At 41.3% G+C, this 115,343-nt stretch carries 93 protein-coding genes, 1 tRNA gene, 2 pseudogenes and 1 other annotated feature (2 of these 97 cut by a window edge); of the genes and pseudogenes, 36 read left to right on the forward strand and 60 right to left on the reverse strand.

What is annotated here, in order from left to right:
* The 5 genes in view from BDD26_RS14220 to BDD26_RS14240 are tightly spaced (at most 59 nt apart) and all read right to left on the reverse strand, a layout consistent with a single transcriptional unit that may run on beyond the window.
* A protein-coding gene (locus BDD26_RS14220; protein WP_115826887.1) for a non-ribosomal peptide synthetase crosses the window boundary here: on the reverse strand, positions 1–680 show its 5' portion. Its footprint begins 5,521 nt before the window's first position; only the first 680 of its 6,201 coding nucleotides appear in the window; the start codon lies at positions 678–680; the stop codon falls past the left edge of the window.
* A 59-nt stretch (positions 681–739) separates the two neighbouring features.
* Positions 740–2,536, reverse strand: coding sequence for an ABC transporter ATP-binding protein (locus tag BDD26_RS14225; RefSeq protein ID WP_115826888.1), 1,797 nt, complete (start codon positions 2,534–2,536; stop codon positions 740–742).
* A complete protein-coding gene (locus BDD26_RS14230; RefSeq protein ID WP_115826889.1) occupies positions 2,523–4,337 on the reverse strand; it encodes an ABC transporter ATP-binding protein in 1,815 nt (604 codons plus the stop codon). The genes BDD26_RS14225 and BDD26_RS14230 overlap by 14 nt, the downstream gene beginning before the upstream one ends.
* Complete coding sequence (locus BDD26_RS14235) at positions 4,327–5,574, reverse strand: MFS transporter (RefSeq protein WP_115826890.1); 1,248 nt, start codon at positions 5,572–5,574, stop codon at positions 4,327–4,329. The genes BDD26_RS14230 and BDD26_RS14235 overlap by 11 nt, the downstream gene beginning before the upstream one ends.
* Complete coding sequence (locus BDD26_RS14240) at positions 5,571–7,568, reverse strand: TonB-dependent receptor (protein ID WP_115826891.1); 1,998 nt, start codon at positions 7,566–7,568, stop codon at positions 5,571–5,573. The genes BDD26_RS14235 and BDD26_RS14240 overlap by 4 nt, the downstream gene beginning before the upstream one ends.
* Positions 7,569–7,933: 365 nt before the next feature.
* Between BDD26_RS14240 and BDD26_RS14245 the strand changes: the two genes are divergently transcribed.
* Entirely contained in the window at positions 7,934–8,947 is a 1,014-nt protein-coding gene (locus BDD26_RS14245) for a helix-turn-helix transcriptional regulator (RefSeq protein ID WP_244922741.1), read from the forward strand.
* A gap of 405 nt (positions 8,948–9,352) precedes the next feature.
* Here the strand turns inward: BDD26_RS14245 and fabI are convergent, their stop codons facing one another.
* The 7 genes from fabI to pspF form a co-directional block, all read right to left on the reverse strand.
* On the reverse strand, positions 9,353–10,141 hold the full coding sequence (gene fabI / locus BDD26_RS14250; RefSeq protein ID WP_115826892.1) for an enoyl-ACP reductase FabI: 789 nt from the start codon (positions 10,139–10,141) through the stop codon (positions 9,353–9,355).
* A 179-nt stretch (positions 10,142–10,320) separates the two neighbouring features.
* Positions 10,321–11,130 carry a putrescine export ABC transporter ATP-binding protein SapF gene (gene sapF, locus BDD26_RS14255; RefSeq protein WP_115826893.1) on the reverse strand — a complete coding sequence of 270 codons (810 nt, stop codon included), beginning with the start codon at positions 11,128–11,130 and terminating at the stop codon, positions 10,321–10,323.
* A complete protein-coding gene (sapD, locus tag BDD26_RS14260; RefSeq protein WP_038270297.1) occupies positions 11,131–12,123 on the reverse strand; it encodes a putrescine export ABC transporter ATP-binding protein SapD in 993 nt (330 codons plus the stop codon).
* Positions 12,123–13,010 carry a putrescine export ABC transporter permease SapC gene (gene sapC / locus BDD26_RS14265; protein ID WP_115826894.1) on the reverse strand — a complete coding sequence of 296 codons (888 nt, stop codon included), beginning with the start codon at positions 13,008–13,010 and terminating at the stop codon, positions 12,123–12,125. Before sapC ends, sapD begins: the two co-directional genes overlap by 1 nt.
* Positions 12,997–13,962, reverse strand: a complete 966-nt coding sequence (gene sapB, locus BDD26_RS14270; protein ID WP_038270293.1) for a putrescine export ABC transporter permease SapB — start codon at positions 13,960–13,962, stop codon at positions 12,997–12,999. Before sapB ends, sapC begins: the two co-directional genes overlap by 14 nt.
* Positions 13,959–15,701 (reverse strand): ABC transporter substrate-binding protein SapA, encoded by a 1,743-nt coding sequence (sapA, locus tag BDD26_RS14275; protein WP_115826895.1) that lies wholly within the window; start codon positions 15,699–15,701, stop codon positions 13,959–13,961. Before sapA ends, sapB begins: the two co-directional genes overlap by 4 nt.
* A 327-nt stretch (positions 15,702–16,028) precedes the next feature.
* Positions 16,029–17,057 (reverse strand): phage shock protein operon transcriptional activator, encoded by a 1,029-nt coding sequence (gene pspF, locus BDD26_RS14280; RefSeq protein WP_038270287.1) that lies wholly within the window; start codon positions 17,055–17,057, stop codon positions 16,029–16,031.
* A gap of 228 nt (positions 17,058–17,285) precedes the next feature.
* Between pspF and pspA the strand changes: the two genes are divergently transcribed.
* From pspA to tyrR, 6 genes are all read left to right on the forward strand, one after another.
* Positions 17,286–17,957 carry a phage shock protein PspA gene (pspA, locus tag BDD26_RS14285; protein WP_115826896.1) on the forward strand — a complete coding sequence of 224 codons (672 nt, stop codon included), beginning with the start codon at positions 17,286–17,288 and terminating at the stop codon, positions 17,955–17,957.
* A 44-nt stretch (positions 17,958–18,001) separates the two neighbouring features.
* Positions 18,002–18,223 (forward strand): envelope stress response membrane protein PspB, encoded by a 222-nt coding sequence (pspB, locus tag BDD26_RS14290; RefSeq protein WP_038270282.1) that lies wholly within the window; start codon positions 18,002–18,004, stop codon positions 18,221–18,223.
* Positions 18,223–18,582 carry an envelope stress response membrane protein PspC gene (gene pspC / locus BDD26_RS14295; RefSeq protein ID WP_038270279.1) on the forward strand — a complete coding sequence of 120 codons (360 nt, stop codon included), beginning with the start codon at positions 18,223–18,225 and terminating at the stop codon, positions 18,580–18,582. Before pspB ends, pspC begins: the two co-directional genes overlap by 1 nt.
* A gap of 242 nt (positions 18,583–18,824) precedes the next feature.
* Positions 18,825–20,222: a YcjX family GTP-binding protein gene (locus BDD26_RS14300; protein WP_038270276.1), complete on the forward strand. Its 1,398-nt coding sequence runs from the start codon at positions 18,825–18,827 to the stop codon at positions 20,220–20,222.
* The gene (locus tag BDD26_RS14305) at positions 20,219–21,322 is read left to right on the forward strand and encodes a YcjF family protein (RefSeq protein ID WP_115826897.1); all 1,104 of its coding nucleotides are present in this window, start codon (positions 20,219–20,221) and stop codon (positions 21,320–21,322) included. Before BDD26_RS14300 ends, BDD26_RS14305 begins: the two co-directional genes overlap by 4 nt.
* Before the next feature lie 155 nt (positions 21,323–21,477).
* Positions 21,478–23,061, forward strand: a complete 1,584-nt coding sequence (tyrR, locus tag BDD26_RS14310; protein WP_115826898.1) for a transcriptional regulator TyrR — start codon at positions 21,478–21,480, stop codon at positions 23,059–23,061.
* Between the two features lie 103 nt (positions 23,062–23,164).
* Here the strand turns inward: tyrR and BDD26_RS14315 are convergent, their stop codons facing one another.
* The 21 genes from BDD26_RS14315 to tpx form a co-directional block, all read right to left on the reverse strand.
* A complete protein-coding gene (locus BDD26_RS14315) occupies positions 23,165–24,133 on the reverse strand; it encodes a serine/threonine protein kinase (protein ID WP_115826899.1) in 969 nt (322 codons plus the stop codon).
* A 111-nt stretch (positions 24,134–24,244) separates the two neighbouring features.
* Complete coding sequence (gene tssH / locus BDD26_RS14320; RefSeq protein ID WP_115826900.1) at positions 24,245–26,884, reverse strand: type VI secretion system ATPase TssH; 2,640 nt, start codon at positions 26,882–26,884, stop codon at positions 24,245–24,247.
* A gap of 60 nt (positions 26,885–26,944) precedes the next feature.
* Positions 26,945–27,991 (reverse strand): type VI secretion system baseplate subunit TssG, encoded by a 1,047-nt coding sequence (tssG, locus tag BDD26_RS14325; protein ID WP_211305477.1) that lies wholly within the window; start codon positions 27,989–27,991, stop codon positions 26,945–26,947.
* A gap of 19 nt (positions 27,992–28,010) precedes the next feature.
* The gene (gene tssF / locus BDD26_RS14330) at positions 28,011–29,885 is read right to left on the reverse strand and encodes a type VI secretion system baseplate subunit TssF (RefSeq protein WP_115826901.1); all 1,875 of its coding nucleotides are present in this window, start codon (positions 29,883–29,885) and stop codon (positions 28,011–28,013) included.
* Positions 29,886–29,911: 26 nt separating this feature from the next.
* Complete coding sequence (tssE, locus tag BDD26_RS14335; protein WP_038270266.1) at positions 29,912–30,466, reverse strand: type VI secretion system baseplate subunit TssE; 555 nt, start codon at positions 30,464–30,466, stop codon at positions 29,912–29,914.
* A 75-nt stretch (positions 30,467–30,541) separates the two neighbouring features.
* The gene (locus tag BDD26_RS20290) at positions 30,542–32,380 is read right to left on the reverse strand and encodes a type VI secretion system-associated FHA domain protein (protein ID WP_244922742.1); all 1,839 of its coding nucleotides are present in this window, start codon (positions 32,378–32,380) and stop codon (positions 30,542–30,544) included.
* A gap of 89 nt (positions 32,381–32,469) precedes the next feature.
* Positions 32,470–32,949: an Hcp family type VI secretion system effector gene (locus BDD26_RS14345; RefSeq protein ID WP_038270260.1), complete on the reverse strand. Its 480-nt coding sequence runs from the start codon at positions 32,947–32,949 to the stop codon at positions 32,470–32,472.
* Positions 32,950–33,104: 155 nt separating this feature from the next.
* Positions 33,105–34,607 (reverse strand): type VI secretion system contractile sheath large subunit, encoded by a 1,503-nt coding sequence (gene tssC / locus BDD26_RS14350; RefSeq protein ID WP_038270257.1) that lies wholly within the window; start codon positions 34,605–34,607, stop codon positions 33,105–33,107.
* A 3-nt stretch (positions 34,608–34,610) separates the two neighbouring features.
* Complete coding sequence (gene tssB, locus BDD26_RS14355; RefSeq protein ID WP_038270255.1) at positions 34,611–35,147, reverse strand: type VI secretion system contractile sheath small subunit; 537 nt, start codon at positions 35,145–35,147, stop codon at positions 34,611–34,613.
* A gap of 108 nt (positions 35,148–35,255) precedes the next feature.
* Positions 35,256–36,362 (reverse strand): type VI secretion system protein TssA, encoded by a 1,107-nt coding sequence (gene tssA, locus BDD26_RS14360; RefSeq protein WP_038270252.1) that lies wholly within the window; start codon positions 36,360–36,362, stop codon positions 35,256–35,258.
* Complete coding sequence (gene tssM / locus BDD26_RS14365; protein WP_115826902.1) at positions 36,359–40,027, reverse strand: type VI secretion system membrane subunit TssM; 3,669 nt, start codon at positions 40,025–40,027, stop codon at positions 36,359–36,361. The genes tssA and tssM overlap by 4 nt, the downstream gene beginning before the upstream one ends.
* Before the next feature lie 10 nt (positions 40,028–40,037).
* Positions 40,038–41,252, reverse strand: coding sequence for a DotU family type VI secretion system protein (locus BDD26_RS14370; protein ID WP_115826903.1), 1,215 nt, complete (start codon positions 41,250–41,252; stop codon positions 40,038–40,040).
* Between the two features lie 15 nt (positions 41,253–41,267).
* Positions 41,268–42,608, reverse strand: a complete 1,341-nt coding sequence (tssK, locus tag BDD26_RS14375) for a type VI secretion system baseplate subunit TssK (RefSeq protein WP_115826904.1) — start codon at positions 42,606–42,608, stop codon at positions 41,268–41,270.
* 7 nt (positions 42,609–42,615) lie between these two features.
* A complete protein-coding gene (gene tssJ / locus BDD26_RS14380) occupies positions 42,616–43,188 on the reverse strand; it encodes a type VI secretion system lipoprotein TssJ (protein WP_244922743.1) in 573 nt (190 codons plus the stop codon).
* 58 nt (positions 43,189–43,246) lie between these two features.
* A complete protein-coding gene (locus BDD26_RS14385; protein WP_038270242.1) occupies positions 43,247–43,639 on the reverse strand; it encodes a DUF4150 domain-containing protein in 393 nt (130 codons plus the stop codon).
* 9 nt (positions 43,640–43,648) lie between these two features.
* Positions 43,649–44,266 carry a DUF3540 domain-containing protein gene (locus BDD26_RS14390; RefSeq protein ID WP_038270239.1) on the reverse strand — a complete coding sequence of 206 codons (618 nt, stop codon included), beginning with the start codon at positions 44,264–44,266 and terminating at the stop codon, positions 43,649–43,651.
* A gap of 14 nt (positions 44,267–44,280) precedes the next feature.
* A complete protein-coding gene (locus BDD26_RS14395; protein WP_038270236.1) occupies positions 44,281–45,345 on the reverse strand; it encodes a pentapeptide repeat-containing protein in 1,065 nt (354 codons plus the stop codon).
* Positions 45,342–47,918 (reverse strand): DUF2169 family type VI secretion system accessory protein, encoded by a 2,577-nt coding sequence (locus BDD26_RS14400; RefSeq protein WP_115826905.1) that lies wholly within the window; start codon positions 47,916–47,918, stop codon positions 45,342–45,344. The genes BDD26_RS14395 and BDD26_RS14400 overlap by 4 nt, the downstream gene beginning before the upstream one ends.
* Positions 47,919–47,938: 20 nt before the next feature.
* Positions 47,939–50,104, reverse strand: a complete 2,166-nt coding sequence (locus BDD26_RS14405; protein ID WP_244922744.1) for a type VI secretion system Vgr family protein — start codon at positions 50,102–50,104, stop codon at positions 47,939–47,941.
* A gap of 350 nt (positions 50,105–50,454) precedes the next feature.
* A complete protein-coding gene (locus BDD26_RS14410; RefSeq protein ID WP_115826907.1) occupies positions 50,455–52,422 on the reverse strand; it encodes a type VI secretion system Vgr family protein in 1,968 nt (655 codons plus the stop codon).
* A gap of 414 nt (positions 52,423–52,836) precedes the next feature.
* The gene (gene tpx / locus BDD26_RS14415; RefSeq protein WP_115826908.1) at positions 52,837–53,340 is read right to left on the reverse strand and encodes a thiol peroxidase; all 504 of its coding nucleotides are present in this window, start codon (positions 53,338–53,340) and stop codon (positions 52,837–52,839) included.
* 166 nt (positions 53,341–53,506) lie between these two features.
* On the opposite strand from tpx, the gene BDD26_RS14420 reads away from it, so the two are divergent.
* Positions 53,507–55,129: a peptide ABC transporter substrate-binding protein gene (locus BDD26_RS14420; protein WP_115826909.1), complete on the forward strand. Its 1,623-nt coding sequence runs from the start codon at positions 53,507–53,509 to the stop codon at positions 55,127–55,129.
* Between the two features lie 47 nt (positions 55,130–55,176).
* Positions 55,177–56,160: a zinc transporter ZntB gene (zntB, locus tag BDD26_RS14425; protein WP_115826910.1), complete on the forward strand. Its 984-nt coding sequence runs from the start codon at positions 55,177–55,179 to the stop codon at positions 56,158–56,160.
* A gap of 299 nt (positions 56,161–56,459) precedes the next feature.
* Here the strand turns inward: zntB and ttcA are convergent, their stop codons facing one another.
* From ttcA to nhaB, 3 genes are all read right to left on the reverse strand, one after another.
* Positions 56,460–57,374, reverse strand: a complete 915-nt coding sequence (gene ttcA, locus BDD26_RS14430) for a tRNA 2-thiocytidine(32) synthetase TtcA (RefSeq protein WP_115826911.1) — start codon at positions 57,372–57,374, stop codon at positions 56,460–56,462.
* Between the two features lie 181 nt (positions 57,375–57,555).
* Entirely contained in the window at positions 57,556–58,074 is a 519-nt protein-coding gene (gene dsbB / locus BDD26_RS14435; protein ID WP_115826912.1) for a disulfide bond formation protein DsbB, read from the reverse strand.
* Positions 58,075–58,167: 93 nt separating this feature from the next.
* Positions 58,168–59,721 (reverse strand): sodium/proton antiporter NhaB, encoded by a 1,554-nt coding sequence (nhaB, locus tag BDD26_RS14440; protein WP_115826913.1) that lies wholly within the window; start codon positions 59,719–59,721, stop codon positions 58,168–58,170.
* A 236-nt stretch (positions 59,722–59,957) separates the two neighbouring features.
* On the opposite strand from nhaB, the gene fadR reads away from it, so the two are divergent.
* The 3 genes from fadR to alr all read left to right on the forward strand — a co-directional run bounded on the left by fadR (position 59,958) and on the right by alr (position 63,592).
* Complete coding sequence (gene fadR / locus BDD26_RS14445) at positions 59,958–60,680, forward strand: fatty acid metabolism transcriptional regulator FadR (RefSeq protein WP_038270213.1); 723 nt, start codon at positions 59,958–59,960, stop codon at positions 60,678–60,680.
* 526 nt (positions 60,681–61,206) lie between these two features.
* A complete protein-coding gene (locus BDD26_RS14450; protein WP_115826914.1) occupies positions 61,207–62,508 on the forward strand; it encodes a D-amino acid dehydrogenase in 1,302 nt (433 codons plus the stop codon).
* 16 nt (positions 62,509–62,524) lie between these two features.
* Entirely contained in the window at positions 62,525–63,592 is a 1,068-nt protein-coding gene (gene alr / locus BDD26_RS14455) for an alanine racemase (protein ID WP_115826915.1), read from the forward strand.
* Between the two features lie 103 nt (positions 63,593–63,695).
* Here alr and BDD26_RS14460 read toward each other — a convergent pair whose 3' ends face one another.
* Positions 63,696–64,571, reverse strand: coding sequence for a D-hexose-6-phosphate mutarotase (locus BDD26_RS14460; protein ID WP_115826916.1), 876 nt, complete (start codon positions 64,569–64,571; stop codon positions 63,696–63,698).
* Positions 64,572–64,694: 123 nt separating this feature from the next.
* Positions 64,695–65,690, reverse strand: coding sequence for a glyceraldehyde-3-phosphate dehydrogenase (gapA, locus tag BDD26_RS14465; protein ID WP_115826917.1), 996 nt, complete (start codon positions 65,688–65,690; stop codon positions 64,695–64,697).
* A gap of 342 nt (positions 65,691–66,032) precedes the next feature.
* On the opposite strand from gapA, the gene msrB reads away from it, so the two are divergent.
* Positions 66,033–66,440 (forward strand): peptide-methionine (R)-S-oxide reductase MsrB, encoded by a 408-nt coding sequence (msrB, locus tag BDD26_RS14470; RefSeq protein ID WP_038270199.1) that lies wholly within the window; start codon positions 66,033–66,035, stop codon positions 66,438–66,440.
* 100 nt (positions 66,441–66,540) lie between these two features.
* Positions 66,541–66,825, forward strand: coding sequence for a YeaC family protein (locus BDD26_RS14475; RefSeq protein ID WP_115826918.1), 285 nt, complete (start codon positions 66,541–66,543; stop codon positions 66,823–66,825).
* A gap of 126 nt (positions 66,826–66,951) precedes the next feature.
* Here the strand turns inward: BDD26_RS14475 and pncA are convergent, their stop codons facing one another.
* The 3 genes from pncA to sppA all read right to left on the reverse strand — a co-directional run bounded on the left by pncA (position 66,952) and on the right by sppA (position 70,656).
* Positions 66,952–67,587, reverse strand: coding sequence for a bifunctional nicotinamidase/pyrazinamidase (gene pncA / locus BDD26_RS14480; RefSeq protein ID WP_115826919.1), 636 nt, complete (start codon positions 67,585–67,587; stop codon positions 66,952–66,954).
* 22 nt (positions 67,588–67,609) lie between these two features.
* On the reverse strand, positions 67,610–68,629 hold the full coding sequence (gene ansA, locus BDD26_RS14485) for an asparaginase (RefSeq protein ID WP_115826920.1): 1,020 nt from the start codon (positions 68,627–68,629) through the stop codon (positions 67,610–67,612).
* Positions 68,630–68,760: 131 nt separating this feature from the next.
* On the reverse strand, positions 68,761–70,656 hold the full coding sequence (gene sppA / locus BDD26_RS14490) for a signal peptide peptidase SppA (RefSeq protein ID WP_115826921.1): 1,896 nt from the start codon (positions 70,654–70,656) through the stop codon (positions 68,761–68,763).
* A 171-nt stretch (positions 70,657–70,827) separates the two neighbouring features.
* Here sppA and BDD26_RS14495 point away from each other — a divergent pair, with 171 nt between their 5' ends.
* Both BDD26_RS14495 and BDD26_RS14500 read left to right on the forward strand, forming a co-directional pair.
* Positions 70,828–71,379 (forward strand): NAD(P)H nitroreductase, encoded by a 552-nt coding sequence (locus BDD26_RS14495; RefSeq protein WP_038270181.1) that lies wholly within the window; start codon positions 70,828–70,830, stop codon positions 71,377–71,379.
* 159 nt (positions 71,380–71,538) lie between these two features.
* A complete protein-coding gene (locus BDD26_RS14500) occupies positions 71,539–73,458 on the forward strand; it encodes a DNA topoisomerase III (protein ID WP_115826922.1) in 1,920 nt (639 codons plus the stop codon).
* Between the two features lie 85 nt (positions 73,459–73,543).
* Here the strand turns inward: BDD26_RS14500 and xthA are convergent, their stop codons facing one another.
* Complete coding sequence (gene xthA / locus BDD26_RS14505) at positions 73,544–74,350, reverse strand: exodeoxyribonuclease III (RefSeq protein WP_115826923.1); 807 nt, start codon at positions 74,348–74,350, stop codon at positions 73,544–73,546.
* A gap of 649 nt (positions 74,351–74,999) precedes the next feature.
* Between xthA and BDD26_RS14510 the strand changes: the two genes are divergently transcribed.
* A complete protein-coding gene (locus BDD26_RS14510) occupies positions 75,000–75,863 on the forward strand; it encodes a helix-turn-helix domain-containing protein (RefSeq protein ID WP_038270174.1) in 864 nt (287 codons plus the stop codon).
* Positions 75,864–76,224: 361 nt separating this feature from the next.
* Here BDD26_RS14510 and BDD26_RS14515 read toward each other — a convergent pair.
* The 3 genes from BDD26_RS14515 to BDD26_RS14525 all read right to left on the reverse strand — a co-directional run bounded on the left by BDD26_RS14515 (position 76,225) and on the right by BDD26_RS14525 (position 77,880).
* A tRNA-Tyr gene (locus BDD26_RS14515) sits at positions 76,225–76,309 on the reverse strand.
* A 191-nt stretch (positions 76,310–76,500) separates the two neighbouring features.
* Positions 76,501–77,349 carry a formyltetrahydrofolate deformylase gene (purU, locus tag BDD26_RS14520; protein WP_038270172.1) on the reverse strand — a complete coding sequence of 283 codons (849 nt, stop codon included), beginning with the start codon at positions 77,347–77,349 and terminating at the stop codon, positions 76,501–76,503.
* Positions 77,350–77,418: 69 nt separating this feature from the next.
* The gene (locus BDD26_RS14525) at positions 77,419–77,880 is read right to left on the reverse strand and encodes a YchJ family protein (protein WP_038270169.1); all 462 of its coding nucleotides are present in this window, start codon (positions 77,878–77,880) and stop codon (positions 77,419–77,421) included.
* A 521-nt stretch (positions 77,881–78,401) separates the two neighbouring features.
* Between BDD26_RS14525 and galU the strand changes: the two genes are divergently transcribed.
* From galU to BDD26_RS14540, 3 genes are read left to right on the forward strand one after another with little or no spacing between them, the layout of a single operon-like run.
* Positions 78,402–79,256, forward strand: coding sequence for a UTP--glucose-1-phosphate uridylyltransferase GalU (galU, locus tag BDD26_RS14530; protein WP_244922745.1), 855 nt, complete (start codon positions 78,402–78,404; stop codon positions 79,254–79,256).
* A 24-nt stretch (positions 79,257–79,280) separates the two neighbouring features.
* Positions 79,281–80,624 (forward strand): UDP-glucose dehydrogenase family protein, encoded by a 1,344-nt coding sequence (locus tag BDD26_RS14535; protein WP_115826925.1) that lies wholly within the window; start codon positions 79,281–79,283, stop codon positions 80,622–80,624.
* Positions 80,625–80,632: 8 nt separating this feature from the next.
* A complete protein-coding gene (locus BDD26_RS14540; protein WP_038270162.1) occupies positions 80,633–81,643 on the forward strand; it encodes an NAD-dependent epimerase in 1,011 nt (336 codons plus the stop codon).
* Positions 81,644–81,894: 251 nt separating this feature from the next.
* Here the strand turns inward: BDD26_RS14540 and hns are convergent, their stop codons facing one another.
* Positions 81,895–82,296: a histone-like nucleoid-structuring protein H-NS gene (hns, locus tag BDD26_RS14545; RefSeq protein WP_038270161.1), complete on the reverse strand. Its 402-nt coding sequence runs from the start codon at positions 82,294–82,296 to the stop codon at positions 81,895–81,897.
* 645 nt (positions 82,297–82,941) lie between these two features.
* Between hns and BDD26_RS14550 the strand changes: the two genes are divergently transcribed.
* Complete coding sequence (locus BDD26_RS14550) at positions 82,942–83,547, forward strand: thymidine kinase (RefSeq protein ID WP_038270160.1); 606 nt, start codon at positions 82,942–82,944, stop codon at positions 83,545–83,547.
* A 104-nt stretch (positions 83,548–83,651) separates the two neighbouring features.
* On the opposite strand, the pseudogene adhE reads toward BDD26_RS14550, so the two are convergent.
* Positions 83,652–85,623 (reverse strand): annotated as a pseudogene (adhE, locus tag BDD26_RS14555) (bifunctional acetaldehyde-CoA/alcohol dehydrogenase); the annotation flags it as partial.
* 844 nt (positions 85,624–86,467) lie between these two features.
* Between adhE and BDD26_RS14560 the strand changes: the two are divergent.
* The 7 genes from BDD26_RS14560 (at position 86,468) to BDD26_RS14590 (ending at position 95,357) form a co-directional block, all read left to right on the forward strand.
* Positions 86,468–88,099 (forward strand): ABC transporter substrate-binding protein, encoded by a 1,632-nt coding sequence (locus tag BDD26_RS14560; protein ID WP_115826926.1) that lies wholly within the window; start codon positions 86,468–86,470, stop codon positions 88,097–88,099.
* A gap of 137 nt (positions 88,100–88,236) precedes the next feature.
* Entirely contained in the window at positions 88,237–89,877 is a 1,641-nt protein-coding gene (oppA, locus tag BDD26_RS14565; RefSeq protein WP_115826927.1) for an oligopeptide ABC transporter substrate-binding protein OppA, read from the forward strand.
* 83 nt (positions 89,878–89,960) lie between these two features.
* Complete coding sequence (gene oppB, locus BDD26_RS14570) at positions 89,961–90,881, forward strand: oligopeptide ABC transporter permease OppB (protein ID WP_038270147.1); 921 nt, start codon at positions 89,961–89,963, stop codon at positions 90,879–90,881.
* A 15-nt stretch (positions 90,882–90,896) separates the two neighbouring features.
* On the forward strand, positions 90,897–91,805 hold the full coding sequence (gene oppC / locus BDD26_RS14575) for an oligopeptide ABC transporter permease OppC (RefSeq protein WP_038270146.1): 909 nt from the start codon (positions 90,897–90,899) through the stop codon (positions 91,803–91,805).
* A 9-nt stretch (positions 91,806–91,814) separates the two neighbouring features.
* The gene (oppD, locus tag BDD26_RS14580; RefSeq protein WP_038270145.1) at positions 91,815–92,825 is read left to right on the forward strand and encodes an ABC transporter ATP-binding protein; all 1,011 of its coding nucleotides are present in this window, start codon (positions 91,815–91,817) and stop codon (positions 92,823–92,825) included.
* Positions 92,822–93,838 (forward strand): murein tripeptide/oligopeptide ABC transporter ATP binding protein OppF, encoded by a 1,017-nt coding sequence (gene oppF / locus BDD26_RS14585; RefSeq protein ID WP_038270143.1) that lies wholly within the window; start codon positions 92,822–92,824, stop codon positions 93,836–93,838. The genes oppD and oppF overlap by 4 nt, the downstream gene beginning before the upstream one ends.
* A 718-nt stretch (positions 93,839–94,556) precedes the next feature.
* Complete coding sequence (locus BDD26_RS14590; protein WP_115826928.1) at positions 94,557–95,357, forward strand: phage tail protein; 801 nt, start codon at positions 94,557–94,559, stop codon at positions 95,355–95,357.
* 288 nt (positions 95,358–95,645) lie between these two features.
* Here the strand turns inward: BDD26_RS14590 and BDD26_RS20295 are convergent, their stop codons facing one another.
* Positions 95,646–95,822, reverse strand: a complete 177-nt coding sequence (locus BDD26_RS20295) for a hypothetical protein (protein ID WP_244922830.1) — start codon at positions 95,820–95,822, stop codon at positions 95,646–95,648.
* Between BDD26_RS20295 and BDD26_RS14595 the strand changes: the two are divergent.
* Positions 95,742–96,397, forward strand: a pseudogene (locus BDD26_RS14595) (IS1 family transposase). The gene BDD26_RS20295 and the pseudogene BDD26_RS14595 overlap by 81 nt on opposite strands.
* Positions 96,398–96,447: 50 nt before the next feature.
* Here the strand turns inward: BDD26_RS14595 and BDD26_RS14600 are convergent.
* Complete coding sequence (locus tag BDD26_RS14600; protein ID WP_038270305.1) at positions 96,448–96,777, reverse strand: HI1450 family dsDNA-mimic protein; 330 nt, start codon at positions 96,775–96,777, stop codon at positions 96,448–96,450.
* 188 nt (positions 96,778–96,965) lie between these two features.
* Positions 96,966–98,426 carry a cardiolipin synthase gene (gene cls, locus BDD26_RS14605; protein ID WP_038270139.1) on the reverse strand — a complete coding sequence of 487 codons (1,461 nt, stop codon included), beginning with the start codon at positions 98,424–98,426 and terminating at the stop codon, positions 96,966–96,968.
* 325 nt (positions 98,427–98,751) lie between these two features.
* Here cls and BDD26_RS19395 point away from each other — a divergent pair, with 325 nt between their 5' ends.
* The 3 genes from BDD26_RS19395 (at position 98,752) to BDD26_RS14615 (ending at position 100,734) form a co-directional block, all read left to right on the forward strand.
* The gene (locus BDD26_RS19395; RefSeq protein ID WP_147299020.1) at positions 98,752–98,928 is read left to right on the forward strand and encodes a YciY family protein; all 177 of its coding nucleotides are present in this window, start codon (positions 98,752–98,754) and stop codon (positions 98,926–98,928) included.
* Between the two features lie 110 nt (positions 98,929–99,038).
* On the forward strand, positions 99,039–99,746 hold the full coding sequence (tonB, locus tag BDD26_RS14610) for a TonB system transport protein TonB (RefSeq protein WP_115826929.1): 708 nt from the start codon (positions 99,039–99,041) through the stop codon (positions 99,744–99,746).
* A 247-nt stretch (positions 99,747–99,993) separates the two neighbouring features.
* Complete coding sequence (locus tag BDD26_RS14615; RefSeq protein ID WP_115826930.1) at positions 99,994–100,734, forward strand: hypothetical protein; 741 nt, start codon at positions 99,994–99,996, stop codon at positions 100,732–100,734.
* Positions 100,735–100,909: 175 nt separating this feature from the next.
* Here BDD26_RS14615 and yciA read toward each other — a convergent pair whose 3' ends face one another.
* On the reverse strand, positions 100,910–101,344 hold the full coding sequence (yciA, locus tag BDD26_RS14620; RefSeq protein ID WP_038270132.1) for an acyl-CoA thioester hydrolase YciA: 435 nt from the start codon (positions 101,342–101,344) through the stop codon (positions 100,910–100,912).
* A 75-nt stretch (positions 101,345–101,419) separates the two neighbouring features.
* Positions 101,420–101,956 carry a septation protein A gene (locus BDD26_RS14625; protein WP_038270129.1) on the reverse strand — a complete coding sequence of 179 codons (537 nt, stop codon included), beginning with the start codon at positions 101,954–101,956 and terminating at the stop codon, positions 101,420–101,422.
* Positions 101,957–102,164: 208 nt separating this feature from the next.
* On the opposite strand from BDD26_RS14625, the gene BDD26_RS14630 reads away from it, so the two are divergent.
* Entirely contained in the window at positions 102,165–103,871 is a 1,707-nt protein-coding gene (locus tag BDD26_RS14630) for a SulP family inorganic anion transporter (RefSeq protein ID WP_038270304.1), read from the forward strand.
* A gap of 44 nt (positions 103,872–103,915) precedes the next feature.
* Here BDD26_RS14630 and BDD26_RS14635 read toward each other — a convergent pair whose 3' ends face one another.
* Positions 103,916–104,656 (reverse strand): YciC family protein, encoded by a 741-nt coding sequence (locus tag BDD26_RS14635; RefSeq protein WP_115826931.1) that lies wholly within the window; start codon positions 104,654–104,656, stop codon positions 103,916–103,918.
* A 378-nt stretch (positions 104,657–105,034) separates the two neighbouring features.
* Between BDD26_RS14635 and ompW the strand changes: the two genes are divergently transcribed.
* Positions 105,035–105,676 carry an outer membrane protein OmpW gene (ompW, locus tag BDD26_RS14640; RefSeq protein WP_115826932.1) on the forward strand — a complete coding sequence of 214 codons (642 nt, stop codon included), beginning with the start codon at positions 105,035–105,037 and terminating at the stop codon, positions 105,674–105,676.
* 162 nt (positions 105,677–105,838) lie between these two features.
* On the opposite strand, the gene BDD26_RS14645 is transcribed toward ompW, so the two are convergent.
* The 7 genes from BDD26_RS14645 to BDD26_RS14675 form a co-directional block, all read right to left on the reverse strand.
* Complete coding sequence (locus BDD26_RS14645) at positions 105,839–106,153, reverse strand: BON domain-containing protein (RefSeq protein ID WP_038270124.1); 315 nt, start codon at positions 106,151–106,153, stop codon at positions 105,839–105,841.
* A 225-nt stretch (positions 106,154–106,378) separates the two neighbouring features.
* Entirely contained in the window at positions 106,379–107,185 is an 807-nt protein-coding gene (trpA, locus tag BDD26_RS14650) for a tryptophan synthase subunit alpha (protein ID WP_038270122.1), read from the reverse strand.
* Positions 107,185–108,375 (reverse strand): tryptophan synthase subunit beta, encoded by a 1,191-nt coding sequence (gene trpB / locus BDD26_RS14655; RefSeq protein ID WP_115826933.1) that lies wholly within the window; start codon positions 108,373–108,375, stop codon positions 107,185–107,187. The genes trpA and trpB overlap by 1 nt, the downstream gene beginning before the upstream one ends.
* 80 nt (positions 108,376–108,455) lie before the next feature.
* Complete coding sequence (gene trpCF / locus BDD26_RS14660; protein WP_115826934.1) at positions 108,456–109,823, reverse strand: bifunctional indole-3-glycerol-phosphate synthase TrpC/phosphoribosylanthranilate isomerase TrpF; 1,368 nt, start codon at positions 109,821–109,823, stop codon at positions 108,456–108,458.
* A 2-nt stretch (positions 109,824–109,825) separates the two neighbouring features.
* Positions 109,826–110,824, reverse strand: a complete 999-nt coding sequence (trpD, locus tag BDD26_RS14665) for an anthranilate phosphoribosyltransferase (protein ID WP_115826935.1) — start codon at positions 110,822–110,824, stop codon at positions 109,826–109,828.
* Positions 110,825–110,843: 19 nt separating this feature from the next.
* Positions 110,844–111,440: a glutamine amidotransferase-related protein gene (locus tag BDD26_RS14670; RefSeq protein ID WP_038270117.1), complete on the reverse strand. Its 597-nt coding sequence runs from the start codon at positions 111,438–111,440 to the stop codon at positions 110,844–110,846.
* On the reverse strand, positions 111,440–112,999 hold the full coding sequence (locus BDD26_RS14675; RefSeq protein ID WP_038270115.1) for an anthranilate synthase component 1: 1,560 nt from the start codon (positions 112,997–112,999) through the stop codon (positions 111,440–111,442). Before BDD26_RS14675 ends, BDD26_RS14670 begins: the two co-directional genes overlap by 1 nt.
* A 39-nt stretch (positions 113,000–113,038) precedes the next feature.
* Positions 113,039–113,140 (reverse strand) — a sequence feature (Trp leader region).
* A gap of 372 nt (positions 113,141–113,512) precedes the next feature.
* Between BDD26_RS14675 and BDD26_RS14680 the strand changes: the two genes are divergently transcribed.
* Together BDD26_RS14680 and BDD26_RS14685 are read left to right on the forward strand one after the other, a co-directional pair.
* Positions 113,513–115,297: a hypothetical protein gene (locus BDD26_RS14680; protein WP_115826936.1), complete on the forward strand. Its 1,785-nt coding sequence runs from the start codon at positions 113,513–113,515 to the stop codon at positions 115,295–115,297.
* Between the two features lie 28 nt (positions 115,298–115,325).
* Positions 115,326–115,343 carry the start of a trypsin-like serine protease gene (locus tag BDD26_RS14685; protein ID WP_115826937.1) on the forward strand. 5,070 nt of this gene lie beyond the right edge of the window, so the window shows 18 of its 5,088 coding nt (coding positions 1–18); the start codon lies at positions 115,326–115,328; the stop codon falls past the right edge of the window.

Consider the following 115,343-nt stretch of genomic DNA (forward strand, 5'->3'; position numbering starts at 1 on the left):
TGCAGACGATGCTGATTATCACCGAACAGGCTAAGTTGAATATCGAAAGTTTCTCCTTTTTCAACCTGTAATACCCGATGGCTTAATTGTTCACGTATGTTAGTCAGCGCTTGTTGCTGTTCATTGGCTGTCAGGTTACGCAGATCGTGAACGGTTAATTTTTGCCAGTAAGCATTAGCCATTCCTTGTTGGCGGCCATCTGGCAAAAACTGTACACGCAACATGGGATGCCGCTGAATCAGAGCATGAATAGCTGCCTCCAATTGTTCAGGCTCCAGCCCAATACCATCAAATTCGTGATACAAATGGCAACCAACTCCTCCTAATGTTTGTTCCGGTGAACGTCCAACAAAATAAGCGTGTTGTACTGCCGTTAATGGGAATGGACCAGCATCTGCGATCTGTGGCAGTGGCGTTGTATCTTGAGAGACAGTTTGAGAGACCGGTGCATGGCGTTGCAGAAGCTGGCTCCAGGTATGTAGTGTTGGATTCTGGTAAAGCTCACGCAGAGTAACGCGATATCCTTGACGTCTGAATTGGTTTAACAATGCCATTATTTGCATTGAATCCAGTCCGTTGCGAATTAAATCGTCGTTATCACCCACCAAATTATTTTTTTGGTTAAACAGACCAGAAATAAGCTGGCGCAGTGAATCTGGGGAGGGAAGGTCCATGTGCATGAAGAGATCCTATAAAAATGGCAGTTATCTGATAAATCAATAAATGGAGTTACAATTTATTAGGACGAATGTTTCCAGGTGGACGTCTCAGGTAAATGTTTTGGTTGTAAATGCCAATGCTCTTCTGAACCAAGATGATTTTTCCAGAGAGATTGATAAAGCGGACAACGTTGCAGTAACTCGTCATGGGTTCCACTATCACAAAGAGTTCCATGATCCATTACCAATATCTGATCAGCTCGAGTTATCGTGCTTAGCCGATGAGCGATAACAAAGACGGTTTTATTCTCGGTAAGAGAATAAAATGCTGCTTGTATCAATCGCTCATTTTCGGGGTCTAATGAAGCTGTTGCTTCGTCCAGAAATAAAACGGGAGATTGTTTTAATATAGCGCGAGCAATAGCAAGACGTTGGCGTTCACCACCGGATAATGTACTTCCATCTACACCTAAAAAGGTATCGTACCCTTGTGGGAGGGCCATAATTGTGTCGTGAATATTGGCAAGACGAGCAGCTTGTTCCAATTCCAACTGAGTCGCATTTGGATCCCCCAAACGGAGATTATTTGCGACAGTATCCTGAAATAGTGCGGTTTCCTGAAATACCATTGTGACGGTGTCATATAGTGCCTGAGTCTGGTATTGATGAATGAGGTTTCCACCCAGACGAATTTCACCTTTGTCTAGCTGATAGAAAGAGAGCAATAAATAAGCCAGCGTAGATTTACCGCTACCGCTAGGTCCCACAATGGCGGTCATACTACCTTGTGGTGCATGGAATGAAACGTTTTGGATAGCGGGTTGGCTAGTTCCCGGATAACTAAATGAGATATTGTTAACTTCAACATCATATTGTGTAGGAGCGGTTAATGGCCCAGAAACTTGCGTTGCGACTGTTTCTATTTCGGCAATATGTGTTTCACCGACTTGTGTCAATGCAGTTACATTGATCAGGGGAATAATTCCGCGTAAAGGGGTAATCGTGGCAAACAGCAGTAGGATTGCGATGAGCATTTCGGAAAGTGTGAGTGTTTCCGGTACGTGGAAGCGCAGAGCGCCAGCTAGTATCCCCACAACTACACTGGTATCAATAACGATGTAGAACAGACTCAATAGTGGTATGCTTTTTAATACTCCCCGCCGGAATGCGATACGTAATTGTTCAATTTCTTGGCTAAAACGTTGTTCTACCGTTGTAGTCGCTGCTGCTGCACGGATAAAGGCCATGCCTTGTGCATATTCTACAATCGCTTCAGATACGCCAGCCATCATAGTGGCTCGTCGACGCAAGATTTCATTGAGTTTTTGGCGGATCGCGACCAGGATGAGTAATCCAACCATCAATACCAACAGCGCACTGCCAGCTACAACCCAATCGAACCAAAATAAAGCCAGGTAAATGAGCACCAGCATCACAATCTGACAGGTGATTTGTGGGGTAGTATAGGCTGACTGATTTTCCTGCCATTGCACATCTTCGGATAATGTCAGCGCTATTTTTCCGGCACTTAAACCCCGAATTGTCGCGACCGACATACTCACCAGCCGTTGTAGCAGAGAGCGACGGATCTCGATACCCAATCCATAAGCGGCAATGGTGAGTTTACGCAGTGCGCGGGTCATAAACGCGAACCGCAACAACAGTAAAATAACCAATAACACCAGAGTGATAAGCGGCAGCATATCAGTGCCACTTTCTTTCAGATGACGATCTTCCAGATGTGTGATAGCCCAAGCTGCTATGGCAAGTTGAGCAATAATCGCAATAGTATCAAGCTGCTTATATAACAAACCAATGAACCAAACCCGTTGCAGTTTCGGGGACAGATGTTGCTGGAGACGATTAAATAACCCCATGATAATTTGCTCCTGTTCTGGTATTTTCTCCCCGCCAAGCAGCCCACTGTTTGGTATAGGCACCTTGCTGTGTGATCAATTCATCATGGGTGCCTTGTTCAATAATTTGTCCTTTATCCAAAACCACTATTTGATCAAGATGGCGAATGGTCGGCAGACGATGGGCAATAACAATCACTGTCTTATTCTGGCCTGTTTGGGTATGACATAGTGCGTTGAGTGCTTGTTGCATCTCTTTTTCACACTCTGGATCGGTATAGGCGGTCGCTTCATCCAAGACAAGGATTGGCGCGTTCTTCAGGATAGCGGCGGCAACGGCAATACGCTGCTTTTCTCCCACAGACAAGCTGATACCGTTGTTCAGTACTGTGTTGTAACCCTGTGGTAATTGTTGGATAAATTGGTGTGCTTGAGCTGCGATAGCTGCGGCTTCAACCTCAGCCTGGGAAGCATCAGGACGGGCCAGGCGTATGTTATTAGCTACCGTATCGTTGAACAGAAATACCCGCTGGAAAACAAAAGAGATGTTATTGCGCAGGGTGAGTTCATCCATATTGCGAATATCAACACCACCAACAGTAATTTTGCCTTGCTGCGGATCCCAAAGACGAGCAATCAAACTGGCTACTGTGGATTTACCAGAACCACTGGCTCCTACCAGAGCCATTGAGCTTCCAGCCGGTACGGAAAAAGAGATGTTATTTAAGGCATTATCCTGCCCATTTTGATAGGAGAAACTGACATTATGCAAAGTCACACTGTTATTAACAGGTGTGTGGCTCTGAGTACATGGTGCTAGTTCAGGTTGGTTCATTAACCAGTGATAACGTGTGATTAATGCCTCTTGTTGTTGCAAGCGGGTCATTACAGCGAACATGGAGGAAGCAATATTGCCGAACGCCATGGCAGCCAGAATAAAGAAGGTAAATTCAAATATCGAGATTTCTTGTCGGTTAAATAACCAGACTGCCAAAGGGAGTACAAACAGTAAATTGGCGCTGGATAGGACAAAAAATCGGCTGGATTTGACCTGCACTTTCTCTACCCAAACATCGATAATACGTGTCAGAGCGGTAAATGCTTTTTCGGCACGCTGTAGCGCAATATTGCCGCCCGAATAAGTTTTTACCACGGGGATAGCATTGATAACCTCTCCCATCGTCGAAGCAATGCGATTTTGGGCTGCGTAAAAGCGCTGAGTTGTGGTTTGAACTTTCATCTGAATATAGATGAACAGCAGACAAGCGCCCAGGGTTGGAGCGAATGCAGCCAATGCCAGTCGCCAATCAATAACCAACATGACGCTCAACGCGATCAGCGGGCCGAACAGGGTTGCTGACATTTCTGGAATGATGTGAGCAACCCCATCTTCGAGCTGTTCGACGTCATCTAACATCATCTTTTTGATTTCAGTACTGTCAGTTAGCATAAAGAAGCCCAGAGGAACGGACTTCAACTTATTACTGATATTATGTCGAACATCAGCCTGAACGTCGGCAGCTATCAAATGAGAAACAAACGTTGAAGCGCTGAAAGTCAGCATAGCGGCAAACGTAGAGCTTAATAACATGACGCCGTAGCTCAGGAGTACGTCATATTGCCCGTCATAGATGGATTGAGTAATTAACCCGGCAACCGCCGCCGGTAAAATTTGCAGGCCAGCGGAAACAATGGCAAGTGCAATAGCTACGTAACTCAGAACACGGTATGGACGCATCATATTCCACAATGCTTTAAGAACGCCGGCATCAGCGGCACGCTGCTCTGGCGAATTCTGGACAGATGAGTCGTTACTGAGCATAGGTGTTTTCCTTTTGGAAATCATGGCATTTGCGTAATGTCCAGAACAGGCCAGCGAGGGTGAAGAGTGATGCGAGAGCGAAAAGAGAAGAATAGCCCGCTTTGGTAACAATCAGCCCACCGACCATTGAACAGATGATCGCAATGCCCATATCTGCCGATTGCATCAAAGCAAAATCCACACCAGATTGGCTGCTTGCTGCCAGAGACATCATCTGAGTGTATAAGGCAACAAATTTGGCCGCAGTGATTAACGTGATGAAGACGTATGCGGCTGAAAGTAAAGATACGGAGGATTCTGGTTGTTGGGCAAGCCAGAAAATCCCCACCAGCACCATACATTCAAGCAGCATAAAGCTCAGTAGTGTTTGCATGGCGCCTAACTTACGTACCAGAACACCGCCAAACAGGACACCAGATAATCCGGCTAATGCACCACCGCTGGCTGCAATAATGCCTAGTTGAGTTAAATCTACTCCGCGATCGACCAAAAATGGGGAGAGCATACCGAGTGACAAGCGTGTACCAATCATACATAACAGGATTAAAACCAATGCCTGTTTAACCGGAGTACGGCGAAATGCACTCTTGAGGGATGGGGGGACGGTAGCCTTTGAAATATCTGATTCTCTCTTCCCCTGCGTTTTTCGGATGAACAAAATAGGCAGTGACATCAAGAGAATCACTATGGCTAATACGCCTGCACCAATGTGCCATCCATACAGTGAGGTCAGATATAAAAACAGCCCGCTACCGATAATGGCTCCCAGATAGCCGCCGCCAACCTGCATGACATTGCACCATGGACGATGCTGTGGTGATAATCGATCAATGGCTTGACCATCTGTGGTGGTATCTACGACAGTCAGGCAAAGTGTTATCAGAAACAGCAGCGCGATAATTAACGGCATATGTTCGGCAGGTTTTGCCAATGACATTAAGCTGAAAAGGAGAAAAATTAAAATGTTACCGCAGAGCATGATGCGGCGGGGGTTGGTATCCCCGGAACCTGATTTACGATAACGCTCTACAATCGGTGCCCAAAGGAATTTGCATGCCCAGGGTAACATTAGCAGGTAAAGTAACCCTATTTTATCCGGCGTGACACCGTGACTGCGCAGAAACGCTGGCATGCTTTGTAACGTTAACATACCAATGGTACTTTGGATGGTGTAAACACCAGCCAAAGTCAGAAGCAGTAACGAGATATGACGAGAGTTTGAAATATTATGCGTCACAGTGCAATGCTCACATCCAGCCCAACATTCAGGCCCTTACTCATCATACTGAGCGTCTGGCCTTTCGGGAAACTAGAAACACGGTACTTTTTATTGCCCAGGTTTTCGCCATAAAGCTTAATATTGACACCATGAGCCATCTCTAAACTTAATGAAGCGTCATAGAGAGTATATGCACCTTGTTCAAGGGTATTTGCTTCATCAAAATAGCTTTTTGAATAGTGACGGGCACCAGCATTGACATAGAGATTTCCTGGCAGGAATGTCTGTTTAATCAGATAGTCGATACCTGCATTAAGCATGATATCTGGTGCATAAGGCAGACGTTTGCCGTTGTAACTTACGCCAGTTGTTGTATCGGTTGCATGAGTGAAATTTGATTTACCAACGCTGCCACCAAGAGAAAATCTGAGCCCCTGCATTGGTTTGATCTGGCTACTCAGTTCGATACCTTTACTTTCTGCTTTTCCGGCATTGCGAATGGATTGCATGCCAACAGGCCCAACATAGATCTGTTTGTCTTTTGAATAGATATAATAAATCGCGCTGTTTAATGTCACAGCATTATCAAAGAATGCGCTATTCCAGCCGAATTCATAATTGTCTGAAGTTTCGGTATCGTAGGGTTTCCTATCCTCGGCAAAGGAAATAATGTTATTGAATCCGCCGGGTTTATAACCTTTAGCGGCAGAAACATAGAAACGAGTATCAGGTGTGAATTGCCAGCCCAAAGCCGCTTTAGGTGTAAACTCATTGTTGGAAACTTGATTATCAAAAGCGCTGATCGTCATCCTGCCAGAACGGCCTGCATAGGCTATCTGTGATTTTTCATGTGACAAACGCCCGCCAAGGGTCAGATCCCATTGAGAAGCAATCGGTAATTTAACCTCACCAAACAGCGCCAGTGATTTTGTTTTAATTGTATTCAGGGAATCACTGTAGTAACCAGGATAAGCACCAACCAGATGTTTACTACTTTCATCTGAGAACCAACCACCAAGAACACTGGTTATTCCATTTGAATAGTTGGAATTTAAACGCAGTTCTTGGATGGTAGCATGGTGTTTCTCTTTCCATTTACCCCCGATGAAATCACGGAAAATATCGCGATCCTGATAGGAAGTGACACTGGTTAATGCACTGTTGCCGAAATTATATTCAGCCTTCAGTGCATAACTGTTGACTCGCCGTTTTAAATCAGGGATAGGGCCATCGTACTTTTTCTGACGGAATTGCTCGTCGGTTAAATAAAGCTCTTCGTGTGAATTGAGATCCTCGTGAGCAAAGCTAAGTTCAGCATTGAAAGGTGAATCATCTGGTGCAAATGTCAGTTGGCCTTTACCTAACCAAGTTTTACTGGAATCAATGTTTTTACGATTTGGTGCATCAATTTGCCCAGGTTCTTTGACCCAACGTAGGTTCATACTGCCATAAAGAATGTCTTCGATAAGAGGCGTTGATCCGCTGAAGGAACCGCCTTGCTTCAATTTAGAATAATTACCAGACAGGTTAAACCAGGGGCCTGCTTTGGGGGAACGGGTAACAATATTGATAACTCCCGCTTGGGCGTTTCCTCCGTATAAAGTGCCCTGAGGGCCACGTAATAATTCTACGCGTTCTACATTAATTAATTCTTGTGTTAGGAACTGATGATCCTGAGGCACACCATCAACATAAATTCGAACAGAAGGTGAATAATAATCAGGTGAACTGATACCCCGAATTGTGGTTGCCGAATAGGTTCGGTTACCGCGAGAGCGAATTTGTAAACCAGGGAAAGCACGCTCAAGATCCTGTACTTGGGTAATTCCCGCTTGCTCAAGTTCTTCGCCAGTTTTAACCAAAATGCTGCCGTTAATTTTATTTAATGCTTCTTTCTGCTTGTTAGCCGTTACGATCAAAACATCTTCTTTCACTTCAGACGCATGTCCTGCCCAGGTTACGGGGGTAATTAAGCAACATAAGACAGACGCTTTAGCATATTTTTTTTTCATATAAGTACTCGTTATGCCCTTTCAAATCATGTTTTACAAAAATCAGGTATGGTAAAACGAAAAAAACTTATCAGGGAGACTAATGGGAATAGAGAAGTAGGGCTAACGGGATAGGGACAAAAGTAACGCGATACGTACTATTGATAATAATTATCATTAATGATAAATTGCGTGATATTTACATTAAGTATATATACTCAATAAACCTGAAGATGCATGATGAATAACTTGTATTACATTGATTTAAAATAAGTATTAATCATCATAAACCAGCATTTTGAAGTTAAATTGGTATATATAAAATAAAAGTATAATGAATCTAGCACGCACAATATACTGTTTTTATTGTGGAAATAGCTTTTCAAATGGAATCTGATGCTAATTTTACAGAGGATCTCATGAAGACGATTTATAACGAGAAATTGTGCATTTTCACTGCTGGCCATTGTAATTACATACGTCCACAGGTGGTGGAAAATAATATAAATCCCCCGTTACTCATTGAGGAATTATCTGACGGAATTCATATAAACCGTATTCGTCTCGATCTTAACAAAGATTTAACAGAATATTGTGAAGGGCCGCCAACGGTATCAATTGCTTTTGTTCTAAGTGGGAAAGGAAAAATGGCGATTGAAAACGGCGATATTTTAGATATTAATCCGGGAACAATGATATTTTTCTATTCCCCTAAAAAAACACGAGGTATGAATTTCTTTGGTAGTGGAAAATGGCATATTCTCGATATTCGTTTTTCTCTGAACGAAATTGAAGCTCAGGAGTTGCCATCTTTTACCAAATTAGCGACTAGTTTTGAAAAAAATGTTAGTTACAGTAATGTATTAATGATGGCTGGTCCTATTCATCCGCCATTTATGCAGATAGTCAATCAAATAGAAGAATGTCAATTAAATGGTAATGTCCGCAAGGTTTATTTAAAGGCAAAAGCGTTAGAAATTCTCGCGTGTGTGACGGCTCAAGTTTATGATTGCCAATATAATGCGATTAACAGCTTACAGCGTCGTGCTGTTTACAATGCAATAAAAATAATTAATAGCGACTATCATTACCCTTGGACAATAAAATCATTATCAAGAGCAGTAGGTTTGAATGAGCGGAAATTAAAAGAGGGATTCCGGGCGGTTGTTTTTCGTACCTTCCATCAGTATCTGGAAAATGTTCGTATGACCACGGCAGAAGATTTATTGAAAAAAGGGATGAGTGTTATTGAAGTTGCTACAGCGGTAGGTTATTCCAGTCCAAGCCATTTTTCTAAACGTTTTCGGCAACATTATTTGATCAATCCGAAAGCATGGCAGGCGAAATATGCCGTGAATCATACACTAATGACAGAATATGTTGCAGCAGGAGGTCAATAGAAGGTTTGATCGTGACCCAATTTGTTGACTGATATTATAGTACCCTTATCTGGTAATTATTTGAGTTCAAGAAAAAATCCTTTTAAAAGTGTGAAACGGCTGACTCCGACAGACAAATCATTTTTAAGCTCTCACTTTTTCGACAAGATTCTAATATAAATGGAATTTAGACTGAAATTAGTGACTATAGTATAACCGGAATAATCCAATTATCAGTAAAGAAGGAGTAAATTCAGAGGTAATACTACCTCTGAATTTATTTGATTATAGCCGTCGTCTTCCAAGTTGCCTCTCACCGGAGGCCAGCCTTTGGCTGGATAAATTCGTTCCCGACGAATTTGTCATTCCCTTGCTGCCGCGACGCATCTTGAAATCCATTATCTATATATCAACAACTTACTGCAATTATTTCAATTCCAATTCATTCATGGCAGCGATGCTGAACCCGCCATCAACATGCAGGATCTCACCAGTAATACCGCCAGACAGATTAGAGCACAGGAATGCAGCAGCATTACCTACATCTTCTGTGGTAACAGTACGACGGATAGGTGTGACAGATTCACAGTGTGCCAGCATTTTACGGAAGTCTTTGATACCAGATGCGGCCAGAGTGCGGATTGGGCCTGCGGAAATACCATTAACTCGGACACCTTCAGCACCCATAGCATTTGCCATGTAACGTACGTTTGCTTCCAAAGATGCTTTTGCTAACCCCATAACGTTGTAGTTAGGGATTGCACGCTCTGCACCTAAATAGCTTAAGGTAAGCAGGGCAGAGTCAGGGTTCAGCATGCTGCGACAGGCTTTTGCCAACGCAACAAAGCTGTATGCACTGATATCATGTGCAATTTTGAAGCCTTCGCGATTGACGGCATTGACATAATCACCGTCAAGCTGTTCAGCAGGTGCATAGCCGATAGAGTGAACAAAACCGTCGAATTTAGGCCACACTTTGCCTAGTTCAGCGAACAATGCGTCGATACTTTCATCTTTTGCCACGTCGCATGGCAGAACGATGTTCGAATTCAATGATGCAGCGAATTCTTCGACACGAGGTTTCAATTTGTCATTTTGGTAGGTAAAAGCCAGTTCAGCACCTTGATCGTGCATTGCCTTAGCAATTCCATAGGCAATAGACAGTTTACTGGCGACGCCAGTGATTAGAATGCGCTTGCCGGTCATGAAACCCATAGCAGTTCCTTATTGTTCTTAATGTTCAAAATACCAAAGTTAATATTATAGAATAATAATATACTCACTATAACTAGGGTATTCATTGTTAATAAACGGGTATGATTCTACCACGCTGGAAAAAAATGTGGTGAGTTTCCACTGCTGTTCCGATCAGTGATAAAACCTGCCCAATAAAATCAAGTGATATCCTGTCTCCATGCTTCGGCGGACAGAGGTTCGCCAAAATGGCTGGCTATCAGCTTGCGTGTAATATCATGTAATGGAGACGCCAGCACTTCAGCAGTATTACCGCGCTCTACGACTTCCCCCTGATGCATGACCAACACCTGGTCACTGATGTGTTTCATCATACCGAGGTGTTGGGTGACATATATATAGGCAATACCCTGTTTTTCCTGTAATTCCAGCATCAGATTAATAATCTGGGAACGCATAGACATATCAAGAGAAGCCAATGCTTCATCAGCAACAATAATTTGTGGTTGTAATATTAGTGCTCGTGCCAGTGCCACACGCTGCTTCTGACCTGAAGCCAGCATATGTGGATAATAATTGGCATGATCGGGCAGCAGCCCGACTTGGCGTAATGTCTGATTGATGCGTTTTTCCCGTTCAGAAGGAGAGAGTTTCGTATTCAGGATCAAAGGCATATCCAGAATCTGACCAATCCGTTGACGGGGATTTAATGACGTACTGGGATCTTGAAAAATCATACGGATGAGCTGGCTGCGATAACTATAGTCCCCATAAACCAGTTTATGGTTGTTGATCAAGATTTCACCTGATGTAGGCTGGATAACCCCTGACAGCATTCTGGCCAGCGTAGATTTGCCTGAGCCGTTTTCCCCGATAATCGCCAGCGTTTTTCTCGGTTGCAAAGTAAAACTTACGGGTTTCACGGCATCAAGATAATGGCGGCGGAAAAATCCGGTACGATAGCGGAATGTTTTCGTCAGGTTTTTAACTTCCAATAATGTTTCGATCACTTATTGTTCCTCCATGTTCAAGGGGAAGTGACAGGCAAAAGTATGACTTTTGCCTCCCCGCAATCGTGGCGTTTCAATGCAGGTCTTCTGGGCATAAGGACAACGAGGCCCCAGCCGGCATCCAATCGGCAAATGTTCCAATGATGGAGTAACACCGGGTAGAGTGTTCAGGCGACTTTTATGGGGTAGTGGGCTATCGAAGTCAGGAATTGAACGGATCAATGCCTGTGTATAAGGATGACGAGGAGTTACCAGCAGTTCATCAGGTGTAGCGCTTTCCACCGTCTGACCACAATATAACACGCTGATGCGCTTTACCAATTTACTCATCATTTGCAGATCATGGCTAATTAACAAAATCGTCATATTGTTGTTTTGATTCAGACTCGATAGCAAACGGAATATTTGAGCCTGCGTTGTTGGTTCCATTGCATTGGTCGGTTCATCGGCAATTAGCAATCTTGGCTGATTGGCAAGTGCAATGGCAATCATCACTTTTTGACACTCTCCATCAGTTAACTCATAAGGATAAGAGTTCATAATGTCATAGTGATCTTTGATACCCGCCCGATGGAGCAATTCAATGGCACGGCGTTTTTTCCAGTTGAATCGTTGCCACCAACGACCTTTAAATGTCCAGCCGGGAATAGATTGAATGAGTTGTTTACCAATACTTTCTGATGGATCGAGGCATGATTGGGGTTCTTGAAATATCATTGAAATATTGTGCCCAATGACTTTACGGCGCTGTTTTGGTGTCAGGCGCAGTAAGTCAATATCATTAAAGCGGAAACGATCTGCGGTAACTGTAAGGTTATCTTTTGTGACACCACAGATAGCTTTGGCGATCAGGCTTTTACCAGAACCTGATTCACCAGCCAGTCCGAGTATTTCACCTTCTGTTAACGAAATACTCATTCTGTCAACAGCTTTGACAGGGCCTTCTGCCGTCATGAATTCAATTGTAAGATTACGGATATCGAGTAACGGCATTATTCGACTCCTGCATTAATGGCGCGGTGCAGGCCGTCACCAAGTAAGTTAACCAGCAGGACGCTGAGCATAATCGCCACACCGGGCAACATCACGGTCCAGGGGGCAGTGTAGATTAATTCCAGTGATCCACCGAGCATTGCTCCCCATTCAGGTGATGGCAATTGTGCGCCAAGATTGAGAAAACCTAAAGCTGCAATATCAAGGATGGCAATAGAGAAAGTACGCGTTAATTCACTGACTATCACAGCAGTAATGTTCGGAAAAACGGCATAACGTAGAATATGATAATTTGAAGCGCCATCCAAACGGGCAGAAATAATATATTCTTTATCCAACTCGTCGTGCACAGCGGTGTAAATGGTTCGCACAATCCTTGGTAATAAGGCCAGGCAGATAGCAATCATCGCATGTTGCAAACTGGCTCCCACAAAAGCAACCACAATGATAGCCAATAACAGTGAGGGAATGGAAAGTAAGGTGTCAAGAATGTGGTTCAGAATTGCAGACTTCAACCCATGTGTTATGCCAGCAAGGCTGCCGATAAATAATCCGACAATGGCTGCTGCCGTAGTCACAATCAACGCCGCACCAAAAGTAGAAGAAGTGCCAATCAATAACCGACTGAAAATATCCCGCCCAAGATCATCTGTGCCAAGAAAAAAAGCAACATTACCGTAATGTGACCATGAAGGGGGCATCAACTGGTCAATAAATTGCTGATCAAGCTGATATGGCGCAATATGGCTACCGAAAAGACTGAAGACAATTAAAATCAGTACGCCATAAAAACCCGTCATTGCCAGTACGTCAGCATAGAAAAAACGCCAGATAACTTTTAGGGGCGAAGGCGTTTTCTTTTCACGGTAAAAATTATCTAAGGGCATACCATTCCTTATGTTTTAAGGGATTAGCCATCGCGCCAATAATATTTGTCAGCACGTTAACTGAAATAACTAAAGTGCCTATCACCATCACACCCGCAGAGATAGTCGAATAGTCCTGCTGACGAATGGCACTGATGAGCCAACGTCCCAATCCCGGCCAATTGAAGACTTGCTCTGTGACCATCGCTAATGTGAGCATGGTTGAGAATTGTAATCCTAGCTTGGGGATAATGGGAGGCAGGGCATTATGCAGTAAATGACGACGGATAATCGTCAGTCTCGATAAACCACGAATGGAAGCAGATCTTATGTAGTTGGATGCTGAAACCTCTTCTGCACTATTACGCATCAAACGAATAACATCGGTCATCGGAGCAACTGACAGTGTGATAACAGGTAAAATCATGTGCAGGATGACATTCATGATCATTTCATTACGATGAGGGCTTTCTGATAACCAGGCATCAATCAGTGCTGAACCTGTTACGGGTTCCATTCGGTACAGTAAATCAATTCTTCCCGATACTGGTAACCAACCTAAGTGCAGTGAAAATAAGAGAGTGAGTAGTAAAGCCAGCCAGAACACTGGAATAGAAAAACCAAACAGTGCAAGCGTGCTGATAATTTTATCTGCCTTTTTATTCCGCCATACACCAGCAATAATCCCTAAAGGGATACCAATTAATAACGCCAGAGTGAATGAAAGCAGGCAAAGTTCAAGAGTTGCCGGAAATACATCGTACAGTTGTTCAACAATTCTCTCACCATTAATGCTGGAAATACCAAAATCCCATTGTAGCAGGCCGTGAAAATAGAACAGATAGGCATCAATCAGTGATGCACCGCTCAAAGGTCCGTGAGGAGTAAAATACATCAGACTAAAGCTGATTAATGAGAGAAAAAATAACGTCACAACCAGTAATAGCAAACGACGCAGAATATAAATAATCATTTGCTTCCCTTTTCGTTTCCAGCAGGCGCAGGTGTAGATATATGTTCAGTGGATATAGAGTGTTCCTGCGCTCGGTAAACGCCGGCAAAAGAGCTATTGCCAAAAGGACTCAGAACTAAGCCTTTAATGTCATAGCGAAATATCTGTGATCGCATTGGATAAGCTAATGGCAAGACAGGTAATTGTTGGGCAAGGATTTGTTGTGCAATATGATAACTTTTGATACGTGATGCGAGTTGTTGATCTAACAGGGCCTGGTGGATTGCATTATCAAAAGTCGGATCACACCAGCGGCTCAAATTTGTTTGAGATGCGATAGCTGCACAACTAAGAAGCGGGCGGAAAAAACTATCAGGATCGTTACTGTCAGTAGACCAACCCGCTAACGTCATATCATGGGTTTTGTCCATTAATTGGTTTTCCTGAAAACGACCCTCAACAGAGCGGATAGACATGTTAATACCGACATGTGCCAGATCTGCCTGAATCAATTCCGCCATTTTCAAAGGACTTGGATTATAGGATTGTGAAGTGGTTGGCACCCACAATGTCAGGTCCAGCCCATTTAAACCCAATTTGTCGAGTATCTTGCGGGCTTTTGCCGGATTATATTCGGTAATTTCGGCCCGATTATCATAAGCCCATGATGCCCTTGGTAAAATAGATGCCGCAGTTTCAGCCGTGCCATAATAAATAGCTTGCATCAACCTTTGGTTATTAATGGCATACGCAATGGCCTGACGCACTTCCAGTTTATCTAATGGCGGTTTACTGGTATTGAATGCGAGATAGGCAATATTCATCCCTGAACGTAAAGTCAGGCGCAGGTTCGGATCACTATGGAGTAAGCTCCATTGGTTAGCCGTTGGGTAGGCTAATACGTCACATTCACCAGTGAGTAATTTGGATATCCTGCCTGTACCACCAGCTCCGGTATCTACAACGAATTGTTCCATTAATGGCTTACCTTTCCAATAGTTATCATGCCGGACAAGGCGGATATATTGCCCCATCTGATAATCTTCCAGCATGAATGGCCCTGTCCCGACGGGCTGCCAGTCAATTTGTTCTTCCCTGTTTATGTTATGCAGTTTCTGCCCGTATTCGGCAGATAATATAGGAGAATAATGAGTGGCTAAGTGCCAGAGAAAAGAAGCATCAGGAGCATTCAGGCGGAACTCGACAGTATATTTATCGATTTTTCGGATATTCTGAACGGAATCGCCAAACTGTAAGCTATCAAAATAGGGGTAATGCCCACCGTTAACATAATGATAATAGTGCATTTTGTCGAATAAACGGCGGAAGCTGAAGACAACATCATCAGCATTCATTGTACGGGTCGGAGTAAACCAGGCAGTTGACTGGAAAGCAATGTTATGGCGTAAGTAAAAACGGTATGTTGCTCCGTTATCCCTTACTTCCCAGCGAGAAGCTAATTCTGGCACCAAACGATAAGTCAGAGGATCTACTCCTAGCAGACGATCATAAATCTGGGCGGCCAGAGTATCTACAGTCAGACCGCTAATAGCCATTTGAGGGTTAAAGGTACTCAGGTTACCGTTGACGCAATAAATAAAGCCATTCCGCCGCAGGGCGGCCGGAACATAAGATATACCTTCTGATATATGTCCATGAGCTACTTTGGCAGTAGCTTTAGTCGTTTCTGGAATAGCTGTCTCAGCAGCCAGAGTGGACGCTGAAAACAATAATATGATCCAGTAAATCAAATAGCGCATATAGAACATCAGTTATAGAAAAAAGTCTGGCTATTGTAACTTAACTTCCCCTTCTTGCTCAAAAACAACGAGTAGATCACGATAGTGAGAAAAATTCTCAATAAAACACTTTACAATCACTATTGATAAGCATTATCATTCGCATCGTGCTGTTGAGATGTGTTTCGTGACCCCAGTCTGTTGTCTCAATATGCATGACATTGCTCACATTGCTTCCAGTATTTTTATTATTAGCCAGCTCGGGTGCTGGCTATTTTTTTATCTGCGCAACCTTCCGCATTTTTTCTTTTTTTAGCCCATAACTAACTTATAAATAACCCATAACTTTTAATCCATAACATGGATATTGATGTGATGTTTTTTGATTAATCCTCGTAATTGATGGTATGTCAGGTTGAGTTTTTCAGCCGCTTTTTTCTGGCTGTATTGGCTTTCTGTTATTGCTTGTATAATCAGTCGCTTTTCACAGTCATTTTGCCATTGTCTTAAATCGAGAGGTAAATCGGGAAGAAAATAGTCACTGGCTGTATTATAGCCGGAGGTTTTATCTGACACCGTTTGTGCAGCAGATGAAAATATTGGTGATGTTGAAAAAGGATTGATAATAACGGTAGTTAATTCATTTTGATTGTCTCCATGACGGTAGATAGAGCGCTCTATGACATTTTTCAATTCACGAACATTGCCGGGCCAATGATAATCGAGTAACTGTTGTTTGGCTTGCTCGGTAAATCCCGGAAAGAAAGGAAGGTTTAATTCCTGACACATTTGAATGGCAAAGTGTTGTGCCAGTAACATAATATCTTGATGTCTTTGGCGTAATGGAGGGATGTTGACAACATCAAATGCCAGCCTGTCGAGCAGGTCAGCCCTGAATTTTCCGTGAGTTGCCATAGCAAGTAAATCTTCATTGGTGGCACAGATCAACCGGACATCAACCTGTAAAGCTTGACTGCCTCCCACACGTTCAAAATATCCATACTCAATGACCCTTAATAGCTTTTCTTGTACTTGCATTGGAGCAGTAGCAAGTTCGTCAAGAAACAGTGTTCCGCCATCGGCCCGCTCAAAACGCCCCAGATGCTTCGAACGTGCACCGGTAAAAGCACCAGCTTCATGACCAAAAAGTTCTGAATCCAGTAAATTCTCGTTGAGGGCGGCACAGTTCAGTGAAATAAAAGGGCCTTGCCATCTGGGAGAAAGATAGTGTAAACGGCGGGCAATCAGCTCCTTACCTGTTCCCCGTTCTCCCAAAACCAAAACAGGTTTATTTAATTTTGCCAATTCAGAGACTTGTTCCAGGATCTCAATAAAATTGTTTGCTTCCCCTAATAGGTTATCAGTGAGCTGATTCATAATTTTTCCACTAATAGATCGTATTTTTCGCCAATTATTGGTTGATTTAACTACATTAAAATATTGTAAGAAAAAATCAAATGAAAATTAAGCTATATATTTCAATATGATAATCGGGAGATAAAAGTTGGCACGTATCTTGTATTTAACTGAATGCCTTACTCTGTGTCTTACTTAACAGTACACAGGCATAACATACATACATTCTAATGAAAGAGGTTTATGACTATGGGTATTTTTTCTCGTTTTGCTGATATCGTTAACGCTAATATCTCTTCTCTGCTGGATAAAGCAGAAGATCCACAAAAAATGATCCGCTTGATGATTCAGGAGATGGAAGATACGCTGGTGGAGATACGTTCAACATCTGCCCGTACTTTAGCCGAGAAGAAGCAGCTTCTGCGCCGTATCAGCACCGGAGAAAGTCAAATTGAAGGTTGGCAGGAAAAAGCCGTACTGGCATTAAGTAAAGACAAAGAAGACCTGGCCCGTGCTGCCTTGATTGAAAAACAAAAAGTCAGCCAATTGGTTGAAACGCTGAAAAATGAACTGTCTATTCTCGATGAAACGTTTGACCGTATCAAAGGAGAAGTTGCTGAACTGGAAAACAAATTAACTGAAGCGAGGGCAAGACAGCAGTCTTTGACTTTGCGTCATCAGGCGGCGGTTTCTTCCCGTGAAGTACGTCGTCAGCTAGACAGCGGTAAAATTGATGAAGCTATGGCTCGTTTCGAGCAGTTTGAGCGCAGAATTGATCACATGGAAGCCGAAGCGGAATCTGTTGGTCTGGGGAAAAAGCAATCGCTGGAACAGCAGTTTGCAGAATTGAAAGCGGATGATGAAATCAATGCACAACTTGCTGCACTCAAGGCTAAAATGAGCGCCAAAGATTCACAGTGATAGCAAATGTTATTTGCACTTTCATTGATAACTAAGGAAAGGTAATGGCCTATATATTTCTGGGGATCCCGCTGATCCTGTTTGTACTCTTTGTGTTACCCATCTGGTTATGGCTGCATTACAGCCACCAGAATCGCGGAAAATTGGAGAACAATGAAATTCAACGTTTGGAGCAGTTGGCAGAAAATGCCCGGCGTATGCAGGAGCGAATCAAAACGCTGGAAGATATTCTTGATGCAGAACATCCAAACTGGAGACAGTCATAATGTCCAACTCTTACCGTGGAAAACTTTACCGTTTGCCAGAACAGGGAGTGATTAAAGGCGTGTGTGCCGGGTTAGCGCACTATTTTGGTGTCCCGGTTGCGCTCATCCGCACCATGACAATATTGTCACTATTCTTTGGATTATTTGGCATAACAGTATTGGCTTACATTATCCTGACCTTTGTGTTAGATCCCGCACCTGCGGGATATCAGGCAGAGGAAAACAGAACACCATCAACCCGAAAAATGCTGGATGAAGTTGACTACCAGTTGCGGGCAGGGGAAGAACGTCTGCGCCAAATGGAACGTTATGTTACTTCTGATACCTATAATGTGCGCAGCCGCTTTCGCCAGCTTTAAGCGATGCCGGATAGATTTTCAGTGAGGCAACTTGGAATTATTGGGCAGGGATCTAAAGGTTGATACAGTTGCAATTCCCCGCCCATTATCTCTCACCCATCGGGTTGGGTGAGGGAATTCACCTATTCGGAAAATCCAAGCCATAATGAGCAAGACATGATAAAAATGGACGACATTGGAAATGTCTTTTATTGAAATATGGCAGGCATAAATAATGTGATGGTGTCCAATTCAGGAGAAACATGAAACGATTGCAAAATGAACTGACGGCACTTGTTAATCGTGGAATCGATCGTCATTTACGGCTGGCAGTAACAGGATTAAGCCGTAGTGGGAAAACAGCATTTATTACTTCTTTGGTCAATCAGCTTCTGCATGTTCACAGTGGTGCCAGATTACCGCTGTTTTCAACTGTGCGTGATGGCCGTTTATTAGGTGTGAAACGAGTACCACAGCGGGATTTTGGTGTTCCCCGTTTTGCCTATGATGAAAATATTGCTGCGCTGCATAACACACCGCCTTGTTGGCCAATTCCGACCCGGGGAGTAAGTGAAATCCGTCTTGCTCTGCGTTATCGTTCAGAAGATTCTTTATTTCGTTATCTCAAAGAGACCTCCACTCTTTATCTGGAAATTGTCGATTATCCGGGAGAGTGGTTATTGGATTTACCTATGCTGGAACAGAGTTATCTGGCATGGTCACGGCAGATGAACGGATTATTGAAAGGTGAAAGGTTAAGCTGGGCCGAACCGTGGCTGGCATTATGTAAACAGTGTGATCCATTAGCGCCTGCGGATGAAAATTTGTTGGCCAGAATTGCGCAGGCTTATACGGATTATTTACACCAGTGTAAAACACAGGGGCTACATTTCATTCAGCCGGGGCGTTTTATCTTACCGGGAGATTTGACGGGAGCGCCTGCACTGCAATTTTTTCCCTGGCCGGATATTGATCGAATCGGAGAGTCTCAACTACTTAAAGCGGATAAAAATACCAATATTGGTATGCTGCGTGAACGGTTTACGTATTACTGCAATCACATCGTAAAAGATTTTTATAAAGAGCACTTCCTTCGTTTTGACAGGCAAATTGTTCTGGTTGACTGTTTGCAGCCATTAAACAGTGGCCCACACGCTTTTAACGATATGCGTCTGGCGCTGACACAGCTAATGCAGAGTTTTCATTATGGCAAGCGGACGCTATTTCGCCGTTTATTTTCTCCTTGCATTGACAAGTTAATGTTTGCGGCGAGCAAAGCGGATCATGTCACAGCGGAGCAACATGCCAATCTTGTTTCCCTTCTCCAGCAACTTGTACAGGAAGCATGGCAGAATGCTTCATTTGAAGGGATCAGTATGGATTGTGTCGGCCTTGCGTCTGTTCAGGCAACTGAAAGTGGTATTGTGGTGCATGAGGGAGAAAAGATCCCGGCTATCAAGGGAAACCGTTTGTCAGATGATAAGTTATTGACATTTTTTCCGGGAGAAGTGCCACAGCGTTTGCCTGACAATGTTTTTTGGCAAAAGCAGGGTTTCAATTTCGAATCATTTCGGCCAAGGCAAGTTAATATTGATGAGCCGTTACCGCATATCCGCATGGACAGTGCGATGGAGTTTTTATTAGGAGATAAACTGACATGACAGACTCTTTGAAGACGGAACCAAAGGGATCTGGCTCCTTAAAACCAAGAGTGGATTTTGATGATCTTTTATCAGCATCATCAGAACCTTCACTGAAATCCCAAAAAAAATTCAATGAGCGGGAGAACGAATTTTATCCGGTTATGCCTGAATTGAATGCTGAGGAGCAGGAGAGTGAATTTGAAGGAGCAGTTAATGCAGCACTGAAGCCTAAGCGCAGCTTGTGGAGAAACGTTTTTTCCGGCGCAGTACTGTTATTGGGTGTCAGTGTTATCGCTCAGTTTATTCAATGGATATATCAGTCATGGCAACAACAGGATTGGATTGCATTGGGTGTAGCTGCCGCAGGTAGTCTGATTATCTTTGCGGGAACAGGTGGTGTAATCAGCGAATGGCGTCGTCTTTATCATTTACGCCAGCGGACAGAAGAACGTGATATCGCCAAAACATTGTTACAAAGTCATGGCATTAGCAGAGGACGCCATTTTTGTAAGAAACTGGCAGAACAGGCGGGTATAGGGCAACAACATCCTGCTTTACAACGTTGGCAGGCTGCTGTGCATGAAACTCACAATGATCGTGAGATAGTCATGTTATACAGCAAGCTGGTTCAACCTGTTCTGGATGAGCAGGCCAAAAAAGAGATCCGTCGTTCAGCAGCAGAATCTGCACTGATGATCGCTGTCAGCCCACTTGCTGTGGTGGATATGGCTTTCATTGCATGGCGAAATATTCGTCTTATTAACCGGATTGCAGCAATATATGGAATTGAATTGGGGTATTTCAGCCGTATTCGTTTGTTTCGGCTGGTATTGCTGAATATTGCCTTTGCAGGTGCGTCAGATTTGGTCAGAGAAGTGGGGATGGATTGGTTATCGCAGGATATCGCTGCCCGGCTTTCAGCCCGTGCTGCGCAGGGTATTGGCGCGGGGTTGCTTACAGCTCGTCTGGGAATTAAAGCAATGGAGCTATGTCGTCCTTTACCCTGGATTGATGACGATAAACCCAAGTTGGGAGATTTCCGTTATCAGCTAATTAACCAGCTTAAAAGTACGTTGGCGACTAAGTCCAAGAGTGAAGCCAAAAAAACAGGACTGTAACCAACTAGAAACCATAACCAAATAGAAGCGGCTGTCATTTAAATTTGACACTTTGCTTTATTGTCAACTTTAGCTGACAAGGGGCTTCATCTATTGCACAGTAACGAGTAATATTTCAGTCGGTTATGAACATCATGTAAATAAGGTCGGAATAAATGCGATTGGAAGTTACTTGTCAGGATCGAATTGGGCTGACTCGCGAGTTACTTGATTTATTGGTTTTAAGAAATATTGACCTGAAAGGAATTGAGATCTCTCCTGAACGTCGTATTTACCTTAGTTTTACTCAAATTGATTTCAATACCTTTCGCTTGCTGATGGCAGAAATCCGCCGGATTAATGGTGTGATAGATGTCAGGACAGTGGCTTTTATGCCGTCAGAAAAAGAGCACAGGGCTATGTGGACATTACTGGAGTCTGTGCCTGAGCCTATCTTGTCCATTGATATGAAAGGAAATATTGATTTGACTAACCTGGCATCCCAGACATTGTTTGGCATTAACAAAGAAAAAATCCACCCTAAAAATATCAGCCAGCTTATCAGTAATTACAATTTCCTCCGTTGGTTGGAAAGCGATCATCATCAGCCTCATTCGACAACGTTAACTATCAAAGGAAAATTCTATTTGATGGATATTACGCCTATGCAACTGACTGATGAAAATCAGAAAGTTAAATGTGTGGGAGCGGTGATTATGCTGCGTGCATCCGTTTATGCGGAACCTGTGCAGAAAAAATTGACAGTGAATGACGATCAGGCCTTTAAGGATATTGTTGCTGTCAGTCCAAAGATGGTTCATGTCGTTGAACAGGCCCGTAAAATGGCTATGTTGGATCTGCCTTTGTTGCTTATTGGTGATACAGGAACAGGGAAAGATGAATTTGCCAAAGCGTGTCATCTGAGAAGTTCAAGAGGAAAACAACCTTTTCTTGGACTAAATTGTGCATCTATGCCGGATGACGTAGTAGAAAGTGAACTGTTTGGCTATGCAGCAGGTGCGTATCCGAATGCACTGGAAGGTAAAAAAGGCTTTTTTGAGCAGGCGAATGGTGGCACGGTTCTGTTAGATGAAATTGGTGAAATGTCGCCACAGATGCAGATCAAATTACTCCGTTTCCTCAATGATGGAACATTTCGTCGTGTTGGGGAGGATAACGAAGTTAAAGTGAATGTCAGGATCATCTGTGCTACTCAGAAGAATTTGGTTGAGTTGGTGCAAAAAGGGGAATTCAGGGAAGATCTCTACTATCGGCTCAATGTATTAACAATCGCATTGCCACCTTTACGGGAGTGTCAGGCTGATATCATTCCATTGACGGATTATTTTGTAACCCGTTTTGCTAAAGAGCAGGGTGTAGAAAAACCCAAATTCTCACCTGATCTGGAACAATTCTTGTGTAGCTATTATTGGCCCGGAAATGTGAGGCAATTGCGTAATGCCATCTACCGGGCATTAACGCAGCTTGAAGGGAACCAGTTAAGTCCACAAGATATTCAGTTACCGGAATTAGAAACAGAAACCGCCCTTATCAATGAAGACATTTTGGTTGGCTCTTTAGATGAAATCAGTAAGCGTTTTGAACGCTCTGTCTTGACCCGCCTTTATCGCCACTATCCTAGTACCCGCAAGTTGGCAAAACGACTTGGTGTTTCTCATACCGCGATTGCCAATAAACTGCGTGAATATGGATTGAGTGGAAAAAAACAGACAATTGAATCGGATTCGAATGATGAATAATGCCTGTTTGTGCAAACGACAGGTTTTTTCCGAGGGATAATGTTTTTCAGGAGATGAATTTTCGGTTGTTATTCCTGGCTCAGATCTCCTGAAGGCAGACATGTCAGGAGATCTGATAAAGGAATGGGAGATGGGATGCGGGAGTTTGACCGTCTTGGATGATAGAGGGTTTTATCATCGCTGCTAATTTTGAAATCGTGGACGGGCGGTCTGACACTTTTATTGCCAGCATACAATCAATTACATGCAGAAATGATAAGGAATAACCTGTAGGGCACCGTTTGGTTAAAGGTTGATAACGATCTTCAATATTGCGCACAATGCTGACGGGTGGTGGTTTCCCGACAATCAAAGTATGCAATACAGCCCCTAAGGCATAGATATCAGTCCAGGGGCCTTGCTGTCCTTCTCCATTGATGGTGTATTGTTCACAAGGCGTGAAACCAGGCCTGACAGTGATTTCTTCATTATCAGACAAATGTTCTGTTGTTTTTCGGGCCGATCCCAAATCAAGCAGTATTGGTAACTGTTTGTTCTGAATTAAAATATTATCGAGAGAAATATCGCAGTGCAGATAACCTGCCTGATGAAGCGTATTGAGCGCATTAAACAAGGGAAACAAAATACGACACAGCCAGTTCTGTGTAATGATCTTTGGGTGTTTTAGCTGCAACAGTTTTAGTGTTATGCCCCTGTAAAACGGAGTGGCAATATAAGCCGTGCCATTTTGTTGCCAAAAACGCAAGAAACGGGGCAGACATGGATGATTAAAGCAAGACATTATATGGGCTTCACGCATAAAACTGTGAAGACCGATTTTGAATCTCTTTTGCAGACTTGAGCAACGCAGGTTTAATTTCAAATCATTGCGACGGATCACAACTGCCGATGGCAGATATTCTTTAATGGCAACAGCACATTTTTTACGGTGATCCCAAGCCTTATATACGATGCCAAATCCACCTTTACCTACAATTTTCTCAATTTCAAATTCATTGAAGCAGTATCCAGTAGGTAATGCCTGCAATGATGGGTATCTGTTATTAAAATAGTTATAGTAGGAATTCTGCATCGGAGATGGCCTCTTGAACCTTTGTTTTGTCCTCTTTACTTTTCAAGTTATCTCTTTGCTGGCTGCCTCTTGAAATCCATAGGGTGTATACACGATGTTACGCAGGATCTATCAATTATCATTCGAAAACTGGAACTCAAGTTCCCCTTGTTCGAGTGACACTTGTAATCGGTTATATTGTTCATCCTGAGCGCTGGCAGAGAGCAGCCGTTGACTGATTTGTGGCAATATGGTGTTAGTCAAGATAGCATCAACCGTACGACCACCTGATTCAACCTCAGTACAACGACTGACAATATTTTCAATCATAGCGTCATCAAATGTTGCAGCAATGCCATGGTTTTCCAGTAAACGTTTTTGAATTCTCCCTAATTGTAAATGGACAATATTAGTCATCACTTCGTCATTCAATGAATAGTAGGGAATAACCAACAAACGTCCCAATAAAGCCGCAGGGAATGTGTCTAATAATGGCTTACGTAATGCAGAGCTGAGCTGTTCCGGCTCCGGTACGCTATTATCTTGTTGGGCATGCTGGCGGCATAATGAACTGACTAAATCGGCTCCCACATTGGATGTCAGGATAATAATGGTATTACGAAAATCAATGTGTCGGCCTTCACCATCTTCCATCCAGCCTTTGTCGAATACCTGAAAGAAAATCTCATGAACATCAGGATGTGCTTTTTCGATTTCATCCAGCAATACAACACTGTAAGGACGGCGGCGAACAGCTTCGGTTAATACACCGCCTTCACCATAGCCAACATAGCCGGGAGGTGCTCCCTTCAATGTTGATACGGTGTGTGCTTCCTGAAATTCGCTCATATTGATGGTAATGAGATTTTGCTCGCCACCATATAATGTTTCAGCCAGAGCGAGTGCTGTTTCCGTTTTACCCACACCAGAAGGGCCACATAATAGAAAAACTCCAACCGGTTTATTGGGATCATCTAATTTCGCCCGTGAAGTACGTACCCGTTTTGCGATTATTTCCAATGCGTGGTACTGACCAATCACCCGCTGACTGAGTGTATCAGCCAACTGCAATACGGCTTCGATTTCATCTTTCATCATGCGGCTTAGAGGAATGCCGGTCCAATCTGACACAACAGCGGAAACAACGTTACTGTCTACTGCCGCAAAAATGAGAGGCTCTTCCCCCTGTAAAGTTTTCAATTGTTGTTGCAGATCAGTTAATTCAGTACGGAGAAGAGCGGAATCATCATTCTGGTCTTCATTCAACTGGATGCGTAATTGAATAATTTTCTCTGTCAGGGAAAGTTCTTGTTGCCAGCGTGCCTCTAGCTGCTCTTTTTGTTCTGCCAGAGTGGTGAGCTGATTGAGGATATTTTCTGTTCGCTGAGAGTCACCCATACCTACTTTTGCTTCTCGCGCCACAATCTCCAGCTCAACATTCAGTGCATCTATCTGATGACGGCAGTTTTCTAGCTGAGGAGGTTCTGCATGCTGGCTGACAGCAACTCTGGCACAGGCTGTGTCCAGTAATGCGATGGCTTTATCCGGTAACTGACGGGCAGGGATGTAGCGGTGGGAGAGATGCACCGCTGCTTCGACTGCCTCATCTAATAAAAGAATACGGTGGTGTTTTTCCAGTGTATTGACCAGACTACGTAGCATTATCAGAGCTTTGGTTTCGTCAGGTTCATGAACCTGAACAACCTGAAAACGACGGGTCAAGGCAGGATCTTTTTCGATATATTTTTTGTATTCTGACCAGGTTGTAGCCCCAAGCGTACGTAATTGACCTCTCGCTAAGGCTGGTTTTAATAAGTTGGCAGCATCTCCTGTTCCTTGCTGCCCACCGGCACCAATCAAAGTATGGATTTCATCAATAAACAAAATAATGGGGGTTGGACTGGACTGCACTTCTTCAATTACTTTTCGCAGACGGGATTCGAATTCGCCTTTAACACCTGCCCCTGCTTGTAACATGCCAATATCCAACAACCAAAGCTGAACATTCCGTAAAGGAGGAGGAACTTCATCTGCGGCAATTCTCAGTGCTAATCCTTCAATTACCGCAGTTTTACCGACACCAGCTTCACCTGTCAGTAATGGGTTATTTTGACGGCGGCGCATCAGGATATCAATGATCTGGCGGATTTCTTCATCACGCCCAGACACCGGGTCAATCTCACCATTACGGGCCCGCGCCGTCAATTCCTGACCATATTGCTGTAGTGCTGAGCCTGTTGCAGTTTGTGTTGTTGCCCCTTGTGTACCGGTTGATGATGCTGTGATCTCCTGGGCTTCATCACTGCCATCGAATATTGCGTGAAAATTATCGATCAGGACATCTGTATTAATGCGATCAAACAGGGGAGAAATGGCTTTCAGGGCATTGCGTAGATTGAAAGTTTTCAATATGCCTATCAGTAAATGGGCACTGCGAATTTGATCAACACCGAATTTCAGCGAACCGTAAACCCAGGCCCGTTCAACGGCACTGTCAATATGTTCTGAGAGGTCAGAAATGGCGCTGGCACCACGAGGCAGACGATCCAGCGCTGTAACAATGTCTTTGGTCAACGCAGATTCATCCAGATTGAAGTGATGGAGGAGTTTCTGTAAATCACAGTTTTGTTGCTGCATGATTTGGTGTAGCCAATGCACTAACTCAACATAAGGGTTACCACGCAGCTTGCAAAAAGCAGTGGCACTTTCTAACGATGTGAATAATGTGCGGTTAAGCTTACCAAATAGTACGGAGCGGCTGATTTCTGACATAGCGTGTAATCCGTGATGTTATCGTTGATCGTGTTTTGTAGAGAGTGATTACATTGTTGTTCAGTGAAATTCTGGATTATAGATTAAGTCACCACAGTGGGATTTCTGTTCAATGTTGCCAAGCCAGCTGTTTAATCCTAATTTTACTGGTGCTGACAGGTGAATACCTTTTATATCGGCCCGATCAAGTATCAGGCGGATATCCCATGCGTATTCGATCCCGAAATATTGATGTACCCAATCACGTAGCTGTAGTGATTTTGGTTGGTTTGGTAAAAACGCTTCATACTCAGCCAGGGTTAACGGGCCGAGTTCAAGGCGGAATTTATATTGAACATCATATAATGTTGTTCCCAAAAAGGCCGATTCGCCTAAACGAGGCATATTGCGTCCGGCTTTTAACCGCGCCTGATCCTGAGTTTCAATTTTCAGCCATTGGGGAATATTTTGTATAACTTTTAATGGAATATTGAAGTAACTAAATAATATTTTCGCCAACCCTTCTGCGCTATGCCCCTGCCGGGATAAATGGCCTGATAACGAATAGCGGGCGTGTTCACTAATTGAATCTGATTGTTGTTGAGCAGGTAACCCCATACCAACCAGACAGGCGAGATAATGACAGAAGCGTTGGTTATCCTGACGGTCAAGCGACACTGTTGATTGGGAATTAGCCCAGGCACGATAGAACAGCAGTATTAGCCGATGGTGAAATAAATTGGCAAATGCGTTCAGTGTTGGGTCTTGATAGTTATATTGTCGCGCATAAGTATATTCGGTGATATGGAGCGGCAATGGCCCATTCGGGCCGAACAAGCCAAAACTGTAAATCAGTATGTCATACAGTTTTGAGTTTTCGCGTTTTCTGGCTTCAGCAATGGTAGATGGCGCGAATATCATAGATGCTTTTTGACCTAACCGCAGCAGGTCGTATCGCGGCAATGGGGCTGAACCCAGCATATAATACTCCCCGGACTGGGCGTCTATTCGGCGCAGGGTCTGAAATAGATCGAATTGCCACGGTGTCTGGGTTAGCTGCTGCCAAAAATTGTCCGGCAGGTAACATATGCGATGTATGGAAACGGCACTTGTTTCTCTCATATTCATTTTTATCTGTAAGTACTGGCTATATCAGCTTCTTTTTTCCCATCCGGGCCGGCCAAAAACCGATCCTGCCACGTTGCTGACTATAGAGCGTCATTTCAGTAAAAGAGTTCATGGTGACCAGACGTGAGAATAATTTTTCCAGAACACTTCCCAGTAACCAGGGGCTGTTTCCGGCAAATTCCTGCTCATCCACTTCCAGTTCAATGCTGACTCCACGGGCAAAAACGATCGGGCCGGGTTCAGGAACCCTACGACAAATTGTTTTTAATGAACAATGGCGAATACCATTAATCTGACGGGCGATAGCTGGCTCTGAAAGGTTGGCATACAGACTGAGTAATTGCCGTAATGCCTGAGTTCCTTGCTCATCATTTTTATCCATAAAATTTAGATAGTTGAGCTGGAGGTGACTGATTAATTTCCAGGATATTGAGCCTTGTGCTAAAGCCGGGCGTGGTATGGTTGGTCTTTTAAGAAACACAATCTGGTTGATGGGGATAGAATCCAGCATAACGAAGCTATCAAGATCTTGTTGACGCAACATTGCAGATAAGTCACGGTTGGTGCACATGACATCGGCAGTCAGGAACTTGAGTTCATTCGGCCAAGGGGAATGTTGTTCATCAACAATAGAAACAAAGGATTCTGTACCGACATAACTGGTTCGGGTGCCGTAATGATGCGCATGTTCAGATAAAATACGGGGATCACGGCGCACAGAAAAATAGGCACCGTAATTGCCTTTATCATCACTGAAAGTAGACCAGAAAGGTCTGAAAATTCGTGTTTCTCTGTGTTTAATATCTGCACCATGCAGATGTTTTACAGAAAAGATTTCATAATCCAGAGGCCGGATATTATCGACAACTAAATGATACTCATTTGTACTTTCTTCTACCGTGACACGTTCAGTCAACTTAGGGAATAAATTAATTACGGGTGTACTATTGAGGGCTAAATAAGAGGAATCAACCAGATGCTCCAAATCCGTGTCTATTTTGTCCAAAAGCAGGATCAGTTCAAACTCACTCTCTTTTTGCGTTTTTTCCAACAGAGATTGCATGCCACTAATGCTGAAAAATTGAAAACGTACCGGAAAAGCGAAATATTCCTGGATCTGACGATAGCCACTGAAAGTACGCGGATCGTTAGGTAACAACGACTGATCATCATCAAACCCTTCATGATGTGGAGAAATATCAGGTAAAACCTGATATTGGGGAGTATCACCAAGGGTCTGACATACCATGCCGACGCAATGTTCCATGAGCAATTCTAACAATTGTTGGGATTGAATATCCGGCCCTGAAAGAAAGAATACCAGTTTATTGAGATCCAATTCGTTGAGGAAAAATTTTCCTTTGCAGGAGAGATGAATGCGCAGTGCACTGACAGCACCGGATTGGTGAAGATTTAAAGTTGCCAGAGGAATGTTGGCAGGGAGCTTACCCAGTTCAACTTTTTGCAAATGTAATGGTTGCAAAATAACGTCTTGTGCTGTGCTGTACTGGAATGTAATGCCATCTTTTTTCAATGTCTGACAGTGCATGAGCGTTCCGCGTGGCACTAAAAATCCATGGCTGATATCCCCTTTGCTGGTATCAGGCTGGAGTTCGACGATTGTCATTGATGGGGTAGGAGCCAGATAATTAGGGTAGAGCATCTCCAGTAATTGCTGGGAAAAATTCGGAAATTCGGCATCCATTTTGAACTGAATACGGGAAGTCAGAAAAGCAAAACCTTCCATAAGTCGTTCAACATAAGGGTCAGCAACATCAATACCATGCATACCCAGACGGTTGGCGACTTTTGGATAACGTTCGGCAAATTCTTTGCCCATTTCACGTAAATAAACTAGCTCACGATTGTAATATTCAAGAAGTTTGCTATCCATGTATCTGTATCCTCTCGTATCTGTTTTTATCCTGCTTCTTTGATAGTGAAATAACCGTTTTCCAGATCAATATCACTACGGAACAGGAATTCGAGTGGCCAGGGAACACACCACAAAAAACCTTTAATCTCAATGGATAATGTATTGTATAGGTTCAGAGAGTCAGTATCGGAAACACAATTCACTTCAAGTTCATCGGCAATAATGCGTGGTTCAAACACATGTATAGCCTTAATGATTTTATGTTGAATATCTCCCCACTCTATTTCAGACATGCGTTTACCCGCCAGAGGTTCCAGCCCAAAGTTATAAACAGAACGGCGTATTTCCGGATACAGGGTAAGAGCTTGCTCGGATTCACAGTTGATGCTGTTGAGCAACCACTGTAAATCCCGCAGAACATTTTGTCGTAATGTACTGTGTGATATCAGATAGTTGCTGATTGCCTCTTTTTTCTTATCGGGGTCGTTATCAGTGAGCCTATCCAGCAAGGAAGGCTGCATTCTGTCTCTGGCAGTGATACGCTTGGCATTACTCCGACGATGATAACCACCATGTATTAAAGTTATATTGTCATTCATGGAGTACCTATTGGTCGTAGTGATAATGGGCAATAGGGGAAAGATTGCTGAGGCAATGAACTATTTTTGATTTGCCTATTTTTTTAGTTTGCTTTGAGAACTTTTATATTTATTGACCTCTTTTTCATAGGATTGCAGGAAGTTTTCACCAAACAGAACTGAATTTTGCTCAAATTCGTTGGCTGTTTTTTGATAGTATTTGGTGAGAAATTCCCACAATGATGTTTTGTAGGTTGACGATAAAGACAAACGCGGCATGCCGCCTTCATCCCGTGCTTTCTGCTCAAGAATTCCGGGATGGAATAGTTGCAGGATATCTCTCGTAATGGCACGTACTCCTGCTATCATTCCTAATTGGTGTGCTTGCAATTCAATTAAAATATCGCGGGTCGCCTGCTCAACAGGCATAAATCCAGGCATATGATCACCAAACATCTGTACTAAAACAGATTGACCAGAAGGTAATAGCTTAAATGGATTATTGGCATCCAATAGCATCTGAGTCATATCCGCATCAGCTTCCCGTTTCAGCATCGTGCGTGAAGCATTGAGTGCGACGATCCCTTGGGATAACTGGCTGATAAACAGACCTAATTGATACATGCGGTATTCATCAAATTGTGGTTGGTGAAGGTTTTTGAGTCCCATTCCCTCTAATAGTGATGCCAGTAATTTCCCCTCCAGTTTGATCCCGTCTGTTTGATGGTTATCGGAACTATAGCTTATAGGATCAATACCAAGCCGCTCATAAGCATGGTTATCATGCGTGATATGAAGGGAATTATTAGCGTTATTCACCTGGTGTTTAATTGAGGGCTGGTGATTGGCGCTGGTCTGATGATCAGGATATTCATTTGAAGGAGCAGGGGGAAAGGGCGGAAAAATATTTTCTTTTGTTCTGGCTTCTTCTATACCTGTATGACTTTTGGCTAAATCTTTACTGAGTTCCTTAGATATCTCTTCTGTTGTGAAGAGTGGCGGTAAATAAGGTGGCTGAGCAATGGATTGTTTATCCTGAGCAGATATGGGCTGTGATACAGGAGCAAACTGAGGATCGGAAATTGTCGGGTTATCAGGTGATGTCAATGGTACGGCATTATCTAACATTAAGTTTAGTGGATCGTCATTTTTGACGCGTTTCTGCTGTCTTATAGGGTTGTCAGAAAATAATGCCAGTGGATCAATTTCTTTTTCTTTGTCGTCACTATGTTCAATTTCCTGGGTATTGTACTGGAATAATGTTGTGGGCGTATTGTTATTCAGAATATCTTCCTGTTGGAAGAGGGCATCTGAGTGGAACATAGTCACAGGATCTGTCGCCCGTAATTGTAGTGTCTCCAGATCGGTTGTGTTTTCAATTTGTGCTAATGGATCAATGGGGTTACGTTCATCGTTTTCCTGTTGTTGGGGTTTGAGCAGTGGGTTATTGTCATTTCCCTCTGATGTTGCCTGATGTCTGTTGAGGGAGGATAACGTATCGGGGGTAGTGAAAATTTGTTCGAGACCATCCCAGATTTCATTGGGAATGCCTGAACAGTTGGTAGCCGATTGGGATCCTGTATTGATAACCCGTGTGGTTGCCTGCGGAGGCGCACTTTTATTGATATCAACTGCCTGAATCTGATAGCCGCCAATATTCAATACATCACCATCACGGATTTCAACCTGACGATCCGGAGCCAATGGTATTGTGTTTAGTAACAATTCAGATGCAGAGCCACGATTGGTAATCCGACACTCACCATCAGCAGAAATAGATATGATGGCCTGAAGCCGGGCAATAGCCTGTTCTTTGTCGGGCAAAATCCAGTTATTGTCTTTGCTGCGACCGATAGTTCCCCCCGGAGGCAAAAAGTCATAACTCAATTGTGTGGGTTGATCTGTACCGCTGTTTTTAACAATGGTGAATCGCATAAGCGTAGATCCCTATTTTTTGATAAGGATAGATTAGTAGAAATAACCTCCCTGTTTCAGGGAGGTTATCGGGGTGGTCAATGATGTAATTAGAGTGGCTTATTAGCGAAAGAATCCCATCCATAGGTGACTTCAGCGCCTTTTTTGCCTGTGAAGTCCAGAGGATAATAGCTTTCTTTATGTGATTGGAAGACCAGCTTAACAGTAGAAATATATTGATCAAATGAAAATCCGAGCGATGTGCTTGCTACCATAACGTTTGTCATGACTATGGTGTGCCAAAGTACATTTTCACCTCCTTGTCGCATGACTTCAATTTTAACTTCTTTGATATGTTTACCTATCGTCAGATAATTAGACAAACTTATACATGATTTATCAAAGAAGAGCCCTACAGTAATACCAGGAATGCTAACTATACCCGAACTCAATCCGCTAGACTGAGTATTTGTAGAAATTTCATTAGTCATTCCCAACTCAAAAACATGGACGGCTGTCCATTCTTTATGGGTATCGTCACCTGATTCACCTTTAATATCAGTAAAAGTAATAAATGCGTTGTTAGACATAATCTTTGCCTTAATAGAGTTGAATAGGATGATTGAATCCAATGGATGTATATTGGAGTGCGTATATACGTCTAGAAATGCATGTGTATTGTTACTGGAAGCCCCACTGTGCGGGATAATTTCTGATTTTGCTTAGAGAAAATAATTTTTTAGTATCATGCTCCTTTTAATGAGGGTAATTTTGAAACCAGACGTAAAGAAACGGTTAGTCCTTCCAATTGATAATGGGGGCGGAGGAAAAATTTAGCTTGATAATATCCCGGGTTGCTCTCTATTTCTTCTACCTGAACTTCCGCGGCTGCCAGTGGCTTCTTCGCCTTGGTAAGCTGTGATGAATTGACCGGGTCACCGTCAACATAATGAGTGATCCATTCATTCAGCCAACGTTCCATATCACTACGCTCCTGAAAAGTCCCGATTTTGTCGCGGACAATACATTTCAGGTAATGAGCAAAACGACAGCAGGCAAATAAATAAGGCAGACGAGCAGAGAGGTTGGCATTTGCTGTAGCGTCAGGATCATAATATTCTGATGGTTTTTGCAGCGATTGGGCACCGATAAAGGCGGCCATATCGGTATTCTTACGGTGCAGAAGTGGAATAAAACCATTTTTGGCTAATTCAGCCTCACGACGATCGCTGATGGCAATCTCGGTAGGACATTTCATATCCACGCCGCCGTCATCAGAGGGAAAAGTATAGCAAGGTAAATTTTCTACAATTCCACCAGATTCCACACCGCGAATAGAGGTGCACCAGCCGTACAGTTTAAAGGAACGGTTGATATTGACTGCCATGGCATAAGCGGCATTTGCCCAGGTATAATTTTCATGGGTGGGGCCTTCGGTATTTTCCTCAAAATTGAAATTATCAACGGGATTAGTGAGAGCACCATAAGGTAAACGGGACAGAAAACGTGGTAGTGCTAATCCGATGTAACGTACGTCTTCTGATTCGCGTAAACTACGCCAGGGGGCGTATTCCGTATTTTGGAAAATCTTGGTGAGATCACGAGGGTTCGCTAACTCCTGCCAGGATTTCATTTGCATAACACTTGGGGCTGCTCCTGAAATAAATGGACAGTGTGCTGCGGCACCGATTTGTGCCAGCTGACGCAAAAGTTCAACATCCGGCGCGGTGTGGTCAAAATAATAATCTCCTACCAGACAGCCGAAAGGTTCACCACCAAACTGACCGTATTCTGCTTCATAGATCTTCTTAAAGAGCGGGCTTTGGTCCCAACTGACTCCTTTGAAACGTTTTAGTGTGTTGCTTAGTTCTTTTTTGGAAAGGCACATCACACGGATTTTCAGCATCTCATCGGTTTCTGTGTTATTAACCAGATAATGCAGACCACGCCATGCGCCTTCCAGTGTCTGGAATTCATCATGATGCAGGATATGATTCATCTGTTGTGATATTTTGGTATCAATTTCAGCAATCAATGACTGAATAGTACGGTAAGTATCGCCAGAAATAGTGACGGTATTTTCCAGTGCCTGCTGTGCCAGGGTTTTTACCGCATTTTCAACGGCATCACGTGTTTGATCACTTTGCGGACGGAATTCCTTACCGAGCAATACACTTAATTCATCAACTGTATATTCTTTCGGTGCCTGCTCTTGTTGAGCCAGGTTTTCTTGTTCAGTCGTACTCATCAATTACTCCTTATCTTCAGCACCTTCATCTGAAGCTGAAGTGCTATCTTCAGGTTTTGGCGCTTCCGCCAGTGATTTCAGCAGAGCAGGGTTTTGCAGTATTTCAGCAATCAGTTGTTCTGCACCACTTTTACCATCCATATAAGACAGTAGGTTTGCCAGTTGGGTACGTGCTTCCAGCAGTTGAGCTAAAGGTTCTACCTTTTTAGCGATAGCATCGGGTTGAAAGTCTTCCATTTTTTCAAAAACTAATTCGACATTCAGTTTGCCATCACCTGTCAGGGTGTTATCAACCTGAAAGGCAGCTCGTGGCTTTATTGACTTCATACGTTCGTCAAAGTTATCAACGTCAATTTCCAGAAATTTTCGCTCGCTAACGTCTGGTAGGGCTTCTGTGGGTTTTCCTGCCAAATCAGCCATAACGCCCATGACAAATGGTAATTGGACAACTTTTTCTGAGCCATAAAGCTCGACATCGTATTCAATCTGGACTCGGGGAGCACGATTTCGGGCTATAAACTTTTGTCCACTGGATTTCATGACAATTTCTCCATTGCTGGCTAAATAGGTAAGTTAAGAAATAAACGGGCGATATACCCTTCGTCTTTCAAGTTGCCTCTTTGTTGGCTGGATAAATACAAGAGGCAACTAATTTGTATCAGTGTCAGAATTATCAGTATGGCCAAAAATGATGGCGAGCTGATTTAATCCTTCTGGTGCAAGGTCATAGACAATGTCGATAAAATCACGATCAATCAGGCGTTGAATGCGGTCAATCATCATCGGAGCAGGATGGCTTGGTTCGTGTGTGAGAAAATAGGTTTTCGCTTTTTCCAATAGCATGCGAGCTTCATCACGATTGTTGATTGCTACTCCGTACCAATTAAATGAGGACAAACCAGTCGGAGCTATTGTCTCTGTTGGTGATTGATCTGTAGACGATGGGGCTATTGATGATCGTGTTGTTGCCTGCTTTGTCACTGATGCAGATTTAGGTTTTCCTTCATTGCCGGGAGTTATCGAAGCGGTTTTTACAGGTCCATTTAATGCGCAAAATTCAATAACAGTATTCAGGTTTTTTAGGAATCGCGATAATTCAGGCATATGGCCGGCGGATAAGTGCTGGCGAATAATATCAAGCAGGGCAATAATGTGATCGCGGATGATGACTAATGATGATATTTCCGGCGTGTCAGCTTGTTGTTTTAATTCATCTTGCAGGCGGGTTCGCCCTCCGGTGTAACCACTAATTTCTGTTATCGAACCATCAAGCAGTGAACAAACCTCCCGGAATGACAATTCTTGCGAAATACTTTTCAGCAGAATGGAATGTTGTACTTTTATTGAGAGAGGGGAACCATCTTCAATATCTGCCAGGGCATTGAGGCGAAATAAGGGATCGTATTCACCATCAAATTCCAGTCTTGGCCATACCTCTTCCCAATAGTGCTCCAGTGTTTGCCGGAGTAGCTCCAGCCCATCGGCATAGCCACATATTCCCTGGGTTTCTACCCATGCATGTATGAGAGCGATGATAATACGCAGATCTTTGGTACGGGACAGCAGTAGCGTTGTGGACTGTTTTTCCACTTCTAACCAGTCGGGTGGTTCCGCAGGAATAACAAAATCACCAAACTGTTGCTCTGCTTTTCCGATAAGACTTTGTTCTAATAACAGAAATACTTCATCGTATTCGAGGTTTTCCCCGCAGGGAGACTCTTCACTGATTGGCGCAAGTAAGGCATCAATATTCATGGTGTTTTCATACTCTTCAGGTTCGGGCAGGAGAAATCAGGCAGTTTAAACGGACTGAAAATACTATTTGGTGTGAACTCCAGTAAGACGGTATGCCCTTTGATATTAAACATTGCCTGTAAGCCAGCATCATCACTTTGAGTTGAATTTCTTGCTCTGCTTTGCCAAATACGCTTTGCTTGATCCAGTAACCGGTTCAGTGCCCAGGGGCCAGAAGCCGATAAGTTTGCCGTTGTGCCATTTTCTAAATTTAATTGAATGCGGGCCTGATTGGTTCCCGCAGAGCCTGGCCAGCTAATGAGCTGAGAAAGTTGAGGGCCGTGACTATATTGCAGTCGTTGCCCGTCAACATCCAGTACCATACTCAATATCTCATTATCCATACTGATTGGGCGAACCATGACATGAAATGACGGCGTGAGAGCCCCGCTGGCAAAGAGAGTATCGCGAATAATCTGTGCCTGCTGGAAAGGTTTGAGCAACTTTTCTCCACCGGGTAAAGGCTTGCCATCTACCCCCGGCATAAATCGCCATTTTGGCTGAGTTGTATCAACCTTGCCCACTAAATTTTTTTGGAAAAAACTGTCCATTAGGCCTTTTCCAGGAGCAAACATCCGTATCATGTCATCAGGTTTGATATCCTTGCTCGCTTTAGGCATCAATGGATAACGATCGGCAATAGCCTGTTGGCAAAAACCACCTATTTCAGCAGCGAGATGTTTGCCGACATTTTTCATATCACTGATTTGTGTATCACTACTGGCGCCGATTGCCAGGGCGGAAATCATATCTCTGAATGGTATTGGCAGGCGTTCAGATGCCGTTTGTAGTTGGGTAATAATATTGTTGGGAGGAAAAGACATACCTGTATTGACGGCATTTTGCACTGAAGCCAGATACTGATATAAGTCACCGATTTTTTTCAGTATATCGTCGAAAGGTATTTTCTTATTTTTTCCATCCGGGCTTTTCGCCAGAGTGGTAATTTGTGCAAAATGTTCTGCTAATACCTGCTCTGGTGACGGTTGGCTATTATCCGGCAAGATTTGTTTCGGAACTAAATTTGTTAAGTTACTACTGACCTTACCTTTAGCCTTCTTCATAAGACTGTTGAGTTGCTCATTAGTTAGTGTGACATTTTTGCTGATATTGATTAGCAGGGTACGCATCGGTGAAGCTGGAGAAGAGAGCAGGCGTGCTGTACTGGCACGTTGATTTAATTCATTAATATTGTTCAAACGAATATCAGTCAGATATTTGTCCCACTGATAAATATAATCATTGATATAAAACTGTCGGACAGATAATTCGAGATCTTTAACTGACTGTTTTCTCGCATAGGAACCCAGTACCCAATTATCCTGTGAATTCAAAGTGACAAGAAAAGACATGAGATCTTTGCCGATACTTCTTTTATAACCCGCAGGGGTGAACATTCCCGGTATACCGCTGGTTATTGGTGCTCCACTGATGCGTGAGAAAGCCAACTCAGCTTGAGGGCCGGCAAGTGTGACTAAATTTACTGATGTTAAATTGGGGGCAAGTAGCAAATTGTGTTTCAGGATATTGTAGGCACGTTGCGCCGTGGGAATGCTGCCAATTAATGCCTGTTTCTGTTCAACCAGATAGTCATTACGAATGTACGGCGATGTGACAACCCGATTATCCAGTAATTGGCTAAGATGCCCGTTAAGTTGTTGCAGTTGTTCCTGAGTTGTTTCTGGATCTAAGTGTGCTTTCAGATATTGCATCACCCAATTACGTAGAAATTCACCGTCATAGTGTTTGGGCTGATATAACATCTGATACGCTTTTAACGTATTGTAGGTTTCCTCTGTATCATTGCCGTTAGCATTGTGTAGCTGGCTGGTGATTAACTTTGTTATTTGTGGCAGTAGTAATGTTTGCAGTGCTTTCATATACAGAGTACGGCTTGCATTACTGACTTGTTCACCACTATATAATCCCATGCGGTAAGATATCGGGGGATCGTCCAGCGAAAAGTTCTGGCTTTTAGCGAGGTTGGCCAGACTGTTCAAAATCGGCAATAGATTATAGGTGTTATTTATCTCATCGGTGTCATCATGATTTTTATTTAATTCAGCTTCCTGACGCAAAATGGTCGGAATTTTAGCCTGAACTTCCATCAGATAATTTTTATTATTGTTGTAACTGGTCAGAAATAAAGTAGTTACTAAGACCAGAATTGCTATTAATGTCGTGTTGCCTAACCAATTAAGCAGGCGATTCTGGTATACCCACCAACGGTTGTAGCTGGCGAGTCCTGCTTCCTGAAAAATACTGTCCAGTAAATTTTTCAGGAAATAAGTCCGGCGGGTCTGGGGTTGATATAAAATTCCTTTATCATCATTATTTCCCCATGACATTGAGATACTGTCATTGTCTGTTGGCAATTGGAAATTGTGGTTAAATTTATCCATGACACCATCAAATGGTATCCCTTCCTGTATTCCACTGGTGAAATAGAGTCCTCGTGGGTAACTGGGGACTTCAAACCCTGATCTTGCAAATACAATTTCAAGATATTGCGCAATACGCAGACGTAAAGCAGCAAATTCTTGTGGAAACAGATAACTCTCGGCACATTGCCGCGGATTCGACTCGTTTAAGAGAATAGAGGGTAATTCTGCATCCAGTCGCAGTTGTAACTGGTTATATTGTTCCTCAAATATCGAATTGATATTCCAGTCAGTTTTTTTGTCTTGTGGGAATGTTAACCCCCAAATTTGTTCACGTGATGCTTTATCAAAATGGGTAAAATAGGCGTTAAATCCTTTTAGTAAATCAGTTTTAGTGATGAAAATGTAAACAGGAAATTGGATCTTAAGTTTTTCACGTAACTCAGACAGGCGTCTGCGTAACATATAGGCGTGTTGATCACGGGCTTCTGTTGACGGATTCAGCAAATCTTCCACACTGATAGTAAGGATGATCCCATTGATTGGCTGGCGTGTACGGTATTTTTTTAACAGCCTGATAAAGGTCTGCCATTCTCTGCTGTCTGCTGCGTGTGGATTGTTATCATGAGAGGTATAGCGACCTGCGGTATCAAGCAGGACGGCTTCATTCGTAAACCACCAGTTACAGCTATTCATATCTCGCATGGGGTACAGGGCAGATTTACCGAAATAGTCTGACAGTGGGAAATTCAGCCCGGAATTTGCCAGCGCCGTTGTTTTACCTGAATGTGGGGCACCGATAACGAGATACCAGGGTAATTGGTATAAATATTGACGGCTGAACAGCCACCTCCAGCCAGGTTTAGGTTTGCCATTTAAACCGGAAAAATAAGCTTTTCTCAATAATTTTACGGCGTCAGAAAAGCGTTCTGACAATGTGAGATATTGTTCATCTTGTTTATTTTCCTGTTTCTGTTCTTTTTCATCGTCCTTAATGATATTCAATTGGTTAGCTAATTTTTTGTTAAGCCATGTCCGATATAGCAGGGGGATTAACTGACTTAAGAGCCAGGCTAAGAAAAGTGAAATAATGGTAAAGATTCGTATGAATTTCGATTCAAAAGGGACTGAGTTACCGACAGAAATAATGGGTCCTATAAACCAGATAATGGCAGAAATCGCCGTTATACCAAGAAAACTCCACGTTAATCTGCTGGTAAGGATAGAAAAGAGTACATTCAACATCTTAGTTTCCTCACTTTATTTGATCGGCTGGAGAAACTAACAGTGTGATTTCTACTCGTCTGTTTTTAGCCCGGTTACTGGGAGTATCATTAGGTACAAGAGGATCACTTGCGCCCCTTCCCTCAGTTTTGACTCGCTCAGGCTGATGCAGATAATGCTGAAGTTCTCTCTGGACAGATTTAGCTCTGGCCAGCGATAAAGAGTAGTTAGAGACGAAACGAGAATAGATGGGAATATTATCGGTATATCCGACGACTAAAATTTCACCTTTGTAATGGTTCATCGCTTCCGCAATACGCCTGATAACGTCCAGATAACTGTTTCTGATTTGTGTTGAAGCTGATTTAAATAAACCGTCTCCCTTCAAGGTGACGATGCTTCTGTCAGCCAGATCGGTTACAGTTAATAGCCCGGCTGAAATTTCATCCTGTAACCTGCTTTGCAGATTCAGCGTCGGAGGAACAGGTGGGGATATCCGATCATCGACAGTTACATTTGGCAGATTGGTCTGATAGATAGATGATAAAACCGGGATAGATATATCACTTAATCGCCAGTTCAGGCCGATATACAAGATACATCCCAGAAAACACAATAATGCTATACAAATCCACATAGGCAAAAAAGGTTTCCAGAGTTTGTTGGGTTTTGTGATGACTTGTACATTGGGAGACAATTCGGTGGGATGATTGCCGCGGATTGAGCGGATTAACTGAAACAGGCGTTGTTTTAGCGTTTCTAACTGAGAACGTCCGTTGTCCATGATGCGGTAACGTCCTTCAAATCCAAGCTGGAGACAAAAATTGATCAGCTCTAATAGAAATAAATTTTCTTTAGGATTCTGTGATAATTTAGCCAACAGTTGGAAGAATTTTTCACCTCCCCAGGTTTCATTATGAAAAGTGACCAGTAATCCACTCCCGGACCAAACACTGCGACTTCCCCAGGGGGTAAGTGCGGCTGCTTCGTCCAGTGCGGTACATAGACAGTAGCGTGCGCCAATAATGACTTCATAGGGTTGTCTGGCATGCTGACACGCTACTTCAAAACGTCGGATTTCATCAATCAATTTTTGACGTAAATCTGCTGGGTCTGGATGAACAGTAGTATGCCGGATTTGGGGAAGAGTATTCAGCAGAGGATTTGCCGCAGCAACCAGAGGATTATCATTGGTTTTACCAGAAAACCATGTATGCTCAATCTTCTGCATTTCTTGTCTTATCATCGGTGTCATTTACCTCTATTTAGGCTGATCACGGACAGCCCAAAACTCCATATTTAAACCGGGGAACTCACCTGCCAAATGCAATGCAAAGCCACCCGATTTATCCATTTGTTTCCATAAATCCCCGTCTTTTTCCAGTTCAAAATAGATATATCCTGAGTGCCAGGGGATTTGTCTTGGCACGGATGGCAGAGCGCGTATTGAAATACCGGGTAATTGCAACTGAACCAGTTCTCGTATACGACCGACAGGGGCAATTTTCATTTGGGCCGGGAAATGACTCATTAATGTGTCATTGGCGATATCAGCGTAGACAGCCAGAATAAAGCTGAATGTATTTACCATGCTGGCGTTGGGTAATGTGGCAATGTTCAAACCATGAGAATATTCGGTCAATGGCAGCTGGATGGCATGCTCTTCCAGAATGATTGACAACCCTTGACGCAACTGAAACATGAGTTGATTGAAACACAGCGTCAAATTGTCGTGATCATAGAGTGGAAAGATTTCTTCCGGCACACGGTTTTGGGAGAACGTTGCCAACTCAGTGACAAATTGCAGCCACTCACTAAATAGCCTCTCAGGATGCAGTAACGATATATTCCGTATGTGGTTTACCTGACCACTATAACGATTAACCAGGGACAGCAAGAGGAAATCCATGATTTCGGAATCATTGTGCCGTCCCAATTGTAACAAACGTTGGCTTATCTGCTGGCGGCGTTGCTCTAATAACCCCTGGATATCAGTGATAAATCCCGCCACCTGTGGGCTGGCGTAACAGTTAAGCAGGGGAGGAATAAATTGTTGATCAAGATAGATTTTATTATCGCTGGTTCTATTTATGACATGCACAATGCTTAATGCAGTCCATTCTGGTGTCAAATCAGACTCCAGCATCAGGCGCAAGCGCATTTTGCCGAATTGTACAGCGGCACTGCCGACTGACATAGCATTAAAATCATTCACTTCGGCTTCAAAACTGACAAAACGCGCCAAAGAGTCTTTTTTTTCACTGAAAATGACTTCTTCTCTGCCCCGCCGAAAAAGAGGCAGGGCGAGTACTACATTAACATCTGTCTGATTTTCAGTAAGTTGCAAAGGAACAGGGGCATGTGCACCGTCAAAACTGAATGGGGTTCCATCCGGAAAAATACCACTCGCTGAGGAAAGCATGACTTTACCCTGATTGAGTAGTTCTTGATCCAGTTCGAGTGTCAGAAAACCCCAGTAATAGGACATTTGGGACTTTCCCCAGTCGCGGACATAAGCTTCCAGATAGTTTTCAGTCTGTTGGAAATGATGAGGGCGCAGAAACATGCCTTCGGTCCAAATGACTTTTTCTGATCTATTCATGATTTTTTCAGTTTCCTGCGGCACAATTTAAGTTGGAACTTAAGCCTTTGCCAGTAACCTTAACGCACACTTGTAGTTCATCGGGGGCAAAACGCCAGAATTCGTAAAAAGGGGGCTTTTCTGGTACGGGGGCTGGAAACGAAGTACGCCATTTCTTGCCGTCCAGTTGTTTATACTCTGCAATAATTCCGATGTAGCTAATTTCTGGTTGATTTTTTTCCAACAAATAATGTGCACGTTCGAAAGGAAGTATAAAAAATCGATCTTCATTGACCAATTTATCGCCTAGTGTGTCTTTTGCTTTGTCTTGTAATGAAAAAAAGTCTGCCGACATAAATTCTTCATTCGATTTCAATAAAAAAACGTGTACTTTCAGAGGCGCTGAATCATTTACATTAGATGCGATATTGAAAATTAATTTATAAGGGGGCAACTTTTCCGGTTGCGATGAACAGCCTGTCATTATTAAGAGAAGTGATATTAATAAAAACGACGGTAAAAACGCCCTCTTAATCCAAAAATTAATTGAATATGACATTTTGATTAAGATTGTTTTTCTGAGTGAAAAACGCAATATCATAAAGTTCATTAATTATTCAGGCACAGCCAGCATTGAATAAAATAAAAAGCCGGGTGTATCAGGCCGCTGAAATAAGCACTTTTGTCTGGCTAGGGGTAATGCGGGCACCTACGGCATTTGTTGAATTCTGCATAGTGAGACTTGTCAGCCGCGTTACCGGTGAGCCTTTGATCAAGACGGAGTTGGCCCCTAATGTATGTCGGGCTGGCCCCATCACTGTTCCGGAAGCCACTCCCATATTAACTCCGGCGTTATCACCTGTTGTCATGGGAAAGTTTGTCGCTATGTTATGTACAGGAGAACCTGCAAATAAGATGTTCATGGCATTAGTGATGCCGGTAGGCCCTTGTGCCATATTGGGATAAGGCACGGGTACAGGAAAGGGGCTTGGGGTCAGGCAAACATCAGGTACTGCCAAATCCATTCCACCACTTTGAGTATTAGCAAACATGATATCTCCTTAACCAATATGAATTTGTTCAGCATCTATTTTGGCGACAGCTTTTGCAGACATCATGGTGTTTTGGGCATGTAATCGGATATAGCTTTCAGCCTGTATATCTAACTGGCCTGCCTGAACCTGTTCTGTCTGCGTGGTATGACGAAATAGCCGGTTGCTAAGCTGTGTTACTGTCTGCCAGACAGATTCAAATTTATTGCCAATCAGTTGGGTGATGGATACCCATGCAGACAGTGATTCACCACTGTATTGCATTTTGCTGATATGGCAGTTTCCAATGCTGGCAGCAATATTCAGTCCGTTGCTGTTTAAACTTAAATCTCCCTGAGAAGAGATAGCCAGATCACCGGGCACGCTGATTTCTGCCAGATATTGTTGTTCAGGTCGCTCTAATATGGCCAAAACCCACAGTTGACCATCAGCTGTCGTCACTAAAACGGTATCTCCCGGTTCAGGAGTCAACAGGCAACTGGCAGCACGCCGGCAGTGCCATCCCCGGTTGTTACTTTCCACCATTAAACTACCGTCCTGAAGGCGATTAACAACCTGACCTGCAACTTGTTGTAAAGGTCCGGTAGTAAGAGGGGGTGAAGAAAGCGCATAAGAAGGTTTTGACATTTTGATTCTCCCAGTTAAATCTTGCGTTGCATACTCCACTCTTCGGCTGCAAACAGTTCAGGATCATTTTCCAGGATGCCACGACGGTCAGAAAACAGTGTTTCAGTCTGTTGGGCACGATGAAAAAGTGTTCTCATAAAGTGTGCTGTGCGAAAGTTACTATTGTTGACATTAGCGTAGGAAAGATCGGCATAAGACATATCACAGCCGGTAAATTGTGCATTCACTGCATGTACTTTGTGCATAATGGCCTGGATTAATTTGCTTTGCCTGAAATCCGCAGATTCAAGGCAGGCACCAACAAAAATCGCCTGTTCAAACAGACTATTGCTGCAACATGCCTGGGTTAAATCTGCTTCAATAAATAAAGCCTGGGTTGCATTGACATTCGATAACATTGCACCTTGTAAAGTGGCACCCTTGAAATTGCAGTTAGTCAACCTTGCATAATTGAAATTTGCTGCTTCAAGTTGACAGTCTGTGAACAGGCACTCTTTAAACTGTTGTTTCTGATAGTCCTGACCACGTAGATCACATTCAAAAAAAACAGTTTTAGTGTATTCATTGGCAGAAAAACCGGTTTCCCGTAAATCCAGCCGAAAAAAAGTGACCAGAAACAGTTGGTTATTTGTTAATTTTGCTTGATTAAGTGTTGAATCAATAAATGTTACCCGCTCAAGATCACTATTGTTAAATTCCGCACATCGCAGTGAACTGGATATAAACTGAGTTTCATTTTGCTTATTTTCTGTAAAACGTGCTTTCTGCAAAATACACTGGTTGAATACGCTGTTTATTATTTCACTTTTGTGGAATACAGTGCGGATCATATTGCATTGTTCAAAAGTACTCTGTTCGAGCAGGACTGAATCAAAAACGGCTTCTTCGAATTGGCATTCAGTAAAAACAGTTTCTTTCAGTTGAGCATGAGAGAAATCCGCACCGGAAAAATTGACTTCTCTGAAAATCCCGCCAGATAAATCCTGTCGGGTGAGCGATATATTCTGCAAGCTGACTTTCTCAATTATCTCCCCTTGTCTGATTTTTGTTATCAGTTCACCTGTTGACAGCGAATTCATATCACTCCCTTATCTCGTTTGGGTAAGGTTTTAGTTTGCTGTGTGTAGGTTCCTTCAAATAAGGTTGAGCCGTCAACGATGGACTGGGACATATCGGCACGGAATAGATTGGTTGCCCGTAAATCCGTACCATTAAAACTACATTTTTGCATCAGAGCATTCATCAGGCTGGCATTGTTCAGCAAAGCCCCCCGAAAGTCTGTTCTGATGAATATGCTTTTTATCGTATTTAAATACTGCATATCGGCTGACTGGCAGTTAGCTTCACTCAGGTCACAGTTGTTCAAAGTCGCAGAGTGAAATACTGACTGAACCAAAGGCATTTTGCGCAGATTGCACTCTGTTAAGGTAGCCTGACTGAAATCAGCCTGGTTAAGTTCGCTGTTCATCACAAAAGCACAAGTCAACAGATTAGCGGAGCGAAATCGGATCTTGTTTGCTTCAGTTTCTATCCAGGCACAGCTTTCGAGGAGTGCATGGTCAAAAATGGCTTGTTCCAGTTTACACTTGAGAAAAGACACTTTATTCAGGTTTGCGAGATTGAATTTGAGTGCAGGTAATTCGAGTTCAGTAAAGGTACAATCTTTCCACCGGGAGTGCCGAAAATCACAATGGGTAATAAAAACCTGTTGCAGGAACAGATCTGTGAATGTTGCGCGGTTGAACCGGCAATGATCAAACAGCGCTTCCTGTAATTGTGTTTCTTTAAAGCTGGTGGCAGAAAAATCGCTCTGTTCACATTTAGCCAGTACTAAGTTGGCATTATCCAGTTTAACTCCGAACAGGGAAGCGTTGCAGATCTCTGTTCTGGCCAGCATAGCTTCACTGAAATCGGCTTCATCCAGTTGGCTGTTATTGAAACAGGCGCTTTCCAATAATGCCTGGGAAAAATTGGCTCCGCGCAGATCCATGTTTGACAAGTCTGCTCCGGTAAAATCCATGCCACTGAAATTACCGCCTTGCTCCATGATCTTTTTCACCCGTTTACGGATAATTTGCGACAAACTGCCTGTCAGGCGTAAGGCAGGATTTTGTGATTGCACTGAAAAAAAATACGTATCACGTAGTGATTGTTCAATTTGTGCTAATTTTTGGTCGTCAAACGCGATTTGCTGTTGTTGCTTGTGCAATATATCCCGCATTTTATAGAGATTTTCCGGTCCTCTGACTTGGTTTTCTGTCACTGATTGTTCAATATCAATACCCAGTTGTTTCGCTTTAGCAGCTATCTCCACTCGCTTTAGCTCTGCTTCGGCACGCTTTTGGGTAGCATCCTGCTCTATTTTCTCCACAAATTCTGGCAGTTCATCCAGTCTGGGGGGAACCGGAGGTGCAGATGTTGTGGGGGGAGCAGGAATGATAGTATCGATATCGTAACCATATTCAGCTAAACGTTCTTTCTGTTGTTCACGGAGACGTTTTTCACGATTAAGCACATTTTCTTGTATTGGATTGTTTTCAGGTTGTTCCGTGTCTATCCACGGGCCAATAATTTCTTCCGGGATGAGATCTTTTTCCCGGAAGCTATACAAAACGCCTTTTTCTTTATCCATACGTTGGTTGAGCACTTGCAGGTAATGATCTTCCGCAAGGGGGTTATCATTCAATTCCAGTGCCGATACCATTTGTAATACATCCGCTGCGTCATCTTCATTAATCTGGGAACATCCATGCCATATCAGGATCATTTGCTCCAGATGAGGGAAGAACCATACTGTCGTCTGGCGCATGCCTATTTCTTCAAAAACCTCCTCATCAAGACGTAATCGTTTGATAAAGCAACGCGCATTCCACGCAGGCAAAATGCCTTCTTGTACTGGTTTTTCAGGATGCATATTCTCAATACGCCATGCAGCCTGAACCGGCAGGGCAGTTATCTGATCCAGCCATTGATCCCTTGGGGCCGCATTAAATAGTCGCCAGTCAATATCATGGGCAAACCCCGGAAATTCATTTTCCAGCCACTCCTTGTCATACTTTTTACCTATACGGGTAAAACGACGCGGCCATGTAAAATCCAGTGGACAAAAACTGGCAGGAATAGGGATATCCTCTGGTGATAACAATTGTTTGTGCAATGTTTCGATATTGGGCAGAGGATGGATTTTTACGCCATTTTCCATCAATTCCGGCTTGAAACCGATACCGTGTGGGTTCTCTTCATAGCCTTCACCACCAAAAGCCCGGCTCCAGTCTAACCGCATGTGTTCAAATGCCTCCGATTTTGAGGGAGTATCACCAATCCAATAACGATCACCGAAAGCAACCAATGTTTTTTCCAATTGATCCACCTGAATACGTACTGTACAGGCTGTTTTATCGGCTTGGTGATGTGTATAGGCATAGCCTGTGGCCAGAAATTCAGCACAGGATTTAGGCATCGCGAGATCAACAATACCGTTACAGGTTTTCAGTTCTTTTGCTGCAAGTTGCCAAAGCTCTGGTTCTGGGCGCAAGCGTGGAGTAGGACTCATATCAGCCAGTGCCATAATAGAGATCCCAAGATGGTTTTTTTGCATCCAGCGATAAGGCCGGTAAAGCACACTTAAACGCAGGGGTTTGATGATTTTCATTAAAATTTGCCAGATATTGGTCAACTGATGATATGCAAGCTGCTGTTTAAAATATTAGCGCTTGTCTGTACGATCGAAGTAATTGCTTTAGCTAACTTCGTATTAGATTGCGAAATATCTGTTCCCGTTTTACTTAACGATGTCCCCGTTGAGCTGATAGAAAGCATTGTGGATGAGAGACTGGTATTGGTTGAACTTATACTAAGATTTGTATGAGATAATGATAACTTAACCGAACTTATGCTTATTTTTACCGAGGAAACACTAAATATCTTGGATGTGTAAAAAGACTGCGGGCAATCTATGGCGACATGAGTATCACTCTTTATCGTAATGAGATTAGGACTGGAGATTAGGGTTGTTCCGGTAATATTCTGTGTCCAGTTTCCGTCAATTTTGGCACTTAAATCCCCTTTGAGTTTATAAGTATCCCCGTCACTAATCTCTGTTTTTCTTCCTTTCTCAATGGTTCTTTGCTGGCTATTTTCAATAGTTAATGTGTCTTTACCTTTAACCGTCGTGTCACGAGCATCTTTGTAGGTGAAACTTGCTTTATCTGTTACTGTATCCGTTTGTTGTTTTTTTATTTCAGTCGTACGGTTCCCATCAATAGTGACGTTCTTATCCTTTTCCACGGAGATATTCATGTCACGTTCTGCATGCAGATTAAATAACTCTTTATCCGGAGTATCATCCATAAAGAGGTAATTTGCTTGTTCATGCTTACCTTCCTTTGTATTTGACATCACACCACTACGGGTTTCATATTTGGGAAGTTCCCAGGGAGGCATATTTTCATTGTTATAGGCGCTGCCAATAACAAAAGGCTTATCCGGGTCACCATTGACAAAACTAATAACAACTTCTTCACCCACACGGGGGACATAAATACTACCGTACCGCCAGCCAGCCCAACGGGTTGCCACGCGTATCCAGCAAGAACTGGTATCATCTTTTTTATCGCTTTTATCCCAACGGAATTTCACTTTTATCCGGCCATACTTATCAGTCCATATCGGTTTATCTTTAGGACCCGTTACAACCGCGGTTTCAAGACCTGTTGCTTTTGGCCAGGGGGTTACTGCTGGTGGTTTCCAATGGACATTGGCAGGAATGGCATCAAATTGGACAACATTTTTATCTTTATTGGGTTTATCGCCGTCACAATCATCGTCGTCGTCATATTCGCAATTAAGAGCGAAACCGTAGCATGCTTCAAAAGCATATTGAGCACCGGTAATTAAGTAGTCATTGTAGTCATCGCCTTTAATATCATTAGGTAGTGATAGGGTGAAAGTATGTCCCGGAGCCATGCCTAACACATTACCTTTACCATTAATCAGTTCACTTTGTGCTTCTGCGGCTTGTTGAAGCACTCGAGCATAAAATTGCCCCTGTCCACTTTTTACATAGCGTCCGGGCCACATGAATATTTCTGTATTATTAACCGAACTGAGTGATGTCTGAATGGCCGCCTGTAACTTAGCCCGTGGCTTGCGAAAATCGTAGTCATCAAGACTAAAATTGTTTGGTATCGTGGTACTGCGAATATTCCAATTATAAATATATTCTTTACCCGGTTTCTTGGATGATTTACCGACATTGAAATAATTGATCGTATTATATCCAGGCATGGGACCAAGCATTTGTGGCATATCTACCAAAACCATAGTATGACTTCCCATGTCGTGTTTGAAATAGTAATAAATCCCTTCGTGCGCCATTAGCCGATGGATGAAATCAAAATCAGTTTCATTATATTTAACGCAATATTCCCATGTGCGATATTTTTCAAGGAGCCGATCCTCAAAAAAGATACCAGCATCCACCAATACAGTCGCAATAATCTCAGGTACTGTCTTTTCTTGCCAAATGCTGTATCCAAGTTTTTTTTTCAATTCCCATAGCTTAGGTCTGACTGTAGCCGTGTATAAATAAAGCCTGTCATCATATTTATAAAAGGGATCATAAGATATCTGCTCTATATAACCACTTAAATATCTTTTTTGTTTTGACGGGGTTTTTATTTCTACAGTCAGGACGGTATTATGCAGGGATATTGGGTCGGATAATCTCTTTTCACTCAGTAATTCAACCTCAAACTTGTAAGCTTCCGATAATCTTTCTATTCCATTCAGTGACTTAAAATATAAGGTTTCATCGGATGAGGAGTGTGCGATAAACATTCTCTCCATAAGATTTGCTCGCTTTTGTTTAAAGCTACCGCATACTCCAGGTAGATCCGGGAATATAGGGCAGTCAGAGGAATATATAGTGTTGGTTTTTCTAATACTGAGTTAAGCATAATGGTTACCATTTGTAATCAGTGAATATCATTTCGTTGATGTAATATATAATTAATTTTTATGTTTTTGTTTTTTGTTTATTTTGTCTCTTTTGTATGTGTTTATTTTTTATATATAAAGTATTTAAATATTATAAAATTCATTTTTTATGAGAAAAGGTGTTAATTTAATCAATCGTATTTTGATAAATATTTATTAATATCGTTTGTTGAATAACAGTAAATGGGAAATCAACCAATCTTGATTAATGAACCAGAGAGAGTAATGCATGTAGTGCCCTTAATCTCAGTACATACTGTCGCACTTAAAGTGAGAGTCGAAATGGCTTTCACCTCGGCTGATCCGGTGACAGATTTTTTCCAATTTCCTGTAATACTGCCTTCTTCGTTTCCGGTGATTGATTCTTTTTTATTGCCACTGATATCTGCTTGATAATCACCAGTTATATTATATTTAATGCCACCACTAGTGACTTCAACTTCTTTACCATTCGTCACCGTTGTTTTCTGTTTATTCTTGAAAACTGCCGTTTCTTCTTGTTCAACGGTCGTATCACGTTTTGCCTTATAGGTAAAACTTGCATCTTTTTCTACGGTATCAGTTTGTTTTTTCTTTATTTCTGTTGTGCGGGAGCCATCAATAGTTATCTTTTGATCATTTTCTACAGAAATATTCATATCTTTTTCTGCGTGTATATCAAAAGATTCTTTATCCTGGGCATCATCAATGAATAAATAACTGGCGTTATTATTTCCACCTTGTATGCTCCGTGACATAAAGCCTATCTTTGTGGCTTCTTTTGGCAATTCCCACGGTGGCATATTCTCTTTATTAAAAGCACTGCCTATTATTAGTGGCCGATCAGGGTTGCCATTGATAAAGCTGACAAAAACTTCATCTCCAACTCTGGGTATCTGGACTGCACCGAATTTGGTACTGGCCCAGGTGCTAGACCAACGTATCCAACAAGAACTGGTATCATCTTTGGCACCTTCTTGATCCCAATGAAATTGCACTTTGACCTGAGCATATTCATTTGTCCAGATGTCTTTGCCACTTGAACCCACGACTTCCGCTGTTTCTATGCTAGCGACCGGCCATGGTGTTAAACAGGGCGCTCGCCAGTTTACTTTGGCCGGAATCGCGGTGAAACTGGTTTCAATTTTGACTGTGTTATTATCATTGGTATCAATATCACCAGAATAATAATTGGATTCAGAAAATTCATATGTGGCACTGACAATCAGATAATTGCTATTATCCCCGTCTCTGAATGCTTTAGAAAGTGTAAAGGTATGTCCCGGAGCTATACCAACTTCAAGACTTTTGGCTTTAATATAATGACAATGAGCGGTATAGGATTGCTGTAAAATCAGGACATAAGATTTTCCTTGTGAAGCTTCAGTATAATTCCCCGGCCATTCATATATTTTTGTGTCGGGAACCGAAGAGTCCGGGTTTTGTTGTGTTTCCAGTAACTGAGCCCGTGGTTTGAGGAAATTGTAATCATTCATTGCATAGATCTTTGGTGCAATTGAATAACTTACATTCCAATCATATAAATAGAGCTTCTCTTTATTTCTTGGGGGCGAATGATTTGGATAATATTCTATAGATGCATATCCCGATAAGGCAGAATGGGATTGGGGGGAATCAGCTAATATAAGAGTGTGATCACTAATAGTATGTTGAAAATAGTAATAAATTCCCTCATGTTCCATCAATCGGCTGATAAAATTGAAGTCAGTCTCGCGATATTGTGTGCAATATTCAATTTGTTGATATTTCGCATTTAATTTACTTTCAAACTTGATACTGTGTTTATTCAGTATGTCTTTGATAATTTCAGGAGCAGTCTTCTTTTGCCATATTTGACATCCCTTGCTTTTTTGTAGAATTGATAACTTTGGTTGAAGAGTGAATTTATATTTATAGAAATAAGAGTCATAAAAATCACATACTATACCATCATGGACTATGCCATTCAGATAACGTGCGTTTGCTGACGGGTTGGCAGGGTTTTTTATTTCAATAGTAATTGATTTTCCTCGTAATGATTTGATATCAATATCTTTTTTTTCACTTATTAATTCAATATCAAAGCTATAAATAGTTGATAGCTTTTCTTCACCTTTTAATGAACTAAAAAGTAAAGTATCTTCCCCCAGTGAAGTGTGCGCAATAATATTTTTTTTCATTGAAAGTACCTTTTTAAGTTAAAAGCTACCGCATGAACCTGTCAATAAAGGACCAGATAAGAAATTAAACTTTTTGTTATTACTGACCGTTAATTGCTATTAATTTCATTCATAATACAATATTTCACAAAAGAAACTATATCTCAATGTAATTATCACTATTTTTATATTTTTTTACAAACCAAAGTTTAAAATTACAAATTTATATCTTTTTAATAAAGAAAAGTATTTATCACTTTGATTTAGATGGAAAAATTATCTTTGTATAAGAGGTAATCAGGAAAAATAAGGGAAGGGGAATAAAAAAGGTTAGCGGCAATTATGCAACAATTACCGCCAGAGGCTAGCTTTATTTATAAAACAATGTATTAACATGCCAGGGAGCAAGAAAATACATTGTTTCCAATAAAGAATTTATTTCAGCACTGATAATGCGTTGTCGTAGTCAGGCTCGTTGGTAATTTCATTCACGAGTTGGCTATAAATAACTTGATTATTTTCATCCAGAACAATAACAGCACGCGCAGTCAATCCGCTTAATGGGCCTTCGCTTATTGCGACACCGTAATTTTCCTGAAACTCACCGCTACGCAGTATTGACAGAGTGACGACATTTGAAAGGCCTTCAGAGCCACAGAAACGAGATTGTGCGAAAGGCAAGTCTGCTGAAATGCAGAGTACGACAGTATTGTTCAGTTCGCTGGCGTGTTGATTGAATTTACGAACAGAAGTTGCACAAACGCCGGTATCAATACTTGGAAATATATTGAGTACCTTACGTTTCCCTGCGTATTGGCTCAGTGCCACATCAGTGAGATCTTTGGCTACCAGCGTAAATTCTTTTACTGTTTCACCTACTTGTGGAAAACTTCCGCTCACGGTGATATCGCTACCTTGGAACTTGACGGTTTGAGTCATAATTTTATCCCTCTATATAAGTAAACTGCGGTGCCAGTGTAAAGGAATAGTGCGATCTTGCCCACAAAAATAGATGTAATATTTAGAAATACTCACCTATTGTTTAATTAACAGTGCCTTATAATTTATTTTAGGGTGATGATTAGACCCATAGAGTAAAAAATTTATGCATAATTTTACCTTATTCCCTTCTGTATTACTGATGACCGGACTTTCCTTGCCTCTTTCTGTTTATGCTGCTGATATTCCAGTGGGGACTCAATTAGATCCTCGTCAGGAATTGGTTCGACATTTGAAAGATGAACCTGCGTCACTTGATCCGATTAAATCTTTTGGCTTAACAGAAGCACAGGTATTGCGTGATTTGCTGGAAGGCCTTGTCAATCAGGATGCTTATGGCAAACCTATTCCCGGTGTTGCCGTTGACTGGCAAACGACAGACAACAAAACATGGATATTTACATTGCGCCAGAATGCCTATTGGTCTAATGGTGACAAAGTGACAGCTTCTGATTTTGTATATAGCTGGCAGAGATTGGTTAATCCTAAAAATGCTTCCTCATTTGCCTGGTTTGCGGCTTTATCAGGTATTCAGAATGCTCAGGCTATTATTGATGGTAAACTGCCAGCCGAAAAATTAGGCGTTGAAGCTCTTGATGCTTATACCCTGAAAGTCACACTGGATCGTCCTGTACCTTATTTTCCCAGTATGACAACTAATTTTAGTCTTTATCCGGTTAATAAACAGAGTGTTGAAAAATACGGTAATGACTGGACCAGAGTCGGTCATTTGATTGGTAATGGCGCATTTATGCTTACGGGACGGGTGGTAAATGAAAAAATTGTTTTGGCGCCTAACCCTTATTATTGGGATCACAAAAATACAGTATTGAAAAAAGTCACTTTTGTACCTATCAGTCAGGAATCCCATGCGGTTAAGCGCTATCTGGCCGGAGATCTGGATATTACAGAATCTTTTCCTAAAAATATGTACCACAAGTTACTGCGTGATATTCCGGCAGAAGTTTTCACTCCCGATCAATTGGGCACTTATTATTATGCATTTAACACTCAACGGGCACCGACCAATGATATCCGGGTCAGGCAAGCTCTTGCTATGACAATCGATAAGAATCTGATTGCGGAAAAAATCCTGGGAACGGGAGAAAAACCTGCATGGCATTTCACTCCTGATGTTACAGCCGGGTTCCAGCGGGAAAAGAGTCAACAAGAGAAACTGACGCAGCAGGAAAGGGATAAGAGAGCGAGAACGTTGTTAAAAGAAGCGGGTTATGGCCCTGAAAATCCATTAAAACTTTCCTTGCTCTATAACAATCTGGAAAATAACCAACGTATTGCCATTGCAGTAAGCTCGGAATGGAAGAAAAAGTTGGGCGTTGAAGTGAAGTTAGTTAATCAGGAATGGAAAACTTATGTTGACAACCGTAATACCGGCAATTTTGATGTCGTCAGGGCGTCCTGGACTGGGGATTATAATGAACCATCAAGTTTCCTGTCTCTTTTAACATCAACACATAGCGGAAACCTTGCTAAATTCCATAATCCAGCCTATGACGCCTTGTTAAAAGCAGCCAGCCAGGAAACAGACAGCGCAGCCAGAAACAAGGATTACAATCAGGCAGAAAAAATGATTGAGGAACAAGCTCCGATTGTACCGATTTATCAATATACCAACGGCCGGTTAATCAAAAAGTGGTTAAAAGGATACCCGATCACCAATCCTGAAGATGTGGCCTATAGTCATACTATGTATATCATTAAACATTAGTCTGCATAGGCTGGTAATTAAACATCAAGTGTTAAACAGGAGCGGATGTGGAAGCGATTGATGGCTCAGCATTTAAAAATTCAAATGCTGTGTATGCTTGCCAATTGAACGGTAAGGGCGGTATCACAGGTTTTGGTGAAAATTCACTTGCAACGGCAGAACAGCCTTTCTGGCAGCATCTTGATTATAAAAATCAGGCCAGTTATCAATGGATTATGAATACAAATTTGCTACCCGCTCCGGTAAAAGAAGGGCTGGCAGGTGAAAGTGTTCGGCCTAAGTTAATTCGTACCGGAGAAGGTGCGATGATTACATTGCGGACAATTAACCGTAATGATAATGCCCGTCCTGATCATTTGGTTTCATTCCGCATCTATATTAATGACAGAATGGTTATTTCCAGTTGTCATCGGAAAGTCTATTCGATAGATCAGGTCTTAGATAATTTGCACAATGGCATAGGCGCAAAAAATACGGGACATTGGTTGGTTGAAATAGCGGATTCTATTACCGATGAAGTGAACGATTTTATTGAAACGTTGCATGATAACCTGATTGAGTTTGAGGATGGCATTCTGGAACAGAAAATTCCCGGACGAGGTGAATTAGTGTTATTACGTAAGCAATTAATTGTTCTGCGTCGTTATATGGCACCACAGCGCGATGTCTTTATGCGTTTAGCGAGTGAAAAATTGCCCTGGATGAGTGACGAGGAGCGTCATCTGATGCAGGAAATTTCTGATCGCTTGGGGCGTGGATTAGATGATCTGGATGGCTGCATTGCAAGGACGGCTGTTCTTGCGGATGAGATCACTTCTATTATGGCAGATGCTATGAACCGCCGTATCTACATGATGTCTTTGTTAACAATGATATTCTTACCAAGTACCTTTTTAACCGGGTTGTTTGGCGTTAACCTTGGCGGGATCCCAGGGAATGAATATAAGTTCGGGTTTGGTTTATTCAGCTTGCTACTGTCGTTATTGATTGCCGCTTTCACCTGGTGGTTAAGGCGAAGCAAATGGCTATAGGGTATATCCCGTCATCTTTCAAGTTGCAGCTTTGTTGGCTGTATCTTGAAATTCATAGGGGATAGGCAAGGATGTTACATCCACTTTCCCTAAATCAAACGGTTAATCTCATTCAGTTTGAGATATATCAATAATCTGAATCTACAATTAAGGCATTATAACCGTGCAGGTGAATACAACGTTGAGCGATGAACGTTGTGCTCCATATCCATAATTGTAGTGTTTCTCATATTGAGGTTATACAGATTAATTTACGTGTTGTGCCGATGCTAAAATTAGCATCGGCCGTTTTTTTATCATTATCTGATTTCGATGACATCCAATCGTTCTGTCTGAAAATCAAGCTGTTCATCGGGGCTAATAGCAGGCTGTATCGGTAGCTCTTCCCGATCAAAAGCCAAATCTCCACCATCAATAATTTCACTACCATGATTAATGCTTTTGAAATCGAACAGATTAAAGTCGCTAAGATGTGATGGAACCACATTCTGCATGGCACGGAACATGGTTTCAATGCGGCCCGGATAGTGTTTGTCCCAGTCACGCAGCATATCTTTAATGACCTGACGTTGTAGGTTAGGTTGTGAGCCACACAAATTACAAGGAATGATTGGAAATGCTTTGGCTTCAGCGTAGCGTTCGATATCTTTTTCCCGACAGTAAGCAAGTGGGCGGATCACAATGTGCTTACCATCGTCACTGATTAATTTTGGTGGCATACCTTTTAATTTGCCGCCATAAAACATATTCAAAAAGACAGTTTGTAAGATATCATCGCGATGATGCCCCAATGCAATTTTGGTGGCACCCAACTCAGTCGCCGTGCGGTACAAAATACCCCGACGTAAACGGGAGCACAGAGAGCAGGTTGTTTTTCCTTCAGGGATTTTTTCTTTAACAATACCATAGGTATTTTCTTCAACAATCTTATACTCAATTCCCAGTTCATCCAGATAAGCCGGGAGTATATGTTCAGGAAAACCCGGTTGTTTTTGATCCAAATTAACTGCTACAAGGGAAAAATTAACGGGGGCGCTTTTTTGCAGATTCTGCAAAATAGACAGCAGAGTGTAGCTGTCTTTGCCACCAGAAAGGCAGACCATGATGCGATCACCTTCTTCGATCATGTTGAAATCTGCGATGGCTTGGCCCACATCACGACGCAGACGCTTTTGTAATTTATTGAAATTATACTGTTCTTTTTGAGTGTTCATCTCTGATTGTTCTTACTGTTTCTGATAGCTGTTCGGCTAAAAGCTTTTAAAAAATGATGACGATTTTATGGCGGAGAACATGAAAAGGGAACAATGATAGCGGATGTAAAGGGATTATCAATCAGAGTTAGCGAAAAATGCTTTATATCTCCCCACATGGGGGAGAAAATCATTTTTATTCTTAGTATTTTTTCTGAACCGGGAAGAACTGGCTGATTAGAACTAAAATACCTACCAGTAAGTAAGCGGCAAAAATACCAATTAACCATTGCGGCATGTCTAATGTCAGAAATGACCATTGTTTCATTGAACAATCACCAAAAGCCTGAAATACCGAAGGTAGCCATTCATTTAGTGGTAACCATGATGGGAATCTGGCAAAAAATTCACAAGTGTTAAAAGGACTGGGGTCTAACTGCATCATGGTGTGATCCCATGCCAGTTGTAATCCGCGCCAGGCACTATAAAGCCATAGTAAAATGGCTAACCAACGTAACGGGGTCTTGGGGGCAATAGCTCCCAATAGTGCCGTTCCCAAAATACCAAATAGAGCTACACGCTCATAAATACACATTACACAAGGCTGTAATTGCATAACATGCTGAAAATAGAGCGCGATAGCTTCTAATATAAGAGCGGTTAGTGCCATCAATAACCATGCCCTTCTCCCTTGGGAGCTCTGTTTTAAAAAATGAAACATGCTTCTTTTTCCCCATGTTTTGAATATAAGCTTGAATATAATTAGTTGCTTATTTTGCTGTTTCTCAAGTCACAAAAAAATAAATTTCAGTAATTATAGTGGGATAACCCAACCGATTTTGCCGAGATATTCAGTAACCGGAAGTAGCAAAAATTCGACACATAATAATCCTACTGATGTCATCACAATGGTGTAAGGCAATGCCATGATAACCATGCGACCATAAGATAAGCGAATTAATGGCGACAGGGCTGATGTCAGCAGAAACAGGAAAGCTGCCTGTCCATTCGGTGTTGCCACTGAGGGTAAGTTAGTTCCTGTATTGATAGCTACGGCCAGAAATTCATATTGCTGTTGTGAAATGAGGCCATTTTTGAGAGCGTTTAAGGCTTCATTAATATAAACCGTACCTACAAATACGTTGTCAGATACCGCAGAGAGCAGGCCATTAAACAGATAGAATAGTGAGAGCTGTGAAGCAGGGGAAGATTGCAGCACAAATTGAATAAACGGCACAAACAGTTGCTGATCAACAATAACGGCAACCACAGAAAAGAAAACGGTTAATAACGCAGTAAATGGTAAGGCTTCTTCGAAGGCTTTGCCTAAAGCATGCTCTTCAGTGATACCACAAAGTGCGGTGGCCAGAATGATGACTGATAAGCCAATTAATCCCACTTCCGCTAAATGGAAAGCCAGAGCCACAATCAGCCAGATACCAATTAAAGCCTGAACCACAAGCTGAGTTTTTTCTTGGCGTGTACGTTTTTCACTCGCTTTCTGGGCATAATCTTCCAAAACGGAACGGACGCGCTCAGGTAACTTAGCGCCATAACCGAACAGTTTGAAATGTTCAACCAGCAGGCAGATCAGCAGGCCACAGATAAAGACAGGGACAGTAACAGGGGACATACGGATAAAGAATGTCATGAAGTCCCAGCCAACGTGTTTGGCAATAATCAGGTTTTGCGGTTCGCCGACCATGGTCATTACGCCACCTAATGCTGTACCGACTCCGGCATGCATCATCAGACTGCGTAAAAATGCCCGGAATTGCTCCAGCGTCTGCTTTTTATCTTCATTATCAATGAATTTGTCATCGCTGAGATCTGTATTGTCGTTTTGGCTGGCGCTGGAAAGATAGCGGTGATAGATGGAGTAAAAACCGACAGATACACTGATAACAACAGCAATAACCGTCAGGGCATCAAGGAAAGCGGATAAGAATGCACTTGCCAGACAGAATGCCAGCGCCAGCATTTTTTTGGAACGAATACTTAATAGTAGCTTAGTGAAAACAAATAATAAGAGCTGTTTCATGAAGTAAATGCCGGCAACCATGAAAATCAATAGCAAGATCACTTCCAGATTGTTGGCTATCTCATGCCCTACTTGTTTTGGTGAAGTCATACCGATGATAACGGCTTCAATAGCGAGTAATCCTCCGGGTTGCAGGGGATAACATTTTAAAGCCATCGCCAGCGTGAAAATAAATTCAACAACGAGCATCCAGCCGGCAGTAAAAGGACTGACAAAGAAAAAGATCAGTGGATTGATAATAAGAAAAATAATGATGGCCAGCTTGTACCAGTCCGGAGAATTGCCGAGAAAGTTTTTCACCACTGCGCGTCGAATACTGATTTCCATTATTATTAATATTCCTCTTCATGGATACATGGACGATTCTAAAGGATCATAGTACGCTCTAAACGGTACTAATTTAAGGGGATAAGCGCATAATTAATCAGATAATAATTATATTTTTTTATGACCTCTTTCACTCTTTCGTGGTTTATCTTCTATGTAACTATGTCGATTAGATGCATTCTGGTATGATCAGTGCCTATTATTAGCTAAGAAAACTGCTTTGGAATAGTTAAAATATGGTAATTAAGGCTCAGAGTCCTGCGAGTTTTGCGGAAGAGTATCTCATTGAAAGTATATGGAATAATCGTTTTCCACCAGGCTCCATACTGCCAGCAGAGCGTGAGTTATCTGAATTAATCGGTGTTACCCGAACTACTTTACGTGAAGTGTTACAACGCCTTGCACGTGATGGCTGGTTGACTATTCAACATGGAAAACCAACAAAGGTCAATAACTTCTGGGAAACATCCGGCCTTAATATTCTGGAGACTCTGGCGCGCCTGGATCATGATCGTGTGCCTCAGTTAGTCGATAATTTACTGTCAGTCCGCACTAATATTGCAGCCATTTTTATTCGTACTGCGTTCAGGCACAATCCGGAAAAATCATTGGAAGTATTGGCGGAAAAGAACAACGCAGAGGATACCGCAGAATCTTTCAGTTCCGTGGATTATGATATTTTCCGTGGATTGGCGTTTGCGTCAGGGAACCCGATTTATGGTTTGATTATTAACGGATTGAAAGGGCTTTATACTCGTGTCGGTCGTTATTATTTCTCGAATCCTGATGCCCGTAAGCTCGCTTTAAATTTCTATCAGCAATTGAGTGTACTGTGTCAGGAACAGACCTATGACAAAATTATGGAATGTGTGCGCAATTATGGTAAAGAAAGCGGGATTATTTGGCATGAAATGCAGGGCATCATGTTCAATGAGTTAACTGAAGCTCGTCAGGGCTGATCAAATCCATTATCAATCTAGTTCATTGTCTAATCTACTCTTTAAAGGCGCGCTGCTTTATGCAGTTCGCCTTTTTTAATTCATTCTATCACTATACCTATATCATGGTATTTTTGCCTTTTAATCAGCATTGAAAACCCACCCAAACTGTAAAATTCAAATTTTTAAATTATTATTCTGCTTAGTTTATATTGATTCAGAATTAAATTCTGAATCAATATAAAAATAAGGTTTTAAATAAATTCACAAAATGTAAATAAAATGTTTGTTTTTTTCAGCAAAAAACACTTTTTAAGATACTAATATAAGAAATTAATAGCATTTAATTCTTTTTTAATTATTTGTATTTAAACTAATTTAACTGTTTTTCTCATGATTTTAGAGATAGTTATTGTCATTTTTTTGTAATTAAATTGTGATTTGAATCCTAAAATTCAACTAATCACTTTATAGTCTATTATTCTGTATTGGATTTTCATGTTTAGCATATTATGCTTGCATATATTACTCATAAACAGGGGGCAGAATGAAGGTCCTTATTTTAGGTAGCGGCGTTATCGGCGTCACCAGTGCCTGGTACCTGGCTCAGGAAGGCCATGAAGTTATCGTTGTCGATCGTCAGCAGAGTGCTGCTGAAGAAACGAGCGCAAGTAATGCCGGGCAGATCTCACCCGGATATGCAACACCCTGGGGAGCACCGGGGATCCCATTAAAAGCAATAAAGTGGATGTTTCAACGACATGCCCCATTAGCTATTCGTCCTGATGGTTCACTATTTCAGTTACGCTGGATGTGGCAAATGCTGCGTAATTGTGATGCAGACCATTATGCTATGAACAAAAGCAGAATGGTGCGTCTGGCCGAATATAGCCGTGACTGCATGAAACAATTGAGAGCGGATATAGGCATCCAATATGAAGGGCGGCAAAGTGGTACGCTACAATTATTCAGAACTAACAAGCAGTTTGATAATGCGGTTAATGATATTGCGGTGTTAGAGCAAGAAGGCGTTCCTTATCGGTTACTAACCTCAGATCAATTAGCATCAGTGGAGCCTGCACTCGCCCATGTTTCTCATAAATTGACGGGAGGATTACAGCTTCCTAATGATGAAACCGGTGATTGCCAAATTTTTACAAAAGAACTGGCAAAAATGGCAGAAAAAACAGGGGTCAGATTTGTGTTTAACCGGCAGGTTAAACACATTCTGGTGGATGGCGATAAGATAACAGGTATTCAGTGTGATAATGGCATCATAACAGCGGATCAGTATGTTATAGCAATGGGCGCCTATTCTACTGAATTATTGAAAGATCTTGTCACAATCCCGGTTTATCCAATGAAAGGTTATTCGCTAACCATGCCGATAATGAATGAAACACGCTCACCTGTTTCAACAGTATTGGATGAAACTTATAAAATAGCCATTACCCGCTTTGATAATCGAATTCGCGTTGGGGGAATGGCAGAAGTCGTTGGTTTTAACCTGAATGTGCTGAAAAGCCGTTGTGAAACGCTCAAAATGGTAGTAGAGGATCTTTACCATAATGGTGGCAATATTGCTGAAGCCTCATTCTGGGCCGGATTACGGCCAATGACGCCGGATGGCACTCCTATTGTTGGTCCAACAAAATATCCTAATCTTTATTTAAATACCGGGCATGGAACATTAGGCTGGACGATGGCCTGTGGTTCAGGAAAGTTATTATCTGACTTAATCTCTGGTAAGAAGCCTGAAATTGCAGCAGATGATCTCTCCGTATTCAGATATATCAATGGATTTAATACAAAAGTGCTTCAGACGAAGCATCGTTTACATACTGCGTAAATTAAAAGAGGCCATCATGCCACGTCCTATTTTGGCAACCATCCATCTCGACGCATTTCGTCATAATTTAGCTGTTATCCGCCAAAAAGTCGGTAATAGTAAAATCTGGTCGGTAGTGAAAGCGAATGCATATGGGCATGGGTTGGACAGAATATGGCAATCACTCAAGCAGACGGATGGATTTGCACTGCTTGATATGAATGAAGCTACTTATTTGAGAGAGCAGGGGTGGCAGGGGCCAATCCTGTTGTTGGAAGGTTTCTTCAAAGTTGAAGATTTGCAGATAATTAATCAATATGACCTGACAACCACAGTGCATAGTCATTGGCAACTCAAGGCGATAAAAGAAGCGGAATTAGATAAGTCCATTGATATTTATTTGAAATTTAATAGTGGTATGAATCGTCTGGGATTTACTCCAGACGAATATCCGCAGATAGTTTCAATGGCAAATAGGATAAAAAATATTAATTCAGTTACTTTAATGACGCATTTCGCTAATTCCGATAATGAAATTGGTGTTGATGGGCAATTCACCGTTGTTAACCGACTGAATATGAACTCACTCCCTCACTGTCTGGCTAATTCTGGGGCAGTCTTATGGCATCCGCAAACACATGGTGATTGGGTCAGACCCGGAATTATTCTGTATGGTGCATCTCCCAGTGGGAAGTGGCGTGATATTGCGGATGTAGGATTAAGGCCAGCAATGAGTTTAAAAAGTGAAATCATTGCGGTTCATGATCTTCCCAAAGGAAAGAAAATTGGCTATGGCAGCCGCTATACCACCCAATATGTGACTCGTGTGGGAACTGTGGCATGTGGTTATGCTGATGGTTATCCACGACATGCACCAACAGGAACGCCGATTATTGTCGATGGTATCCGTACTCGCTTATTGGGTGCTATATCAATGGACATGATGTCGGTTGATCTGACTCCATGCCCACTGGCAACAATTGGCAGTTCAGTCGAATTATGGGGAGAAAAATTACCGGTGGATGAAGTTGCGGAGGCAGCCGGAACAATTGGTTATGAGCTACTGTGTGCTTTGGCCAGACGTGTTCCGGTCGTTGTGGAGTAGCATCAGTATTTCTGTCTTTTCAGACAGACATTTGTTCGTGCAGAGTTTTGTGCGAAGTTCTGTACGGAATAAGTGCCCGTTCAGAACCCACACATTACCAGACTCAACTTTTATTTTGGCGGCAACGAATAACGGTAGCAAGTTTGCCTGGAATACCATGTTTAGAATGTAGAGGGGTGTTGATACGTGCAGTTTCAACGCAGGCCATATTTTTATAGCCTTCCCTACTGATATCTTGCATGCTACTCGCTAGCTCAGCACCGGGATTCCAGCAGACCACATCACTATGATGATAATGGTGAATTTCAATGGTACGTTTCCATAACTCATCTCTAATCAGATTGAAATTCTCTGGCTCTGTATAAATACGATCCGTTCTTCCTTGGAAGCTCAGGTCTTCATTAGTGTATTGTTCTCTGTTTGTAACAGTATCAATAAAGTGATTACCTAATCCGCTGACACGGATCTGATTGATGTTACTGATATTAAAGTAAGAGTGTAGGGCACAAGTGACCTGATAATCTCCGTGGGATTCCAGTTCTATTTCGCAAGTCTTCCCCAATTTAAAACGAGCAATAAGTGTGAATTCATGTGGCCATAATTGTTTTGTGTATGCGCTATCTTGTAGTGTGAACATCAAAATCACACCATTCTCATTTTCATGATGAGCCTTGAATTCCCACGGTAATATCCGGGCAAAACCATGACTTGGTGTGCTCAGAGAGCCAAACCAAGGCCAACAGATGGGAATACCACCACGAATGGCTGTACCCTCGCGGAGTTTTGTACTATCGCTTAACCATAATACAGGTTTTTCACCACAGGGTTGCCATGCCATAAGATGCGCGCCCTGGATGCTGATTGCACCACGGATTTTGGGGTGAGAAATCACAATCAGCGGAAATCCATCAATATTCCTTTGACTGATATAAGGAGATATTTGTTTTACAACCGATAATGAGAAAATTTTATCAAGCATCTATATGACCTTATATAAACCTGAATTGGATAACTGCTGAAGGCAAGGATAGCTTATTGTGGAAGAGAGGGAAAATAAAGCCACCTGTAAAGGTGGCTTATTGAAAAACTGCTGAAAGTTCAATTAGTTAGAGATATGAGCAATCAGATCCAGAACTTTGTTAGAGTAACCAGTTTCGTTGTCATACCAAGAAACCAGTTTTACGAAGTTGTTGTTCAGAGCGATACCCGCTTTTGCATCAAATACAGAGGTTAGTTTTTCGCCATTGAAATCGGTAGAAACAACGTCATCTTCAGTGTAGCCCAGAATGCCTTTCAGTTCACCTTCAGCCGCTTCTTTGATTGCTTCACAGATTTCTTCATAGGTCGCTGGTTTTTCCAGACGTGCTGTCAGGTCAACAACAGAAACGTTAGGAGTCGGTACACGGAAAGACATACCGGTCAGTTTGCCGTTCAGTTCTGGAATAACTTTACCTACTGCTTTTGCCGCACCGGTAGAAGATGGAATGATGTTTTGTGCCGCACCACGGCCACCACGCCAGTCTTTCGCAGAAGGACCGTCAACCGTTTTCTGAGTTGCAGTTGTTGCGTGAACAGTTGTCATCAAACCTTCAACAATACCAAATTTATCATTGATAACTTTAGCTAGCGGAGCAAGGCAGTTGGTTGTGCAGGATGCGTTGGAAACGATGTCCTGGCCTGCATAGGCATTGTGATTGACACCCATAACAAACATTGGTGTGTTGTCTTTAGATGGGCCAGTCAGAACAACTTTTTTCGCGCCAGCAGTGAGATGTTTACGTGCAGTTTCGTCAGTCAGGAAAATGCCGGTTGCTTCAGCAACAACATCAACACCTACTTCGTCCCACTTCAGGTTAGCTGGATCTCTCTCAGATGTAACGCGGATGGTTTTGCCGTTAACAACCAGATGGCCGTCTTTAACTTCAACAGTACCGTTGAAGCGGCCGTGGGTTGAATCGTATTTCAGCATGTAAGCCATGTAATCTGCATCTAACAGGTCATTGATTGCAACGATTTCAATGTCAGAACGCTCTTGTGCAGCACGGAAAACAATACGGCCAATACGACCAAAACCGTTAATACCTACTTTGATAGTCATAGTATTCCACCAGCTATTTTTTAGTGAATTAAAAGTTGTTTCTAAAGTTACCAAAATCTTGTCAGTCGTCAAGCGGAATCGTGTCAACAATTGAAAAAGATCAATTTAGAAACCACTATCTGAATGTTCGCTATGCAACCGTAACAAGCTCTAAGCCCATCATTATCAGGGTATAAAGAGATATTTAAAGTTACCATTGGTTAGATATGTGAGACTTATCACAATTAGTAAAGTAAATCATGATGTTGAATGCGTTAGAATGCCTTTTAACATCCTAATATTTGCTTTTTGTTGTTTTCGGTGTTTTTTAATTGAAAATATTGGCCTCAAAAGGTGGTTTCCATGGCTAAAAATATCTCCGTTTCTCTGGAGCAGCTTAGTGAAATGCAGCGTTATGTCACGCAGGAAGCAGGCACTGAGCCGCCATTTTCAGGAAAACTGTTGCACAACAAAAAAAGTGGCATTTATCATTGTTTGTGTTGTCATCAGCCATTATTTGTTTCTGATACTAAGTTTGATTCTGGATGTGGATGGCCAAGTTTTTACCAGCCAATCAATGACAAATCCATCAGATATATTGATGATTATTCCCATAATATGCATCGAATAGAGGTGCGTTGCAGTCATTGTCAGGCACATTTAGGGCATGTTTTCCCTGATGGTCCTAAACCTACCGGAGAGCGCTTTTGTATTAATTCGGTTGCCTTATGGTTTGTTGATAAGGAAACAGGAGAAGAAACAGCAGGTTAATATTATGACTGCGGATGTTTTTAAACAAATATAAGCAATATGAATTGGTAATTAAAATAGAATCGATTCAGCCAAAATATGTAGCCGTAAGGAAATATCGATGAAGTTGGATGATTTACTCTCTGCCATGACACCTGAGATTTATCAACGATTGGTTCAGGCTGTTGAGTTGGGCAAATGGCAAGATGGCGTTCCATTAACACCAGAGCAGAAAGAAAATAGTTTGCAAATGGTGATGCTTTGGCAAGCCAGGCATAATTATGATCCTGAACATATGACGATTGGCACGGATGGCCAAATTACGATAAAAAGCAAGCAAGAACTGAAGGCTATGTTCCAATCAGAAATGGTTGCTAAGTTAAAGCCTCAGACAGAAGAAGAATGAGTCAAATAACCTCGTCCTTTGTAATGAGTCTGTAATAAAAGGACGAGGTTGATTTCTGGTATATTCAGAAAAAATTTATAGCAGCCTATAGGCTAAGATAATTTTTTCTTTTTCATACAAAATAACTTAAAAAAGCGTTGTTATTTCACTCAATGAAGTCAATTTGGCACCTTTGGCTGCCATTTCTTCAATGGCTTGTTGGCTGTCATCCGCCTGAATGTTGACTCCACGGCAACCCTCAACAACCAAGTAAGTTTCATACCCATGTTCTAAAGCATCCAACACCGTAAATTTTACGCAGTAATCAGTGGCAATACCCAGAATTAACAGGCGATTGATATGTTGCTCTGATAGCCAGCTATGTAGTCTGGTAGCATTTTTACGATCGTTATCAAAGAATGCGCTATAGCTATCTATCTGCGAATTTTCGCCTTTACGAAAAATTTCCTGAATAGCAGACTGATTCAGCGCTGGATGGAAGTCTGCACCTGATTGCCCCTGTACACAATGTACAGGCCACCATATCTGAGGGATACCATTCAGTTCCCCCAACTCACCGACCGGTTGACCAGAATTGATGGCAAAACTCATGTGATTGGATGGATGCCAATCCTGAGTTGCGATAACGCTGATGTTGTGTTGCTGACACAATTCAATAGCTTTATTTGCTATTTCGATAACTTCTTCGCTTTCCTTGACCGCCAGTGTACCGCCTGTACAGAAGTCATTTTGTAGATCGATAAGTAATAATGCGGTTTTCATTATATTCCTCGATTTATTTTTTTTACTTGTCGGAGTAGCTCAATTCTCCGCGTAGATTTTGTTGCATTAGCGAGCGGATTTCTTCGGTTTCATAGTGCTGGCTCAACAAGTAGTGCAGTTTGGTCAGTGTTGCTTCAAAAGTCATATCATAGCCGCTGATCACGCCTGATGTAGCTAGCGCATGGCCATTGGCATAACCTTCCATATTGACTCTTCCAGAGATACATTGTGTTAAATTGACCACAATGATGCCTCGTTCAGTCGCTTCTCTTAGGATTTTTAATAAATCTGAACGCTGTGGGGCATTACCAACGCCATAAGAGCGTAAAATCAGTGCTTTGACAGGTTGCATCAGGATATTTTCAACTACCTGACAGGATAATCCCGGATAGATAGTTACAACGCCGATTGGCTGTGATTTGATTTGATGTACGATAAAGTCGCCATGACTGGTCGGTATGGGAGCAATATTAAATGTACGGATATTGATCCCGGCTTCGATGAGTGGAGAGCAATTGGGAGATGAAAAGGCGTTAAAACCATCGGCGTGGGCTTTAACCGTTCTATTCCCACGAAACAATTTATTGTTAAAAAACAGGCTAACTTCGTTAACGGGATAATTGGCCGCCAGGTACAATGCATTCAGCAAATTTGTCTGACCATCTGAACGCAGTGCTTCTAAAGGTATTTGCGACCCTGTCACGATAACGGGTTTGCTTAGGTTTTCAAACATGAAAGAGAGTGCTGAGGTAGTGAAAGCCATGGTATCTGTACCATGCAGGATCACAAAACCGTCGTAATCATGGTAATTCTGGTAAATATCGTTGGCGATAATCCCCCAATCATCCGGACTCATGTCAGAAGAATCGATAAGAGGGTGATGTTCACGGAGCGTGAATGTTGGCATTTCTGGGCGATGGAATTCCGGCATCTGTGCAAGTTGCCGTTGTAAGTGACCAGAGACAGGAATGTAACCATTGGGAGAATGCTGCATCCCGATTGTGCCACCTGTATAAACAACATAGATAGATTTCTTCTGCATGGAAGTACCCCAATAACAGTACCTGATAAAAATATTCAGCCGATTATAGGGGGTATATGGAATAAAAAAAGCCTGATATATAAGGATCAGGCTTTTGGGTATAACTGTTATCGCATTTTAGTAATAACTTTCTAGCGGATATTCTCGCAATTCAGGCAGAACGCATAAACATTCTGCGGATCATTCATGCGATTATAAAATACTGCCTGCTGTTTCATGTCTTGTGCAACCTGAGCAAATGGTGCCGGCAACATTGATTGCAGAATATTTGGCATAATTGCCTGAGCAGATGAAGAAAACTCCAGCATGAGTTTTTCAGTGAGGGAAAGCTCTGGCTGCATCCAGTCTAATGATGCTGTTTTGAGGCCGGCTAATTCAACAGCTTTCTTCACGGCATCATCGAAATCGCCTAACTGATCGACCAGGCCATTCTTTTTAGCATCACTACCACTCCAGACACGACCTTCGGCGATTTTCTTAATCTCATCTGCTGACTTACGCCGGGAATTAGCCACCAGTCCGATAAATTGGTTGTAACCGTTTTCAATCGACAATTGCATAACGTCAGAAAACAGAGGGTTTATACCTTTTGTTAATGAAATATCAGACAGTGGATGTGTTGAAACTCCATCTGTATTCACACCAAGATGATCCAGGCTTTTTTCAAAGGTATTGAAGACACCGAAAACACCAATGGAGCCAGTTAAAGTATTTGGTGATGCAATAATGTAGTTAGCTGGCGTGGATACCCAGTATCCCCCTGATGCCGCAAGACCCCCCATTGAAACAACGATTGGTTTCTGATTGACCTTTTTACCATTTTCATCAGTACCTTCCCGAATTGCCGTGAGTTCACTGCGGATCAGCTCAGATGCGCCGATACTGCCGCCAGGGCTGTTTACACGCAATATAATGGCTTTGATTTCGGGATTCATACGTGCTTCTCGCAGTTGTGCTGCGATTGTATCACCACCTGCTATACCATTGGATTGTTTACCATCCATGATTGCACCTTCAACAATGATCACCGCAATGTTGCCATTGTTTTGATAACTGTTTTGGACTGGTTGTTTAGCAATATAGTCATTAATACTGATATAGTTGAAATGCTGATTTTGTTTATCCCAACCAAATTTATGTATCAGTTTCTTTTCCATGACATTCAGAGGCGCAATTTTATCTACTAAACCGTTTTGAAACGCATAGAGGGCGCCATTTCCTCCAGCCTTATGGAATTTTTCAATAAACGTTGAAGGGTCAGAAAGTACCTGGTCAAAAGGTATTTTCCTGTTGGTGGCAATAACTTGCCGGTAATTGTTCCAAAGTTCATTAAGCCAGAGCGCATCTGCTTTACGGGCATCATCTGACATATCATTCCGCATCATTGGCTCTACTGCTGATTTGTATGTACCAACTCGGAAAATGTGGGTGGAAACTTTCAGATTTTCTAATAATGATTTATAGAACAGACGGTTGGTTGAGAAGCCATGAAGGGACACGCTTCCCTGTGGAGCAAGGAATATTTTGTTTGCGTAACTGGCTAAATAATATTGTGCTTGGCTATAGTTATTCCCGATGGCAATAACTGGTTTACCTGAACTCTTAAATTCATTGATGACTTTACCTATATATCTCATAGAAGACTGATCGGCACCAATAAAATCATCTAACTTCAATACCATACCGGTAATTTTAGGGTCACTTTTCGCCCGTCGGATACTATCAACAATATCGAACACAGAGGTTTCCTGTGAACGGCTGCTGGAGGAGTCAACAAGATCCCGTCCGAGCTGATCCAGTGGATTGAGAACAGACACTTGATCAACAACAATACCGGATAAGTTGACATATAATGCCCCATTATAATCATTGTCTAAGCGGAATTGCTCTTTATATACGAGAACGCCAGTGGCGACTAATACAACCAATAGGATAAAAATCAGGTTGGAAATAAATTGGCGAACGAAATTTAGCAGTTTCCAACTCCATTTAAATATTGCTGCTATAAACTTCCATAAAGTACGCATATCGTCTCCAGTTATGGGATCAAATAGGATTATCCTAATCAGCTGGCTGATAAATGTCAGCTGGAAATCGCGGGAATGACTGAAAAAAATAATAACACCTACTCTTTCATTCAGTAACGAATAAACAGAAAATGTCAGGTCGTGATAGGTTATCTTATTCAGGAGGAAATTATGAATGCTTTAGAACTTTTATTGAATCGTCGTTCTGTTTCACGTTTAACCGCTCCAGCTCCGGAAGGAGAGGCATTGCAACATATTCTTGCGGCAGGAATGCGGGCTCCAGATCATGGAGCATTACGTCCCTGGCATTTTATTGTGATGCAGGGGGAAGGGATTGATAAATTCAGTAATTTGCTCGAAAAAGCAGCAACTGATGGTGCTATGGATGAAGATGTGGTGGAAAAAGCAAAAAATGCACCTTATCGCGCACCTATGATTATTACTGTTATTGCCAAAGTTGCTGAACATGCAAAAGTGCCCGCCTGGGAACAAGTTGTGGCGGCAGGTTGTTCAGTTCATGCTATGCAAATGGCTGCGGTGGCTCAGGGGTTTGGCGGAATATGGCGTTCTGGCTCCTGGACTGAAGATCCAACAGTCAGAGCGGGTTTGGGATGTGAAGAAAATGACAAAATTGTTGGATTCCTCTATTTGGGCACACCGGAACTTAAAGCTCCGATGAAAGTTTCAACACCAGATTTAACGGGTTTTGTCAGTTATTTCTAAGTGATTGTTAAAGTGACTGGTGATATTGCCAGATGCTGTGGATCAGATGTGGTGGGGAAGAAAGCCGCTGCATCAATCCACTTCTTTTAGTTTAATTGCCTAGATGAACTAACTTAACCACGCTCAAACAAGGTATTGATTGAAGTTTTGAATAATTCCATGCGTCTTTTTATTGCAGAAAAACCTAGCCTGGCACGAGCCATTGCCGATATTTTACCAAAACCTCATCGTCGGGGAGATGGGTTTATTGAGTGTGGTAATAACCAATTTGTTACCTGGTGTGTAGGCCATCTGTTAGAGCAGTCTGAGCCAGATGCTTACGATAGCCGTTATGCGCGCTGGGTATTGGCTGATTTGCCGATCATTCCTGAAAAATGGCAGTTGAAACCACGGGCAGCCGTTGCCAAACAACTTAATACGATTAAATCTCTTCTGGAAAGGGCTGATGAAGTTATTCATGCCGGAGACCCTGATCGTGAAGGTCAATTACTGGTGGATGAAGTATTGGATTTTTTGCAATTGGATAATAATAAAAAGCAAAATGTCCAACGCTGCTTGATCAACGACTTAAATCCACAGGCGGTACTTAAAGCGGTTGAGCGTTTAAGGAGTAACCGGGAATTTATTCCTTTATGTGTTTCAGCACTCGCCAGAGCTAGAGCGGACTGGCTCTATGGCATTAATATGACCCGTGCTTATACATTGCTGGGGCAGAATGCCGGCTACCAGGGAGTGTTATCTGTCGGACGTGTTCAGACCCCTGTACTGGGGTTGGTTGTTCGTCGTGATGAGGAAATAGAGCATTTTGTACCGAAAGATTTCTTTGAGGTCAAAGCTTATATTGTTACTCCGAAAGAAGAACGGTTTACGGCTGTATGGCAACCCAGTGAGTCCTGTGTTGATTTTCAGGATGAAGAAGGCCGGATTATCCATCGGCCTTTAGCAGAGCATGTTGTAACGCGTATTACAGGGCAACCTGCTCATGTTATCGTGTATCAGGATAAACGGGAATCAGAAACGGCACCATTACCATTTTCTCTCTCTTCATTACAAATTGAAGCAGCCAAGCGCTTTGGTTTAAGTGCTCAGGATGTATTGGATATTTGTCAGCGACTTTATGAAACACATAAATTGATCACTTACCCACGTTCTGATTGTCGTTATTTGCCGGAAGAGCATTTTGCAGGGCGTCAGGCTGTCTTAAATGCCATTTCAGTTCATACCGCGCATTTATTACCACAGGATGCGTTGGACACGGAGAAAAAGAACCGTTGTTGGGATGATAAAAAAGTTGATGCCCATCATGCGATTATTCCCACAGCCCGAAGCAGCCAGATTAATCTGACGGAAAATGAACACCATATTTATGGATTGATTGCCAGACAGTACTTGATGCAGTTTTTCCCGGATGCGGTATTCCGCAAGTGTACGATCGAGCTTGACATTGCAGGTGGAAAATTCATAGCAAAAGCTCGTTTTCTGGCAGAAGCTGGCTGGAGAACCTTATTGGGTAATAAAGAGCGAAATGAGGAAAATGAAGGCACTCCGCTGCCTGTTGTTGCCAAAGGTGATGAACTTTTATGTGAAAAAGGAGAAGTGGTGGAGAGGCAGACTCAACCACCGCGTCCTTTTACTGATGCGACTTTATTGTCTGCAATGACAGGAATTGCCCGATTTGTACAGGATAAAGCACTAAAAAAAGTGTTACGAGCAACAGATGGTCTGGGCACAGAAGCAACGAGAGCCGGTATTATTGAATTACTGTTTAAACGGGAATTTCTGTATAAAAAAGGGCGCTATATCCATGCAACACCTGCGGGGCGGGCGCTTATCCATGTATTACCTGATATGGCTGTATTGCCCGATATGACAGCACACTGGGAGTCAAAACTAACACAAATCAGTGAAAAACAAGTCCGCTATCAGGATTTTATGTTGCCTCTTCACGAAACGTTGCAGCAGTTGATTTGGCAGGCAAAACAGTATCGAAATTTGAAGGCTTTTAGGGAGTTACCTCCTGTTCCCGTGAAAGGAAAAAAGAGTAAAAAGAAGAAAACAAAGACCGACAAAGCCGGGTAGATAAGGTCAAAACGATACAATTAAAAACACCGTAAGAAAAATCCAGCACTGAAATTGGCGGTGCTGGATTTTACTATTTTGAGCATCAAATTTTAAATTCAGCCCAAACAGGAGCGTGATCAGATGGTTTTTCCATGCTACGGATACCATAATCTATACCAGCAGAAAGGCATTTTTCCGCTAATGGACGGCTGGCAAGTAACAAATCAATACGAAGCCCCCGGTTATCGTCAAACCCTTTAGAGCGATAATCAAACCAGGAGAATTGATCATTGATCTCAGGATGATGTGCCCGAAACGTATCGACCAGCCCCCAACTTTTAAGGCGTTCCATCCACTCTCTTTCTTCCGGTAAGAAAGAGCATTTTCCGGTTTTCAACCAGCGTTTTTGGTTATTTTCACCGATCCCAATATCAAGATCAGTCGGACTGATATTCATATCTCCCATAATAAGAATATTGGATTCTGGGGATTGCTTTCTTTCCAGATAGGTTTGTAAATCTTGGTAGAATTTTGCTTTTGCAGGAAATTTGACCGGATGATCGCGGCTTTCACCTTGTGGAAAGTAACCATTAATTACAGTCAATGAGCCTAGAGGTGTTTCAATATCTGCCATGATAATACGACGCTGTGCATCATCCTCATCCGTAGGAAAACCTTTCTGAACTTTAATTGGCTTCTGGCGTGTCAGCAGGGCCACACCGTAATGGGATTTTTGACCGTGATAGAAGACATTGTAACCAAGTTTACTAACTTCTTCTAAAGGGAACATTTCATCATGAACTTTTGTTTCTTGTAATCCAATCACGTCAGGCCGATGTTGTTCAACAATCGCAGTAAGTTGATGAGGGCGTGCCCGCAGGCCATTAATATTGAATGATACAAATTTCATACCGTTATAATCACCTATAGAATATTTATCTTTTTAATCTTAACAGATATAAAAAAGGATGTAACCATTTATTAAATAATAATTTTAAGTAGGTTAGCTTGATATTTCACTATTTTACTCTTATATGTAATGTCATATTGATTATAATGCGCTTATTACTCAAATTTAGAGTATGTAATAGTGATAAATAATAAAAAACACATGATGAGTACATAATGAATTAATGGATAAATAATTATTTAATTAATCATTCTCTGTTATATTCAACACCTGATACTATGCTTTTAGGTGAGTTTTTTTATTCTTGAAATTTATTCTGTGTCACGCATTACAAAAAATAATTAATGAAAAAGTAGAAGAGTTAATCAATCTCTGATAGAAAATTGAACTTGTAGACCATGTTTATATTTATTAATGGTTTACATTCACGATGGAATATTCATCATGATACAGGTGAATAATATAGTTCATCTGAACCGCATTTTTGCATCAGGGGCTGGCATTACATATAAATGCCATTTGAAAAATAGCTATTTTTATTGTACAAAATTATACCTTCACAATATCAAGTTTGATTTAGCGGTTACCTGATGAGAAGGCCATTTCAAGGAAATTATTTTAGCCACAAGTTACATAGGAACGGTGAATTATGTTTTTTTCTCGTAAATTAGAAGCATTCATGGCGGTGGTGGAAATGGGTTCTTTAAGCAAAGCGGCAAGAGTGATGAACCGTACGACTCCCCCAGTCGCTAAATCAATTAAAGACTTTGAGGCGACGTTAGGAAAGCGCTTATTTAAAAGGGAGAAGTTTGGGATGATACTGACTAAAGACGGAGTGGAACTATATAATGACCTAAAAGAACTTTATTTGAAAGAAAAGGAAATTACAAAGAAACACTTTAGCGGAACTATTTGTAACAGTGTCAATATCTACTATGATTGGGGGAAAGACAGACATCTGATTTCACTTTATAAAGCAGCAGACAGAAATAATGCTCAAGTTAATATATTACGCTTTAGTTATGATAACATTGATGAAATAGTTGACTATGAGGGCAATACGATAATTTTAAGCTCAGAAAAAATACTCAGTGATAGATTCAGTCTGGTTCGTAAAATTGAAGGGCAGAATTTAGGTATTTGCTGCCGTCAAGAGTTAATAGATGAAGCCAATGGTGATTTAACTCAATTATTGAAAAAGAAAACGTGGTTGTGTGATCCAGTTCTCTATAAAAGCGATTTTATAAAGAATTTGGAAGAGGATATGATAAAGAACGGAGAGAAAGTTAATATAAGACAAATGGACAATATGGAGTGCTGTCTTAATTTCATTCAATCCAAAGATTATATTTTTATTACAGATGCCCGTTCTGGTGCGTTGGAGGAAGGAAAAAGCCTAGGCTTTATTCCAATATCACGAGCTGATGCAGTTAATCAGTGTTACGTTTATAAATCTAAATCCCACTCAAGCGTGTTAAATCGTTTTATCGACTCCGTTAGTGATATGGAGTAACCGATTGGATAAGCGGAGCAAATTGCAGATCTTCCAGAGCTCCGCTATTGGTGTCCGGTGAACACGTTAATTTTACGATATTCATTTGCTCATTGAGTAAATTAGATTGTTCTTCCCCCAGGCAGTATATCTGTTAGCTTTAACAGTAAATGCAAATAATGGAATATACCTTAGGTTACGGTGGGGGAAGGATGATGCGCCATTGCTTATCTTTCACTTCCGGCTAACGTGCTGTGCGTAATATCACTTCACTATGTTCAATTTTCAATCCAAATTTTGGTCGAAGGTCTTTGTCCTTGCTTTGGGTATGTATAAATAGTTTTTATTCAGGAATAAACTAAGGTGAGGTGATATAGCTAGATGGTGGTGGGGGAAGGATTCGAACCTTCGAAGTCTGTGACGGCAGATTTACAGTCTGCTCCCTTTGGCCGCTCGGGAACCCCACCAGATTTTGAATTGCACGCTGTCGTTGTCAGCGGACGGCATAATATCAAATCAACCGCCGCTGTAAAGTAGTTATTTAAAAATTAAGTCTCGAACGATGTTTTTTTAAACTTTGTGTTCGAATATCATTCCATTAGGGTATTTTGTTATCAGAATAATCACTCTGTTATCTAACAAAAATACCCTTAACTTATCACAGAATAATAGTGCGGTTACCATACACAAACACACGTTGAGAAAAAACCGAGTGCAATGCTTTACTTAGCACATTTTTCTCGACATCTCGTCCTGCCCGCATCATCTCTTCAGCAGTATAACTATGATCCACGTTAATCACATCCTGAGTGATGATAGGGCCTTCATCTAAGTTATCATTGACATAATGTGCAGTGGCTCCAATGATTTTGACCCCACGTTCATAAGCCTGGTGATAAGGACGGGCTCCTATAAATGCTGGTAAGAATGAGTGGTGAATATTAATAATTTGATTTGGGTAATGCTGAACGAATGCCGGTGTTAAGACACGCATGTACTTGGCGAGTACAACATAGTCGGGGTTATATTGATCTATCTGCGCCATTAACGCTTCATCGTGCTGTTCCCGGCTCAAACCTTCATGGCTGATATGATGGAAAGGAATATCAAACTGCTCAACTAATGGCTGCAAGGTGGTATAGTTGCCAATAACAGCGGCTATTTCCACATCCAATCCTTCATAAGCACTTTTTACTAATATATCACCGATACAGTGGGCTTCTTTTGTCACCATGATAACAATACGACGACGACCTGCTGTATTCAATTCACGGCTTGAACCAACAGGAAGAGCATCATCCAGGTCGGTCAGAAATATTTCATCATTAAAGATACCTTCCAGCTCTGTACGCATGAAGAAACGACCAGTGAGATGATCGACAAACTCACTATTTTGTACAATATTCAATTGATGCTTGTAACAAATATTTGTGATCTTCGCGATTAATCCTTTGGAATCAGGACAAATTGTACGCAAGATTTTTTTTTGTATAATTGCGTTTTGCATGGATAACGTGATCCTCAAATGTTTTTCACTGTGTGTGAATGGTTGTGTTTAAAATATTTAAATATTGATTTAACTACAGCATTTTTTATATTTTTTGCCCGAACCACATGGGCAAGGATCATTGCGTCCTGTTTCGGGGCGAACACCATCTATATAGAACCAATGTTGGTCAATACGCAAAAAACGAGAACGCTCATGTATCAATTGTCTATATTGCTTTTCCTGCTCAATAAAGCAAGCTGAAAATTCGACGTAGGCTTCGTTATTATGTTGCCCTTTATTTGTGTCGATCACATTCAACCCTAGCCACTGTACACCAACAAAGCTTTGTTCTATTTCTGAACGCCAGGTTTCTGCCTTACAATCAGGATGCCAGGTTGCAATCAGATAATCGACATTCTCCGTCACATAAGCGCTATATCTGGAACGCATCAGAGATTCGGCATCTGGAGCAGGGTAGTGATTATCAATATAAGGGCCGCAGCAATGTGCGAAAGGTGAGCCGCTGCCACAGTGACATACTTTTGTCAAAATAACTCCGGTTGATTAAAAAGGTTGTTGTTAATATGGCTGATATTGTAAGGATATGTAAGCGTAAAATATATAATCGTATAAATAGTTATGATTGATTAGATTACCGTCAATAATACCTGAATACAGGCTGTAGCTGCAATGTTTAGTGAGAATACTCTATTATCAATACCCTTTATGCTTCAGAAAATTCATTTAACAGCTATTTGATATAAAGGTGTATTCAGAGTGTATATATCAGTTATGCAAATATCGTAGTATGGAAACCATAATTAAATTTTTATTCACTGTATATCTGGCTGTGTTAGCTGGTATACTCTGGCGCACTATTTTTTAGGTATGTGACTTTTTTCACATATACAATTTTTCACACATACGATTTTTTAGAGAGTTGGTGCTATCGTTTAAGCTGCAAAAGGAGTTTTTCAGCTATAACATAGCCGCGGGAGACTATGTAATGTCAGTAATAAATAAAAAAGTAAAAAAAAGCTGTAATCCCTGTTGCTGGTTTGGGAACCAGGATGTTACCAGCCACTAAAGCTATTCCTAAAGAAATGCTGCCTCTGGTTGATAAGCCACTTATTCAATACGTTGTCAATGAATGTATTAAAGCAGGCATTAATGAAATTATTCTGGTTACACATTCATCCAAAAACTCTATAGAAAACCATTTTGATACTAGCTTCGAGCTAGAGGCAATTCTTGAAAAAAGAGTGAAGCGTCAGCTTTTGGACGAAGTTCAATCGATTTGTCCTAATCATGTGACGATCATGCAGACCCGTCAGGGGATCGCTAAAGGATTGGGGCATGCGGTGTTATGTGCTAAGCCACTTATTGGCGATGAACCATTTGCTGTTATTCTGCCGGATGTCATTTTGGATGAGTACAGTACAGATTTATCGGAATACAATTTGAGCGAAATGTTATCACGTTTTAATGATAGCGGAACAAGTCAAATACTGGTTGAACCGGTTCCTGTTGAGAATGTTTCTGATTATGGGATTGTTGATTGCTTTGGAGAAAACCTGCAACCAGGTGACAGTAAACCAATTGCCCGTGTTGTTGAAAAGCCCAAACCAGAAGAAGCCCCTTCAAACCTTTCCATTGTCGGTCGCTATGTATTATCTGAGAAAATCTGGCCATTACTGGCAAAAACAGCGCCAGGAGCAGGGGATGAAATTCAGCTTACCGATGCTATTGCCATGTTGATGGAAAAAGAGCCTGTTGAGGCATATCACTTAAAAGGCCGCAGTCATGATTGTGGTAATAAATTGGGTTATATGCAGGCGTTTGTTGAATATGGCATGAAGCATAAGCAGTTGGGAGAATCATTCAGAGACTGGATTATAACCTTACAAACTCAGATTGAAAAATAATCTATTAGTAATTTAGGATGTGAAATGAAAGTTACTGTATTTGGTATTGGCTACGTTGGCTTGGTCCAGGCAACCGTGTTTGCCGAAGTCGGGCATGATGTACTTTGTGTTGATGTTGATACAAGAAAAGTTGAAAACCTGAAAAATGGCCAGATCCCCATTTTTGAACCGGGACTGGAATCCCTGGTTAAAAAAAATTATACCGAAGGGCGTCTGAACTTTACAACGGATGCTAAAGCTGGCGTCGCACATGGCAAATTACAGTTTATCGCCGTAGGAACACCTCCTGATGAAGATGGCTCTGCTGATCTGCAATATGTCACTGCTGTAGCCCGGACCATTGCAGAGAATATGGATAACTACAAAGTGGTAGTTGATAAATCAACTGTTCCTGTAGGAACTGCGGATAAAGTCAACGCTGTCATGCAAGCAGCTTTGGCTGAACGTGGAGCTAATATTCCATATGATGTTGTTTCCAATCCTGAATTTTTGAAGGAAGGGGCCGCAGTTGCTGATTGTATGCGTCCTGAACGCATTATCATTGGCTGTGATAACGACAGCGTGATTGATGTGATGAGAGAGCTGTATGAGCCGTTTAATCGTAATCATGATCGTATGATTGTTATGGATATTCGCAGTGCGGAGCTAACAAAATATGCCGCTAATTGCATGTTAGCAACCAAAATTAGTTTTATGAATGAAATTGCTAACCTGGCAGAAATGTTGGGGGCAGATATTGAGCATGTGCGTCAAGGTATTGGTTCTGATTCACGTATTGGGTATCACTTTATTTATCCGGGGTGTGGATATGGCGGTTCATGTTTTCCCAAAGATGTGCAGGCATTGATTCGCACTTCTGAACAAATCGGATATACGCCCAGGATTTTACAGGCAGTAGAGCAGGTTAACGAAAAACAAAAAAGGAAATTACCTGTTTTTGTTAAGCGTCACTTTGGTGAAGATCTATCTGGCAAGACATTTGCGATATGGGGATTATCATTTAAGCCTAATACAGATGATATGCGAGAAGCATCAAGCCGTGTATTGATGGAAGTATTATGGGAAAGTGGTGCCAAAATACAAGCTTATGATCCAGAAGCTATGCAGGAAGCTCAGCGTATTTATGGACAGCGGGATGATCTTGCGCTGATGGGTACAAAAGAAGCTGCATTAAAAGGTGCAGATGCTTTGATTATTTGTACAGAATGGCAAAACTTTAGGGCACCTGATTTTGATGTTATAAAAAATTCACTCAAAACTCCGGTTATTTTTGATGGACGTAATCTTTATGATCCTGAACGTCTGCAATCCAGAGGATTTACATACTATGGCATTGGTCGTGGTGCCTCTATTAATCCAGTCATTTGAGTTGTGATATGAAATTTTTAGTTACAGGCTCTGCTGGTTTTATTGGTTTTCATGTTAGCCAGCGGTTATTAAGTATGGGGTATGAAGTTGTCGGCATCGATAACATCAATAATTATTATGATGTTAATTTGAAGCAGGCAAGATTAAATTTATTACTCCCTCATCCGGGGTTTAAATTTGAAAAATTAGATCTGGCTGATAGAGTTGCAATTTCGGAGTTGTTTTCTAAACATCAATTTCAACGAGTTATCCATTTGGGGGCCCAGCCGGGTGTTCGTTATTCAATACAGAACCCAATGGCATATATTGATGCCAATATCGTTGGTCATATCAATATTCTTGAAGGATGTCGTCACAATCACGTTGAACATTTATTATATGCGTCTTCAAGTTCGGTATATGGATTAAATAAAAAACAGCCATTCTCTACTGATGATTCGGTTGATCATCCTGTTTCTTTATATGCCGCTACCAAAAAAGCTGATGAATTAATGTCTCACAGCTACTCACATCTTTATCAAATACCGACCACAGGTTTACGGTTTTTTACAGTATATGGCCCGTGGGGGCGTCCTGATATGGCCTTATTTAAGTTTACTAAAGCCATGTTGGAGGGGAGGACTATCGATGTTTATAACCATGGTAATATGGTAAGGGATTTCACATATATTGATGATATTGTCGAGTCTATAATCAGATTACAAACCATTATTCCCACCTCTGATAAAGACTGGTCAGTTGAAGAGGGGCAGATATCTGCCAGCTCTGCACCATATCGTATTTACAATATTGGTAATGGTCATCCGACAAAATTGGGTGATTTTATTGAAGCAATTGAATCGTCATTAGGTATAAAGGCAAAGAAAAACTTTATGGATATTCAGGATGGTGATGTACTGTCCACTTGTGCTGATTCTAGCGCGCTCTACGAGAAGATAGGTTTTTCACCCAATACTCCAGTGAAAGAAGGTGTGAAACGGTTTGTTGATTGGTATTTGGATTTTTACCAGCAGCCTTAACATTAGACTGAGTATTAGAATAGTAATAAAAAAAGGAGCTGTTAGCTCCTTTTTTAACTCTGTGTTAATAAAAAACTAAGTTGATGTTAAATTCTTTTTTTCACGTTGGGGAATAATAAGGGAGTTTAAACCGTTAATATAACCCGTGGTGCTTATACATCAGCCCGTAATTAACTTAGTTAGATATATTAACCATAAAACAAAAATACCCTTGACAGGGTATTTTTGTTATTAGTTTGCAAAATAACTGATTAGATCAGAAAATCTTCCAGTGACTTGCCTTCTTCTTCAATTGCTTTCTTGATTACTGCTGGAGTACGGCCTTGTCCAGTCCAGGTTTTAGTTTCACCATTGTCAATGTATGAATATTTAGCTGGGCGTGCAGCACGTTTAGATTTACCAGTAGTTTTACCACTTAAAGCGTCTACTAAATCGCTTAATTCAATACCGTCTTTTTCCAACATTTCACGGTATTCTTGAAGCTTACGTGTACGTTCTTCTATTTGAGCACGAGCTTGGCTTTCTTCTTCACGACGTTCTTCAACAACAATCGTAAGTTTTTCCAGCATTTCTTCTAAAGTGCTAAGTTCACATTCTCTTGCTTGCGCGCGCAAAGTACGGATGTTATTTAAGGATTTTAAATTTTCGCTCATTGTCCTGGTCTCAAATTATAATGATGATGGCTGATGTATGGATAATAATAGAATGCTATTTTATTTTCTGCAATAGTGAATTTACTTTCTCAGGCTAAAACATCCCATTTTAAAATGCAATTTTTTTGATAATCGATATATTGTGTTTTAATTCTACTATTGGATTTATCATTTCTCGATAACGGTTAGACGTAGATTACTCAAAGCTGAGCGGGGATAAACTCGAACATATAAAACTAATTTATAGTCAATCCGTAAGAGATGTTAACTGTTCATCCCAAAATAAGTTGATATCCAAAGGAGTAATGAAATTTTTTTTATGGGTAATCTATTGGTTATGATTATGGCGAAGTAAATTGCATAAAAGTAAACCACTCTGATTATTAATATGCAAAGAATGGAATAAAAAATAGCTATTTCTTTCTAATGTTAAATTTGTTCATTTGTCATGCAATAAGTACTTGTGGTGCTGATTTTATATGCGCAAATGTGACAATTATCATGAAATTATTCATTTCATATTCGTTCTGATTTTTTCTCCTGTGCTCATTTGGTCAATAACAAAGGATAACTTTAAGTTGGAATTGTGGTAAACTTGCGGTGATATATCGCTTGGTTAAATTTGACAAGAGGACGGACGGGCCAATGGCTCAGCTTTATTTTTATTATTCTGCTATGAATGCAGGAAAATCAACTTCCTTATTACAGTCTTCTTATAACTATAACGAAAGAGGAATGAGGACGTTGATTTTCACAGCAGAAATCGATACCCGATTTGAAAAAGGGAAGGTGGGTTCCCGTATTGGTTTATCCGCAGATGCTTTGTTGTTTTCACCGGTAACTAATATCGCTGAACTTATCAGACGTGAAAACAAAGTAGAAAAGATTCATTGTGTTTTGATTGATGAATGCCAATTTTTAACAAAAGAACACGTCAAACAGCTTTGTGAAATTGTTGATTACGATGATATCCCTGTTCTTTGTTATGGTTTAAGGACAGATTTTCAGGGAGAGTTATTTAGTGGTAGCCAATATCTTCTCGCTTGGTCGGATAAATTAGTTGAACTGAAAACAATTTGTCATTGTGGAAGAAAAGCCAGCCATGTACTGCGTTTTGGCAGCGACGGCAACGTTGTTCATGATGGTGCGCAGGTTGATATTGGAGGCAATGAAAAATATGTCTCAGTGTGTCGCAGGCACTATTCTGATGTCATTCGTGATGCTAAGGCTAAAAAAGCTGAGCGGACATAATGCCTTTTGTATGAGTATTATGATTAAGTTAGAACAAATGAATTAATAAAAAGGCATCGGATACACCTGATGCCTTTTAAATCACATTGGTTTATCATTTATTATTATTTCTTATTATTTTTTTCCTCCTTAGATAAGGCAGGCTCTATGAATTTACGGCCATAAAAGGAATCCAACATTAATTGCTTCAATTCAGTAATTAACGGATAACGAGGATTAGCACCGGTACATTGATCGTCAAAGGCATCCTCTGCCAGTTTATCTATTTTTGCCAAGAACTCGCTTTCCTGAACTCCAGCTTCACGAATTGAGGTTGGAATATTTAGCTGAGATTTTAATTCTTCTAACCATGTAAGGAGTTTTTCAATTTTGGTTGTAGCGCGATCACCTGCACTACTTAATCCCAGGTGTTCTGCAATTTCGGCATAACGACGTCTTGCCTGGGGACGATCATATTGGCTGAATGCCGTTTGTTTAGTGGGGTTATCATTGGCGTTATAGCGAATAACGTTACAGATAAGCAGAGCATTCGCTAGTCCATGTGGAATGTGGAATTCGGAGCCAAGCTTATGAGCCATAGAGTGGCAGACGCCTAAGAAGGCATTGGCAAAAGCGATCCCTGCAATAGTTGCTGCATTATGAACTCGTTCGCGGGCAACCGGATTTTGTGCTCCCTGTTGATAGCTGGCTGGCAGAAAATCTTTGAGCAGCTTCAGGGCTTGTAGTGCCTGACCATCCGAGTACTCATTGGCTAAAACAGAAACATAGGCTTCCAACGCATGAGTTACGGCGTCTAGTCCACCAAAAGCACATAGTGATTTCGGCATATCCATGACAAGATTTGCATCAACGATAGCCATATCGGGAGTTAACGCATAGTCTGCTAATGGATATTTTTGTCCTGTTATGTCGTCAGTCACAACAGCAAAAGGTGTGACTTCTGAGCCCGTCCCGGAACTAGTTGTGATGGCTACCATTTTTTGCTTTACTGCCTATTTTCGGGAACTTATAAATGCGCTTACGGATATCCATAAAACGTAATGCCAGTTCTTCAAAGTGAGTTTCCGGGTGTTCATACATAACCCACATGATCTTTGCTGCATCCATCGGTGAGCCACCACCAAGCGCAATAATAACGTCAGGTTTAAACAGATGCATCTGTTCAGCACCCTTACGGACAACACTTAAGGTAGGGTCTGCTTCAACTTCAAAAAACACTTCGGTTTCTACATTATGAGTTTTCAATACCTTGATAACTCGATCAGCATAGCCGTTATTAAATAAGAAGGAGTCTGTCACGATAAAGGCGCGTTTTACTCCGTCTGTCGCAATTTCTTCCAGAGCGACAGGCAGAGAACCACGTCGGAAGTAGATAGATTTGGGGATTTTATGCCACAGCATATTTTCGGCTCTTTTAGCGACAGTTTTTGTATTAATCAAGTGTTTTGGCCCGACGTTTTCTGAAATAGAATTTCCTCCCCAGGAGCCACATCCTAGCGTCAGAGAAGGGGACAGTTTAAAGTTATAAAGATCGCCTATTCCCCCCTGAGATGCAGGAGTATTAATCAAAATACGCGCCGTTTTCATTTTATCACCGAAATATTTAATGCGGGCTGCTTGATTATCCTGATCAATATAGAGAGAAGAAGTGTGACCAATACCGCCCATTTCAACGAGTTTTTCTGCCTTTTCAACAGCATCTTCAAAGTTTTTACTCCGGTACATGGCGAGCAGTGGTGATAATTTTTCATGGGCGAATGGTTCTTTCTTATCTGCTAATGTAACTTCGCCGATAAGAATTCTGGTATTTTCAGGAACAGAGATCCCGGCCATTTTTGCAATTTTGGTTGCTGGCTGACCGACAATAGCAGCATTCAGATTGTCATTTTTCAGGATAATATTTTGAACAGCTTTAAGTTCTTTTCCTTGCAGGATATAGCCACCATGATTTAAGAAGCGTTCACGGACTTGTTTATAAACATGATCAACCACAATAACGGATTGCTCAGAAGCACAAATCACACCATTATCAAACGTTTTGGACATTAAAATAGAGGCCACTGCGCGTTTGACATCGCCGTCGCGATGCATCTTGAAATCCACAGGGTATATAAAGCCAAATTCATGTTGTGAGCTTTATCAGTAAAATACTGTTATGAATACCGCTAATCACCTTAAAAAACTCTATAAATTCATATAAATAAGTGTTAAGTATGTGTTTTCTTCTGAGAGTTTCTATTTGAGTAAAGCTTATCATTGACTGGTTTTTAAATAGTGATTTAGATCATGAAAGCAGCAAGCTGACACCATTCAGTAGATAGATTTTATTATTAGATATCAAAAAATTATTAGGGTTGTTTTTAAATATTTATTTAATTTTTATGGAATATTTTGTTAAATAAATTTTGATAATATTTTTTTAGAAGAAATAAGTGAAAAATAATTAATAGACAACTAATAAAGAGTATAGCTAGTCGATAAAAACATTTTCGTATCTGGTTAAAAGCTTACTTTTTATATTTTATTTGATAATTTACTCTCCTCTCCAAAAAATACTGTTTTTTTCCACATTATATTGCTTGCTATAGCGGATCATAATTGATGTCTTGTTCCACCATTTTGTGATGAAGATGGGCTTTTAATCTGTGATGATTGCATTTTGTTAAAATAATGTTTATTTTCTTTTTTATTGGAACCTTTAGGTGATCCAATAGATAAAAATAAATAAAAATCATTTTTATCAGTATGTTATTGTTATTTTTGTGAACGTATTCTATGTAAGAATAAATAATTACTTTAACGGCTTAATAAACATATTATAAAAAATATCATAACAAACCTTGTATAGATTGAATGCTGAACATATAAATTGTTCTTATTTAATAAAAGTAATTCGTTGTTTATCACCTGGAGAATAATAATGAGAAAAACACCGTCAAAGTTGAGTCAGTTGATTTCCTCTATCGTTTTATTATCGTTTCCTATGACGCAAGGAATTGCTGCGCAGGTTCCCGCAGGTGTAGTGTTGGCAGAGAAGCAAGAAGTTACTATTAATAATGGTGTTGAGGTTACATCACTGGATCCTCATAAAGTTGAAGGTGGCCCGGAAACCAACATTATTCGTAATTTACTTGAAGGATTGGTAAGCACCGGGCCAAACGGTGAAATTGTGCCGGGTGTAGCAGAAAAATGGAAAACTGATGATTATCAGGTATGGACATTTTATCTACGTGACAATGCCAAGTGGAGTGATGGTAAGCCAGTTACGGCACAGGATTTTGTTTATAGCTGGCGTCGTCTCTCTGATCCAAAAGTAGGATCGCCTTATACCAGTTATTTGCAATATACCTATGTACTGAACGCAGATGATATCTTAAAAGGAAAAAAATCGCCTGATCAACTGGGTGTTAAAGCACTTGATGAGCGCCGTTTTCAAGTGACATTAAGTCGTCCTGTTCCTTACCTTATTAATATGTTGAGCCACACACCGCTGAAACCCGTCCGGCAAGATATTGTGGAGAAGTTTGATATTAAGTGGACGTCACCAGAAAACTTTATCGGCAATGGAGCTTATGTATTAAAGGATTGGGTCATTAATGAACGAATCGTTTTAGTGCGTAATTCGCAATATTGGAATGATAAAGAATCTATTATCGAAAAAGGAACTTTCTTACCTATCGTCTCAGGTATCAGTGATGTTAACCGTTACCGCAGTGGGGAAGTAGATATTACCAACAATGCTATTCCACCAGAATTGTATCAAAAAATGAAACGGGATATTCCTGAGCAAGTGCAAGTTTCACCTTATCTCTGTACGTTTTATTACGAAATTAATAATCAAAAACCATTATTTAAAGATAAACGAGTGCGTGAAGCCATTAAACTGAGTCTTGACAGAGATATTATCACTCAAAGGATTATGGGACAGGGGCAAATTCCGGCATACGGTTTCACTCCTACTTTTATTGGCGGTGGTCTTACGATTAATCCAGAATGGGCGAATTGGACACAAGAACAGCGCAATCAACGGGCAAGAGAGTTATTAAAAGAAGCCGGCTTTGATGCCAGCAATCCGCTCAAATTTACTTTACTCTATAACACCTCAGAGCAGAACAAACAACAGGCTATTGCCGCTGCGTCCATGTGGCAGAAAAACATTGGCGCGAAAGTCACATTACAAAATCAGGAATGGAAAACCTCACTGCAAAATCGCCACCAGGGAAATTATGACGTGGCGAGAGCGACATGGTGTGGCGATTATAACGAGCCTTCATCCTTCTTAAATTATCTATTGTCGGACAGCAGTAATAATACGGCGTTCTACCAGAATGCTGCCTTTGATAATTATCTTAAGCAGGCTCTGACAGGGAAAGACGAAAAAACACGCAAAGAATTTTATCAGTTGGCAGAGGCTCAGCTTGATGCTGATTCGGGGTTGATCCCTGTGTATTACAGGGTTTCTACGCGTCTGATTCGCCCAACGGTCGGAGGAATGACAGGAAAAGATCCTTTAGATTACGTTGATCTTAAGAACTTATATATCAAAAAATAGATAACTGACTGTTATTAAAGGAGTTTGATTACTGTAAATATAAATAAAGCAGTTCCTTTGGGATTGAGAAAATAATTAACCCTGAAAACAGGGCAGCTTTTATAAGAGCCTGATGAATCACATAGGAGTAATAAAAGATGATAAACACAACAAAAAAGAAAATTGCTGCTGGCGTTACGGTAGCATTAAGCATGATGATCGGGGTACAGGCATTTGCGGCAAAAGTTCCTGCGGGTGTACAACTGGCAGAAAAACAAACTCTGGTACGTAATAATGGCACTGAACCACAATCACTGGATCCACATAAAATAGAAGGTGTACCAGAATCAAATATTGCCCGTGATTTATTTGAAACACTGGTGATTAATGACCCTGACGGCAAAATTATTCCGGGTGTTGCCGAGAGCTGGGAACATAGCCCGGATTTCACAGTCTGGACATTCCACCTGCGTAAAGACGCGAAATGGTCAAACGGTGATCCTTTCACGGCACAAGATTTTGTTTACAGTTGGCGTCGAGCAACTGATCCAAACACTGCATCCCCTTATGCAAGTTACATGCAATATGCTCATCTTCTGAATGTTGATGATATCATCAAAGGTAAGAAAAAACCGGAAACATTGGGTGTTAAAGCATTAGATGACCATACATTACAATTAACACTTAGCGAGCCTGTACCTTATTTAGTCCGATTAATGGTTCACACATCAACATCACCAGTGCATCGTGCGACTGTTGAAAAATACGCTGAAAGATGGACACAGCCACAGCATTTTGTCGGCAATGGTGCTTATAAAGTGAAAAGTTGGGTGATTAATGAGCGCCTTGTCTTAGAACGTAATCCAATGTACTGGGATAATAAAAATACAGTCATTGATCAAGTCACTGTCCTGCCTATCTCCTCTGAAGTCACTGATGTTAATCGTTATCGTGCCGGCGAAATTGAGATGAGTTATGACAACTTACCCGTTGAGCTATTCCAAAAACTGAAAAAAGAGATCCCTGAACAATTACGTTCTAACCCAAAATTGTGCACCTATTACTACGAGATTAATAATGAGAAGCCGCCATTTAATGATCCTCGAGTACGCACCGCGCTAAAATTGGGTATGGATCGCGATCTTATGACTCATAAGGTAAAAAATCAGGGTGATATACCGGCTTATGGTTATACACCACCCTATATCGCCGATTTTAAAGATGAGAAACCAGATTGGTACGTAAAACTAAATCAACAGCAGCGTAACGAAGAAGCGAAAAAGCTACTGGCAGAAGCTGGATTTACCAAAGATAACCCACTGAAAATTAAGTTACTGTATAACACTTCCGATCTACATAAAAAATTAGCCATTGCAGCTGCATCTGTTTGGAAAAAGAATATCGGTGTTGAAGTTTCTCTCGAAAACCAGGAATGGAAAACCTTCCTTGATTCCCGTCATCAGGGCAATTATGACGTAGCCAGAGCCGGATGGTGTGCTGACTACAACGAAGCCTCTACCTTCTTGAATCCTATGTTATCCAATAGTAGCAATAATACTTCTCATTATAAGAGCAAAGAATTTGATGCCTTAATGAAACAGTCATTGCAAGCGAAAACTGATGAAGAGCGAGCCGAAATCTATGCTAAGGCTAATGCGCAATTGGATAAAGATTCCGCAGTGGTTCCTCTCTTTTACCATACAAACACCCGTTTATTAAAACCTTATGTAGGTGGTTACACCGGCAAAGATCCGCTGGACAACTTCCATACCAAGGACATGTACATCATAAAACATTAGGAATCAGCGGGTGGCTTAAGTAATGAGCTGCCTGCATATCAGATAATTAAGACCAAGGTTTGGTCAGATAATAGGAACGGGCAATGCTTAAATTTATTTTACGCCGCTGCTTAGAGGCGATCCCGACACTTTTCATTCTCATCACGATTTCGTTCTTCATGATGCGGCTTGCTCCGGGTAGCCCATTTACCGGGGAAAGAAAGCTCCCACCTGAAGTGATGGCGAATATTGAAGCAAAATACCATTTGAATGATCCTATCTATAAACAATATTTTAATTACTTAATTCAACTCTCCAAAGGGGATTTTGGCCCTTCATTCAAGTATAAGGACTACAGTGTAAATGATTTGGTGGCAGAAGCGTTGCCCGTTTCTGCTAAATTAGGTGCCGCTGCTTTTATTATGGCAGTTATATTTGGTGTCAGTGCGGGGGTTATTGCTGCGCTGAATCAGAATACTAAATGGGATTATACGGTAATGGGGTTTGCTATGACGGGGGTGGTTATCCCGAGTTTCGTGGTGGCCCCTTTATTGGTTCTGATATTTGCCATTACATTAAAGTGGCTGCCGGGAGGTGGCTGGAATGGTGGCGCACCTAAATATATGCTCTTGCCGATGGTTGCTTTATCCCTTTCTTATATCGCCAGTATTTCCCGTATTACCCGTGGTTCCATGATCGAAGTTCTGCATTCCAACTTTATCCGAACAGCAAGAGCCAAAGGGCTGCCATTACGAGCGATTATTTTCCGTCATGCATTGAAACCCGCCTTGTTACCAGTGATTTCCTATATGGGACCAGCCTTTGTGGGCATTATTACCGGTTCAATGGTTATTGAAACTATCTTCGGTTTACCCGGTCTGGGGCAATTGTTCGTTAATGGTGCATTAAACCGTGACTACTCATTAGTGTTGAGCCTGACGATTTTAGTAGGCGGGCTGACCATTATGTTCAACGCCATCGTTGATGTGCTGTATGCCGTCATCGATCCGAAAATACGTTACTAAAGACTGGAGCACGCAATGTTACTAAATAAGAAAAATAGCGAAGCTCTGGAAAATTTCTCTGAGCAGCTGGAAATTGAAGGCCGCAGTTTGTGGCAGGATGCACGCCGCCGTTTTATGCACAATAAAGCAGCAATTACAAGTTTATGTATCCTATTTTTAATCACATTATTTGTCATTCTGGCACCAATGTTATCTCAGTATGCCTACGACGACACTGACTGGAACATGATGACCATGCCACCTGATTTCGAATCACACCACTATTTTGGTACAGATTCATCCGGTCGTGATCTGTTAGTCCGTGTAGCCATCGGCGGACGCATTTCATTAATGGTTGGTCTAGCGGCTGCTCTGATTGCTGTGATATTCGGCACATTATATGGCGCGATGTCCGGCTATCTTGGTGGCAAAGTCGATATGGTCATGATGCGTTTGCTGGAAATCCTGAACTCCTTCCCATTTATGTTCTTCGTTATCTTGTTAGTGACTTTCTTTGGGCAAAACATCCTGCTGATTTTTGTTGCGATAGGTATGGTGTCATGGTTGGACATGGCACGTATCGTCCGGGGCCAGACATTGAGCCTCAAGCGCAAAGAGTTCATTGAAGCTGCATTGGTCTGTGGTGTATCTACCCGTCACATCGTTTTACGCCATATCGTGCCAAACGTACTGGGTGTGGTGGTAGTTTATGCTTCATTGCTGGTGCCAAGTATGATCCTGTTTGAATCTTTCCTCAGTTTCCTCGGATTGGGAACGCAAGAACCCCTAAGCAGTTGGGGAGCTTTATTAAGTGATGGTGCTAATTCAATGGAAGTGGCTCCGTGGTTACTCTTATTTCCTGCGGGCTTTCTGGTAATGACCCTGTTTTGTTTTAACTTTATTGGTGACGGCCTGCGAGATGCCCTCGACCCGAAAGACCGTTAAGGAGAGCCTATGAATAGCGTAGAAACGATAAAACATGCTAAAAGCGCTGAAGAACCACTATTAACGGTGAATGATTTAAACGTGGTATTCAGTACGCCTGATGGTAACGTAACAGCAGTGAATAAACTGAATTTTGATTTGCAGGCAGGGGAGACCCTGGGCATTGTGGGTGAATCAGGTTCCGGTAAGTCTCAGACAGCATTTGCATTAATGGGATTGCTGGCCAGTAATGGTGCGGTTAGTGGATCAGCGGTTTTTAACGGGCGAGAAATTCTTAACCTGCAAGAAAAAGAGTTGAATAAGATGAGAGCGGAAGAAATCTCGATGATCTTCCAGGATCCTATGACATCTCTCAATCCTTATATGCGGGTAGGTGATCAGCTGACCGAAGTGCTGATGCTGCATAAAAATATGAGCAAGAGTGCAGCCGTTGAAGAATCCATCCGAATGCTGGATGCTGTCAAAATGCCAGAAGCGCGTAAACGCATGAAAATGTTCCCGCATGAATTTTCTGGTGGAATGCGTCAGCGCGTCATGATAGCAATGGCGCTGTTGTGTCAGCCTAAGTTGCTGATTGCGGATGAACCTACTACTGCACTGGACGTCACTGTTCAGGCGCAGATCATGACCTTACTTAACGAACTGAAAAAAGAATTTAACACCGCCATCATTATAATCACCCATGACTTGGGAGTGGTTGCCGGTATTTGTGACAAAGTGTTGGTTATGTATGCGGGCAGGACCATGGAATATGGTACTGCGCGCGACATATTCTATCGTCCGACACATCCTTATTCGATTGGATTGCTTAACGCTGTTCCCCGGCTGGATGGTGATGAAGAATCTCTGGCAACAATTCAGGGCAATCCTCCGAACTTACTGCGTTTGCCAAAAGGCTGTCCATTCCAGCCACGTTGTCAGTTTGCTACTGAACATTGTGCGAGCGAAGAACCACCATTGGAACAGTTTGACCTTGGGCGCTTACGTGCCTGCTTCAGACGTCAGGAGGAATTAGTATGAATACAGTTGGTACAAACACAATAACTGAAAAAAGCGTCCTCCTGGAAGTTGATGATCTAAAAGTTTATTTTGATATCAAGGATGGCAAGCAGTGGTTCTGGCAATCTGCGAAAACATTGAAAGCCGTAGATGGTGTTACCTTGAGACTATACGAAGGAGAAACGCTGGGAGTTGTAGGTGAATCAGGCTGTGGTAAATCAACCCTTGCCAGAGCGGTTATTGGATTAGTCAAAGCTTCTGGTGGTTCGGTTACCTGGCTTGGTCAAAACCTTTTTGATATCAATGAAAAGCAGTGGCGGGATATTCGTAATGACATTCAGATGATTTTTCAGGATCCGCTGGCATCCCTTAACCCACGTATGACTATTGGTGACATCATCGCCGAACCACTAAAGACTTATTACCCCAAAATGAAAGATGTGGAGGTAAAAGAAAGGGTTAAAAAGATGATGATGAAGGTAGGTTTATTGCCTAACCTGATTAACCGCTATCCCCACGAATTTTCAGGCGGGCAGTGTCAGCGTATTGGTATTGCCAGAGCCCTGATTCTGGAGCCTAAACTGATCATCTGTGACGAGCCTGTTTCTGCATTGGATGTTTCTATCCAGGCGCAGGTTGTAAATTTATTGCAGGAAATACAGCGGGAAATGGGGCTTTCCTTGATCTTTATCGCTCATGATCTCTCAATAGTAAAACATATCTCAGATCGAGTATTGGTCATGTATTTGGGGAACGCAGTGGAGCTGGGGACTTACGACGAGGTTTATCACAATCCTCTGCATCCATATACCCGGGCATTGATGTCAGCAGTACCTATTCCTGACCCGGATAAAGAACGCAACAAACATATTGAATTGCTGGAAGGGGAACTACCTTCACCGATTAACCCCCCATCAGGATGTGTATTCCGCACCCGTTGTCCAATGGCTGATGCAGAATGTGCCAGAACGCGCCCATTACTGGAAGGTAGTTTCAAACATGCGGTTTCTTGTCTTAAGGTGGATCCGCTGTAGCAAGGAAACAGATATTGTGATAAGTGAATCGGTTATATGACTTAGTCATTAATATTTATCAAAGCCCTCGTTATGAGGGCTTATTTATGGCTGAAAAATAGTGATGCTTAACCGATTAATTGTAAATTAACTGTATGATTAGCGTGCAAATCTGTTGAGTATTTCGCTCATCAATACAGCCACCTGCTTTAAAATGGCTTTTTCCGTTTCCAGACACTTTACCTGAATTTCCAATACATTAATCCAGCGTTGAGCGGAGAGTGTGTTTGCCGCAAAGGGGTTATCTTTGAAATTTAGCCCGGTATTGTTTTATCCATTACACAATATGCTGGTGTTGATATCCAGACTATAAGACATATCAACAGGTTGTAACGGGTGTTTGATCACTTGTTTGAATTTTTGGTGAATAATAACTCAGATTGATTGATAGTTTTTCATTGAGCACACTTTTTTTGACTGTTATCAGATTTAGCTGATTTACATGGTGTCTTGAATTATTTGGCCATAACAATTATCAGTAGCGAGATAAATTTTATTAATTCTCCATCTGCTATTTTATGTCATCCTGCCATCAAAACGTGCAACTTATCAAATATTAGTCAAGCCGTACTCTCCAGTATTGATGAACCGATTTTATTGATGTTCACAGGCGGAGAAGTATCCCACCGCCTTCATGTTATTTAGCAATGTGTATTGTTGATTAAATGAGGGAATGACTATGAGCATTCAAGATAAAAAACCTGAGTCAAAAGCCTTAGACGATGGTGGCCTTGTTGTCGTTACAACACCGGAATACGTCAGAGATTTGGTTAGAGAATCGATTGAAGATCATGCTAAAAGTCGCAATCATCCAGATGCAACATTGCAAGATAAAGGATTTGTTACTCTCAGTAATGATGTTGGTAGTGATAGCGAAACTAATGCAGCAACACCAAAAGCAGTTAAGACAACATATGATTTAGCAAACAAAGCCAATGAGAATGCTGATACTCGTCTGGCGAAAAATCAGAATGGCGCGGATATACCTAATAAAGAAGAATTTGTTAAAAATCTTGGATTGGCAGAAGGGTCAGCATTGCCCGTTGGAGTCCCCGTTCCTTGGCCGACAGAAACTCCACCAGAAGGATGGCTAATATGTAACGGTAAGTCATTTGATAGAACAAAATACCCGAAACTTGCTCTTGCCTATCCGTCAGGAAAGTTACCTGATTTGAGAGGAGAATTTATTCGTGGGTTAGATAGTGGGCGTGGTGCGGATCCAAACAGAGAAATATTAACGCACCAAGAGGGCACCATCGTTTCAGGTTTTGATGACAACGATACTGGAGATATAAGCTCTATTGGTGAACCTAAATATGCGTTTGGTGATCCTATGACAGACACCCAATGGAAGAGTATTAAAGGTAAGAAATGGATATCTTGGAATCGAAATGATATAGCGCATCGTTATGACTGGTGGGCTTATGTATCAGCTCGTCCACGTAACGTAGCATTCAATTACATCGTGAGAGCAGCTTAAATCCTGATTGAATATATTATAACCCGCAATTATTTTGCGGGTTAATCTGTGTCTGCCTGAAGTAAGTTGGTATACTCGGCAGTATAGAAAAAATATGAATAGCTGGCTCAGGACTGTTTCTTGGTCACATCTTAAAGATCAAGAGACTTGATTAGCATATAACTTTCAACGAGGTTTTGTAACATAATCCATTCTTCCCAAAGCCTTTTTTATCCAATGTGACCACTATGCTTCGAGCCGCAGCAACCCGCCAATATTCCCTGATTGATATATCGTTACATGCTTCGGTCACGTATTCAACCCATTGATGGTTGTGTATAATCGCCATTTTTTCGGAGAAATGAAATGGCGACGATTGAAGTAAGATGTCGATTTTGTCAACAAATTGAATTCGTCAAAAAACACGGTAAAGGCAATGCGGGGCATCAACGCTATCGCTGTTTCTCCTGCAAGCGAACCTTTCAACTTGAATACGCCTATCGGGCGTGCTAAGCGGGTATAAAAGAACAACTCGTTGATCTTGCTATGAACAATTCAAGCATTCGAGATACTGCCCGGGCATTACATATCAGTATTAATGCCGTCGTCCGTGTTTTAAAAAACTTAAACTGTGATGCGTAACAAGACTCACGTTGGATAATATCGAAGTCCAGCTTATCTGCAAAGTTGACGAAATGGGGCCGTTTGTCGGGAATAAGAAATGCCAACGCGGGTTATGGTACGCTTGGGAGCACCGGCTAAAGCGTATTATTGCTCACACGTTTGGAAGGCGGAACAAGAAAACGCTTAAAAAGCTTCTGAAAAGATTATCTCGATTCAATATCGCTTTTTGGTGTACAGATAAATTTAAAGCCGACAATATGCTACCTGAAAATAGACACCTCGTCGGGAAAAGTTTTACGCAACGTATCGAACGTGAAAATCTTACCCTACGTAATCGAATTAAGCGCTTGAACCGCAAAACACTGGGCTACTCAAAATACCCCGAAATGCACGACAAAGTTATCGGTACTTTTATCGAAAGAGAAGACTACATTTAAGGCAGTTCAACGGATTGAATACGTGATCCTAAATTAATTGGTTTAATATTTCATTTTTTCCACAATACCCGACAAACCGGATGCGCCTTTTCCCGACAAATCAGTACACGCGCAAATATATCATCAATTTCTGCGTCGTCAGACTCTGCCAGTCCAATAATTACCTCCGAAAAGAAATCAGGATCTAACTCAAAATCAACATGTGCGAGCCATATTTTTGAAGGTTCTGATAACTCTGCACCACCACGTTCTTCAAACTGTAAACTAAACAGTAAACTATCGGCAGGATCGAGATTAGCGACTGCTTGTTCCAGAAATATGTCGTAGGCTTTTTCCAGCGCTTCATCTTCGGTCATTCGGTTGTTGAGGTTTAATTGCAGAGAATGTGGATGTGTTGGTTGATTTTCCATGATGGTATTGCCTGAGCTTAATAAATAACTGAGAAAAATTAAAACATGAACAGCAGTGATTGGATACTGTTAACCTAAAATAATAGCCCCATTAGTATTGATGGGGCTATGATGAATGCCCATATGTCCGTATTCAGCAGCGTTTTTTGCGCTGCAACTCACAGAAGCGGGCTGAAAAAATAACAGAGACGTTCAAGGATGCGGTGCCGGACGGGGCGCTTTAGCCATTCCTCACTGTCAAGTAGTGTAGAACGGGTAATATAATCCTGCTGGACAAGCATCAAGTCACTGCCAAACAGCCCGTCGTCAATAATAACTGTGATTTCAAAGTTCAACCACAAGCTGCGCATATCCAAATTGACAGAGCCAACCATGCTGAGTTGCCCATCTACTAAAACGCTTTTTGTGTGTAATAACCCGTCCTCGAATTGATAAATTTTCACGCCTGCTTCCAGCAATTCTGTAAAAAATGCCCGGCTTGCCCAGCGTACAAGGAATGAGTTGTTCTGGCTTGGCACAATAATGCTGACATCAACCCCGCGCATGGCCGCAGTACAGATTGCGTGCATTAAATCGTCACTGGGCACAAAGTAGGGCGTAGTAAGAATGAGTTGCTCTCTGGCAGCAAAAATAGCAGTCATTAGGGATTGCTGGATCAACTCATCGGGAAAACCGGGGCCGGAAGCAATGACCTGAGCGGTATGCCCGGATGCCTGTTCAAAAGGCATAATATTACTGTCAGGTGGCGGTGGCAGATGGCGTTGACCCGTTTCCATTTCCCAGTCGAAAGCATAGATAATTCCCAATGTTGCTGTGACAGGGCCTTCCATTCTTACCATGATATCGATCCATTGACCAACTCCTGCATCCTGTTTGAAAAAACGGGGATCTACCATATTCATACTACCGGTATATGAAATATAGTTATCGATAAGAATAATTTTTCTATGTTGCCGCAAATCCATGCGACGTAAAAACAGACGGAAGATATTAACTTTTAGTGATTCTACAAATTCAATGCCGCTCTTACGCATAATGTCAGAGTAGGGGCTACGGCAAAATTGCCAGCTTCCTGCTGAATCCACCATTATACGGCATTTGACACCGCGCTTAGCTGCACGCATTAAAGCGTCAGTAACCTGATCAACCAACCCGCCAGCCTGCCATATATAAAACACCATTTCGATACTGTGATCAGCGTTTTCTATATCATTGATGATCGATTTCAGAGACTTTTCATAAGAAGTCATGAGTTGCATTTGGTTGCCTCTGACACCTCTTATTTTTTGGCGGCGTTCACATAACCGGAACAGTGGAGCAGCCACTTCACTGTTTTCATTGGCAAAGATATGCTTCGATTTCCTTAGCTCAGAGAGCCAATTAGCCACAGACGAGCGCATCTGTTTTGCTTGTTCAACTCTGCGTTTACCCAGATGCAGTTCGCCAAATGACAAATAAGCAACAACTCCGACTAAAGGAAGGATGTAAATGATAAGCACCCAAGTCATCGCTGATGTCACTGGCCGACGTTTCATCAGAACCCGAATGGTGATACCAGCAATAATCAGCCAGTATAAGAAAAACGCCAGCCAGCTCAGTACAGAATAAATGGTTGTCATCGGTGGCAATCAATCCTGTTTAGGTATTTTAATACTGTTGTTAGTGCAAGTTTCTGGAAATTTGGAAAAACTATCAAGGGAATACAGCCAAATTGGCAGAAAATAACCAAAATATTGCCAATATACAGTCAAATCCAATCTTATATATTATATGATTGGATTTGGCTAATCAGATGTTATTTATTTGTTTTATTAAATTATGATGAAACATATTCAATATGAATATTGAGACAAATCTGTGATTAGTTGACATCCTTGATAATGACATTTAAGAATAATGTCATTCACTTGTATTGAGAGAAAGTTTAAACAACCAGGGTATTTTATGAAAAAAAGCAGGAATGAAGTAGGAAGATGGCGTCTCCTTCGTCAAAAAAATATCCGCCGCCGTCGTTGGTTAGAAGGTCAGTCACGCCGAAATTCACGTATCTACACATTGCGTAAGATGGATAATTACAAACATCGCAGGTCGATTCTGTTCATACAAAACGCAGAGCTGTAGCTGTTTTAAATCTGATATGTGTATGTGGCATGATGCAGATGTTTTTGGATCTTTATTGAATATGATAGTCATTTGCATTTAAACTAATGGCTATCCTAAAATTGACTATCATGCTGCTAATCAAGAATTTTCTTATGCGTTGGATACACTGGCCAGTACTACTTTCTGTTTGTTTACATATTTTCATTGCTGTGGCGCTTTTTGGCTCCATTAAATCTGGAGAATCACCGGAAGTACCTCCGATGTCTGTCGCTATGATCCAGTTGGCAGCAGAAGAGGTTCCTGTTTCTGAAGCTGCTACACCTGAGTCCATTTCTGAACCAGAACCTGAGCCTGAACCTATTGCAAAAATAGCGCTACCTAAACCTAAGCCTGAAAAGAAACCGAAAGAGAAGAAAATTGCTAAAAAAGAGTTTAAGCCAAAAGAGATAAAGACGGAAAAAACATCAGAAGAACCTGTGAAACCGATTACGGATCAGGAACCTCTGTTAGCAAAAAACTTGAATGACCAGAAACCAACTGATTCTGCTATCAGAGACATCCCTAAAGCTCAAAATGGGCCGAAGGCGTTGAACAGGATGGATCCTGTTTATCCATCCAGAGCGCAGCAGTTGGGTACAGAAGGCACTGTGCGGGTAAAATATGATATTGATGAAAATGGCCGGGTTAAGAATATAGAAATTATTTCTGCGGATCCTAAAAATGTTTTCGAGCGTGAGGTGAAAAAAGCCATGAGGAAATGGCGATATGAAAAGAAACCGGCAACGGGGTATATGACTACCATTGAATTCAAGTTGACAGGAGTTTCATTATCATAATTTCTTATCAGTAATATCCCACATCAATAGCAGGAGATATAAAATGTCTCCTGCTCTCATATAAAATTCTGGATTTTTGTATTTAACTTTGTTTTACTGAATTCAAGGGAAGGGGAATAAACACTTTTTCATGATAATCTTAAAGAAATTTTAAGATGCAATAATCATGAGGGATATCTAAGTCAAATTGGAATATTGCTGTAGGCCAGCTGAGCTTTTTCCTATTTTAATAAAGCAGATTAATTTTATGATTGACGATATTTTACATGATGCAATTAAGTATGCCAAAAGATTCTTTGGTAGAAGAACAACTAATAAATTTTATCCTGATCTCAGTGTATTACCAGAATCTGAACAGTCAATATATCAAAGAAGTACGATTGTCAGCAGGATGGAGAGACATAAGAAAATTCGTCTTGAACTCTATAATTTAAAAGAAATTGATCAAAAGCATCAGTATTTATTAAGTAATGAGCATAACAACCTGGTTGGGAACTGTCCTGAACTTTGTTTAGCAGCATACATTTATTTAACTAAAGAACGTGCAAAAGATATCTGGGAGTTATATAGCGCAAGTTGGAATTACGAATACCCTCAGTTAACTTGTCCTATTTACATTCAGCAGATTTACACATTGGGTGTATACGATCATGTATTCTTATTGCTGGATCATCCTGATTCTATAGTTCGTAGGCCAAAGATTGGAACTATATATCACGAATTGCCGGAGGGCACATGGGTTTGTGATCCATGGGCAGATATTGTTTGCTTAGCAGAAGACTATAATGATAGGTGGAAACATCGGATGATGGAATGGAATCATCAGGGAATGTGTTTGTTATTAAAATCACCCGGCTCCTCATCACCTTCTGCGGAAAGTTTATCGCCTTTAAAAAAATATACATATCTGACGGTTGAGTGTAGTGATAAGCAGGTTTATCGTATGTCTGCTATATATCAGGATGGTCAAGTAGAAACCTTTCATTGAGTTATTTAAATACGAGATAATATCTCCTGCCAGTAAAATGACAACAAAAGCATTATAAGCGTTAAACTTTATGTTTTTTAATTTATCATTACTTATCAGCAATAAAAATTAGCAATAAAAAAGGAGCTCATTCAATGCGCTCCTTTAGTTTGTGAGTTACGTTTCTAATGAATCGTTACTCGGAATCACTGCTTTCCAGTTTGAAGTTTCTTTTCCCTTCCGGTAAAGGACGGGAAGTATTATTTTCATTAACAGCTACGTATGTGAAAACAGCTTCTGTTGCCCGGTAACGTTGCCCAACTGGTTCAGAGGCTACTTTCTTCACCCAAACTTCAATATGAATGGTGATGGATGAATTTCCCGTTTTCAGACAACGGGCATAACAGCAAACGACGTCACCTACCGCAACTGGTTTTAGGAAACTGATTCCATTTACGCTGACAGTAACTACGCGTCCCAGAGCAATTTCTTTTGCCAGAATTGCGCCGCCAATATCCATTTGAGACATCAGCCAGCCACCGAAGATATCTCCATTGGCATTAGTGTCAGCGGGCATGGCCAGTGTACGGAGAACCAATTCTCCATTTGGTAAGCATTGTTGTTGTGTCATTAGAAAACTTGCTTTATTTGGTGATTACAACAATACCTGCCAGTAATTCAGCAGGTATCCATATGAAAGTTATTATTATTCTTGTTCGCGAGGCAGATGGCGGTAGATATATATCACACTCAATACGGTAAAGACCAGTGTTAATGCTGTTAACCCGAACACTTTAAAGTTTACCCAAATATTTTGAGGTAGCCAGAAAGCAACATAAATATTTGCCAACGCGCAGGTGATAAAGAAGATTGCCCAAGCCATGTTCAGCTTGTTCCAGATAGTATCAGGTAATTTTAATTCTTTACCCAACATCCGTTGGATCAGTGGCTTTTTCATAACCCATTGGCTAATAAGCAGAACCAAGGCAAAAATAGTATAAACGGCAGTTACCTTCCATTTGATGAATAAATCGCTGTGAAAAGCCAATGTCAATGTGCCGAAGATGGCAACCATGACAAATGTAATTAAGGAGGATTTTTCAACTTTACGATAGATCAAATAGGTGATGACAACGGCCAGGCCTGTCGCTGCTATCAACGCTCCTGAAGCATAGAAAATGTCGTACATCTTGTAGACGACGAAAAAAACGACTAATGGCAAAAAGTCTAAAAGTTGTTTCATAAATTGGGCTCACTTTAATACCGATGATGGCATGTTCCTGAATTTATGCCAGAGTGTATCAGATCTCAATGAAATGGTTTAAAGAAAAAGGTTGGGAGCAGAATGATGAGGATTGTGAGTTTTGATTTAACACAGCATTATAATGTGTCTCATTTCACGAAAGGACTGTAATGCTATGTTGTGGAAAAGCACATTGTGGAAAAGCGTGTTGAAGTGGAAAAGATTATATCGCTGGATGCCGGGATTGGAGAGTCTTTGTCACTACCGTAAAGAGTATTTCAGGCATGATGTGCGAGCCGGTTTGTCTGTTGCTGCTGTCGCCTTGCCTGTTGCGATTGCTTATGCTGAATTAATGGGAATAAGCGCTATCATTGGCCTGTATGCCTGTATTTTACCCATGATTGCTTATGCAATGTTTGGAACATCTCGCCAGTTGATAGTCGGGCCGGATGCGGCAACATGTGCTGTTATCGCGGCTGCGGTTACTCCTTTGGCGTTAGGGAATGAAGATGTTCGCTGGCAGCTCGCCATCGTGATGACATTGATGACAGGGTTTTGGTGCATACTGGCAAGTCATTTTCGGCTGGGAGCATTTGCTGATTTTATCTCCAGACCCATCTTAAAAGGTTTTATTAATGGAGTAGCGATTACTATTATGGCGGATCAGATCGCCAAAGTATTTGGGCTTTCCGGTTTACCACCAGAATTGATTGAACGATTGGTTGCATTACCGCATAAATTACTGGCATCTCATTGGCCGACTGTCGGGATGTCCGTAATGACGTTATTAGTTCTGCTGAGTGTACGTTTTCTGCGACCAGGTTGGCCCGCACCATTGCTGGCGATGATCATTTCTACTTATGTGAGTTGGCAATTTGAATTGAGTCAATATGGTATTCAGATTGTTGGTCATATGGAGGGCGGTTTGCCGATTGTCCCAATGCCTGAATTCGAATTCGGCAATATACGTGATTTGGTTGTTCCTTCCATCAACCTTGCGGTGATCAGTTTTGTCAGTTTCATGATGACAGCACGCAGTTTTGCCAGTAAAAATGGTTATCAGGTGGATGCAGATTTAGAATTACGGGCGTTAGGCATCGCCAATATTGCGTCATCGTTATCACAGGGATTTGCAGTCAGCGCCGCCAGCAGCCGTACCGCAGTCAATGATGCTCTTGGTGGGAAAACGCAGATGGTATCGATTATCTCTGCAATAGCCATATTATTAGTATTATTTTTTATGACTGAATTTCTGTCATATATCCCATTATCATCATTAGGCATTGTCCTGATCTTTTCTACCTGGTCATTACTCGGGTTAAAGAATATCTGGGCATATCGGAAACGTAATCGTCAGGCTTTTATATTATCTATTTTCACATTGATTGCAGTTTTATTAGTCGGTGTAATTGATGGTATTGGTTTTGCGGTATTACTGGGTTTATTACAATTTTTACGTATTATTTTTCGTCCTTCTGATCAGCTGTTGGGTGTGAATGAGCAAGGTATGATCCGCTCAATCAATCAAGGTAATGATATTGAAGCAGTAGATAGCGTGATGATATATCGTTTTAATTCACCTTTAACTTACTTTAATGTCGGGTATTTTAAAAGACGGATTTTACAGCATGTAAATAGTACCCCAAAACGCCCTGAATGGTTAGTCGTGGATGCAACAGTCAGTTTTACCTATGATGATGTCAGTGTGTTTGCTGCGTTGGATGAACTCATTACGGAACTGAAACGAAAAAGAATAACGTTAATCCTTGCTGGCCGCAGAACTGAATTGAAGAACTGGATCAAACAAAACAAACTCAAGCGTAGTGATGAGGATTTAATTGTTGTTCCTGATCTCTATTTTGCTATTCGTTTGATTCAGAGTAAGAAACAAGTTGAAGAGAAAGAGCCTCGCTGAGCAGGGCGAGGCAATTGATTTCTTATATGTAACTAACTTGTAATTTACTGATTTTGTGGTTTAGTCAGCATATACAAACGGAATAGATAAATCAGCAGCACAGAAGACAGCAGATTATTCAGTGATGATAGTGCGATATCAGGCAGTCTAGACAAACCCAGAACTAAAATCAGCTTTATTGCAATCCATAATAATACAGCAGGAACTAACAGGCGGAAATTATTGAACGCTAATCTCCAGCTTTCTTGCATAGAAGTAAAGACCCCTTTACCTTTATCAAGCAGAAAAATCGGGGCAAATGCAAATGTGATTGAAAACAAAACTCCTGGGATGAACATCAACACATAACCCACCTGAACCAATAGAGTACAGATAAACATCAGCAATAACATCTTAGGTAATTGAATAAGCGATAGCTTACTGACCTGTAATGCGTTGGTTTGATGCCCGTTTGAAATAGCACTGATAAGTATCAATACACTGACAGTGAGTAAAGTATCGCCAAATATGTTGGAAAATAGGATCCCGAATGCTGTACGCAGGAACATTAACTGCTCTTCCGGGGTCAATTGTTCTACGAAGTTTTTAATGCTTGCATTGCCTGATTCCTTGAAAGCATCTTGTATCTCAACCAGTAACTTGAGTTGCTCACCATCAGGTATGAAAATATGCTCCAGCAGTGTTGTCACCAACGCGGCCAAAACAGAGAGTATGACAATATTCAACAGTTGATGCTTAAAGAAGTTGAGGCTGTCACGATACAGGGTATTTACCGTGATGGGCATGAAAATGGCTCCTATCAGATGAAACAATGATGATACCCAATTGTACCTTGTTCGACAGATTATTGGATACTTAAAAGATAAAGTTAGTAACTATTGCACAATATTTGTTACCAGAAGTGTTTTTTTGGTTAATTTTTGTTCTCATGATAATTGCGTTAGTTCTGTGTTAACTGAACAGGATCTAATTGATATATATTAGTTGTCAATATAATACTAATATTCTTAATTATAGGTTGTAATCAAAAATTGATATAAAAATATGAAATTTTCTTCACCATAAATATATATTCAGATAACTTTGATTTGGATCAATTAAAAATATCTCATAGATGAAATAATAAATTTGTAAATACTAAGAACACATAAATGGGATTGATAATGAAAAAGATTTCTGCGCTTGTCTTGGCTGCTGTAACTCTGGCCCCATCATTGACTTTTGCCCATGAAACCGGTGATTTCCTATTCCGTGCAGGTACAGCTACAGTAAGACCAAATGCTGGCTCTGATAACGTTTTAGGTTTAGGTTCGTTTGATGTAAATAATAACACACAGTTAGGCTTAACTTTCGGTTATATGGTCACTGATAACATTGGTGTTGAATTATTGGCTGCTACGCCATTTCAGCATAATGTTAACCTGCCAAAAGCCGGTGAGATCGCGAGGGTTAAACATTTACCACCAACATTAATGGCACAATACTATTTTGGTGATAAAGAAAATAATTTACGCCCTTATATTGGTGTAGGGGTAAACTACACAACTTTTTTTGATGAAAAATTTAATAATAATGCAACGGTTAAAGCGGCGAATTTAAATAGCCTGGATCTGAAAGATTCCTGGGGGGTTGCAGGTCAGGTAGGTTTAGATTATCAACTGGATAAAAACTGGATGTTGAATACTTCACTCTGGTGGATGAATATTGAAACTGATGTGAAATTTAAAGCAGGAGATAAGGATTATAAATATAAAACCCGTCTTGACCCTTGGGTATTTATGTTTGGTGTCGGTTATAAATTCTGATTATTTGATGATGCGAGTGTAATTAACCTGTGTGTTTGATAACCCAATAGATTTCAAGGTGCATCTTTGTTAGCTGCATCTTGAAAGATAAAGGGTATAAGAGAGAGCCAATGTGGCATAGCATATGCTATGTCACATTTTTATGGTATTTTTCAAATTTATTCACCGAAGTTTTATGGAGTTAATAACAGTTTTAACTCCCTTAATCCCTCTTGCAATTTGAATTGCTTGTTTGACCTCTTCAGGAGAACGTGCAAATCCACTTAATTGAACACGCCCTTTATAGGTTTCTACATTAATGTCATTGGATCTTAAATTATTAACCTTAAACAGTGCGGTTTTTATTTTGGTAGTGATTACCGTGTCATCAATGTAGTTTCCAGTGCTTTCTGTTGTTGCCGTTGGAGCACATGCAGATACCGTAACGGCTATAACGGCAGCAATAAAAAATGCAGGAATTGTCTTCAATCTTTTCATAGTCGTTCTCCGTTGATGTCAAAAAATAATGTTGTTAAACATAAACATTATTTTTCTGTTACTTTGATTTTTCATTTCATTTGGTTACAAGATTTTATTACAGGGTGATAATGTGATGACGATAATTAAGAAGTATTATTGAAGACAGAAGAATTTACAAATAACGGAGGTTATTTTTCAGGCAGTAATTCCCCCATAAACTGATCTATGGAGGAAAGACAGATATTATCGCTGTGTTGCTGATTTCATAGAGCGGACAAATATCGTAATTTTTTCCAACATAATTTGAGGTTGATGTAAATTATTCTCAATGATATTTACCACAGCAGAGCCTGAAATAGCACCGGCAGCTCCACTATTGATGACAGATATAACTTGCTCTGGTTCAGAAATGCCGAACCCTTGTAGTGCAGGTGCTGCATGGTATTGTTTTAGTTTATTAACCAAATGTGTTAATGGTTGTTTCATCCGATTTTGAGTTCCTGTAATACCTGCTCTTGATAGCAGATAAGTGTAACCGCGTCCGAATGAGGCAATTTCACGTAGTAAATTATCATCTGCATTGGGTGGGCAAATGAAGATCGGCGCAATGTCATATTTTATGGCCGCTGAATAAAAAGGGCGTGATTCAGATAATGGCACATCAGCAATCAGAACCGAATCAACCCCCGCTTTTTTACAGCAGTTATAAAATTCATCTATTCCATTATGAAATATTAGATTTGCATACATCAGCAGACCGATTGGAATATCAGGATGTTTTGTCCGAATTTGTGCCAATAACTCAAAACATAATGTTGGTGTGACTTTGGCAGATAACGCACGCAGATTAGCATTTTGAATCGTCGGGCCATCTGCAAGAGGGTCGGAAAATGGAATGCCGATTTCTAAGGCATCGGATCCACCAGAAATGAGAGCGTCGATAATATCTAAAGATAATTCAGGATTAGGATCACCGAGAGTGACAAAGGGAACGAAAGCGCCTTGATTTTGTTTTTCTAATTTTTTAAATAACAATTCGTAACGTTCCATCAGATTTCCCCTCTTGATTTCAAAATATTATGAACGGTAAAGATATCTTTGTCGCCACGACCGGATAAGTTGACAATTAATAATTGCTCTTTATTCGGTTCCTGACGGATCATTTTCAAGGCGTAGGCAAGCGCATGTGAAGATTCTAAGGCCGGAATAATACCTTCATTAAGTGATAGTGCCTGGAACGCATCCAGTGCTTCATTATCAGTAATAGAAACATAATCGGCTCGCCCAATACTGTTAAGATAGGCATGTTGAGGGCCAACGGAAGGAAAATCCAATCCGGCAGAGATGGAATATGACTCTTCTATTTGCCCATTTTCTGTCTGCATGATTGGTGATTTCATGCCAAAGTAAATTCCTAACTTACCGTGTTTTAATGGCGCACCATGCTCGCCGGTTTCAATACCATGCCCGGCGGGTTCAACACCAATCAGGCGAACATGGGTTTCTGGAATGAATTCCGCAAATAATCCAATAGCATTTGAGCCACCACCAATACAGGCAATGACAGCATCAGGCAGGCGTCCTTCTTTTTCCAAAATCTGGGTCTTGGCTTCTTCACCAATCATGCGCTGAAATTCACGTACCATTGTGGGGTAAGGGTGTGGACCAGCAGCGGTTCCGAGCAAATAATGTGCTTTATCATAGCTGCCGGACCAGTCACGCATGGCTTCGTTACAGGCATCTTTTAGTGTTGCGGAGCCACTGTGAACAGGAATGATTTCAGCTCCCATAAGGCGCATACGGAATACATTGGGAGATTGACGTTCAGTATCTTTTGCTCCCATGTAGATGCGGCATTTCAAACCTAAAAGCGCGCATGCCAGGGCAGTTGCCACACCATGTTGACCAGCACCCGTTTCAGCAATAATTTCTTCTTTTCCCATCCGTTTTGCCAGTAATGCTTGCCCTAAAACCTGATTGGTTTTGTGTGCTCCTCCGTGGAGTAAATCTTCTCGTTTCAGATATAAACGGGTTTTTGTGCCTTTGGTTAAATTTTGACATAGTGTTAAAGCCGTAGGACGGCCTGCATAGTTTTTCAATAAATCATAAAATGCTTGTTGAAATTCAGGATCATTCTTTGCCTCAATAAATGCTTCTTCTAATTGATCAAGAGCAGGGATTAGGATCTGGGGAACAAATTGCCCTCCAAAATCACCAAAATACGGATTTAACTTAGCCATTATTTTTATTTCTCACTTTCTGTTTAAAATTTAACTGTCCGAATATTAGTCTGTTGAATATTGGTTTTCTGAAAATATGACTAATAACAGCGTAATTGTTGGAATACTTGTTTTATTTTCTGGTTGCTTTTGATCCCCGGCCTGATTTCAACACCGGAATTAAAATCCAGTCCGTAACAACCCAGAGCTGCGGCCTGTCCACAGTTCTCTGCATTTAAACCACCTGCCAGTACACTGTTATGCTGAAAACTTTTGTCGATTAATTGCCAATCAAAGGTTTTTCCTGTACCTCCAGAGCCATTATCCAATAATAGGTGATCAATATTGGAATTAGATATATCGAAAAGCGTTTCTGCCTGTGACATATCAATCGCTTTCCAGATCTCACAATTTTCCGGTAGTACAGAACAGAGAGCATCAATGTAGGTTTGATCCTCATTACCATGCAATTGAACAGCTGTTAGTGAAAGATTACGGGCAGTATGATTGACGAATTCAATTGACTGATTCTGAAATACACCGACATATAACAAAGGGACTTCATTAATGATTTGTTGTGCTTGTTGCAGGCTTACTTTACGCGGTGATTTTTCAGCAAAAATCAAACCACCATAAACGGCACCGGCTCGTAATGCTGCTTTAGCATCTTGTGAGCGGGTTAAACCGCAAACTTTATTGTCACCCAGAATCAGTCGCCGTAGAGCGAGATCCAAATCGGATTGAGCCATCAAAGCACTACCAATCAGGAATCCATGGGCAAATTGGCTTAATTCTCGTACTTGTTGATGGCGGTGAATACCGGATTCACTAATAACAATGGTATCTTCTGGCAAATTGGTGGCCAGTCTGCGGGTACGATCTAAATCTATAGATAAATCACGCAGATCCCGGTTATTAATACCAATCACTTTTGCACCCAGCACTATTGCCCGGCGGCGTTCCTCTTCGTTGCTGATTTCTGTTAATACCCCCATACCAAGGCCATGTGCCAGATCGGATAGTTGACGGTAGGTATCATCATCAAGAACAGAAAGCATCAACAAAATGGCATCGGCCTGATAATAGCGGGCAAGGTAAACCTGATAAGGATCAATAATGAAATCCTTACACAGAATGGGTTGATGTACAGCTGCACTGACTATGCGAAGAAAATCATAACTGCCCTGGAAATACTTTTCGTCAGTCAGTACAGAAATCGCTGCTGCGTAGGGTTGGTAATTTTTGGCAACGCGCACTGGATCGAAATCTGTGCGTATCAGGCCTTTTGAAGGAGAAGCCTTTTTGCATTCCAGAATAAAAACCGTCTGTTTGTCAGTCAGAGCCTGATAAAACTGACGGTGGCTTGGTACAACGGAATCAATGAAACTTTCCAGTGGCTGTTTTTCCTTGCGAGTGATGAGATATAGCGCCTTATCTGCAATAATCTTCTGTAATACATTACTTTTCATGATTAAGTCCTTGCCGCTAATGCGATCACTTTTTCATAGGCTTGACCGCTATAAATCGTATCTAATGCCAGTTGGGCATTTTGCCGTAAATCTTCGTTCCCATGTATTTTCATTAAGAGTGCGACATTGGCTGCCACTGTATCGGCATGAGCTTTTGCCCCCCGTCCTTGCAGTAATAAACTCAACATATGGCAATTTTCTTGCGGTGTTCCGCCATTCAGCGATGATATCGGATGACTGGGCAGCCCAAAATCTTTCGCTGTTAACTGATATTGAGTAATCTCACCGTGATTAAGTTCAGCGACTTGAATGGGCGCGTGCAAAGCAACCTCATCCATGCCTCCGCTATGTACCACCGCAGCACGTTGATATTCCAATACTTGTAATGTACGCACGATAGGATCTACCAATTCTGGGCTGTAAACACCAATCAAGGTGAGAGGCGGTCGGGCAGGGTTGATCAGTGGACCAAGTACATTGAATAAAGTACGGGTTTTCAATTGCTGGCGAACTGTTACTGCATGATGAAATCCACGATGGTATTGCGGTGCAAACAGAAAACAAATATTAATTTCATCCAGGGCACGGCGGGATTTTTCAGCGCTGGCATCCAGTGCTATACCAAATTCAGCCAGTAAGTCAGATGAACCTGAACGACTGGAAATGCTGCGGTTGCCATGTTTTGCGACTTTAAGGCCGCAGGCAGCGGCAACAAAAGCACTGGCAGTTGAAATATTGATACTGTTTGTACTATCTCCGCCTGTACCGACGATATCACAGAAGGAATAGTCAGGACGTGGAAACGGAGAAGTATGGGCTAATAGTGCCTGTGCCGCGCCTGCAATTTCCTGTGGCTGTTCGCCACGCAGTTTCATGCTGATTAATACAGCAGCTAATTGAGGCTCACTTAATTCACCACAAATAATAGCAGTGAAGAGTTTTTCGCTTTCTTGTTGGGTCAGGGGTTGTGCGCTGAACAGTTTTTCGAAAATTACTCGCATTTTCTTCATCCTCTTCTTTTTATCTGTCGGATCTCTTTGGATGTAGCGCCCATACCAGAGTTTGTTCAAGCAACCTGGTTCCTTGCGCTGTCAGGATTGATTCAGGGTGGAACTGGAATCCACAAACTCTGTCATCATCATGACGTACAGCCATGACTGTCTCACCACAAGAAGCCGAAACAGTCAGTGTTGCCGGAATGTTAACGCCTGCAAGAGAATGATAACGGGCAACGGGGAGAGGATTAGGCAGATTGGAAAACATGGCTTGTCCATCATGTATCGCCAGTGTTGATCTACCGTGCAGAATTTCTTTGGCTGCCGAAATATCTCCGCCATATGTTTCGATAATCGCCTGATGCCCAAGACATATACCAATCACTGGGATCTGCCCAATGACCTGCCTGAGTAATTGTGGCATGCACCCGGCCTCTGACGGTTTTCCAGGGCCAGGGGATAACATCAGCAAGGGAGATCCCATTTTTTCAAGTTGCGCTATTATTGCCGCTGTGGAAACGGTATTACGGTAGATAACAACTTGATGACCACTGGCACGGAGTTGATCCACGAGATTGTAAGTAAAGGAATCTACATTATCGAGCAGAAGAATATTTGCCATTAGAATGCTACCTCCGTATTGTGAGCTTGAGCTATAGCACGAATGACCGCTCTGGATTTATTGAGAGTTTCGGTGACTTCTGCTGCTGGAACGGAATCCAAAACCACCCCTCCACCTACCTGAACGGTGGCTTTACCGTCTTCTACATAGGCAGAGCGAATAACAATGCACGTATCAAAATCTCCTTTGCCGGTGAAGTAACCCACTGCGCCGCCATAACTGCCCCGGCGTTCACCTTCATATTGAGCAATAAGTTGCATCGCCCGGACTTTTGGTGCTCCTGTCAGCGTTCCCATATTCATACAAGCCTGATAAGCATGAAAGACATCCAGATCATAGCGAATTGTGCCGATAACACGGGAAACAAGGTGCATAACAAACGAATAGCGATCGACTTTAGTTAAATCAGTGATATAACGACTACCCGGCTCACAAATACGGGCTAAATCATTGCGGGCCAAATCAACCAGCATGACATGCTCAGACAGCTCCTTAGCATCGGTACGCATTTCTAACTCAATTCGGCTATCAAGATCGGCATCTAACTCACCGTTAGCATTGCGTCCACGGGGACGAGTTCCTGCTATTGGATAAATTTCAACCTGCCGGCTATTAGCATCATATTTAAGGGCACTTTCAGGTGATGCACCAAACAGGCAAAAGTCCTGATCCTGCATAAAGAACATATAAGGACTGGGATTTTGATTTTTTAAGGTACGGTAAGCACTTAACGGGGAAGGACAGTGTAATGTGAAACGCCGGGATGGAACTACCTGAAATATCTCACCCTGACGAATAAATTGTTGTAATTGCTGAACGATATCTGCGTACTGTTCATCACTCCGGTTACAGGAAATCTCCATATCAGATAATGTTATGGGCACCAATGGCTGACGAGGTTGAGCAATGATGCCAGCCAGTGCAGATAAGCGCTCTTCAAGGCGTTGTTTTTCTGTATCTGATTCACCGAACAGCGAAGTTTGTAACAAGGTATGCTTATTTTGATGGTCAATCACCATTAAGGTTTCTGCCAGATAAAAACAAAAATCAGGGCAGCGTTGAGAAGTTTTGACTTTGGGGAGTGATTCAAACCCGGCTACTAAATCATAGGCAAATAATCCACCTGCGAAAATGGCATCAGGTGTCTCTGAAAGAGAAGATAACGTAGTTAGAACGCGTAATGCGTCAAAAACAGAATCTGCTTTTAATCGGCTGTCTTCGTCTAAGTTTTTCTCAATGATAGGAAATTGTGCCTGAAAGGAGTGTGTATCAATATGGATTTGGGCTTTTTCTGACAATAAATCGGCGAGGACAGGCAGCAAATTCCGGCCATTTTCAGTAAGCGCTGTAAAATTGACCTGTTGCTCATTAGCGGTAATACGTATCGCGCTATCAATGATCAACATACTTTTAAGATCTTTTTTACTGTTTATTTCCGCAGATTCTAGCAATAACGTTGCTGGTCGGTTGTTGCATAGTTGATTGAAAAGCAGCGTCGGATCAGCCTGATAGACTGTTTCTATTTGATTTATCGAAATATTAAAGTCCTTACCCATCATACCCACCCCCTTTGTGATCTTTATCTACAGAAAATTGGTATAAAAAAACCCGCTTTTCCAGAGCGGGTTCTTGGCACTTTGGTTCTCTACTTATGTGCGTAATTTTACCGCCCTGAATGGGAAGTTAAGCCACCAACGCATCTTCTGAATAGTTTCTATAAGTACGTTCATCTTATTAGGTGCCTTGTTAAGTAGAGTTTTAGTAAAATGTATTCAAATCAATCTTACGTACTAGTAAACTGATTCGTGATTCACTTGTCAATGGTTTTTTTGTATTTGTAGAAAATGGAAAAGTAATGGAGATTAGTCAAAAAATATAAAAGTAAAATTATATTCTTCTTTTTAGGTAGTTAATGATATTTTATTTCAATTACATGCAACTATATCATTACCATTATTTCTTTTTTTATGGGAATAATTCAATCATAAATCTGATTTAATAGAGTCGGCATGATTTTAAAATGTTATTTTAATTTTCATAATAATACCAGTTTTTAATTGAGGGTTATAATTATGAGTGCAATAAAAATAAGTCTATGTATCGTTTTGTTTTTTATTACATCTATTATATTTAACAATTCTTTTGCAATTGATTTGAAGAGTGATAGTGTTATTTTTGGTGATTATTTTTATAGGTTAGGAAAAATAAAAAATAGAAGTGACTTATATGCATACTATAATATTACTTTTAAAAATAATAGTAAATATGATGACTTGAAAATAGAGGTATTAAATAGTCAATGTATGAGTAATATTGGAGATAATAATATATCTTTAAAACCAGGAGGTAGATATGATGAAACGATTGAAGATAGTAATGGTTTTTTTGAAGGTTGTACAGGCACACAAAAATTTTTAGAGTGGGAAGCAACCACTTACTTTAATCATAAAGAATATAAATCATGTACCTTGGGAATAGTAACATATTTACCGGTATATTTTGTTTGGCAAACTATGATTGAAACAAATGATTGCGACCTTGAAATAGAAGCTACATGCGATGGAAGAAACTGTCTAAATAAAAATGTTGATAGCAATACAAGTTATAATCCTAGTAATGTTGTTATCACTATCAAAGATGACAATAATTGGGAATCTCTAAAAATTACCTCTCCTGAACCAAATTCCACAGTTGACAATAACTATATTACAATTTCAGGAAAAGGGCGTAATCAAGATGGAAATTTACCTATTCTTATTACAAGTTTTAATGACTATATTTATCTTGTTCAGCCTACAGGAGATGGAGATAACTGGGAAGGGCAACTCTGGATGCAGTGTGGTATTACCGGTACAGTTAGCATTCAAGAGATCGATAATTCTGGTGTCACTTTTAATGGTCCGCCATGTGGAGCGACTATTGCTTCAATGCAGGATGGGCAAACCATCTCTGCCGGAAAATACAGTTTATCGGGCCGGGTGAATAGCGATACGGCTGATGACGCAAAGCGTATGCAGGTACAAATCACGGGTTATAACAATGATGGGACGATTTATATTCCGACAACTAGCTATACCCCCAATGTTGACACGGGTACAGGTGAATGGAGCCTGGACGGTTTAGAGGCTGTTTGCTCTATTCAATATAAAGCATCTGTATCCGGTTATTCATCAGAATCACAGGCCACTCATCAATCTTTCTTACCAGAAAAAAAAGAAGTGAGTTATTCTGTACAGAATTGCCCTGTGAAGATAACTAATCCAGAAAATGATGAAGTAGTTTCTTCAACAACTGAAGATACACAGAATATTCTGATTAAAGGTCAGGCAGCTAATGGAAGCACGGTCGATGTATCATATAAATATAATGATTTCGAATCTCCATCATATTCTGTAAGTTCTGATAGTAATAATTGGAGCTATGAAGTTCAAGGAGTGCCTGTAGGTTTTATAACGATAAATGCAGTTGGTAGAAATACCTCAGGCGAACCTATTCCAGGCAACAAAGATGAAGTGATAATACTTAGCTCTAAAGTTTTTTCTGTAAAAACTAGAAACGATAGTGTTTTTACTGAGTTTTATGGGACATCTATGCCATCTATTGATGTTAATGAAGAAACTGAAGAAACTTTGAATGCTGAAATTGAAATATTTCTTGATGGATTTGAATATTCAGAAAATGTTGAATCAGATGAAAATGGCAATTGGGCATATGAGTATAAGCATTATGCTAAGAGAGGGGAATATGTTTTTATTTTCGAAGAAAATAGCGATAATAATCTTTATAAAGGAAGAGAAAATAAAATACTTAAATGTATAGGTAGCGATCTTGGAATGAGTTGTGTTAATGAAAATTAATTGTAGCATGATATTTAAGGAGTTTGATATGATTATTATTAGAGTA

It is taken from the genome of Xenorhabdus cabanillasii (assembly GCF_003386665.1).
In the GTDB taxonomy this organism is placed as follows: Bacteria; Pseudomonadota; Gammaproteobacteria; order Enterobacterales; family Enterobacteriaceae; genus Xenorhabdus; species Xenorhabdus cabanillasii.

Bases quoted from the DNA above. Each gene is read 5' to 3' on its own strand.
- BDD26_RS14225 (WP_115826888.1), bottom strand. From the start codon at position 2,536: ATGGGGTTATTTAATCGTCTCCAGCAACATCTGTCCCCGAAACTGCAA.
- BDD26_RS14230 (WP_115826889.1), bottom strand. From the start codon at position 4,337: ATGCTCAGTAACGACTCATCTGTCCAGAATTCGCCAGAGCAGCGTGCC.
- BDD26_RS14240 (WP_115826891.1), bottom strand. From the start codon at position 7,568: ATGAAAAAAAAATATGCTAAAGCGTCTGTCTTATGTTGCTTAATTACC.
- BDD26_RS14245 (WP_244922741.1), top strand. From the start codon at position 7,934: ATGGAATCTGATGCTAATTTTACAGAGGATCTCATGAAGACGATTTAT.
- fabI (WP_115826892.1), bottom strand. From the start codon at position 10,141: ATGGGTTTCATGACCGGCAAGCGCATTCTAATCACTGGCGTCGCCAGT.
- sapD (WP_038270297.1), bottom strand. From the start codon at position 12,123: ATGCCGTTACTCGATATCCGTAATCTTACAATTGAATTCATGACGGCA.
- sapC (WP_115826894.1), bottom strand. From the start codon at position 13,010: ATGCCCTTAGATAATTTTTACCGTGAAAAGAAAACGCCTTCGCCCCTA.
- sapB (WP_038270293.1), bottom strand. From the start codon at position 13,962: ATGATTATTTATATTCTGCGTCGTTTGCTATTACTGGTTGTGACGTTA.
- sapA (WP_115826895.1), bottom strand. From the start codon at position 15,701: ATGCGCTATTTGATTTACTGGATCATATTATTGTTTTCAGCGTCCACT.
- pspF (WP_038270287.1), bottom strand. From the start codon at position 17,057: ATGAATCAGCTCACTGATAACCTATTAGGGGAAGCAAACAATTTTATT.
- pspA (WP_115826896.1), top strand. From the start codon at position 17,286: ATGGGTATTTTTTCTCGTTTTGCTGATATCGTTAACGCTAATATCTCT.
- pspB (WP_038270282.1), top strand. From the start codon at position 18,002: ATGGCCTATATATTTCTGGGGATCCCGCTGATCCTGTTTGTACTCTTT.
- pspC (WP_038270279.1), top strand. From the start codon at position 18,223: ATGTCCAACTCTTACCGTGGAAAACTTTACCGTTTGCCAGAACAGGGA.
- BDD26_RS14300 (WP_038270276.1), top strand. From the start codon at position 18,825: ATGAAACGATTGCAAAATGAACTGACGGCACTTGTTAATCGTGGAATC.
- BDD26_RS14305 (WP_115826897.1), top strand. From the start codon at position 20,219: ATGACAGACTCTTTGAAGACGGAACCAAAGGGATCTGGCTCCTTAAAA.
- tyrR (WP_115826898.1), top strand. From the start codon at position 21,478: ATGCGATTGGAAGTTACTTGTCAGGATCGAATTGGGCTGACTCGCGAG.
- BDD26_RS14315 (WP_115826899.1), bottom strand. From the start codon at position 24,133: ATGCAGAATTCCTACTATAACTATTTTAATAACAGATACCCATCATTG.
- tssH (WP_115826900.1), bottom strand. From the start codon at position 26,884: ATGTCAGAAATCAGCCGCTCCGTACTATTTGGTAAGCTTAACCGCACA.
- tssG (WP_211305477.1), bottom strand. From the start codon at position 27,991: ATGAATATGAGAGAAACAAGTGCCGTTTCCATACATCGCATATGTTAC.
- tssF (WP_115826901.1), bottom strand. From the start codon at position 29,885: ATGGATAGCAAACTTCTTGAATATTACAATCGTGAGCTAGTTTATTTA.
- tssE (WP_038270266.1), bottom strand. From the start codon at position 30,466: ATGAATGACAATATAACTTTAATACATGGTGGTTATCATCGTCGGAGT.
- BDD26_RS20290 (WP_244922742.1), bottom strand. From the start codon at position 32,380: ATGCGATTCACCATTGTTAAAAACAGCGGTACAGATCAACCCACACAA.
- BDD26_RS14345 (WP_038270260.1), bottom strand. From the start codon at position 32,949: ATGTCTAACAACGCATTTATTACTTTTACTGATATTAAAGGTGAATCA.
- tssC (WP_038270257.1), bottom strand. From the start codon at position 34,607: ATGAGTACGACTGAACAAGAAAACCTGGCTCAACAAGAGCAGGCACCG.
- tssB (WP_038270255.1), bottom strand. From the start codon at position 35,147: ATGAAATCCAGTGGACAAAAGTTTATAGCCCGAAATCGTGCTCCCCGA.
- tssA (WP_038270252.1), bottom strand. From the start codon at position 36,362: ATGAATATTGATGCCTTACTTGCGCCAATCAGTGAAGAGTCTCCCTGC.
- tssM (WP_115826902.1), bottom strand. From the start codon at position 40,027: ATGTTGAATGTACTCTTTTCTATCCTTACCAGCAGATTAACGTGGAGT.
- BDD26_RS14370 (WP_115826903.1), bottom strand. From the start codon at position 41,252: ATGATAAGACAAGAAATGCAGAAGATTGAGCATACATGGTTTTCTGGT.
- tssK (WP_115826904.1), bottom strand. From the start codon at position 42,608: ATGAATAGATCAGAAAAAGTCATTTGGACCGAAGGCATGTTTCTGCGC.
- tssJ (WP_244922743.1), bottom strand. From the start codon at position 43,188: ATGATATTGCGTTTTTCACTCAGAAAAACAATCTTAATCAAAATGTCA.
- BDD26_RS14385 (WP_038270242.1), bottom strand. From the start codon at position 43,639: ATGTTTGCTAATACTCAAAGTGGTGGAATGGATTTGGCAGTACCTGAT.
- BDD26_RS14390 (WP_038270239.1), bottom strand. From the start codon at position 44,266: ATGTCAAAACCTTCTTATGCGCTTTCTTCACCCCCTCTTACTACCGGA.
- BDD26_RS14395 (WP_038270236.1), bottom strand. From the start codon at position 45,345: ATGAATTCGCTGTCAACAGGTGAACTGATAACAAAAATCAGACAAGGG.
- BDD26_RS14400 (WP_115826905.1), bottom strand. From the start codon at position 47,918: ATGAAAATCATCAAACCCCTGCGTTTAAGTGTGCTTTACCGGCCTTAT.
- BDD26_RS14405 (WP_244922744.1), bottom strand. From the start codon at position 50,104: ATGTTTATCGCACACTCCTCATCCGATGAAACCTTATATTTTAAGTCA.
- BDD26_RS14410 (WP_115826907.1), bottom strand. From the start codon at position 52,422: ATGAAAAAAAATATTATTGCGCACACTTCACTGGGGGAAGATACTTTA.
- tpx (WP_115826908.1), bottom strand. From the start codon at position 53,340: ATGACTCAAACCGTCAAGTTCCAAGGTAGCGATATCACCGTGAGCGGA.
- BDD26_RS14420 (WP_115826909.1), top strand. From the start codon at position 53,507: ATGCATAATTTTACCTTATTCCCTTCTGTATTACTGATGACCGGACTT.
- ttcA (WP_115826911.1), bottom strand. From the start codon at position 57,374: ATGAACACTCAAAAAGAACAGTATAATTTCAATAAATTACAAAAGCGT.
- dsbB (WP_115826912.1), bottom strand. From the start codon at position 58,074: ATGTTTCATTTTTTAAAACAGAGCTCCCAAGGGAGAAGGGCATGGTTA.
- nhaB (WP_115826913.1), bottom strand. From the start codon at position 59,721: ATGGAAATCAGTATTCGACGCGCAGTGGTGAAAAACTTTCTCGGCAAT.
- fadR (WP_038270213.1), top strand. From the start codon at position 59,958: ATGGTAATTAAGGCTCAGAGTCCTGCGAGTTTTGCGGAAGAGTATCTC.
- BDD26_RS14450 (WP_115826914.1), top strand. From the start codon at position 61,207: ATGAAGGTCCTTATTTTAGGTAGCGGCGTTATCGGCGTCACCAGTGCC.
- alr (WP_115826915.1), top strand. From the start codon at position 62,525: ATGCCACGTCCTATTTTGGCAACCATCCATCTCGACGCATTTCGTCAT.
- BDD26_RS14460 (WP_115826916.1), bottom strand. From the start codon at position 64,571: ATGCTTGATAAAATTTTCTCATTATCGGTTGTAAAACAAATATCTCCT.
- gapA (WP_115826917.1), bottom strand. From the start codon at position 65,690: ATGACTATCAAAGTAGGTATTAACGGTTTTGGTCGTATTGGCCGTATT.
- msrB (WP_038270199.1), top strand. From the start codon at position 66,033: ATGGCTAAAAATATCTCCGTTTCTCTGGAGCAGCTTAGTGAAATGCAG.
- BDD26_RS14475 (WP_115826918.1), top strand. From the start codon at position 66,541: ATGAAGTTGGATGATTTACTCTCTGCCATGACACCTGAGATTTATCAA.
- pncA (WP_115826919.1), bottom strand. From the start codon at position 67,587: ATGAAAACCGCATTATTACTTATCGATCTACAAAATGACTTCTGTACA.
- ansA (WP_115826920.1), bottom strand. From the start codon at position 68,629: ATGCAGAAGAAATCTATCTATGTTGTTTATACAGGTGGCACAATCGGG.
- sppA (WP_115826921.1), bottom strand. From the start codon at position 70,656: ATGCGTACTTTATGGAAGTTTATAGCAGCAATATTTAAATGGAGTTGG.
- BDD26_RS14495 (WP_038270181.1), top strand. From the start codon at position 70,828: ATGAATGCTTTAGAACTTTTATTGAATCGTCGTTCTGTTTCACGTTTA.
- BDD26_RS14500 (WP_115826922.1), top strand. From the start codon at position 71,539: ATGCGTCTTTTTATTGCAGAAAAACCTAGCCTGGCACGAGCCATTGCC.
- xthA (WP_115826923.1), bottom strand. From the start codon at position 74,350: ATGAAATTTGTATCATTCAATATTAATGGCCTGCGGGCACGCCCTCAT.
- BDD26_RS14510 (WP_038270174.1), top strand. From the start codon at position 75,000: ATGTTTTTTTCTCGTAAATTAGAAGCATTCATGGCGGTGGTGGAAATG.
- purU (WP_038270172.1), bottom strand. From the start codon at position 77,349: ATGCAAAACGCAATTATACAAAAAAAAATCTTGCGTACAATTTGTCCT.
- galU (WP_244922745.1), top strand. From the start codon at position 78,402: ATGTTACCAGCCACTAAAGCTATTCCTAAAGAAATGCTGCCTCTGGTT.
- BDD26_RS14535 (WP_115826925.1), top strand. From the start codon at position 79,281: ATGAAAGTTACTGTATTTGGTATTGGCTACGTTGGCTTGGTCCAGGCA.
- BDD26_RS14540 (WP_038270162.1), top strand. From the start codon at position 80,633: ATGAAATTTTTAGTTACAGGCTCTGCTGGTTTTATTGGTTTTCATGTT.
- hns (WP_038270161.1), bottom strand. From the start codon at position 82,296: ATGAGCGAAAATTTAAAATCCTTAAATAACATCCGTACTTTGCGCGCG.
- BDD26_RS14550 (WP_038270160.1), top strand. From the start codon at position 82,942: ATGGCTCAGCTTTATTTTTATTATTCTGCTATGAATGCAGGAAAATCA.
- BDD26_RS14560 (WP_115826926.1), top strand. From the start codon at position 86,468: ATGAGAAAAACACCGTCAAAGTTGAGTCAGTTGATTTCCTCTATCGTT.
- oppA (WP_115826927.1), top strand. From the start codon at position 88,237: ATGATAAACACAACAAAAAAGAAAATTGCTGCTGGCGTTACGGTAGCA.
- oppB (WP_038270147.1), top strand. From the start codon at position 89,961: ATGCTTAAATTTATTTTACGCCGCTGCTTAGAGGCGATCCCGACACTT.
- oppC (WP_038270146.1), top strand. From the start codon at position 90,897: ATGTTACTAAATAAGAAAAATAGCGAAGCTCTGGAAAATTTCTCTGAG.
- oppD (WP_038270145.1), top strand. From the start codon at position 91,815: ATGAATAGCGTAGAAACGATAAAACATGCTAAAAGCGCTGAAGAACCA.
- oppF (WP_038270143.1), top strand. From the start codon at position 92,822: ATGAATACAGTTGGTACAAACACAATAACTGAAAAAAGCGTCCTCCTG.
- BDD26_RS14590 (WP_115826928.1), top strand. From the start codon at position 94,557: ATGAGCATTCAAGATAAAAAACCTGAGTCAAAAGCCTTAGACGATGGT.
- cls (WP_038270139.1), bottom strand. From the start codon at position 98,426: ATGACAACCATTTATTCTGTACTGAGCTGGCTGGCGTTTTTCTTATAC.
- BDD26_RS19395 (WP_147299020.1), top strand. From the start codon at position 98,752: ATGAAAAAAAGCAGGAATGAAGTAGGAAGATGGCGTCTCCTTCGTCAA.
- tonB (WP_115826929.1), top strand. From the start codon at position 99,039: ATGCTGCTAATCAAGAATTTTCTTATGCGTTGGATACACTGGCCAGTA.
- BDD26_RS14615 (WP_115826930.1), top strand. From the start codon at position 99,994: ATGATTGACGATATTTTACATGATGCAATTAAGTATGCCAAAAGATTC.
- yciA (WP_038270132.1), bottom strand. From the start codon at position 101,344: ATGACACAACAACAATGCTTACCAAATGGAGAATTGGTTCTCCGTACA.
- BDD26_RS14625 (WP_038270129.1), bottom strand. From the start codon at position 101,956: ATGAAACAACTTTTAGACTTTTTGCCATTAGTCGTTTTTTTCGTCGTC.
- BDD26_RS14635 (WP_115826931.1), bottom strand. From the start codon at position 104,656: ATGCCCATCACGGTAAATACCCTGTATCGTGACAGCCTCAACTTCTTT.
- ompW (WP_115826932.1), top strand. From the start codon at position 105,035: ATGAAAAAGATTTCTGCGCTTGTCTTGGCTGCTGTAACTCTGGCCCCA.
- BDD26_RS14645 (WP_038270124.1), bottom strand. From the start codon at position 106,153: ATGAAAAGATTGAAGACAATTCCTGCATTTTTTATTGCTGCCGTTATA.
- trpA (WP_038270122.1), bottom strand. From the start codon at position 107,185: ATGGAACGTTACGAATTGTTATTTAAAAAATTAGAAAAACAAAATCAA.
- trpB (WP_115826933.1), bottom strand. From the start codon at position 108,375: ATGGCTAAGTTAAATCCGTATTTTGGTGATTTTGGAGGGCAATTTGTT.
- trpCF (WP_115826934.1), bottom strand. From the start codon at position 109,823: ATGAAAAGTAATGTATTACAGAAGATTATTGCAGATAAGGCGCTATAT.
- trpD (WP_115826935.1), bottom strand. From the start codon at position 110,824: ATGCGAGTAATTTTCGAAAAACTGTTCAGCGCACAACCCCTGACCCAA.
- BDD26_RS14670 (WP_038270117.1), bottom strand. From the start codon at position 111,440: ATGGCAAATATTCTTCTGCTCGATAATGTAGATTCCTTTACTTACAAT.
- BDD26_RS14675 (WP_038270115.1), bottom strand. From the start codon at position 112,999: ATGATGGGTAAGGACTTTAATATTTCGATAAATCAAATAGAAACAGTC.
- BDD26_RS14680 (WP_115826936.1), top strand. From the start codon at position 113,513: ATGAGTGCAATAAAAATAAGTCTATGTATCGTTTTGTTTTTTATTACA.